Source organism: Bacillus sp. FSL K6-6540, assembly GCF_038007545.1.
The window spans coordinates 806,421-890,000 of the sequence record NZ_JBBOXH010000002.1 but is presented as its reverse complement, the minus strand read 5'-3'; the positions used below and the strand labels follow the sequence as shown (position 1 = coordinate 890,000).

Here is an 83,580-nt window from a genome sequence, read left to right as displayed (position 1 = left end):
CATGCACCACCTGTCACTCTGCCCCCGAAGGGGACGTCCTATCTCTAGGATTGTCAGAGGATGTCAAGACCTGGTAAGGTTCTTCGCGTTGCTTCGAATTAAACCACATGCTCCACCGCTTGTGCGGGCCCCCGTCAATTCCTTTGAGTTTCAGTCTTGCGACCGTACTCCCCAGGCGGAGTGCTTAATGCGTTAGCTGCAGCACTAAGGGGCGGAAACCCCCTAACACTTAGCACTCATCGTTTACGGCGTGGACTACCAGGGTATCTAATCCTGTTCGCTCCCCACGCTTTCGCTCCTCAGCGTCAGTTACAGACCAGAGAGTCGCCTTCGCCACTGGTGTTCCTCCACATCTCTACGCATTTCACCGCTACACGTGGAATTCCACTCTCCTCTTCTGCACTCAAGTTCCCCAGTTTCCAATGACCCTCCCCGGTTGAGCCGGGGGCTTTCACATCAGACTTAAGAAACCGCCTGCGAGCCCTTTACGCCCAATAATTCCGGACAACGCTTGCCACCTACGTATTACCGCGGCTGCTGGCACGTAGTTAGCCGTGGCTTTCTGGTTAGGTACCGTCAAGGTACCGCCCTATTCGAACGGTACTTGTTCTTCCCTAACAACAGAGCTTTACGATCCGAAAACCTTCATCACTCACGCGGCGTTGCTCCGTCAGACTTTCGTCCATTGCGGAAGATTCCCTACTGCTGCCTCCCGTAGGAGTCTGGGCCGTGTCTCAGTCCCAGTGTGGCCGATCACCCTCTCAGGTCGGCTACGCATCGTCGCCTTGGTGAGCCGTTACCTCACCAACTAGCTAATGCGCCGCGGGTCCATCTGTAAGTGGTAGCCGAAGCCACCTTTTATGTTTGAACCATGCGGTTCAAACAACCATCCGGTATTAGCCCCGGTTTCCCGGAGTTATCCCAGTCTTACAGGCAGGTTACCCACGTGTTACTCACCCGTCCGCCGCTAACATCAGGGAGCAAGCTCCCATCTGTCCGCTCGACTTGCATGTATTAGGCACGCCGCCAGCGTTCGTCCTGAGCCAGGATCAAACTCTCCGATAAAGTAGTTTGACTGACTACGCACATCGCTGTGCGATTTATAAAAAATGAATTAACAGGTACGTTTTGTCTTGTTTAGTTTTCAAAGAACTTTGTTTACCGCTCGTTTAAGCGACTTTATTATCATAACATTTACCGCCGCTACTGTCAACAACTTTTTAGCATTTTCTTTTCAAAAAAAGCTGTTCGTCATCAGCGACGTATATTAGAATAACACCTTCAGTTGTCTAAGTCAATACATAATATCAATTAAATGATAAATTGCTTAATGACGACTAACGCAGCTATTCCGGGTATTCCTAAAATTCCGCTGATAGCTGTTGTAACCAGATTAATCGGCACATGAATGCCAAGACTGCCGCCAAACATATTTACACAAACCAGCAGCAAAGCACCTGCCACAAATTTAACAGCTGTGATGCCAATCCACTTTAAAGGCTTCGCAGCTGAACCTGATAAAAAAAGAAGAATAACCAGTCCTAAAATAATCCCAATAATAAAAATAGGCTCCATGAATCTTCTCATCTCCTTCGCTTGTTCTAGTACAAGCTTATGAGAAGATCCAGGAGTTTAGACCACTTACTTCCACCGGCTGATTTTTAAATTTCGCTGCTTCGCTTCCCTTAAGTAAAAAAAATACTTCGCTTCAGCTACTTTCAGTTCGTATAACACTTCAGCAGACGGTTCTAAGCTTTTTTCAACCAGCTTTTTTTGCCTGTTCCACTCTTCCTTTTGTTTAAAAAGCTGCTCGGTTAGTTTTTCATCAAACTCTCTTCTTAATGTTTTCTTGCGAAGAAAACCCATGGATCGCTTTTTCCTCCTTACAATTCACGTCGTCCTTCAAGTGCTTTAGAAAGAGTGACCTCATCAGCATATTCCAAATCACCGCCGACGGGCAGTCCGTGGGCAATACGGGAGAGCTTAATACCAGACGGCTTGAGGAGCCTTGATATATACATCGCCGTTGCTTCCCCTTCTATATTAGGGTTTGTCGCGAGGATCACTTCTGTCACTTGATCATCCTGTAATCGTTTTAACAATTCTGGTATTTTAATATCCTCCGGTCCGATGCCGTCCATTGGAGAAATAGCGCCGTGAAGAACGTGATACTGTCCGTTGTATTCCTTCATTTTCTCCATAGCGATAACATCCTTAGGGTCTTGCACAACACAGATAACTGACTTATCCCTGCGCGTATCTTCACATATATAGCAAGGGTCCTGATCTGTAATATGCCCGCAAACTGAACAATATGTCAGATTGCGTTTCGCATTTACTAATGCTTTCGCAAAATCTAATACTATATCTTCTTTCATACCTAGAACAAAAAAAGCCAGACGAACCGCTGTTTTCGGTCCGATCCCTGGCAATTTCATAAAGCTGTCAATCAGCTTTGATATTGGTTCAGGATATTGCATGTTCTTTTATCCCCCTAGAATAAACCTGGCATGTTCATTCCCTTTGTAAATTGACCCATTGTTTCGTTTGTGATTTCGTCAACTTTTTTCAAAGCTTCATTCGTTGCAGCAAGCACTAAATCTTGAAGCATATCAATATCTTCAGGATCAACGACTTCTTCTTTGATGATAACATCCAGGATTTCTTTTTGGCCGTTTGCTTTTACTGTTACCATACCGCCGCCTGCAGTTCCTTCAACAACCTTTTCTGCAAGCTCTTCTTGAGCCTTCGCCATGTCCTTTTGCATTTTTTGCATTTGTTTCATCATTTTTTGCATATTACCCATTCCGCCACGCATAGCATTCACTCTCTTTCATTTTGTTAGTCTTTTATTTCAATTAAATCCGCTCCAACAAGCTTTTTCGCTTCGGCAATAAGCGGGTCTTCTTCAGCCGGTACATTTGATCCTTCATTTTCCTGCTGATGATCTTCTAAAAATTCTTCTCTTATTTTACCCCATTGTGCTTCTGGAACGCCAATCAAATCCATTCTTTTTCCGAGCATCGATTCTAAAATCTGTTCAAGATTAGTCCGGACTCCGTTGTTATCCTCAGCGACCATTTTACAATGAATTTCATATTTGAATTTCAGAACAAATGCCGCCGATCCGGCAGCCACAGGTTCACTGTCATTCAGCAAAGCGGCATGTGATACTTTGTTTTGCTGTTTGAGATGAGCAAGAAGCTTGCCCCAACTGTTTCTGAGCAGATCAAGATCCGGTCTTGTGGCTTCCTTCAAAATCTCATGAATTCTGCCTACTGGCGCTTTGTAATTGGATTTCCCGCCCTTTGGCACACGCGGCGCTTCTTTTTTCGGGCTTTCCGCAGCTGCTTTTATGCCCGTTGTTTTGAGCCGCTCTACTTCCTGTTCGAGCTGCTGGATTTTTTTCATCAGCATATCCACTTCCGGGAGATCAGCAGCAGATTGATGTGAGGTTTGGCAAATCTTCACAACGGCCACTTCGAAAAAGATACGCGGATGATTTGTCCATTTCATTTCCTGATGGCTCTTGTTCAGAATATCAATCATTTCATATAGGGCCTGAGCCGGAATTTGTTCACTTAGTTCCCGGAACGTTTCATCGACTTTTACTTTCTCAAGCACTCCCTCTAAGCCAGGGGCTGTTTTGTACAGCAGCATGTCCCTGAAATAGAAAATCATATCTTCTATCAGCTTAGCTGGATCTTTTCCTTGCTGAAGCAATTCATTTAATGTTTCCAGTGCGTCAGAAACGTTTTTATCATGCAGGGATTGTGCAAGCTTCCCGATATATAATTGAGAAACAGCACCCGTAATTAAAAGCGCATCTTCGACTTTCAGGATATCGCCGCTGAATGATATGGCCTGATCAAGAAGGCTCAGGGCATCCCTCATCCCTCCGTCTGCAGCACTCGCGATGATATCCAGCGATCCTTCCTCCACTTGCAGCTGTTCAGCATCAACAATTTTATTCATGCGGCCTACAATCGCTTGGGAGGTAATTCGTTTAAAGTCAAAACGCTGACATCTAGAGATAATGGTTAAAGGAATTTTGTGCGGTTCAGTTGTTGCTAATATGAAGATACAATGCTCAGGCGGCTCTTCTAATGTTTTTAGTAATGCATTAAAAGCGCCGATAGAAAGCATATGCACCTCATCTATGATATATACCTTATATGTGACGGCCGATGGGGCAAACTTCACTTTATCGCGAATGTCACGAATCTCATCAACACCGTTATTAGAAGCGGCGTCAATTTCTATGACATCGGATATTGACCCGTTTGTTATCCCTTTACAGGCCGCACATTCGTTGCATGGCTCATCAACAGGAGCATGTTCACAGTTGACAGCCTTAGCAAATATTTTGGCTGCACTGGTTTTTCCGGTTCCTCTTGGCCCGGAAAACAGATAGGCGTGAGAAAACTTTTTTTGCAAAAGGGCATTTTGCAGCGTTTTTGTAATGTGTTCTTGTCCGACCACATCTTCAAAGCGCTGAGGCCTGAATACTCGATATAAAGCTTGGTAACTCACGGGTTTGCCCTCCTCCGTTATTCATCATTCCCATTATACATGAACCTTGTTTCGATTCCAAAAGCTCTTTTTACATAACAAAAAACTCACCTAATGTTAGGTGAGTCTGAAAATTTGATGATTGATTTACCGTGCACCTTCTGTCGATTCGCTACCCTAAGCGTTACTTAAGCAGTTAGCTCGGCCCAGGCAACCCTGCGGCACATGAGAGGTTTCACTTAATGCTGCTTCCTTCCGGACCTGACATGGTTCATGAATTCCCATTGCGCAGGACCCAAACGTCAACACCACTTACTTAAGGCAGGCCTTAAAGTAAACGAACCTCGAGAAGGGATTCGGCCCTGCTAGAGCGGATTGCAGGTACAGGGCACCGCTACCTCCCCGCTTAGCACGGCAAAATAAATATCAAATTTTATGTTGCATCTATTACGATGCACACTTAAGTATATCTGTTTCCCCTAAAAATTGCAACCGTACTATTCAGACAAGTTTTTCCTGGCGGCTTTCTTCTTTTTTCTTAGTTCTCTGAAAAACGCACTGAGCATTCCGCCGCATTCTTCCTCAAGTACACCGCTCACCACTTCAGCCTGATGATTAAAGCGTTCCTCCTGAAGAAGGTTCATTAGCGTGCCTGAACAGCCGCCTTTCGGATCAAATGCGCCAAAAACCACTTTTTCCACTCGAGAAAGTACGACGGCACCAGCACACATTGGACATGGCTCAAGCGTCACATAAAGAGTCGCACCTTCCAGCCGCCATGTTCCGAGTGCCTTACATGCTTCATCAATTACAAGCATTTCTGCATGGGCAATAGATCGTTGCTCAGTCTCTCTTAAATTATGTGCACGCGCTATAATTTCATCATTAACGACAAGCACCGCACCTATTGGCACTTCACCTTTCTCTTCAGCCTTTTTCGCTTCTTTAATTGCTTCTTTCATATAAAGTTCATCTTGTGTCATAAGGATAAGCTCTCTTTTCAAAGTTTTTTCATCGCCTAAAAAGGCTACATATTAACTATAACTGAAACGGAAAGGAGACTGTCGATTGTCCAAAGCAGATACAGCCCTTCTCATTGTAGACATGATCAATAATTTTGAATTCGATATGGGAGAAACCCTCGCTAAAAAAACAGAAAAAATCGTTCCTCATATTTTATCATTAAAGGAGCACGCGAGACAAAATGAATGGCCGATTATTTACATCAATGATCATTATGGACTTTGGCAAGCTGACATTAAAAACATTCAGCAAGAATGCACAAATGAAAGAAGCAAGGATATCATCACAAAGATAGCTCCGGAAGATGCTGATTATTTTTTAATCAAACCGAAACATTCCGCTTTCTACGAAACTGCACTTCACACCCTTCTTACTGAGTTGCAGGTGAGACATATTATCTTAACAGGTATAGCCGGCAATATATGTGTGCTGTTTACTGCTAATGACGCTTATATGAGGGAATACAGCATCACGATTCCTAAGGACTGTATCGCGTCAAACAGTGACGAAGATAACGAATTCGCCTTAACTATGATGGAGAATGTTCTTTTCGCAGAAATTACGACGGAAGAACAAATTACAGAAAAATAAACATGATCAGCGCTTTTCTTTCATACATTGATAGCGATATGAAAGGAGGCGTTTTTCATTCAAATTTATGTGGTAAAACAAGGCGACACTCTTTCTGCTATCGCTTCACAATACAGAACAACCGCAAATGAGATCGCTGAAACGAATGAAATACCGAATCCCGACAGCCTTGTTGTCGGACAAACCATTGTCATTCCAATAGCTGGCCAGTTCTATGATGTGAAGCGAGGTGATACCCTGACATCTATCGCCCGGCAGTTCAATACAACGGCAGCCGAGCTCGCAAGGGTTAACCGCATCCAGTTAAATACCGTGCTTCAGATTGGTTTCCGTTTATACATCCCACCATCTCCTAAACGAGACATCGAATCAAATGCTTATTTGGAGCCCCGAGGAAATCAAGTCAGCGAAAATCTCCAGCAGGCGGCCAGAGAAGCGTCGCCCTACTTAACGTACCTTGGCGCATTCAGCTTCCAGGCACAGCGTAACGGAACCTTAGTCGCACCGCCTTTAACGAATTTAAGGAGCATTACAGAAAGTCAAAATACAACATTGATGATGATTATAACGAACCTAGAAAACCAAGCATTCAGCGATGAACTTGGCCGGATCCTTTTGAACGACGAAACTGTAAAAAGACGGCTTCTAAATGAAATAGTCGAGAATGCCAGAAGATATGGCTTCCGTGACATTCATTTCGACTTTGAATATTTGCGGCCCCAGGATAGAGAGGCTTATAATCAATTCCTCCGCGAAGCAAGGGATCTTTTTCATCGAGAGGGCTTAGAAATTTCTACGGCTCTTGCTCCTAAAACAAGTGCAACACAGCAGGGCAGATGGTATGAAGCTCATGATTACAGGGCACATGGCCAAATTGTCGACTTTGTTGTTCTCATGACATATGAATGGGGCTATAGCGGCGGGCCGCCTCAAGCGGTTTCTCCAATTGGACCTGTCCGTGATGTCATAGAATATGCTTTGACTGAAATGCCTGCGAACAAAATTGTCATGGGCCAGAATTTATATGGATATGACTGGACGCTGCCATATACAGCAGGGGGAACTCCGGCAAGAGCAGTAAGCCCTCAGCAAGCCATTGTCATAGCTGATCAGAACAATGCTTCCATTCAGTATGACCAAACCGCTCAAGCTCCTTTCTTCCGCTATACTGATGCAGAAAACAGAAGGCACGAGGTATGGTTCGAGGATGCCCGCTCGATTCAAGCAAAATTCAATCTGATTAAAGAGCTGAATTTAAGAGGCATCAGCTATTGGAAACTGGGTCTTTCCTTCCCACAAAACTGGCTGCTCCTGTCTGATCAATTTAATGTTGTCAAAAAGACGTTTCGATAATTTGGAAACGTCTTTTTTTCATGGGGGCACCCAAGGGTTGTGATACAATATGAAGGTCGGTAACTGACGCACGTTTTTCAGATATAAGGAGGATTCCGATGAATACAGCCCCTTTTATTGCAATAGAAGGTCCTATCGGGGCAGGAAAAACAACTCTCGCAACGATGCTCTCACAAGAATTCGGATTCCCTATGATCAATGAGATTGTAGAGGATAACCCGTACCTTGATAAGTTTTATGACAATATAGAGGAATGGAGCTTCCAGCTCGAGATGTTTTTTCTTTGTCACAGATACAAACAGCTTGAAGACACCAGTGATCACTTTTTAAAAAAGGGACAGCCTGTAATAGCTGATTATCATATTTATAAAAATGTGATTTTTGCGGAACGCACCTTGTCTCCACATCAGCTGGAAAAATACAAAAAGATATATCACCTGCTAACGGATGATCTGCCAAAGCCGAATTTCATCATTTACATAAAGGCCAGTCTGCCTACATTGCTACACCGCATTGAAAAACGCGGGCGCCCCTTCGAGAAAAAAATTGAAACTAGCTATTTGGAGCAGCTGATTTCAGATTATGAAGTCGCCATCAAGCAGCTGCAGGAAGCAGACCCTAAACTTACAGTGTTAACCGTAGATGGTGATTCAAAGGATTTCGTTTTGAATAAGAGCGACTTTGAACGCATTGCCGCCCATGTAAAGGAGCTTATCGTATGAAGGAACATCATATCCCTAAGAATTCAATTATTACAGTAGCAGGAACAGTAGGTGTCGGAAAATCGACTTTAACAAAAACTTTAGCTAAACGGCTTGGATTTAAAACATCTTTGGAGGAAGTCGATCATAATCCATATTTGGAAAAGTTCTATCATGATTTTGAACGTTGGAGCTTTCACCTTCAAATTTACTTCTTAGCTGAACGCTTCAAAGAACAGAAAACAATTTTTGAAGCCGGCGGAGGTTTTGTACAGGATCGTTCGATTTATGAAGATACAGGAATTTTCGCAAAAATGCATGCTGATAAAGGGACAATGTCAAAGGTTGATTATAAGACTTACACAAGCCTTTTCGAAGCAATGGTAATGACACCGTATTTCCCACACCCAGATGTGTTGATCTATTTAGAAGGAGATCTGGAGAACATTTTAAACCGGATTGAACAACGCGGCCGTGAGATGGAGCTTCAGACAAGCAGGTCTTATTGGGAAGAAATGCATACACGCTACGAGAACTGGATAAGCGGTTTTAATGCCTGCCCTGTTTTAAAACTTCGCATTGAAGATTATGATCTTCTGAACGACGAAAACTCGATTGAAAATATTGTAGATCAAATTGCTTCAGTTATTCATGATAATCAAAAAAAGTGAATCTCAGTCGAGATTCACTTTTTCTTTAAAATAAAAAATCCGCCGCACCGAATGCAACGGACAAAACAATCTCCAATATATGCTTGTGTTTCATTAGAATTAAAATCAATATGGCGGAGGAAGAGGGATTCGAACCCCCGCGGGCTTTGACACCCCTGTCGGTTTTCAAGACCGATCCCTTCAGCCGGACTTGGGTATTCCTCCGTATCGACAAGACTTACTATATCACGTATGTTCTCGTGTGGTCAAGCATTTTTAAAAACTTTTTTTGTTTTTATGAAAATGCCGTGTTTACATAAGCAAAAAGGCGCACCTTGTCAGGCACGCCTTTCCATAATTTACGGTTTCATTACTTCTCTATTCCCCATATAAGGACGGAGCACTTTCGGAATTACAACGCTTCCGTCTTCCTGCTGATAATTTTCTAAGATAGCGGCAACTGTTCTTCCAACCGCCAGTCCTGAACCGTTCAGTGTGTGTACATGCTCAGGCTTGCCTTTAGCTTCACGTCTGAAACGAATATTCGCACGTCTCGCCTGGAACGCTTCGAAGTTGCTGCAAGAAGAGATTTCTCGATATGTGTCTTGGCTTGGAATCCAAACTTCGATATCGTATTTTTTCGCAGCCGTAAAGCCTAAGTCACCCGTACACATGCTCATGACACGGTATGGAAGCTCAAGCAGCTGAAGAACCCGTTCTGCTTGGTTTGTAAGCTTCTCTAATTCTTCATAAGAATCTTCAGGCTTCACAAACTTTACAAGCTCAACTTTATTAAATTGGTGCTGACGAATTAATCCGCGTGTGTCACGTCCTGCTGAACCAGCTTCAGAACGGAAGCAAGCACTGAATGCCGCATAGTTGATCGGCAGGCTGTCACCTGAAAGGATTTCATCGCGATGCATGTTTGTAATCGGCACTTCCGCCGTTGGAATTAAGAAATAATCTTCTTCTCTGATTTTAAATGCATCCTCTTCAAATTTAGGAAGCTGCCCCGTTCCCGTCATGCTTGCGCGGTTTACCATATATGGCGGGATCACTTCAGTGTAGTTATACTCATCCACATGCAGATCAAGCATAAAGTTATAAAGCGCACGCTCCAGACGAGCACCTAAGCCTTTATAGAACACGAAACGGCTTCCTGTTACTTTGGCAGCACGTTCAAAATCCAGAATACCCAGCTCATCCGCAATATCCCAGTGCGGCTTCGGCTCATAAGCAAATGAAGGCTTTTCACCCCATTTACGCACTTCTACGTTGTCGTCTTCTGTTTCACCGACAGGTACAGACTCATGCGGAATATTCGGGATTGAGAGAAGGATTGTATCAAGCTCAGCTTCCACTGTTCGCAATTCTTCATCAAGCTTTTTAATTTCCTCGCCGACTTCACGCATTTCTTTAATAATGTGATCCGCGTCTTTTTTCTCACGCTTCAGCACAGCAACCTGCTGAGAAACTTCATTTCGTTTTCCTTTTAACTCTTCAACCTTGCCGATAAGCTCTCTTCGTCTATCATCCAGCGCCTCAAACTTATCAAAATCAGTTAAGTCTTCGCCTTTGTGTACAAGCTTTGCTTTAATTTCTTGAAAATTTGCTCTCAGCATTTTCGTATCAAGCATGCGAAACACTCCTTTTTTTATTGATTTGTCGAAAATAAAAAGAGCCCTCATCCCCATAAAGGGACGAGAGCTCTCGCGTTGCCACCCTGATTGAAAACAAATCAAAGACTCGTTTTCCACTTTCAAACATAACGGTTATCCCGTAAATGCCTACTTGTTTCAGCATTTCGCTCAAGGATGGATTCAGACAGCATCTTTCACCGATTCGCACCAACCATCGGCTCTCTTAGAAAGAGAGGCTCCCTACTAGTTCCTATCAACGCTTTTCGATCTTTATTTGTGCTTATAATGTACTATAAGTTTCCACAGCTTTCAACTGTTTTATACAAGTGCCTTTTGCTTGTATTCCTTAACCATTTCAACAAACAGCTGTGTTACTCGGTGATCTTCTGTCAGCTCCGGATGGAATGAGCAGCCAAGGAATTGCCCCTGTTTCGCGGCTACAATACGACCATTATGCTCCGATAGAACTTCAACATTTTCACCAGCTTTTAAAATATGCGGAGCACGGATGAATACCCCTGTAAAAGGCTCGTCCAAGCCTTTAATTGTTAAATCAGCTTCAAAGCTGTCAACCTGCCGGCCAAATGAATTACGTTCTACAACCACATTCAGAAGACCTAAATGAGGATTATCTGAACCGGCAATTTCTTTTGCTAATATAATTAATCCGGCACATGTTCCAAACATCGGTTTGCCCTGAGCAACGAATTCACGAAGCGGCTCCATGAATTGATACGTATCGATCAAACGGCGCATCGTCGTGCTCTCACCGCCCGGCAAAATCAACCCGTCAACTTCGTTCAGCTGCTCCGGACGTTTTACGACAAGACCAGCCACGCCGCATGCTTCAATCGCATGGATGTGCTCTCTAACTGCTCCTTGAAGTCCTAGTACACCTATTGTTAACATGTCAGCAGCGCTCCTATGTTCTTACCAGCCGCGTTCTTGCATACGCTGTTCTGGAAGTAAGTTTGAGATTTCAATCCCTTTCATTGCAGTACCAAGCTCTTTTGACAACTCAGCGATCAATTTGTAATCAGTAAAGTGAGTTGTTGCTTCCACAATTGCTTTCGCAAATTTAGCAGGGTTGTCTGATTTGAAAATACCAGAACCAACAAATACTCCGTCAGCACCAAGCTGCATCATGAGAGCAGCATCAGCTGGAGTTGCTACGCCGCCAGCGGCAAAGTTAACGACAGGAAGCTTGCCGTCTTTTTTAATTTGAAGAAGAAGCTCGTAAGGAGCACCTAGATTTTTCGCTTCTGTCATTAGTTCATCCTCACTCATCGCAACTACTTTGCGCACTTGAGCGTTAACTTTACGCATATGGCGAACAGCCTCAACAATATTACCTGTTCCAGGCTCACCTTTTGTGCGAAGCATAGAAGCACCTTCCGCAATACGGCGTGTTGCTTCACCAAGATCACGGCAGCCACATACAAAAGGAACTGTGTATTCATTTTTATTTAAATGAAATTCTTCGTCAGCCGGCGTCAGAACTTCACTTTCATCAATATAGTCAACACCCATAGCTTCAAGCACACGCGCTTCAACAATATGTCCGATACGCGCTTTTGCCATTACCGGGATAGATACTGCATTCATTACTTCTTCCACGATTGTAGGGTCAGCCATACGGGCAACTCCTCCAGCCGCGCGAATATCTGCTGGCACACGTTCTAGCGCCATTACAGCGACAGCTCCAGCTTCTTCAGCGATTTTCGCTTGTTCCGCATTGATGACGTCCATGATGACGCCGCCTTTTTGCATTTCTGCCATTCCGCGTTTTACACGTTCAGTACCTGTTTGAGCCATTTCTTGGTCCCCCTAATCAAGGTATAGTTATATGATTTCTAATCCTTATTGTATCCTAGAAATCCAATAATTCATATGGATATATACTATTTTATTCGGTTTTTAGCGCTTTGAAAATCATTTTTTATTAAAAATTGGGTTTTTTCAGTATATTACGCGAAAGAGCCCTAACATCCATCAGAGCTCTTTCAATTGATTAAAACCAGCCGGTTACCGTATCAACAATGCTTCCCCAAATTCCGGCAAAAAATCCGCCGATACTGCGCATTGTCAAAACAAACCAGTTTGCTTTTTCTACATTTTCTTTTGTAACAAGGTCTACGCCAGCCAGATCGCTGTTAAGGAATCCGTAATCCTTTTCATCACCTGTGTATTCCGCAGTCAGCTTCCCAACCTTGGTTCCTTTTTTCACAGGAGCAGTTAAGTTGTCTTTATTCAGTGTGACCTTCGCTTTGTAATTCTTTTCTTCACCATTTTTGACAGGAAGAGAGAACGCCTTGTTTGTCACAATGCCTACTTCTTTCTCTTTACCCTTATCAACTGAAATTGTTTTATGGCCTTTTACTTGATCGCCTTCAGCATAAATTTCTTTCATGGAGAAATTGTCGAAAGCATAATCAAACATTTTCTTCGTTTCATCGAAACGGCCTGTATGAAGGTTGCCCTTTGCGTTTAAAACAACAGTGATGACACGCATACCGTTGCGTTCAGCTGTTCCTGTAAAGCATGAACCCGCAGAGTCAGTAGAACCTGTTTTCAGTCCGTCTACAGTCGCTTTTTTATACTCGCTGACAAGCCCCTTCAGCATAAAGTTCCAGTTCGGCATATCCATTTCATCATCGGTGCCTTCTCTGAATTTCGTTTTGGCGATACTGGAAGTCTCCAGAATCTCAGGGTAATCAGTAATTAAGTGATCCGCAAGAATCGCCATATCCTTTGCAGAAACTTCACTCTCTTCATTTACGCTTGTCCCCTCAGGCTGATGCCCGTGAAGATCTTTGTTTTCAAGACCTGTTGCGTTAACAAATTTGTAATCTGTTAAGCCTAGTTCTTTTGCTTTTGCATTCATTTTTTCAACAAACTTAGTTTCAGAACCGGCAACGATTTCTGCAATCGCAATAGCAGCAGCATTTGCAGAATAAATTGCTGTAGCTTGATATAATTCTTTTACTGTGTATTTCCCGTCTTTCCGAAGAGGAACGTTTGATAAGCTGTTATCTTGGGAAATTTCATACACATAGTCATCAGGCGTATAGGTTTGGTCCCATTTCACTTTACCTTGATCAATTGCTTCTAATAACAGATACTCTGTCATCATTTTTGTCATACTCGCAATTGGCAGTCTCTTATCTGCATTTTTACTGTAAAGAATTTTACCTGAAGAAGCTTCGATCATAATAGCAGCAGATGCATTGATATCAATTGGATCGCTGGCTGCTTTTGCTTTTGACATTGGAGCCAGACACGTGACAGCTAGAGTTAACACAACCAATGACATCAGTAGCTGTTTACATTTCTTGATGTTCAATCGTACGACCTCCGTATTTCATTTTCTTCATCTATAATTAAGCCGTTAAGGACATTTTCAATGCACAACAGTATAAATTTTATCATAATCAGTATAAAAAAAATAGACAGAGTCAGAGACCCTGTCAAATGTTTTTAATTTGTAACAATTTATTATGAAATTGTATAGTTAGGTGATTCTTTTGTAATCTGTACGTCATGCGGATGGCTTTCGCGAAGTCCTGCGCCAGTCATGCGAATGAACTGAGCTTCTTCTCTTAGCGCACGCAGATCTTTGGACCCGCAATACCCCATACCAGAACGAAGACCTCCGACTAGCTGATAAACGGTTTCTTCAACTGGTCCTTTGTAAGGTGTGCGTCCTTCAATTCCTTCAGGAACAAATTTTTTGTTTTCTTCTTGGAAGTAACGGTCTTTACTTCCTTTTTCCATTGCAGCAACTGATCCCATGCCGCGGTATACCTTAAATCTTCTGCCTTGGTAGATTTCAGTTTCACCAGGGCTTTCTGATGTGCCTGCAAGCAAGCTTCCGAGCATAACAGCATGTCCGCCGGCTGCCAACGCTTTAGTGATATCGCCAGAGAATTTAATCCCACCATCGGCTATGATAGTTTTGCCGTGTTTTCTTGCTTCAGTCGCACAATCATAAATTGCTGTAATTTGCGGAACACCGACGCCGGCTACAACACGTGTAGTACAAATTGAACCAGGTCCTATTCCAACTTTGACAACGTCTGCTCCAGCTTCGATAAGCGCTCTTGTCGCTTCAGCTGTTGCCACGTTTCCAGCAATAATGTTTAATTCGGGATACGTTTCACGGATTTTTGTGACTGTGTTTAAAACGCCTTGAGAGTGTCCGTGAGCTGTATCGATAACAATCACATCAACATTGGCTTCAACAAGCTTTTTGACGCGAGTCATTGTATCGCCAGTTACACCAACTGCCGCGCCAACGATCAGGCGGCCGTGAATGTCTTTAGATGAGTTCGGGAACTCAATGACTTTTTCAATGTCTTTAATTGTGATAAGACCTTTTAATTTATTCTGGTCGTCTACGAGAGGAAGCTTTTCAATTTTATGTTTCTGCAAAATCTTTTCAGCTTCATCCAGAGTAGTTCCTACAGATGCAGTAACTAGCTCTTCTTTCGTCATGACATCGCTGATTTTCATTGAGTAGTCAGAAATAAAACGAAGGTCACGGTTTGTAATAATTCCAACAAGCTTCTGGTCTTCTTCGTTATTTACAATCGGAACACCGGAAATTCTGTATTTCCCCATCAAATGCTCCGCATCAAATACTTGGTGATCAGGAGTTAAAAAGAAGGGATTTGTGATAACGCCGCGCTCAGAACGCTTTACTTTATCAACTTGTTCAGCCTGCTGTTCAATGGACATATTTTTGTGAATGATGCCCAAGCCGCCCTGTCTTGCCATTGCAATTGCCATTGCTGATTCTGTTACAGTGTCCATACCTGCGCTGATGACAGGAATATTTAGCTTTAACGTTTTTGTAAGTTCTACAGATAAATCCACATCACGCGGAAGTACCTCAGACTTTGCTGGCACAAGCAGCACATCGTCGAACGTTAAGCCTTCTTTTGAAAATTTACTTTCCCACATTAGTAAATCCCCCTCTTTTCGGCAAAATATTATATGTAGATTATCAACTAGCCAAGAGCATGTCAAGGAAGCGGGAAAGAGTTGAAATATTTAGATAACGGAAAGGATTAAGAAATATACATGACATATCATGAGTGGAAAGACTTAGCGCTATTTTACTCCGTTGAATCAACCCAGAAATTTCTAGAAAAGGTTTATATCTTAAACGGTATTGACGATGCGAAAAAAAACTCTTTTAAAAACAGTGAACGGTTTATTTATTTCTTAAAGCATGCCGAATCGTTTTATAAACAAGCCGCATATTCTCCCTTAGAAATCAAACCGATTCTTTTATTTTATGGAATGGCACAGCTTATCAAAGCATGCTTAATTACACGTGATCCTCATTATCCAAGCCATACATCAGTACTGGCACATGGCGTAACAACAAGAAAACGAAAGAAACAAAATTATTGTTTTAGCGATGATGAAGTGAAAATACAACGAAATGGCCTATGCGTGCATTTTATGAAACATTTATTCGGACAATCGGATATAGTAGATGAACGGTATACCATGAAAAAATTATTAATGGCCATTCCAGAACTTAGCGATATTTTCTACTTTCAGCAGAAAGAACGATTTATGACAAAAGTTGAGAAGGATAAGAACGAAATTTTTGTACCGGAGGAAGTAGTAATCAATTACAAAATGTCTGATTCAAGGTTTGCTGAATACATGTCCCATCATTATCAATGGTCTTTTACAAAAAAAAATGAACACGGGCTGCTGTTCGAAATTTCACCACAAGACAAGGAGCCATGGACATCGACCAGCTTATTGTTTGACATGGAAAAGAACCAATATTATATCCCTTCTCAAAGGGAGCAATTTCTGAGGCTTCCCGAAATGACAATTCATTATTTGATTTTGTACAACGTTGGGATGATTGCAAGGTATGAAACAGAATGGTGGTATGAGTTATTAACACAGCATATAAGTGATGACTACGTGTTAATTCAGCAGTTTTTATTAGTATCAGAAAAGAAATTCCCTAAATACGCTTCACAGTTTCTTCTTCATTTTTAACAAACAAAAAACCCAGCTCAATGAGCTGGGTTTAAGCTTGCTTGGCGGCGTCCTACTCTCACAGGGGGAAACCCCCGACTACCATCGGCGCTGAAGAGCTTAACTTCCGTGTTCGGCATGGGAACGGGTGTGACCTCTTCGCTATCGCCACCAAACAAATTGAGAGTGTTCTCTCAAAACTAGATAACAGGTGTGACATCATTCAAAAATATGGTTAAGTCCTCGATCGATTAGTATCTGTCAGCTCCATGTGTCGCCACACTTCCACCTCAGACCTATCAACCTGATCATCTTTCAGGGATCTTACTTCCTTGCGGAATGGGAAATCTCATCTTGAGGGGGGCTTCATGCTTAGATGCTTTCAGCACTTATCCCGTCCGCACATAGCTACCCAGCGATGCCCTTGGCAGAACAACTGGTACACCAGCGGTGCGTCCATCCCGGTCCTCTCGTACTAAGGACAGCTCCTCTCAAATTTCCTGCGCCCGCGACGGATAGGGACCGAACTGTCTCACGACGTTCTGAACCCAGCTCGCGTACCGCTTTAATGGGCGAACAGCCCAACCCTTGGGACCGACTACAGCCCCAGGATGCGATGAGCCGACATCGAGGTGCCAAACCTCCCCGTCGATGTGGACTCTTGGGGGAGATAAGCCTGTTATCCCCGGGGTAGCTTTTATCCGTTGAGCGATGGCCCTTCCATGCGGAACCACCGGATCACTAAGCCCGACTTTCGTCCCTGCTCGACTTGTAAGTCTCGCAGTCAAGCTCCCTTGTGCCTTTACACTCTGCGAATGATTTCCAACCATTCTGAGGGAACCTTTGGGCGCCTCCGTTACCTTTTAGGAGGCGACCGCCCCAGTCAAACTGCCCACCTGACACTGTCTCCCCGCCCGATAAGGGCGGCGGGTTAGAAGGTCAATACAGCCAGGGTAGTATCCCACCGATGCCTCCACCGAAGCTGGCGCTCCGGTTTCCAAGGCTCCTACCTATCCTGTACAAGCTGTACCAACATTCAATATCAGGCTGCAGTAAAGCTCCACGGGGTCTTTCCGTCCTGTCGCGGGTAACCTGCATCTTCACAGGTACTATAATTTCACCGAGTCTCTCGTTGAGACAGTGCCCAGATCGTTGCGCCTTTCGTGCGGGTCGGAACTTACCCGACAAGGAATTTCGCTACCTTAGGACCGTTATAGTTACGGCCGCCGTTTACTGGGGCTTCAATTCGCACCTTCGCTTACGCTAAGCGCTCCTCTTAACCTTCCAGCACCGGGCAGGCGTCAGCCCCTATACTTCGCCTTACGGCTTCGCAGAGACCTGTGTTTTTGCTAAACAGTCGCCTGGGCCTATTCACTGCGGCTCTCTCGGGCTTGCACCCTAACAGAGCACCCCTTCTCCCGAAGTTACGGGGTCATTTTGCCGAGTTCCTTAACGAGAGTTCTCTCGATCACCTTAGGATTCTCTCCTCGCCTACCTGTGTCGGTTTGCGGTACGGGCACCTCTCACCTCGCTAGAGGCTTTTCTTGGCAGTGTGGAATCAGGAACTTCGCTACTATATTTCGCTCGCCATCACAGCTCAGCCTTATGGGAAACGGATTTGCCTATTTCCCAGCCTAACTGCTTGGACGCGGATATCCAATACCGCGCTTACCCTATCCTCCTGCGTCCCCCCATTGCTCAAATGGTGAGGAGGTGGTACAGGAATATCAACCTGTTGTCCATCGCCTACGCCTTTCGGCCTCGGCTTAGGTCCCGACTAACCCTGAGCGGACGAGCCTTCCTCAGGAAACCTTAGGCATTCGGTGGAGGGGATTCTCACCCCTCTTTCGCTACTCATACCGGCATTCTCACTTCTAAGCGCTCCACCAGTCCTTCCGGTCTGGCTTCACAGCCCTTAGAACGCTCTCCTACCACTGTTCGAAGAACAGTCCGCGCCTTCGGTGATACGTTTAGCCCCGGTACATTTTCGGCGCAGAGTCACTCGACCAGTGAGCTATTACGCACTCTTTAAATGGTGGTCGCTTCTAAGCCAACATCCTGGTTGTCTAAGCAACTCCACATCCTTTTCCACTTAACGTATACTTTGGGACCTTAGCTGGCGGTCTGGGCTGTTTCCCTTTCGACTACGGATCTTATCACTCGCAGTCTGACTCCCAAGGATAAGTCATTGGCATTCGGAGTTTGACTGAATTCGGTAACCCGGTAGGGGCCCCTAGTCCAATCAGTGCTCTACCTCCAAGACTCTTACCTTGAGGCTAGCCCTAAAGCTATTTCGGAGAGAACCAGCTATCTCCAGGTTCGATTGGCATTTCACCCCTACCCACACCTCATCCCCGCACTTTTCAACGTGCGTGGGTTCGGGCCTCCATTCAGTGTTACCTGAACTTCACCCTGGACATGGGTAGATCACCTGGTTTCGGGTCTACGACCACGTACTCATGCGCCCTATTCAGACTCGCTTTCGCCGCGGCTCCGCATCTTCTGCTTAACCTTGCACGGGATCGTAACTCGCCGGTTCATTCTACAAAAGGCACGCCATCACCCGTTAACGGGCTCTGACTACTTGTAGGCACACGGTTTCAGGATCTCTTTCACTCCCCTTCCGGGGTGCTTTTCACCTTTCCCTCACGGTACTGGTTCACTATCGGTCACTAGGGAGTATTTAGCCTTGGGAGATGGTCCTCCCGGATTCCGACGGAATTTCACGTGTTCCGCCGTACTCAGGATCCACTCAGGAGAGAACGAAGTTTTGACTACAGGGCTGTTACCTCCTATGGCGGGCCTTTCCAGACCTCTTCATCTACCTCGTTCCTTTGTAACTCCGTACAGAGTGTCCTACAACCCCAAGAGGCAAGCCTCTTGGTTTGGGCTAATCCCGTTTCGCTCGCCGCTACTCAGGGAATCGCATTTGCTTTCTCTTCCTCCGGGTACTTAGATGTTTCAGTTCCCCGGGTCTGCCTTCTCATATCCTATGAATTCAGATATGGATACCACTCCATTACGAGTGGTGGGTTTCCCCATTCGGAAATCTCCGGATCAAAGCTTGCTTACAGCTCCCCGAAGCATATCGGTGTTCGTCCCGTCCTTCATCGGCTCCTAGTGCCAAGGCATCCACCGTGCGCCCTTTCTAACTTAACCGTTAAAAAGAATCACTATGTGATATCTTGTATTACTAATTGAATGTGATGTCTACTGTTATCTAGTTTTCAAAGAACACGTTGGTGGAGCCTAGCGGGATCGAACCGCTGACCTCCTGCGTGCAAAGCAGGCGCTCTCCCAGCTGAGCTAAGGCCCCGTTATATAAGATGGTGGGCCTGAGTGGACTCGAACCACCGACCTCACGCTTATCAGGCGTGCGCTCTAACCAGCTGAGCTACAGGCCCATCTTAACTTATTCAAGGAACAAAGTTCCTTCAAAACTAAACAAGACAGGGAACGTTCTGTTTATAAGACCCAAGGTCTTATATTCCGTAAAATATCCTTAGAAAGGAGGTGATCCAGCCGCACCTTCCGATACGGCTACCTTGTTACGACTTCACCCCAATCATCTGTCCCACCTTCGGCGGCTGGCTCCTAAAAGGTTACCTCACCGACTTCGGGTGTTACAAACTCTCGTGGTGTGACGGGCGGTGTGTACAAGGCCCGGGAACGTATTCACCGCGGCATGCTGATCCGCGATTACTAGCGATTCCAGCTTCACGCAGTCGAGTTGCAGACTGCGATCCGAACTGAGAACAGATTTGTGGGATTGGCTTAACCTCGCGGTTTCGCGCCCTTTGTTCTGTCCATTGTAGCACGTGTGTAGCCCAGGTCATAAGGGGCATGATGATTTGACGTCATCCCCACCTTCCTCCGGTTTGTCACCGGCAGTCACCTTAGAGTGCCCAACTGAATGCTGGCAACTAAGATCAAGGGTTGCGCTCGTTGCGGGACTTAACCCAACATCTCACGACACGAGCTGACGACAACCATGCACCACCTGTCACTCTGCCCCCGAAGGGGACGTCCTATCTCTAGGATTGTCAGAGGATGTCAAGACCTGGTAAGGTTCTTCGCGTTGCTTCGAATTAAACCACATGCTCCACCGCTTGTGCGGGCCCCCGTCAATTCCTTTGAGTTTCAGTCTTGCGACCGTACTCCCCAGGCGGAGTGCTTAATGCGTTAACTGCAGCACTAAGGGGCGGAAACCCCCTAACACTTAGCACTCATCGTTTACGGCGTGGACTACCAGGGTATCTAATCCTGTTCGCTCCCCACGCTTTCGCTCCTCAGCGTCAGTTACAGACCAGAGAGTCGCCTTCGCCACTGGTGTTCCTCCACATCTCTACGCATTTCACCGCTACACGTGGAATTCCACTCTCCTCTTCTGCACTCAAGTTCCCCAGTTTCCAATGACCCTCCCCGGTTGAGCCGGGGGCTTTCACATCAGACTTAAGAAACCGCCTGCGAGCCCTTTACGCCCAATAATTCCGGACAACGCTTGCCACCTACGTATTACCGCGGTCGCTGGCACGTAGTTAGCCGTGGCTTTCTGGTTAGGTACCGTCAAGGTACCGCCCTATTCGAACGGTACTTGTTCTTCCCTAACAACAGAGCTTTACGATCCGAAAACCTTCATCACTCACGCGGCGTTGCTCCGTCAGACTTTCGTCCATTGCGGAAGATTCCCTACTGTCGCCTCCCGTAGGAGTCTGGGCCGTGTCTCAGTCCCAGTGTGGCCGATCACCCTCTCAGGTCGGCTACGCATCGTCGCCTTGGTGAGCCGTTACCTCACCAACTAGCTAATGCGCCGCGGGTCCATCTGTAAGTGGTAGCCGAAGCCACCTTTTATGTTTGAACCATGCGGTTCAAACAACCATCCGGTATTAGCCCCGGTTTCCCGGAGTTATCCCAGTCTTACAGGCAGGTTACCCACGTGTTACTCACCCGTCCGCCGCTAACATTAGGGAGCAAGCTCCCATCTGTCCGCTCGACTTGCATGTATTAGGCACGCCGCCAGCGTTCGTCCTGAGCCAGGATCAAACTCTCCGATAAATGGATCACAGGTTAAGTTCACCGCATCCTGCGGCGACACCTGTGTGACCTGCGTCGTGCAGGTCCTAGTTTGACTGACTACGCACATCGCTGTGCGATTTATAAAAATGAATTAACAGGTACGTTTTGTCTTGTTTAGTTTTCAAAGAACTTTGTGTGCTTCTCTCGAAGCGACTACTTAATAGTAACATTTTTAGTTAACTAGGTCAATACTTTTTTGAAAAAGTTTTTACTAGTCATAATGGTCATGCTTGTGTCTTTAAAAAGACAACAGAAATGATTATACCATAATTTTTATGACTGTAAAGGGTTATGACACAAAAAAGCGCAGCTATTTCAGCTGCGCTTTTTCTCACACTTCTTCTTGTTCTTCTTCATTCTCATCTTCTTCGTTTTTCTCTACTAAAGCTACTGTAGCAACATGCTCTTCTTCTGCCATTCTGATGAGACGCACACCTTGAGTGACACGTCCGGTGATGGAGATATCATTGATGTCCATTCTGATGAGTACGCCGCTAGCTGTAATAATCATTAGATCCTCTTCACCTTTAGTAGCTTTCACTGCTACTAGTTGGCCGTTGTTCTCGGTGATTTTCGCTGTTTTGAGTCCTTTTCCGCCCCGGCTTTGGGTTCTGTACTCTTCAGCCGGAGTTCGTTTTCCGTACCCTTTTTCAGTTACGATAAGGACGTGTGATTCTTCCTCTAATATCTCCATGCCGACAACAACGTCGTCATCCGTCAGAGTGATGCCTTTTACGCCCGCCGCAGTTCTTCCCATCTCCCGGACATCTGTTTCAGGGAAACGGATCAGTAAACCGTTTTTCGTTCCAATGATGATTTGTTTTGTGCCGTCAGTCAGACGTACACCCATCAGTTCATCATCTTCACGAAGACTCAGAGCGATTAGACCATTGTTGCGGATATTAGCGAATTGAGATAGCGATGTTCGTTTTGAAACCCCATGCTTTGTAGTGAAGAAAAGGTAAAGCTCCGCATTGAATTCCGTGACTGGAATAATCGCGTTGATCCACTCACCCTTTTCTACCTCCAGCAGGTTAATAATCGGGATTCCTTTTGCCGTTCTGCCGTATTCAGGGATTTCATACCCTTTTGCACGATACACTTTCCCCTTGTTCGAGAAGAAGAGAATCGTGTCATGAGTTGACGTAGAGATCAAATGCTCAACGAAATCATCTTCGTTTGTTCCCATACCTTGTACACCTTTTCCGCCTCGTTTTTGACTGCGGTAAGTTGATGCAGGAAGACGTTTGACGTATCCGTTGTGCGTCAGAGTAACTACGATATTTTCTCTCTCGATGAGATCTTCATCTTCAATTGTCTCCAGTCCGGAAGTGACGATCTCAGTACGTCTTTCATCGTTAAAACGCTCTTTGATTTCCGTGAGTTCTTCGCGAATGATCTCAAGCACTTTATATTCATTTGCCAAGATGTCTTTTAGCTCTGCAATTAATTTAACAAGAGATTGGTATTCTTCTTCTATCTTTTCACGTTCCAGTCCCGTTAAACGCTGGAGCCTCATATCAAGGATCGCTTGTGCTTGCTTCTCTGTCAGTGAGAATTGTTCAATTAAACCTGTTCTCGCAATTTCAGCCGTTTGAGAATTACGGATAAGGGAGATAACTGCATCGAGATGATCCAGTGCAACTCTCAATCCTTCCAGGATATGAGCTCTCGCTTCCGCTTTACGCAATTCATAAGCAGTACGGCGTCTAATGACAACTTTTTGATGGTCGAGGTAATGCTCCAGGCATTGCTTAAGAGTTAAAACTTTCGGCTGGCCATCAACAAGTGCAAGCAGGTTGATGCCAAAAGATGTTTGTAGAGCAGTTTGTTTGTACAGATTGTTTAAGATGACATTCGCATTGGCATCGCGTCTGATTTCAATGACAATTCTCATACCTGTACGATCTGACTCATCACGCAGATCTGTGATACCCTCTATCTTTTTGTCCCTTACGAGATCAGCAATTTTCTCAATTAATTTCGCCTTATTTACTTGGTAAGGTAACTCTGTAACGATAATTCTTTCTTTACCCGAAGATGTTTGTTCGATCTCAGCTTTTGCCCGGATCGTGATAGAGCCTCGGCCTGATTCGTATGCTTTCCGGATACCGCTGCGTCCCAAGATTTGACCCGCGGTCGGGAAATCAGGCCCTGGAATGACTTCCATAAGCTCTGGAATTGTAATGTCCGGATTCTCACTGACAGCAAGTACACCGTCAATGATTTCTCCCAGCTGGTGCGGAGGAATGTTTGTTGCCATACCTACCGCAATGCCGGCAGCACCGTTCACGAGCAGATTCGGGAACCTTGAAGGCATAACGACAGGTTCTCTTTCTGACCCGTCATAGTTATCCTGGTAATCGATTGTGTCTTTTGTGATGTCGCGAAGAATCTCCATTGAGATTTTAGACATTCGTGCTTCTGTATAACGCATGGCCGCCGCTGAGTCTCCGTCAACAGAACCGAAGTTTCCATGACCGTCAACGAGCATATAACGGTAGTTGAAATCCTGAGCCATTCTGACCATGGATTCATATACCGCTGAATCACCGTGCGGGTGGTATTTCCCGATAACTTCTCCAACGATACGCGCGGATTTTTTATAAGGCTTGTCACTTGTCATGCCTAAATCATTCATTGCATACAAAATCCGTCTATGAACCGGTTTTAAACCGTCTCGAACATCCGGAAGAGCACGGGACACGATAACGCTCATTGCATAATCCAAGAAGGACGTACGCATTTCCTGACTGATATTTATTTCACGAACTTGTGGTGTGTTTTGTTCACTCATTAAAAAACCTCCCTGAAGTATCACATGAAATATGTGGGAGTAGATTGTCCATTATGACCTTCAATACGATTTCACTATTCTCCATTATATCAATAAACTTATGATTATACACATTAAATTGCTAGAATATATAGGTATTGCAAGCATTGCTGCATCTGATCTTGTTCAGAAAAAAGCCTTATTTCTTATTGGAAATAAGGCTTTTTATGATTAGATGTCAAGATTTTTAACGTATCTCGCATTCGCTTCTATGAAGTTTCGGCGCGGTTCTACCTTGTCGCCCATAAGCATTTCAAAAGTCTCGTCCGCATCCATTGCATCTTCAAGAGTTACCTGAAGAAGTGTTCTGGAACTAGGATCCATGGTTGTCTCCCATAGCTGGGTGGCATTCATTTCACCAAGACCTTTGTAACGCTGCAGTTCAGGCTTAGGCGTTTGAGGAAGAGTTTTTAACAGCTCTTCCAGCTCCTTGTCATTGTACGCATATTCAACGCGTTTCCCCTGTTGAACCTTGTAGAGCGGCGGCTGCGCAATGTACACGTAGCCATTTTCGATAATTTGGCGCATATATCTGTAAAAGAACGTTAACAGCAGTGTTCTGATGTGCGCGCCGTCAACATCGGCATCTGTCATAATGACAACTTTGTGGTAACGGGCTTTCTCAAGGTTGAAGTCTTCCCCAATACCTGTGCCGAGCGCTGTGATCATAGAGCGAACTTCGTTGTTAGAAAGGATTTTATCCAGTCTGGCCTTTTCAACGTTTAGGATTTTACCTCTAAGCGGCAAAATGGCTTGGAAATGTCTGTCGCGTCCTTGTTTAGCAGATCCTCCGGCAGAGTCACCCTCTACGATATATAACTCGGAGATGCTCGGATCTTTTGAAGAGCAGTCCGCTAACTTACCGGGCAAGTTTGAAATTTCCAAAGCACTCTTACGGCGTGTTAGTTCACGCGCTTTTTTCGCAGCCATTCTTGCTCTTGCCGCCATTAAGCCTTTATCGACAATTTTTTTAGCCGCATCTGGATTTTCCAGCATAAATGTTTCCATCGCCGTAGAAAATAACGTATCGGTGATCGTCCGTGCTTCTGAGTTGCCCAGCTTTGTTTTCGTTTGGCCCTCAAACTGCGGATCAGGGTGTTTGATTGAAATAATCGCTGTCAGCCCTTCCCTTACGTCATCTCCGCTTAGGTTTGGATCATTTTCTTTAATAAGCCCTTTTTTTCTGGCGTAATCGTTGATAACACGAGTCAGGCCCGTTTTGAAGCCAGCTTCATGGGTACCGCCTTCGTACGTGTTAATGTTGTTTGTAAACGAGTAAATGTTGCTTGTGTAGCTGTCATTGTATTGCAAAGCCACTTCAACCGTAATGCCGTCCTTTTCGCCTTCAATGTAAATCGGCTCTTCATGGACAACCTCTTTAGAGCGGTTTAAATACTCTACATAACTTTTAATTCCGCCTTCGTAATGGTACTCATTTTTGCGCTCTTGTCCTTCACGTTTATCTTCGATCGTGATGTTGACGCCTTTTGTCAAAAAGGCTAATTCGCGCACGCGGTTAGCAAGCAGATCATAATCATACACAGTTGTTTCTGTGAAAATCTCTGGATCCGGGATAAAATGTGTAGTCGTTCCTGTATGATCCGTTTCGCCAATGATTTCAAGGTCTGCAACCGGAACTCCACGTTTATAAGTTTGGCGGTGGATTTTACCGTCACGGTGTACCGTCACATCAAGCTCCGTTGAAAGCGCGTTTACAACTGACGCACCTACACCGTGTAATCCTCCGGACACTTTATAACCGCTTCCGTCAAATTTTCCTCCGGCGTGAAGCACTGTCATAATGACTTCTACCGCAGGACGGCCCATTTTTTCTTGAATACCGACTGGAATACCGCGGCCATTATCTGTCACCGTGATGCTGTTGTCTTTTTCAATTTGAATGTTGATATCCGTACAATAACCGGCGAGGGCTTCGTCAATACTATTGTCGACAATTTCCCATACCAGGTGGTGAAGGCCTTTGCTGTTTGTTGAACCGATATACATCCCCGGTCTTTTACGAACAGCTTCCAATCCCTCTAGAACCTGTATCTGATTTTCATCATAACTGTTTTGCTGCTGTTCCATAGCCACGTCATTCACCTACACTTTTCTTAACGATATATTCTGATAAAAAATTTCTAAGAATCTATTTCAAACATAAATTGCGCACGTTTTTTTAATGTGCTGGAAGATAAGGGAGAGTAATATATATTCTGAACCGTGACTACGATAGATTTGGGCGTGCCGTTTACGGAAGGCACCACCTTGTGTTTCTGTTTTTTCAGAAATTCTTCAACAATAGGCGACATGTTGGCTTTAAAGTCAAAAATGCCGACAATATCTCGTGTTGAAACCACAAAGTCATCACCTAAATGAATATACAATTGCTCACCTCATTTCTTCACTTCACTAACGCACCATTTTGCACACGGAACATTCCTGCTTGACGTAAGGTTTCGTGATCAATGCCATCAACGCTTGTCGTTGTGACAAACGTTTGTACACGGCCTTGGATCGTATGAAGCAAGTGTGACTGGCGATAATCATCCAGTTCACTCAGTACATCATCCAATAGTAAAATGGGATATTCTCCGATTTCTTCATGGATCAGGTCAATCTCCGCCAGCTTAAGGGACAACGCCGTCGTTCGCTGCTGTCCTTGAGAACCATACGTCTGCACATCGCGTCCGTTCACATAGAAAAGAACATCATCGCGATGAGGCCCTGACAGCGTCACACCACGCTCAATTTCTTTTTCTCTTAATTTAGAAAACGCTTCTTGATAGCTATCTCCTATTTTCGACAACTCTAGGGGATCTGATACATCAAGAGCTGTATGGTATTTCAGGGTCAGTTCTTCAAGCCCTCTTGAGATGCCTGCATGGATGGGCTGCGCCCATTTCTCGAGCTGTGCTGTAAACTGCAGGCGTTTTACGACGACTTTTGCTGCAACTTCTACAAGCTGATCGGTCAAAACATCGAGCATCGTCCGGTCAGTTTGTTTTCTTGTTTGCAGCTGTTTCAAAAAATGATTCCGCTGGGAAAGGATTTTCTGGTAAAGAGAAAGATCATGAAGATAGACGGGAGAAACCTGTCCGATTTCCATGTCAAGAAACCGCCTTCTCACTTGAGGGCTTCCTTTTACAAGATTTAAATCTTCCGGCGCGAACATAATGGTGTTGAGGGCCCCGACATACTGGCTGAGCTTTTGCTGTTCAATATGATTGACCTTGCCCTTTTTACCCTTTTTGGAGATGACGAGCTGCATCGGGATCGCCCCGTTTTGCTTCATCACTCTTCCCTCTATTTTAGCATAGTCTTTGTCCCACCGTATAAGTTCTTTGTCATTTGATGTCCGGTGCGATTTCGCCATGGACAAGACATAGATCGCCTCCATGAGGTTTGTCTTCCCCTGGGCGTTTTCTCCGATGATCACATTTACTTTATTTTCAAATTGAAGTTCAGCATGGTCGTAGTTGCGGTAAGATGTCAGTTCTAAGTTCTGGATATACAATCAGTGTCACCCGCTTTAATTGACGACTTGAAATGAACCAAATCCTTCAATCTCTACCACATCTCCAACATACAGCTTTCTGCCCCGGCGGTTGTCCGGCTCATCGTTCACAAGCACTTCATGCTCGCTTAAAAACCACTTCGCCATACCGCCAGACTGAATCACATCGGCTAATTTTAAGAATTGTCCGAGTGTAATCATCTCTGTATCAATTGAAATCGGATTTGCCATTATATCGACCTCTTTCAAATATCACTAATATCTAATTGTACTAAAAAAAAACGAATTAGGGAAAGGGAAAACTTGTCGGAGCAGATACTGAATAGAAAAGCTGCCGACGGGTCGGCAGCAGTGTATCGGATTAATAGGTTCTGACAGGAAGGATAAGCTGTACAATCGTTTCATCATTCGGCGTGCGAATTAAGAAAGGTCTCATTGCGCCTGTAAAGCTTACGCGTATTTCTGCTCCTTCAAGCACCTTTAGTGCATCCAGCATATATTTTGGACTAAAAGAGATATTTAATTCCTCACCTTCAATTTGATCCGCAACAATTGCTTCCACAACTTTACCGATTTCCGGCGAATTGGAAGAAATCTCAATGGATTCAGCCGGTTTTGCGGACAGTTTTACAACGTTGTTGCGTCCCTCTCTAGCTAAAAGAGATGCACGATCAATGGCCTGAAGGAATTCTTTTGTGTTCACAATGATTTCTGTTTTGCTGTCTTGCGGAATCAGGCTGGTTGTGTCTGGATAATTCCCGTCCAGAAGCCGTGAGAAGAATAAGACGTTTTTCGCTTTAAACAGAACTTGGGTTTCTGTGATGACGATATCTACAAGTTCCTGGTTGTCATCTAAAATCTTGCTGAGTTCAGTTAAACTTTTTCCCGGAATCACGACGTTATAAGATCTGTCTTCTGGAATATCAAGTTTCGCCTTTCTTAATGCAAGACGGTGGCTATCCGTCGCGGTGCATAATAATTCACTTTGCTCCACTTTCCAGTTTACACCTGTCAAGATAGGGCGTGTTTCTGAGGTGGACACTGCAAATACTGTTTGTCTGATTAGATTTTTTAACAAATCAGTTGGGATCTGAATCGCATGATGCTCTTCAATCTGCGGCAAGTGCGGATACTCATCAGCATCCAGTCCGTTTAGATTAAATTCAGCTTTACCAGAACGGATAATCGTCAAATACTGATTTTGGACTTCGATTTCTACAGTTGCCATCGGCAATTTTTTTACAATTTCACTAAAAAAGCGAGCCTGTAAAACGATGCTTCCGGGCTGTTCAATAGTGACGATTTCTTTATCTCCTTCTTCTTTTGGAATGAAGGATTCAATAGAAATATCTGAGTCACTCCCTGTAAAGGATACTCCATCATCTGATGCAACAATTTTAATACCAGTCAGAATGGGAATCGTGGTTCTGGATGAAACTGCTTTTAATACATCTTGGACACTTTCAACAAGACGATCTTTTTGAATCGTGAATTTCATTTTTATCCTCCTAACGGATAATGTATTAATATATATATATATTTATAAAAAATAGTAGAAGTAATAGTAGGGCCTGTGGATTTGTGGATAAGTTGTGAAAAAGACAGGAAACACAGCCTATCCACATGTGGACAGACTGTGTATGACTTCCGAAAAGTTATTCACACTTTCCCCGATTCCCCGGTCCTGCTATTTAAGCTGTTCTTTAATTTCTTTTACATGCTGCTGAAGCTGTTCATCATCTGCCAGCAGTTTTGAAATTTTTTCATGCGCATGAATAACGGTCGTATGATCACGTCCTCCAAACTCTTCACCGATTTTAGGAAGAGAGGAATCAGTCATTTCCCTTGATAAGTACATGGCGATTTGACGCGGAAAAGCTACTGACTTTGTCCGTTTTTTTGCTTTGAAATCCTCGAGTTTAATATTAAATTGCTGGCCTACTACCCTCTGAATTTCCTTTATCGTAATGACTTTCGGTTTTGAGGAAGGAATAATATCTTTCAACGCCTCAGCGGCCAGATCAGCATTAATATCTTTATTAATTAAAGATGAATAAGCGACAACTCTGATTAATGCTCCTTCGAGTTCCCGAATATTGCTGTCGATTTGATTCGCGATGTAAAGCATAACCTCGTTCGGAATATCGAGGCCTTCTGCTTTGGCTTTTTTTCTTAAAATTGCAATTCTCGTTTCTAGATCAGGCGGTGTGATATCTGTAATAAGTCCCCATTCAAAACGTGAGCGCAATCTGTCCTCAAGTGTCGGAATTTCCTTTGGCGGTCGGTCACTTGAAATGACGATTTGTTTGCTTTCTTCGTGCAATGTGTTAAATGTATGGAAAAATTCTTCCTGGGTTTGTTCTTTCCCCGCTAAAAATTGAATATCATCTATCAAAAGCACATCAACATTTCGATAGCGATTGCGGAAGTCGACGGCTTTATTATCTCGGATAGAGTTGATGAATTCGTTTGTAAATTTCTCAGAAGACAGATAAACCACTTTGGCAGAAGGATTATGATCTATTACATAATGGCCGATCGCATGCATTAAGTGCGTTTTCCCTAAGCCGACGCCCCCATAGATAAATAAAGGGTTGTAAGCTTTTGCGGGTGCTTCCGCTACTGCGAGGGAAGCAGCGTGTGCAAATCGGTTTCCAGATCCGATGACAAAAGTATCAAAAGTATATTTTGGATTGAGCATATTTTGAGGAAAATCAGATGTATCTTCTTTGACCGCTTTTTTGACTTGCGGTTTCGGCATAAAGTCCTCAACATCTTGATTTTGAGGAATGACAAACTTAATGCTCAATTCTTCCCCGGTTAATTCATATATAGTATCTGCAATCAGATGCAAGTATCTGGACTCCAGCCAGTCTCTGGCAAATTCATTGGGAGCCGTGATTGTTAATGTATCGCCTTGCAGTGAGTGGGCTTTGGTTGACTTCATCCAAGTCTCAAAACTCGGTTTGCTCAACTTTTTTTCGATTTGAGCAAGGGCTTGGTTCCACAGGTCTAATATATTTTCCATCTTCCGGCACGTCCCTCCTTTTCTTAGAAAATGGCGTCTTTCTCTGTTATAGAACACAAAAAAAGAGCAAATGGCGCTTACCATTCGTACACATTAAATGTTGAAAACATATAATATAGTAGATAAATAGCTTTTCGACAAATTTCACAACTTGTGGACAACCTTCTACACAAGCTGTGTGAAATCAATCCACAACTTATCCACACTTTGTGGATAAAGAGGAAAGGTAGGATTAGTAATCAAGAGTTAAAACACAAATATAATACCAAAATAAACGAGAGCTTGCAATGGTTGTCACAATCTTATCCACAAAGCGGACAACCTGTTGAAAAAACCTTGTCCACAGGGGTTGGTAATGTGAAAATGTTGTCGATAACCTCTGTGGATACTAAAAAAAGCCGAAAAAGATATCCACATGCGTGATTTTAGGGGCAAATTGTTTGGATTTGTCTTTTTTCCGTAAAATTAAGGAATCTAAAAAATAAGGTTTCGAAAGTTGAAAAGGTATGGTATCCTATTATGGTTGCAAGAAATAAAAGCACTAGTGAAGTTGACAATGAATAGGTAACGCAAATATAATAAGTAAGACTGTCTTTAACAGCTATTCCTCGAGGGAGGTGTCATAAATGAAAAGAACATTCCAACCGAATAACCGTAAACGCAGCAAAGTTCATGGCTTCAGAAGCCGTATGAGTTCAAAAAACGGTCGTCTAGTTTTAGCACGCCGTCGCCGCAAAGGCAGAAAAGTATTATCAGCTTAGGCCACTGAATAATGTCAGTGGTCTTTTTTCACGTTATGGGAAAAGATAGATGTGATGCGTAATGAACCGGGGCATGCTTCCTGGTTCAGATGCATCTCATGTTCATAATAAATTTTAAAAGTTTCTGCCAGCCAGTATCGGAGTGAGTCATTTGAAGAAGCGAAATCGTTTAAAGAAAAATGAAGATTTTCAAAAAGTGTTTAAACATGGGACATCAGTTGCAAACCGCCAGTTTGTCTTATATACGCTTGATCAGCCTGAAAATGATGAACTGCGTGTCGGGCTTTCCGTCAGCAAAAAAATTGGCAATGCCGTGATGCGAAATCGGATCAAACGTTTGATTCGGCAGGCCTTTCTTGAAGAGAAAGAGAGACTGAAGGAAAAGGATTACATCATTATTGCCAGAAAACCGGCGAGCCAGCTGACATATGAGGAAACGAAAAAAAGTCTGCAGCATCTATTCAGAAAGTCTTCATTATATAAGAAATCTTCGTCAAAGTAGGCATCACCACTGCTTTCTTACAACTTTTAAAAGCGCTTCCTTTCTGGTTGATCAGAAAAAGACACCATTTAAAACTGAAAGATGCTAAAATACATACAAGTATGCTTTGCAATAAAAGAGTGTAAAGATTAATTATAGGAGGAAATGTTGTTGAAAAGGAGAATAGGGTTGCTATTAAGTATGGTTGGCGTATTCATGCTTTTGGCTGGATGCTCGAGTGTGAAAGAGCCGATCACTGCAGATAGTCCGCATTTCTGGGACAAGTACGTAGTATATCCATTGTCTGAGCTCATTACGTATGTAGCGAAATTGACGGGAGATAACTACGGGCTTTCAATTATTCTAGTTACCATTTTAATTCGTTTATTAATTTTACCGCTGATGATTAAGCAGCTGAGAAGTTCGAAAGCGATGCAGGCTTTACAGCCGGAAATGCAAAAGCTTAAAGAAAAATACAGCTCAAAGGATCAAAAAACGCAGCAAAAGCTTCAACAGGAAACAATGGCTTTATTCCAAAAGCATGGTGTCAATCCATTGGCGGGATGTTTCCCGATTTTGATCCAGATGCCGATTTTAATTGGATTCTATCATGCGATCATGAGAACCCAGGCGATTTCAGAGCATAGCTTCTTATGGTTTGACTTAGGAGAAAAAGATCCTTACTATATTCTTCCTATCGTTGCCGGTGTCGCTACATTTGTTCAGCAAAAACTGATGATGGCTGGCAATGCGCAGCAAAATCCGCAAATGGCGATGATGCTTTGGATTATGCCAATTATGATTATCGTATTTGCGATCAACTTCCCGGCGGCTCTTTCTCTTTATTGGGTAGTCGGTAACTTGTTTATGATTGCGCAAACTTTCCTCATTAAAGGACCTGATATTAAAAAAAATCCTGAGCCGCAAAAAGCCGGAGGAAAGAAAAAGTGAGGAATGTGACTGCTGCAGGGCGAAATGTCGATGAAGCAGTACAGTCCGGATTGCAAGAGCTGGGATTAACGAAGGATAAGGTAGAAATTACTGTTATTGAAGAGGGAAACAAAGGGTTTCTCGGTATTTTCGGCAAAAAGCCTGCGATCGTAAAGCTGGTTGAAAAGATTGATCCGATTCAGCAAGCGAAGTTATATCTTCAAACGATTGCCGAAGCCATTGCCGGGAAGTCTGATGTGACTGTTCAAGAAAGTAAAAAGACAGTGAGATATCATATAACAGGTGAAAAGGCAGCATTGTTGATTGGGAAAAGAGGACAAACCTTAAACGCCCTTGAAACTTTGACACAGCTTGCCCTTAACCGTTATCCAGGCCAATATAAAAATGTGACGGTGGATGCAGAAAACTATCGTTTGAAAAGAAAAGAAACACTGAGCCAGCTGGCCATCAAGCTTGCTGACCAGGTTTTGAAAACGAAAAAATCCATCCAGCTTGAGCCTATGCCGTCCAGCGAAAGAAAAATTATTCACGATACTCTTTCTGGATATGCAAACCATCAGATCAAAACATATTCAATGGGTGAAGGCGAAAATCGTCATCTCGTTATTTCCCATAAAAGATAGCATAAAACCGAAGTCCGATAAAAATTGGATTTCGGTTTTTTTGTATCTGAAAAATCTACTTTTCCTAGTAATATCAAGGTTTTGCCGTTTAAGTTTTTTCTTTTTAGGTGTATCCTGTTGATAAAAAGGAAGTTCAGGAAATAAAATTAATTGTTATTCACATGTGGATAAGTTAAAGTAATAAGGGACGAATTTCTATTTCTGTGGATAACAAATCTTCCACTTCGAACCAAACTATGTTATCTTTTAGTTTTGGCATAATAAAATTTTTTTATATAGATGAAGTATAAGTAAAGAGAGGTGAACAACATGGATACAATTGCGGCAATTTCCACACCGATGGGAGAAGGCGCGATTGCGATTGTACGGTTGAGCGGACCAGAAGCCATTCAAATCGCAGATAGAATTTATAAGGGACCAAAGGGGAAAACACTCAGCTCGGTCGAATCACATACGATTCATTATGGTCATATCGTAGACAGACCTTCGGATCGTGTCGTTGAGGAAGTAATGGTATCAGTGTTAAAAGCGCCGAGAACTTTTACACGGGAAGATGTTATCGAGATAAACTGTCACGGGGGAATTGTGACTGTGAACCAAGTGCTTCAGCTCGCATTGAGAGAGGGAGCGAGACTGGCAGAGCCTGGCGAATTTACGAAACGTGCGTTTTTAAACGGGCGTATCGATCTTTCACAGGCGGAAGCGGTTATGGACTTAATTAGAGCGAAAACGGACCGGGCAATGAACGTTGCTATGAATCAAATGGAAGGGCGTCTTTCTGCTTTGGTGCGCCGTTTGCGCAGTGAGATTTTAGAAACACTGGCCCATGTTGAGGTGAATATCGATTATCCGGAGTATGATGATGTAGAGGAAATGACGCATCAGATTTTAGTCGAAAAGGCAACCGCCGTGAAAAAGGAAATTGAGGCGCTGCTGAGGACTTCTGAGCAAGGAAAAATCTTGCGTGAAGGTCTTTCTACCGTCATTATCGGCCGGCCAAACGTAGGAAAATCATCTCTTCTGAACAGCCTCGTTCATGAGGCAAAAGCCATCGTAACCGATATTCCCGGAACGACACGGGATGTGATTGAGGAATACGTGAATGTAAGGGGCGTCCCGCTTCGTCTGGTTGATACAGCAGGTATTCGTGAAACAGAGGATATTGTTGAGCGAATCGGTGTTGAACGTTCTCGCCAGGTCCTAAAGGAAGCGGACCTGATTTTACTTGTGCTTAATTATAGTGAAGAGCTTTCTGAAGAAGACGTGAAGCTTTTTGAAGCCGTTGAGGGCATGGATGTAATCGTGATTTTGAATAAGACTGACCTTGAGGCGAAGATTGACACTGAACGTGTCCGTGAGCTTGCCAATGGACGTCCAGTTGTTACGACATCTCTTTTAAAAGAGGAAGGCATCAATGATCTGGAAGAAGCGATTCAATCATTGTTCTACACGGGTGCCATTGAAAGCGGTGATCTGACTTATGTCAGCAACACACGTCACATCTCTATTTTACAGCAAGCAAAACGCGCCATTGAAGATGCGCTTAGCGGCATCGAACAGGATGTCCCGATCGACATGGTGCAAATTGACCTTACAAGATGCTGGGAGCTTTTAGGGGAAATCATTGGAGATTCTGTCCACGAAAGTTTAATTGATCAGCTCTTTTCACAATTCTGTTTAGGAAAATAATAAAAGGAGGAACTAGAATCATGGGGTATGAAGCAGGCCAATACGATGTGATTGTGATTGGCGCCGGGCATGCCGGTGTTGAGGCTGCCCTCGCATCTGCACGCCAAGGCGCCAAAACGCTTGTCTTGACCATCAACCTAGATATGGTTGCATTTATGCCATGTAATCCGTCTGTCGGCGGCCCCGCAAAAGGGATTGTCGTCCGCGAAATTGACGCGCTCGGCGGAGAAATGGGAAGAAACATCGATAAAACACATATTCAAATGAGAATGCTGAATACAGGAAAAGGTCCTGCGGTTCGTGCATTACGTGCGCAAGCAGACAAATTCCAATATCAGCACGAAATGAAAAATACGCTTGAAAAAGAACCAAACTTAACATTGCTGCAAGGAATTGTGGAGCGGCTGATCGTTGAAGACGGCGAATGCCGAGGCGTTATTACACAAACCGGCGCACATTATCGTGCGAAAGCAGTTGTCATGACAACAGGGACATATTTAAGAGGACGTATCATTCTTGGCGATCTGTCTTACTCAAGCGGCCCGAATAACCAGCAGCCTTCTATTAAGCTTTCTGAGCATTTGGAGGAACTCGGTTTTGACCTTGTTCGTTTTAAAACAGGTACGCCGCCTCGCGTTAAAAGCGACACGATTGATTACAGCAAAACGGAAATTCAGCCTGGTGACGATGTGCCTCGCGCTTTCTCATATGAAACAGTGGAATATATCACAGATCAGCTCCCTTGCTGGCTGACATATACAAGCCCTGAGACACATGAGATTATTGACAGCAACCTGCACCGTTCACCGATGTATTCCGGTATGATCAAAGGTACAGGCCCAAGATATTGCCCGTCCATTGAAGATAAAGTTGTACGATTTAATGATAAACCGCGTCACCAAATCTTCCTTGAGCCGGAAGGCAGAAATACACAGGAAGTCTATGTCCAAGGTTTATCTACAAGTCTTCCAGAAGACGTACAGCAAAGAATGCTTGCAACGATTCCTGGACTTGAAAACGTGCAAATGATGAGAGCCGGCTATGCGATCGAGTATGATGCAATCGTACCGACACAGCTCTGGCCGACACTTGAAACAAAAAAAATCACAAACCTTTACACTGCAGGCCAAATTAACGGAACTTCCGGTTATGAAGAAGCTGCGGGACAAGGGATTATGGCGGGAATCAATGCAGGACGAAAAGCGCTTGGAAAAGAAGAAGTGATTTTAAGCCGTTCTGACGCCTACATTGGTGTTCTGATTGATGACCTTGTGACAAAAGGTACCAATGAGCCATATCGTCTTTTGACATCACGTGCGGAATACAGATTGCTTCTTCGCCATGACAATGCTGATTTGCGTCTGACAGAAATCGGACACCGCATTGGATTGATTTCTGATGAGCGCTATGCGGCTTTTGAGAAGAAAAAAGCGGCGATCGAGGCGGAGAAAAAACGTCTTCATTCTGTAATTATCAAGCCGTCTCCGGAAAATCAAGAATATATCCGTTCTCTTGGCGGAAGCGAATTGAAAGATGGAGTTCGCGGCACAGACTTGATGAAGCGTCCTGAAATGAACTATGAAACAGTCACAAAACTGGCGCCGCCAGAAGTGCCAGTTCCTCAAGACGTGGCAGAACAAGTAGAAATCCAAGTGAAATATGAAGGATATATTGAAAAATCTCTTCAGCAAGTGGAAAAACTGAAGAAGATGGAAAATAAAAAAATTCCAGATCGAATTGATTATGACGCAATTAAGGGGATTGCGACCGAGGCGCGTCAAAAACTGAAAAATGTACGGCCTTTGTCTGTTGCCCAAGCTTCCCGCATTTCCGGTGTAAACCCGGCGGACATTTCAATTCTATTGGTGTATTTAGAGCAGGGACGCATTGCGAAGATAGCCGAATAGAAAGGATGACGGCATGAATATTGAAGAATTCACTTCTGGTTTGGCGGAAAAAGGGATCTCCCTTTCTCCCCGTCAGCTGGAGCAATTTGAGCTGTATTACGACATGCTGGTTGAATGGAACGAAAAAATCAATCTGACTTCAATAACAGAGAAAAAAGAAGTGTATTTAAAGCATTTTTATGATTCCATTACAGCTGCTTTTTATGTCGACTTCAATCAGGTGAACACGATTTGTGATGTCGGAGCGGGAGCGGGTTTTCCAAGTCTGCCGATAAAAATATGCTTTCCGCACCTCAATGTCACAATCGTGGATTCACTGAATAAACGGATCACGTTTTTAGAAAAGTTATCTGAGGCTTTGCAATTGGAGAATACAACATTCTGCCATGACAGAGCTGAAACGTTCGGGCAACGGAAAGACGTGCGTGAAAGCTATGATATTGTGACAGCGCGAGCAGTTGCGAGATTATCTGTTTTGAGTGAGCTTTGCTTGCCTCTGGTGAAGAAAAACGGTTTATTTGTTGCTTTAAAAGCCGCATCAGCTGAAGAAGAACTGAATGCAGGCAAAAAAGCAATCACGACGCTTGGAGGAGAACTTGAGAATATCCATTCTTTTAAGCTGCCTATTGAAGAAAGCGATCGTAATATTATGGTGATACGCAAAATAAAAAATACACCTAAGAAGTATCCAAGAAAACCGGGAACTCCTAATAAATCGCCAATTGAAGGGTAATTTAGACAGCCTGATATGACAATACCATCATATTTTCATCAAAATTGATGGATGTACAGCAGGAAAAACCATGAGAAAATAGAATTATAAAAATGGCAGTTTTTAAAGGTGGTGTAGGTACATGAAGCATTCATTCTCTCGTTTCTTCGGGCTTGGTGAGAAGGAACAGGAGCCGGAGATTGCTGAACATGATACAAACAAAGAAGAGATTCTGGAAATACCGGTAAATGCTATCGTTCCCAACCGTTTTCAGCCACGCACCATTTTCTCAGATGAAAAAATCAAAGAGTTAGCAATGACCATTCATACACACGGCATTATTCAGCCGATTGTTGTTAGGCATACAGAAGAAGAAGGCCAATACGAACTCATTGCAGGTGAAAGACGCTGGAGAGCGGTGCAATCGCTTGAGTGGGAAAAGATTCCGGCAATTATTAAGGATTTTTCCGACACGGAAACCGCTTCTGTGGCGTTAATCGAAAACTTGCAGCGGGAAGAACTGTCTTCTATTGAGGAAGCGCATGCTTATGCTAGGCTGCTTGAGCTGCATGATTTAACACAGGAGGCACTCGCACAGCGCTTAGGAAAAGGGCAGTCTACAATCGCGAATAAGCTTCGGTTATTAAAGCTGCCTCAGCCGGTCCAAGAGGCGATTATGGAGAAGAAAATCACCGAGCGCCATGCCAGAGCACTGATTCCGCTGAAACAGCCTGAGCTCCAAGTCACACTGCTCACAGAGATTATTGAGAAAAGTTTAAATGTAAAGCAGACAGAAGACCGCGTGGTGAAAATGCTGGAGCAAGGCCAGAGAAAGCCAAAGCCGAGACGCAAAGCATTCAGCAGAGATACAAGAATTGCGATGAACACGATTCGCCAGTCACTATCAATGGTGGAAGACAGCGGTGTAAAATTGAATACGGAAGAAGAAGAATTTGAAGAATATATTCAATTAACGATTCGCATACCAAAATAGAAGCTCTCCTGAAAAGCAGGAGAGCTTTTTATATTTTTAATAAAAGGTAATCACTTACTTTTAGTGAATATTGTTATATTAGAATTCTTTTCTTTGAGCTTGTGGATAAATTCTTCAGATTTTTGCGGTGAAATCACTGCATGTCCCCATCCCCCCTGATAATATATTGTGATGGCATGGCGAGAGCCGATCAGACGAAAACCGGACCACAGTTTCTTTTTTTGAACGACTTTATCGATTTTTTCATAAGGAATTTGATGTTTGATCAATCCGGCTTTAATGATCAGATGGTGTTCCTTCAATACATATTTTAGGTCAATAAAGCTCCAAATGATGAGTCCATTTAAAAGAGTCAGCAGAATAAAAATGATCCAGCCGGAAACTCTTATATTTCCCAGCACAAAAGGAACAATGGCATCTGCTTGTATCAGTAATATGAGAAACACAACCATCAGCGTAACGGGTACATCTCTCTTCGTTTGATAAACCATTTTCTCACCATCCTGTTTCCACGTTCTGTACTGTGACTTCTTCTTTTTTTCTTTAAGAAATTCCTTTTTTAAGTCAAAAAAACATAGAAATTGCAGAATTTATAAGAGAAAGCATAAAGCGTGCTTGAATTTTCAATTATTTCCCTTCTGATTCGGAACAAAATGATGAAAAAAATGAAACGCTTTAATCTTTTTTTGATAGAATAGAAGCAAGATAGTACATGTTCATGTGAAAGTAGGTGACATCGTGGGAAAAATCATAGCAATTACGAACCAAAAAGGCGGGGTCGGCAAAACAACGACGTCTGTCAACCTTGGGGCATGTTTGGCTTACATAGGGAAAAGGGTTCTGCTGGTAGATATTGATCCGCAGGGAAATGCGACAAGCGGATTAGGGATTGAAAAAGCCGATGTAGAGCAGTGTGTGTACGATATTTTAGTAGATGATGCAGATGTAATAGATATTATTAAAGCAACGACAGTAGAGAACTTGGATGTGATTCCTGCGACGATTCAGCTTGCAGGGGCTGAGATCGAGCTGGTTCCTACAATATCAAGAGAAGTGAGATTGAAGAGAGCGCTTGAAGCAGTAAAGCAAAATTATGATTATATTATCATTGATTGTCCGCCGTCATTGGGCTTGCTGACGATTAACGCCCTTACAGCCTCGGATTCCGTTGTGATTCCTGTACAGTGCGAATATTATGCCTTGGAGGGTCTCAGCCAGTTATTAAATACAGTACGTCTTGTGCAAAAGCATTTGAATACTGATTTAATGATTGAAGGTGTATTGCTGACAATGCTTGATGCCCGGACAAACCTTGGCATTCAAGTGATTGAAGAGGTTAAAAAGTATTTTAGGGATAAAGTATATAAGACAGTTATTCCGCGTAATGTCCGTCTGAGTGAGGCACCGAGTCACGGAAAACCCATCATTTTATACGATCCGCGGTCAAGAGGTGCGGAAGTATATTTAGATTTAGCAAAGGAAGTGGCTGCGAATGGCTAAAGGCCTTGGAAAAGGGATTAATGCGTTATTTAATCAGGTAGATTTGTCTGAAGAGACAGTTGAAGAAATTAAAATTGCCGATTTACGCCCTAATCCTTATCAGCCAAGAAAACACTTTGATGACGAGGCATTAGCTGAACTAAAAGAATCTGTGTTGCAGCATGGCATTCTTCAGCCGCTTATCGTCAGAAAATCTTTAAAAGGCTATGATATTGTTGCGGGTGAACGGCGTTTTCGAGCGGCAAAGCTGGCAGGTTTAGATACAGTTCCGGCCATTGTCCGTGAATTATCAGAGGCGTTAATGAGGGAAATTGCTTTATTAGAAAACCTTCAGCGTGAAGATCTATCTCCGCTTGAAGAGGCTCAGGCATATGACTCCTTGCTGAAACACTTAGATCTCACGCAAGAGCAGCTTGCCAAACGTCTTGGAAAAAGCAGACCGCATATTGCGAATCATTTAAGACTGCTGACACTGCCAGAAAATATTCAGCAGCTTATTGCCGAAGGTACGCTTTCTATGGGACATGGACGCACGCTTCTTGGCTTAAAAAACAAAAATAAGCTTGAACCGCTGGTACAAAAAGTGATTGCGGAGCAGCTCAATGTTCGCCAGCTTGAGCAGCTGATTCAGCAGTTGAATCAGAATGTTCCACGTGAAACAAAGAAAAAAGAACCTGTGAAAGATGCGGTTCTAAAAGAACGAGAATCCTATCTCCAAAATTATTTTGGAACAACAGTTAATATTAAAAGACAGAAGAAAAAAGGCAAAATCGAAATTGAATTTTTCTCTAATGAAGACCTTGACCGGATTTTAGAGCTTTTGTCTGAACGAGAATCATAAATGATAAAACCATCTTTCAAACGAAGATGGTTTTTGTTTTATATGCGCCCAGTGAGCCTTTGCAGCGGGTTAATGCGTTCTTGCCTCCACTCTGTCCGATCTGTTAAACTCAAACCTTCCGCTAGAACATTTGCCATATTCATGACCAAGTTGAGTCTAGTATTTTGCAATACAAAATATTCCATGAAACCGCTCACATTCACGATTCCGTTAATATGAAGATCTCCCACTTCAGGAAGGTCTTTTTGTACACCGGCTCCGGGCTTTAATGGCCCGTCCCCGATTTGAAATGAACCCACACTCTTAACGCGGCCTAAGCATGCATCCACTGCTATAACAAATGGGTTTTTATGTAATTTATGAATGTCATTGATTTTATCCTTCATGTTCACAGCATGGACGGGGTCAGATAAGGTTCCGTAGACATGGAATCTGGTGAGCTGCATCTGTTTGAGTTTCATTCCTACGAGCGGGCCCAATGAATCACCGGTTGAACGGTCTGTTCCGATACAAACCACAACAATTGGTTTGCCGGCAGCTTTACGTAAGGATGAAGAAAGGATGGTTTGGATTTGTTTTGCCGCTGCAGCATCTGTATGTGAAACATATTGCTTTACTCGTTCCTGAGAGGAAAAAAGCCCGCCTTTTCGATTCATGGGTTTCACTTCCTTGTTATAGTAGGTAACAGAATTGCTATGGTGTGTGTTTCGTTATGTAAGGTTGTTTACAGTATATCCAGCAGTACGGTTTTTTATGCTTTGTGTATGACACCGGAGATTTTAAAAAAGTAGAGGTTATTATGAATGGTTAGTGGGTGAATTATAAATATTGTCCCCCATTGCCTCGATCATGATCAAGCTACGGTCTGCTTACAAAACACTTTATAGATAGGAATGGTTAATGAGGTTCATTCCTTCATTCCACTGCAAAATGATATATTTTTAGACTGCCTCCATCAGCAGTCTTTTTTATGTGTATTTCGTATGATAATTTCAGCTTGTGTTCAAATGTCTATGAAAATATGGCATGTTTGCTTTCCTTTATTTATATAGTAACAATAACGGGAACAAGCTGAACTTTGTCTATGAGGTGATAGTGTTGTGGAGAGCCGGAATGAAGTGGTTGCTGCTCATATTAGGGAGCCTGATCGGGGCCGGATATGCGAGCGGTCAGGAGATATGGCAGTTTTTTGGGGCGGAAAGCGGACTTGCTATTGTGCTGTTTACAATCATGTTCATTTTCTCGTCTTATATTGTGATGAAAATCAGTTTTAAGGTTCAATCCACTCATTTTCTGCCGGTTCTGGAGCATTTAATGGGGCCATGGCTGGCGAAAATTTATGATGTCCTCATCATTTTTTATTTGTTTTCGACGACTATGGTGATGATTGCCGGAGGCGGTGTGACCCTGCAAATGTACAAGCTTCCTTTCTGGTGGGGAATCACGCTGATTTGCATCGTGACAGTGTGTTTGTTTTTGTGGGATGTGAAAGGAATATTATCTATAAATAGTATTTTGATTCCTGTGTTAGTAGCGGGGCTTTTATATGCGCTGATCTCCTTTCAGAGCACACATCACCATACGTGGACGATTGATTTGTCCCAGCAGTATAACTGGCCTGCGAGCATTACGTTTACCTCTTTAAACATCCTTTCAGTTGTTGCGATTTTATCCTCTGTTGGGAAAGAGATGAAAGGGCTCGGAGAAGCAAAAATAGCAAGTGTGGCAAGCGGTCTTATTTTTGGCGTGATCTCATTTGTTTATAATGAAACGTTGGTGGAGCTGGCGGGCTCCCTTTCTCAGTTTGAAATACCACTGTTTGCCGTTCTGGAGGGTGCGCCTTATTTCCTTTTTTTATGTATGACGGCGGTGCTGTGCCTGGCGATTTACACGACGACGGTAGCAGGTTTGCTGGGGCTGTCCAGCCGGCTGATGGCGTTTATTCATATGCCTAGATGGATGATTGTGTTGATTTTGTTAATGTTAATGGTACCTTTTACTTCTTTCGGATTTTCTGATTTGATCGCGTTCTTGTATCCGATATATGGGATGCTCAATTTGTATTTGTTAGTTTGTCTGCTCTTATATCCTATTTTGAGTAAATGGAAATAAGAGGATGTATTTCTTTTCGGGTATCTTGATTGCTCTTATGATCAGTTTTTTTGTACAATAGATACAGCAGTTTAGGAAAAGAGGTGAAGGGTCTTGGCGGATAAAGACTTTGGCCTGAATGATATCGTAGAAATGAAAAAACCGCATCCATGCGGAGCGAACAGTTGGAAAATTATACGCATGGGAATGGATATTCGAATTAAGTGTGAGGGATGCTCTCACAGTGTTATGATTCCGAGAAGAGAATTTGAAAGAAAACTAAAAAAAGTACTAGTCAAGCATGAGGAGCCTACTTCATAAATAGGCCGACACTCATGCTTTTTCATATAGAAGGTAAGGAGAAGACGGCGATGAGCAAAGTGCATCAGTCGGCATGTCCGCTAAATTGTTGGGACAGCTGCGGCTTTTTGGTGACTGTTGATGATGGAAAGGTAACAAAAGTGGACGGAGATCCAAACCATCCGATTACGGAAGGTAAAATCTGCGGCCGCGGCAGAATGCTTGAGACAAAAACAAATTCTCCTGATCGGCTTCGCTATCCAATGAAAAAACAAAATGGCGAGTTTGTGCGGATTTCTTGGGAGCAGGCACTTGATGAAATTGCCGATAAACTTCGGGAAATCAAGGAAACGTCGGAGACGACTGCTGTTTTGCACAGCCATGATTATGCGAATAACGGTCTGTTAAAAGCGCTTGATCAGCGTTTTTTTAATGGATATGGAGGCGTGACTGAAATCGTCGGAAGCATATGCTGGGGCTCCGGCATCGAGGCGCAAAGCTGGGATTTTGGCCGTTCGTACGGTCACGGCCCGCTTGATATTTACAACAGCAAGCATGTTGTTGTGTGGGGAAGAAATGTATCCAGAACAAATATGCACTTATACCATCACTTGCAGCAGGTGAAAAAGAAGGGCGCCACGATTACGGTGATTGATCCGATCTTCAACCCGACTGCTAAGCTTGCTGACCGCTATATCTCTGTAAAGCCTGGAATGGACGGCTGGCTTGCGGCAGCCGTTTTGAAGGTTCTGATTGAGACGGGAAGAACGGATGAAACGTTTATTTCTGAGCATTCTGTCGGTTTTGATGATGTGAAAGAGCTTTTGAAAACTGTTTCTCTGGAAGAGTTTATTGTGAAAACAGAAACTTCTATGGAGGATCTGGAGTATCTGGCCGGTTTGTATGCTGATGGTCCGGTGTCTACTTTTATGGGGCTTGGCATGCAGCGATATAAAAACGGCGGCGGAACGATTCGTTGGATTGATGCACTCGTTGCGGCAAGCGGAAATGTCGGAATTAAGGGCGGCGGCGCGAATTTCGGAAATGTCCAGATTGGCGAGAGCTTTGCAAAAACAAAGCTGACGCTGCCGGAATTAAAAACAACATCACGTTCTTTTTCAATGATGACGCAGGCTGAAGAAGTGTTGACCGCTGCTGATCCTGCGATTGAGATGATTATTGTGACGTGCGGAAATCCGCTGACTCAGGTGCCGAATACAAATAAGGTGAGACAAGCTTTTGAAAAGATTCCCATGACGGTTGCGATTGATTCCATTATGACAGATACCGCAAAGCTGTGTGATTATGTTTTGCCGACTGCCACTGTTTTTGAAGAAGAAGATATCTACTATTCCAGTATGTATCATCATTATGTTCAGTACGGGAAGAAGCTTGTGGAGCCGCAGGGTGAAGCGAAGTCGGACAGCTGGATCTGGTCAGAGCTTGCAAAACGCCTTGGATTTGGCGAGCTGTTTGAATACAGCACTCAAGAATTTTTAGAGATGGGGCTTTCTTCATTGGAAGCAGAGGGTGTGACACTCGAGCGTTTAAAAGAAAAAGGCCACCTCCCTCTTCCAGTAAAACAGGTGCCGTGGGATGATTATCAGTTTTTGACGCCGAGTGGAAAATTTGAATTTACTTCGTCGCTAGCTGAGCAAAAGGGATTTAGCGGCTCGCTTCAATTAAATGTGCCCGAAGAATCTGTTTTCCATAATGAGGAGTTAGCTGAAAAGTACCCTTATACGCTGTTATCCATTCATCCGCAGCGTTCCAACCATTCACAGCATGTGCCGTTTATTGAAAAGCTTCAGCACGTTCAGGTTGATATTTCTCCAGATATAGCGGCTGAGCAGAATCTTCAGGATGGAGACGAGGTTGTCATCTTTAATGACCGCGGACGCTTGAAGGGCAAGGTGAAAGTGATGAAGCAGGCTCATGCGAAGACGATTAATATAGATGAAGGCATGTGGGCGGCTTTTGGAGGGTCAGTCAATGCACTGACAAATGATACAAATTCTGATAATGGAATGGGAAGTACGCTTTTTGACTGTTTAGTAGGCTTGAAAAAAGCATAATCAAAGGGATTGGCAGGCTGAAAATGCTTTTTTGTCAGCTTGTCTTTTCCAGTGAACCTCCTTATAATTGCTCTAGGTTCAAAATACGCTCATACAATGACGGTTTTATATAGAGGAGATGAAAGAATGGCTTTAACAGCTGGAATTGTTGGTTTGCCGAACGTCGGAAAATCAACACTATTTAACGCAATTACACAGGCCGGTGCCGAATCAGCCAACTACCCGTTCTGTACAATTGATCCGAACGTGGGAATTGTAGAGGTGCCGGATGATCGTCTGCAAAAGCTGACTGAGCTGGTCAACCCGAAGAAGACTGTGCCGACTGCTTTTGAATTCACTGATATTGCAGGGATTGTAAAGGGCGCATCTAAAGGAGAAGGACTCGGCAACAAGTTCCTATCTCATATTCGCCAAGTTGACGCGATTTGCCACGTTGTCCGTGCTTTTTCCGATGACAACATTACACACGTTTCCGGAAAGGTTGATCCGATTGATGACATTGAAACGATCAACCTTGAGCTGATCCTCGCTGATATGGAAACGGTTGAAAAGCGGATTACACGCGTCAGCAAGCTTGCGAAGCAAAAAGATAAAGACGCTGTATTTGAGTTTGAGATTTTATCTAAACTGAAAGAAGCGTTTGAGAGTGAAAAGCCTGCTCGATCTGTAGAATTCACTGAAGAGCAGCAAAAGCTTGTGAAGCAGCTCCATTTACTGACTTCGAAGCCTATTTTGTACGTGGCCAACGTAAGTGAAGATGAAGTTGCTGATCCATCTGGCAATGAAAATGTAGCGAAGATTCGCGAGTACGCTGCCGGCGAAAACGCAGAAGTTATCGTTGTGTGTGCAAAAATCGAATCCGAAATCGCTGAGCTTGAAGGCGAAGAAAAGCAAATGTTCTTGGAAGAGCTGGGCATTCAAGAATCAGGTCTTGATCAGCTGATCAAAGCGTCTTACTCTCTTCTCGGCCTCGCAACATATTTCACAGCCGGAGAACAGGAAGTCAGAGCTTGGACATTCAAAAAAGGCATGAAAGCCCCTGAGTGTGCAGGAATTATTCATAGTGACTTTGAGCGGGGCTTCATTCGTGCTGAGACAGTTGCTTATGAGGATCTTCTTGCGGGCGGCGGTATGGCAGGAGCTAAAGAGGCAGGAAAAGTCCGCCTTGAAGGGAAAGAATATGTGGTCCAAGACGGAGATGTTATTCATTTCCGATTTAATGTATAGGATGCAGTTGTAAAGGGACAAGAGCTTTGGTATAATATAAAATTGTGAGTAATAGAATTATTGCTCCTTGCCCATTATGGGCCGCTTAGTCCAAAAGGAGGTGCAAACAGATGAGAAAGTACGAAGTTATGTACATTATCCGCCCAAACATTGACGAAGAGTCTAAAAAAGCAGTTATCGAGCGTTTCAACAACGTTCTGACTTCTAACGGTGCGGAGATCACTGGAACAAAGGATTGGGGTAAACGTCGTCTTGCTTACGAAATCAACGATTTCCGCGACGGTTTCTACCAAATCGTAAACGTTCAATCTGACGCTGCGGCAGTTCAAGAATTTGACCGTCTAGCTAAGATCAGTGACGATATCATTCGCCACATTGTTGTTAAAGAAGAAGAATAAGCAATTTTGAAATATATAATGGTAAAAGGTGGTCTTTCTTATGCTTAACCGAGTTGTATTAGTCGGAAGACTGACAAAAGACCCAGAGCTTCGTTATACGCCAAACGGTGCGGCTGTTGCTACGTTTACTCTTGCTGTGAATCGTACATTTACGAACCAGTCCGGAGAACGTGAGGCCGATTTCATTAATTGTGTCACTTGGAGAAGACAAGCCGAAAACGTTGCAAACTTCTTGAAAAAAGGAAGCCTTGCAGGCGTAGATGGCCGTTTACAAACAAGAAACTATGAAAACCAGCAAGGACAGCGTGTCTTCGTGACAGAGGTCCAAGCTGAAAGTGTTCAATTTCTTGAGCCGAAAAACGGCGGCGGTTCTGGTTCAGGTGGATACAACGAAGGAAACAGCGGCGGAGGCCAGTACTTTGGCGGAGGCCAAAATGATAATCCATTTGGGGGAAATCAAAACAACCAGAGACGCAATCAGGGGAACAGCTTTAATGATGACCCATTTGCCAACGACGGCAAACCGATTGACATCTCGGATGATGATCTTCCATTCTAATGTGATTATCGCCTAAAATGAAAAAGAAAGGAGGGAAATGACAATGGCAGGAGGACGCAGAGGCGGTCGTGCGAAACGCCGTAAAGTGTGTTATTTCACTTCTAACGGTATCACGCACATCGACTACAAAGATGTAGATCTTCTTAAAAAGTTTGTTTCTGAGCGCGGTAAAATTTTACCACGTCGTGTAACTGGAACAAACGCTAAATACCAACGTAAATTGACTGCAGCGATCAAACGCGCACGTCAAATGGCTTTACTTCCATACGTAAGCGGTGAGTAAGCTGATACGTAAAGAGCAAGGACCTTCGGGTTCTTGCTCTTTTTTATAGGGGGGAGGATGAAACATGAAGTTGATTTCATGGAATGTAAACGGCCTGCGGGCTGTGATGAGAAAAATGGATTTCCTCTCTTATTTGAAAGAAGAGGATGCAGATATTATATGTCTTCAGGAAACGAAGATACAGGACGGCCAGGTTGATCTCCAGCCTGAAGGCTATCATGTGTACTGGAATTATGCAGTGAAAAAAGGATATTCCGGCACAGCTGTTTTTTCTAAGCAAGAACCGTTGCAGGTCATCTACGGTATCGGAGTAGAAGAGCATGACCAAGAAGGCAGAGTGATTACGCTGGAATTTGAAAACGTGTTTGTAATGACTGTTTACACGCCCAATTCCAGAAGGGGATTAGAGCGGATTGATTACCGCATGCAATGGGAAGAGGCCTTATTGTCTTATATTCTTGAATTGGATCAGAAAAAACCAGTGATTTTATGCGGTGATTTGAATGTAGCCCATCAGGAGATTGATTTGAAAAATCCAAAGGCGAACCGGAATAATGCTGGATTTTCAGATCAAGAAAGAGAGGCATTCACTCGTTTCTTAGAAGCTGGCTTTGTTGATTCTTTTCGTCATGTTTATCCTGATCTTGAAGGCGCTTATTCCTGGTGGTCGTATCGTGCCGGCGCCCGGGACAGAAATATTGGATGGCGGATTGATTATTTTGTTGTTTCTGAAAGCCTTAAGGAACAGATTGAAGATGCCAGCATATCAGCGGACGTCATGGGTTCCGACCATTGTCCTGTTGAACTTATCATCAATATATGATGAGATAGCAGTAAGGATTTTACACTTACTGCTTTTTTTTATATGAAAAGGAGAAAGAGATGGCAAATATAAAAGAGATCGCAAGACTGGCAAATGTATCTGTTTCGACTGTCTCGCGTGTATTGAATCATCATCCGTATGTATCTGAAGAAAAGAGAAAGCTTGTTCATCAAGTCATGAAGGATTTGGATTATACACCAAATCGAACCGCAATCGATCTCATTCGCGGGAAAACCCATACGGTCGGTGTGATTCTGCCTTATAGCGATCATCCCTGCTTTGATAAAATCGTTAACGGAATCACCAAGGCGGCTTTTCAGCATGAGTATGCAACGACCCTTCTCCCCACCAATTATAACCCCGATATTGAAATCAAATATTTAGAGCTGTTAAGAACGAAGAAAATAGACGGTCTCATCATTACTTCCCGCGCCAATCATTGGGACAGCATTTTAGCTTATCAGGAATATGGGCCGGTCATCGCTTGTGAGGAAACCGGAGACATTGATGTCCCTTGTGCTTTTAATGACAGAAAAACTGCTTATGCAGAGAGCTTTCGCTATTTAAAGAGCCGCGGGCATGAGAATATTGCTTTTACGTGTGTCAGAGAAGCTGATAGGAGCCCGAGCACGGCTGATAAAGCTGCGGCCTATAAAGCTATCTGCGGAAGGTTGGAAGACCACCATATGCTGTCCGGATGCAACGATATGAATGATGGTGAGCTGGCAGCTGAACATTTTTATATGAGCGGGCGGGTTCCGACTGCTATTTATGCAAATAGTGATGAAGTGGCAGCTGGAATTCATCTATTTGCCAAAAAGAATAATTGGGACGTTGAAATCATAGGCGAGGGGAATACTTCTATCAGCCGTGTTCTTGGTTTTCCGTCGCTTGATTTGAATCTTGAGCAGCTCGGCATCGCAGCATTTTCTCTATTTTTGCAGGATGAACCCGCTGATATCAAAATTCAGCATAAATTTAAGAAAAAAGCTTGAACTGAAATGCATTTCATACCTTATAACTTCATTGAAGGTGAAGGAGGAGGAAGAAATGCAGATTGAACATATAGCGGTCTGGGTCAATGACTTAGAGCGAATGAAGTCTTTTTATGAAACGTATTTTAATGGCGAAGCGAATGATTTGTATCATAATGAGAAAAAAGATTTTAAGTCTTATTTTATTACGTTTGGTTCCGGAGCAAGGCTGGAAATTATGAAAAAAGGGAATGTGACCGATCCGCCCTCACAAACAATGACAGGCTGGGCACATATTGCCTTTTCCGTTGGGAGCCGGGAGAAAGTTGACGAACTGACTGACCGATTGAAGGCGGATGGTTTCGCAGTAGTAAACGGCCCGAGGACAACAGGAGACGGCTACTATGAAAGTGTGATTGAGGATGATGAAGGAAATTTGATCGAGATTACAATCTGACATGGAGTGACTTAAATGCTGAGGACAGAAAAAGAAAAAATGGCAGCCGGAGAATTATACAATTCGGAAGATCAACAACTATTACTAGAACGCAAGCATGCGAGACAGCTGATTAGACAATATAACGAAACACCGGAAGATGATATAGTGCGGACAGAGCTTTTGAAGGAGCTGCTCGGTTCGGTTGGGGATCAAGTCACGATTTTGCCGACATTCCGCTGTGATTATGGCTATCATATTCATATCGGAGATCATACATTTGTTAATTTTGACTGTGTCATTTTAGATGTGTGTGAGGTGCGTATCGGCCGTCATTGTTTGATTGCGCCAGGTGTACATATCTACACGGCCGGTCATCCTCTTGATCCGATCGAAAGGAAATCCGGGAAGGAGTTCGGTAAGCCTGTGACAATTGGAGATCAAGTTTGGATTGGAGGCCGGGCGGTGATTAACCCGGGAGTGACAATCGGTGATAACGCAGTGATTGCTTCTGGATCTGTTGTCACTAAGGATGTACCCGCTAATACTGTTGTAGGCGGAAACCCCGCAAGGATTTTGAAGCAATTGTAATGAGATCAGTGCGGCAGATCCGCACTGACTTTTTTAAATCTGTTTTGCATTCGTATTAGGACCGAAGAAGATTAACAGCAAGGAGCATGCGAGCCAACAGCCCCCAATAAATAAGAAGACGCTGATATAGCCGAGCTGAACGGCAATAAATCCGACAAGCAATGAGCCAAAAATGTTTGAAAAACGGCCAAGACCATAGGCTAAACCGCTGCCAGACGAGCGGTATTCAGTCGGATAAGGTTCAGATGTATAGGCGTATAAGTTCGAGGTAAAGACCCGTTCTGTGATATTCACGATAAAACCAAATACAATGATCATGATGGGAATAAAAGTCATACCATATAAGAGCCCGGCGATGGCCGTCAGAAACGCACTCGCAGCTAAAATCCATTTTCTTTGAAATCTTTCGGAAATCATGGAGCCGAGCAGTGCGCCAAGCGGAGCGCCGACGGAATGCAATACGTTATACCATAATGTATTTTCCATGGTTACGCCATTACTTTTTAGCAGGCTTGGAACCCATGAAGCAAATCCGTAAAACCCAAACGTTTCAAAAATCCATACAGCAGATAATACGATGGTGATTTTGAGGTTTCTGCCTTTCAATAAGCCTGCGTAACCTGCATTCTGCTTAACAGTTTCGCTTACTTTAGGCTGGGATGCTGCCGGAAGCGGGCCTTTCTCCTTTTCAACCTGTTCTTCAATTCGGGTGAGGATCGCATCGGCTTTCGTATATTCCCCGCGATTTTCGTGCCAGCGAGGTGACTCTTCCAGACGGCGGATGAAGAAAAAATAAATAAGGCCGACGGCACCCCATACAAACACAAGCCTCCATCCCCATGAACCAAGAGGAATGACAAAGGCAGACACAATGTTGGTGATCGGAACCCCAATCAATCCAATCATGGCACAAAAAGAAATATATTTTCCACGTACACTTGAAGGGAAAAATTCCGCCAAATAGCTATTCGTAATGACCATGGCGGCTGCAACGCCAAATCCGGTGAGGAAACGGAATGTCATTAAAGATGGAATGTCCCATGCCGCAGCATTGCATAGCGATGCGATTGAGAAAACAAAGACAAATAGATTTAAGGCTTTTTTGCGGCCGATTCGATCGGACAGCCGTCCGCCCAGTGAAGCGCCTAAAAACATGCCTAAAAACGAAGCAGCCGTTACGTTAGCAATAGTTGAAAGTGGGATGCCCCAATGTTCAATCAGTGCCGGCGCTACATTGCTGAGGGTAAATAAATCTGCGAGATCAAAGAAATAAACAATGCCGAGAGCGGTTAACACTTGGAAATGAACGCGTGAAATCGGAAGGCGGTCTAAACGATTCGCTACGTTTGAGAAAGGATGTGTATTCTTTTGTTTGAAGATCGTATTCATAAAAAACCCCCTTTTAAGTAGTAAGAAAAGACTGAAAATTCTCCTCTTGGGACTATTATAAGTATCTTGGTTCATTGGCAACAGAGTTCAAATCACTAGATGGAAGAACTAAATTCACACTTTATATTTTAATTTTGCTTAAAAGATTTCCAAAACAGTAGATTCATAGACCAATTTATGCAAATATATAGTAATATTCTCATTGAAAGGAAGAGACATAGAAGGAATGAATTCATTTATCCGTCCTATAGAAGGAAACAATACATTGTGGAGATATTTTTTCGCTTTTTTGGTGATGGTAGGGTTATATGTATTCGGGAATATAGCTTACCTTTTCGCTATACTGTTCACGGTTATTGTGAATCCCAATATCACGTTTGATTTGGATGAAGCTGTGTTGAGTGATCCTCTCGTAGATCTTTATTTGTCCCATGTGATTTATTTATTCGCCATTCCGGGAGTTTGGCTGGCTGTGCGCTTTATTTTGAAGCGGCCTTTCCGAACGGTGATAACACCAAATTCAAAGATGAATTGGCGGAGAATTTCCTTTGGTTTTATTGCTTATTTCTTGCTAATGATCGCCGTACAATTGATTGATTTTGTGATTCATCCTGATAGCTATTCAATGCAAGAGTTTAATGCATCACGATTTATCTGGCTGCTAGCGGCTGCCCTCATTTTGGTTCCGATTCAGACATCAGCTGAGGAACTATTTTTCAGGGGATTTTTGCTTCAAGCTTTCGGGAGATTGACGAAAAATCCTCTATTTTTGACACTGATTGTCGGAGGATTGTTTGGCGTATTGCATTTTGCGAATCCAGAAATGAACAACGGCGCTGTCTGGGCAGGAATTGAGTATTTAACATTTGGTTTTGTGTGGACCTATTACACGATTAAAACTGGAAGCATCGAAATATCACTTGGCGCCCATGCCGCGAATAATATGTTTTTGTGTATGTTTATTACAGAAAAAAACAGTGTGTATGGAGGAATTCCTTCTCTGTTTACCGTTACGCGGGGGAACCCGATGTGGGAGGCTTTCTTTACGATAGCGGTCAACCTTGTGTTTGCGGGGATCGCTTTATGGTACCATAAGAAATCAAAAAGTAAGCAGCAAGGGTCTTAATCCCTGCTGCTTATTAACGTGTGGATCGCTTCTTCGATATTCGTTGTCGGCTGCTGGCAGGCGAAGTTTTCACAAATATAAACGGTTGTTTTGCCGTCTATGATGCGGTAGTCTGCAGCGAATGGCGCAATGTCTTTGCATTGATCAGGATGCTCTGCTACCAGAATGGAGTCGTTGGGCTTAAAGGCTTTTTGAAGCTCCGCTATGATTTGTTTTCTGGCTGGATCGTCTGCGCTGCCAAAAATCACGATTTCTTTCTTAGGCATCAGATGCCTTAACACACTTTGCATAAAGAAAGCATGGCCGCTCGGATACGCGTCGATGTCTGGCTTGAACACGGAAAACATCGTTTCCGCTTTTTCGATCAGTGATAAGTCGCCGGTGACTTGCCCGAGACGTAGCAGCTGAACAGCTGCCACACTGTTTCCTGAAGGCACGGCGCCGTCGTACACTTCTTTTTCCCGTACGATTAAGGCTTCTGCATCGTGTCCGGTGAAGTAGAATCCGCCATGCTCCTCATCCCAAAATAAGCTGATCATATCGTCTGTCAGTTTCTTCGCTTTTTGTAAATAAGAAAGATCAAACGAAGCTTCATAGAGATCCAGATAAGCCCATAGGAGAAAAGCGTAATCGTCGATAAAGCCTTTGTTTTTCACTTCGCCATCACGATATCGGACCATCACACGGCCGTCGATGATTAATTTGTTTTCAATAAATGTGATGGCGTCTTTCGCTAGGCTGAGATATTTCGGCTCCTGGTATACCTTTGCCGCTTTCGCAAGACCCGCGATCATCAGCGCGTTCCATGAGGTCAGCACTTTATCATCGACATGCGGATAGGTTCTTTCCTCGCGTGTCTTCAAGAGCTGCTGTCTTGCGTCTTCGAGTTTGAGGCTGAGCTCTTTTTCGGTTAACCCGGCATCCTCTTTGATTTGTTCTCGCTTTGTGTGAATGAGGTTAGGAATATTTTTGCCTTCAAAGTTTCCTTCTTCAGTGATGTCATACACTTGGCAATACAGCGTTCCGAGATCGTCCCCGAGCGTTTTCAGAATCTCTTCCTTTGACCACACGTAGTACTTTCCTTCTTCTCCTTCTGTATCCGCGTCTAAAGCAGAGAAAAAGCTTCCGTCTTCATGGGCCATTTCCCGCTGAATGAACGTAATGATCTGCTCACAAATCTCTTTATAGCGGCTGTTTTGCGTGACCTGGTAGGCTTCGGTATAAGCGGTCAGCAGCAGCGCATTGTCGTACAGCATTTTTTCAAAGTGGGGAACGAGCCACTCGTCATCGGTCGAATAGCGTGCAAACCCATAGCCGATATGATCGTAAATGCCGCCATTCGCCATGCTGTCCAGCGTTTTCGTCACGTTGTATAAAGCGTTCTCCTGCCCCGTATTGTGATGATAACGAAGCAAATACATCAGCATATGGGGCATCGGAAATTTCGGTGCCTGCCCGAAACCGCCGTAGATCGTATCAAACCCGCTGGCAAGCTGCTGGAATGTCCGGTGAATCGCTGACTCGCTAAGGCCTTCGCCTGATTTGGCGGCTGTTTTGGTCTGTAAATGTTTAGCGGCGTTCTCCGCAATATCCTCGACATGCTCGCGGTCGTTCGCAAACGTCTCAGACAGATGCTCAAGCACATCAACAAAACCAGGACGATTGAATTTGCTCGTCTTTGGAAAATATGTACCCGCGTAAAACGGCTTTTGATCAGGCGTAATAAACACATTCAGCGGCCAGCCGCCCTGCCCGGTCATCAGCTGGCAGATTCTCATATAAACAGAATCCACATCAGGCCGCTCTTCCCGGTCGACTTTAATCGCCACAAACCGTTCATTGAGAAGACGCGCGATTTCTTCGTCTTCAAAGCTTTCGTGAGCCATCACGTGGCACCAATGACAAGTCGAATAACCGATGCTGACCAGAACCGGCTTGTTTTCACGTGTTGCTTTTTCAAATGCTTCTTCCCCCCACGGGAACCAGTCCACAGGGTTGTGGGCGTGTTGGAGTAAATATGGTGATTTCTCATTAATTAATCTATTGGGTTTACTTTTGTTTGGCATGGGATCACCTTCTTCCTATAATTAGTGTATATTTAACTTAACACATTTTCTCAAAAATAATCCCTATTTCTTTATATAGCTGACTGTTCTTTAGTATTGTACTTATGAAAACGTATTACCCCCGAAGCAGTTAAAACGCCTAATATAACTAACACAGCCCCAATAACTTGAAATACCTTTATTGGTGTTCCAACGGCAAATGAAATAATCATCGTTACAACGGGAACAAGGTTGAAAAATAAAGACGTTTTACTAGCCCCAATCTCTTTAATCCCCTGATTCCACCATAGGTAACCCAAAACACTTGTAAAGAAAGCCATAAAAGCAATTGCCCCCCAAACTCCAATCGGGATGTTCGATAAAGAAACAGGTTTGGATGTAAATAAGGAAACTACTATTAAACTAACAGCACCGATAGCCATCGTATAAGTGGTTGTAGATAGCGGAGTTCCATCCTTTACAAACCGACGTCCAAGTACACCATAAAGTGCCCAACAAACGTTACCTGTAAAGATTATTAAGTCTCCTCCTGAAATTGATAAGGTTTTAATGGTTTCGATAGAACCTTCTGTAATGACTAGCAATACACCAATGAAAGCAAAGAGTATGCCGAGTACTTGTTTTTTTGTCATTTTGTCCTTTAAGATAATTCGAGCGAGAATTGCTGTTAATAAAGGATTCAGCCCCATTATTAATGCTCCGTTAACGGGAGATGTATATTTTAAACCAACGAAAAACAAGGCATTAAATCCAAAGATTCCTATAATTCCAAGAACAATGTATGAAACGGCGTTTTTCCGTAATTGACTCTTCTTTATACCTTCAGTAAAAATCAAAATGATGAGCATCACCGCAGCAGCTAAACCGAAACGCCATGCCGCAGAAGACGATGGAGAAAAATATCCAACCGTATATTTTGCAAGATTAAAAGTAGCTCCTGTAAAAATAGAGAAGCCAAGTAACATCAGGTATATATTTAAATGTTTCATTTGTTTTCCACTTCCTCTTTCAAAATTGAATAATATGTATCCAGTTTTCCTTTTGTCGTAGAAATCACTTCTTCCAGCTCCCTTTTTTTAATTTCCATTTTCTCTAAGTGCTTGGTTAAAATCTCAATACGTTTATTTATAGATGGGGAGAGTTGTGCCGATTTAACATCCGAATTGATTTTTTCCAAAATGCATCCGTCTTTGACAAACTCATTAATATCCTCTAAAGACATACCTGTTTCCTTTAAACTTTTCAGGAATAACATGAACTGAATATCAGTCTCTGTATAAAAACGCCTTCCACTGTTTTTTCGTTTTGGTGGTGGAAGTAACCCAATCTTTTCGTAATATCTTAATGTATACGAACTAATACTAGTCTTCTCAGCAGCTTTACTAATGCAATACAACAACATCATCCCTCTCATTTAATTAAAGTTAGTTTACAATTTAGAGTTAACTCTAAGTCAAGCAAATAAAAAAAACTGCTACCGCATGGTTACGGATTGCAGTTTTTAGAAAATGAATGACATAAAAGGTAAACTGTATTGTTTGAACAAATAGTATTATCGTTTAAAATGGCTTTTGTTATCTTTTAATGGAGTTCCACACGATTTGATTATCCGGGCCACCAAACGCAAGTCATGATTTACTTCCTTTTTTGAGGATTGCTTATTTCGAAACCTTTTGTCGGTCGATAATGTAGACTTTTAATAACATAAGGTTTTGTTATTGATTCTGGAAGGAGAGTTAAAATGGATTACATCTATAAGGAAAAGAAAAATGGCAATCGTATAATATCAATCAGAGATAAATGGGAGAATGCATTTATTGAGTTTGAGCAAAAAGGTAATCAAATTGATATAGTGATCAATTATCGTAACGAGAAAACAACTAAGTTTTCGCTACCAATCGAGACTTTTGAGAAAGTGTATCAGGATATTAAAAATAAGTAGGAGAGATAGATAATAAAAATTCGGTTTGAAAATAATACTTAGGAAAGATCAAATTGTTTATAAAACTATAGATAATATAGAGTCATAAAAGATCTATTATGGTTATTCTAATAGACATGGCACCAATGACATGTCGAATTACCGATGCTGACCAGAACCGGCTTGTTTTCGCGTTTCGCTTTTTCATATGCTTCTTCTCCCCAAGGGAACCAGTCCACAGGGTTATGAGCATGTTGAAGTAAAATAAGTAGATTTCTCAGCGATTAATCTATTGGGTTTATTGTTAGTAGGCATTGGATCACCTTCTTTCGTTTTTTTATAAATACAAAACTTAGCCGATTACTTAAAAGAGGGAGAAGAAAATATACTATAATGCTTAATGATGTTAATTGAGGAGACATCGTCCTTTTCAATCCTCTTTTATTACAGAAAATTTGATATTGATAATTCCATAGTATATTAAGGGGAACCCATTATTTATGGATTCCCCTTTAGTTCAATAAGAAGGATTACTGTCGAGTGTTACTTTACAATGTTAGCCATTCCAATGATAAACGATTTGCACAACGCCAGAGGAAAATGTTCTTGTATTCACCATTTTTAAATTTATCCTCTGTTTTACATCAATAAACAACGGTTTTCCTTCTCCCAAAACAACAGGGTGAATAGATAATCTAAATTCATCAACAAGCCCCAAATTTATAAAAGTTGTAATGAGACTCGCTCCACCATATAGCCAGATGTCTTTACCAGGATTTTTCTTCAATTTATTTACTTCTTCAAGAATATTATCATTTATAAATATGGCTTGATTATCAATCTCATTTTGTGTTCTGGAAAAAACATATTTCTTTTTACTATGAACCAATTTCCAAAGTTCCTTTTCTGTATCAGGGTCTTCATTTTTTGGAATGTATTGTCCCCATAAATCGAAGCTTTTTCTACCATATAAAATAGTATCAATTTGATTTAAAAAATCAGTAAACCCCATATCAGGGTCCATAATACACCAATCAACTTCTCCATTTTTCCCTTCAATAAAACCATCTAAAGTAACTGCTAAATCTAAAATGATTCTTCTCTGTTTTAAGTTATTTGTCATAACTATTCATCCTTTTACATAAGAAGTTGGTTGAAATTCTTCTCCCACTCTCGCACCAGATGAACTAAGTTGCGTTTGTGGACAGAGTGAAGAACAGTATCCTAAAATGAAAGTGCCCACTACTCTTCGCAGCTTGATTAGCAGGAACACTCTTTATCTTCACTTGGTTAAATGAAAGCTCTGCTCGATTAAGTTATAGATTTCGCCTTCTGGATCTGTCCGTTCTAAAACAATTGAAATCCAATGTTCCTTATCCATATGATATCCGGGTAAGATATTTTCCCCGTTTCTTAAGCGATCACTTATTTCAGGGGGACATTTTAGATTTAGAATATCTATTTCGCCATGACCATCCAAGCCTAATTTTTCTGGGAGAACATTCATGATAAGACCGTACCATTTTTTGTTTGATGTATGTCTCAAAGAAGCATAGTTTGGGTATTTCTCCCACGGGTAATCAGGCGATGTACCGTATTTTTCTTTGACGTGTTTAAAGATATCTTCTCTTGTTAACATACTCAATCACTCCTTTATTCACTCTACTTTCTTCTTGAAAAAGTCAAAGAGCGATCCTTGGTTGTCCTTTGGATACTTCAATAGAGATGTCATCAATGGCAGAAGCTGTGTCAAAGCTTCCTCTCTCCACGGATACTAGTCAACAGGGTTGTGGGCGAGTTGAAGGAAGTATGATATTTCTCATTGAGTTTATTGTTAGTGGGCATAGGTTCATCTTCTTTTCTCTTGTTTCTATTCCTTTTTACTGTACCACAAGCCTCTGTTGAAATACCTCATTAAGATAGTGAAATATATAAGGTAATGGATGCCTTACCTAGTGCTGTTCTCTTTTGGAAGCTGTTATTGAATAGTATCGAAACGAGTTTACTAAATATTATCTCGATTGGCGGGGATTGATATGATCATTAAAATGACTAAATTGAATATGAAAGATTTCAATAAACCAAATGAACCTTTCGTTGTTTTTGGGAGAATGATACCTGCTTTTGAAAACGGTGTTTGGACATATACTGAGGAACGATTTTCTGAACCTTATTTTAAACAATATGAAGATGATGAAATGGATGTTAGTTATATTGAAGATGAAGGGAAGGTTGTCTTTTTATATTATGTTGAAAACAACTGCATCGGCCGGATTAAGATTCGTTCTAACTGGAATGGGTATGCACTAATAGAGGACATTGCCGTTGCAAAAGACTATAGACAAAAAGGCGTTGGAACAGCATTATTACATAAAGCGATTGAGTGGGCAAAGGAGAATCGCTTTTGTGGTCTTATGCTTGAAACACAAGATATTAATGTTTCAGCTTGTCGTTTTTATGCCAAACATCACTTTATAATAGGTGCAGTTGATACGATGCTTTATTCCAACCTTCCAACAGCAAATGAAATTGCGATTTTTTGGTACTATAAATTTTAATTTATCATAAAATTATTGAACGAAACGTAGCTTGTTTTGCGTTTCGTTTTTTCAAAGAAGAGGTTTTTTAACCCCTTCTATTCTTTGATAAGAATTGTTTTTCCACAATAGGCATAAAAACGTGAAGGAGCATTCCTCCCAAACAGACGGTTAATAGGGTTCCGATGCCGATAGGGCCTTTAAAGACGATGGCTAATACTAAGAAAAGAGCGTATACCAATGTTCTTGAAAACAAGATTGTTCTTTTGGAGAGATCTCGGATAATGAGTGTTAAATGATCGATTGGTGTTGATGCGAATTTCGTCTGAAGATAGATGGCTGTTCCAAGACCGATGAGCACCAAACCAATTCCGAAACAAATCAGTTTGCTTAACAACGCGTTTAGATAGAGGGTGTTTTTTACAACAAACAACCATAGGTCAATGCCTATTCCAGTAATGAATGCTGTAATCAAGCCCAGCAAAATAGGTTTTTTTCTCGTTAATATAGTGTTGCAGATTAAGAGGATCACAGAAATAAGGACCTCCCAGCTTCCTACGGTAAGTCCGACTTCTTTTGACAGACCAACCAAAAGGGCATCGAAGGGGGATGTGCCCAGCCCTGATTGTATGGTTAAGGAAATGCCCAAACTTAATATGAGTATGCCTAATCCGTAAAAAATATATTTCATGTTATATTCGGCGATATTTCTTTTGTCATCAGGACGTGAGGGATGCCGTCTTCCATAAATTCCTGTGAAGAAATCTGGTAGCCCAGTTTTTGATAAAAGCCTGCTGCTTGTGTTTGACCATGCAACTTACATGCAGTCAGTCCTTTTTCTTTTATGATTTCTTCTAACCCGCTTACGATGACTTTCCCCAATCCATACTTACGGTAAGGTTTTAGGATGCAGATTCTTTCCAGCTTTGCTGTATGGTCAACGATGCGCACACGGCCCGTGCCGACAGGCTGATTCTCATGATATACCAAGACATGCTGGCATTGTTCCTGGAGCGTATCAAATTCATCAAACTCTTCGGATTCCGATACATGTTGCTCCTCAATGAAAACCGTCTTTCTAATATTCAAAGCTGCATGTAAATCAGCTTCAGTTGTTATTCTTTTTATATTCATTATGAATCAATCCTTTTCTGATATTAGTCTGGACTGTACAGTATGCATGTGGTCTTATAATAGTAAGGTTAAAACATTTTTGTTGTAATTGCAACAAAAAATACGTGAGGGGTTTTAGGAATGAATGATATTTTGCGTGAGATCGGCATGATAGCAAGAGCGTTGGATTCCATAAGCAACATCGAATTTAAAGATTTGGACTTAACAAGAGGGCAGTATCTCTATCTCGTACGTATATACGAAAATCCGGGAATTATTCAAGAAAAATTGGCGGAAATGATAAAAGTGGATCGGACAACGGCCGCGCGGGCCATTAAGAAGCTGGAAATGCAGGGATTTATTCAAAAACTGCCGGATGAGCAAAATAAAAAAATAAAAAAACTGTTCCCGACTGAGAAAGGGAAAAAGGTATATCCATTGTTAAGAAGAGAAGGAGAACATTCCACGGAAGTGGCCTTGTCCGGTTTTACTTCAGAGGAAAAGGAAACCATTTCTGCACTCCTTCATAGAGTGAGGAAGAATATAGAACGTGATTGGGAATATGTGAAGAAGGGGAACAAAAGGGATTATTAATGGACAATGTTAACAAGTCGAGCTGATGCTGGCGAAAATCGGCGTCTCCTCCTCAAGAATTCCAGTCCGCTGGCCGTTCACTTCTGTTTTCTTTTGAACTATCAAAAATCTCCAAAGGGAGTGGTTTGCGTGAACTTGAGACAACTATCAGAACATGTCTATCAATGTGAATTTGAGCTTGATGTGCCTCTTCGTATTCCGGTTCATACCTGGTTTATCAAAGATGGTGATGATGTTTATATTGTTGATACGGGAATAGAACGTTTTGCTGATGCTCAAATTAGGGCAGCGTTAGCGATCGGCAATCCAAAAGCCATTTTGCTTACCCATGGCCACAGTGATCATATCGGAGGTGCATCAAAATGGTTAGAGAGATTTGATATTCCGATTTTTGCGCACCAGAAAGAACTAAAGTACATCAATGGGGAAGAGCCATATCCGAACAAAAATGAAGTGGAGAACACAGGGGTAGCCCATATTGTCCAGCCGCTGACGGAGCAAACGCTTGCTCACCTGCCTCTGAAATACTATTTAACACCTGGCCATTCGCCGGGGCATGTCGTGTATTATCATAAAATCGATCGTACGCTATTAACGGGCGACCTTTTTATCACAAGTAAGGAGGATTTACACCCACCTATAAGAAGATTCAGTGTTGATATAAATGAGAACATCGATAGCGGCTCAATCATAGATCAAATCAAACCAACGCTCATTTGCTCTTCACATGGCGAAGAAATTCTTTATAACGAAGAATTGTATAAAAACTATGTGGTAAGGTATAGGGATTAATGGAAGTGAAAAACATAAGCTGAAAAATCTCCAGCATGTTGAAGCCCTCGATCCGATTTACTCACACCCAAAAAGAAAAAATGGCAGCTGCCTGCTGCAGAGGCTTTTGCGGAGCTTGTTATACATTCGATTCGTTAGGAAAAAAGGATACTTTTCATTTTGTTTTCAAGGTTTCAGTGGTCTAGCGATGTATAATATATCCAATCATGATGATTGGGGGAATTCATTTGGAACAGCAATTGAAAGACCATCTCTGCGTGTGATCTGGCAATCCAAAATGAAGATTTTGATACACTGATGAATTATTATTCGGAAGATGCCGTTTTAGTCGTGAAGCCGGGCATGATCGCGCGAGGCAAAGAAGAAATCAAAAAAGCGTTTATTACGATTGCGAACTATTTCAATCATCATATTGTCCCGAAACAAGGGGAAATGATCCTGTTGGAAGCAGGTGACACGGTACTCGTCCTTTCTCAGACACTGCTTGATTCGGATAAAAAGGACTCCAAGTATGCGATGGAAAGAAGGGCGACCTATGTATTTAAGAAGAATGCGCAAGGCGAGTGGCTTTGTGTAATCGATAACTCATATGGTACGGATTTAATTGGTGTGTAAGATATGTCTTTGATGTGCCATTCCTGCATATAATGATTCATTCAGCTGATTAGGGAAGGTGACACAATTGAATGTGTATGACATCAGAATGGCTCCTTATTGGTTTTATGAAAGCAGAGGACTTGTTCAACATCCATACGTATTTCGGCAGCCTGTCTCCTCACGTGCAATCATTGCATCTACTCGCGGCGATGTAACGGGAGACGGCATTATTGACGAGGTCTTTCTAACTGGAAATCAAATGCCCGGCAGCCCGTTATGGAGAAATATCACATTGGTGATCCGTGATGGCAGAACCCATCAGGAGCAGCAGATTCAGCTTCAAAACAATATGGGATACAATCCGTCACTTTTTCTGGGGGATATGACAGGCGACAAGATTGAGGATGTGGCAGTGGTAATAGATACAGGGGGAAGCGGCGGTGCTATTTATGCATACGTGTTTGCCTATCTAAACAGGCAGTTTCGGCGAATTTTCAATTCAGATGTATTGAATGATGAATTAAAGTACAGTGTGAGGTATCAAAATCAATATAAAGCGAGCGTCATCAGTCATCAGCAAAACGAAATGTATATCCTCGACCTTACTTACAAAGGCAGGGAATATTTGAATGAGATTTATAACAGCCAAGGTGTGTTAAAAATGCCGATAGAAGGATGGGTGAATCCTTTATCGGGCTTGTATCCGGTTGATTTTGACAGAGACGGCGTATACGAATTTTTGGCGTACCAGCGGATAGCGGGAAGGTATAACGCCGACTCATTGGGATATGTTCAAACCGTATTAAAATGGAACGGACGGCGTTTTGTCGTTGACCGGCAGAATGTTTCGATTGTTGGCGGTGCTGTCTTGTAATCCTGATGGCTGTCACCCTATAAAGGGTGACAAAACACTACAGGTGTTCTGCAACGACAACCAAATAATAAGATAAACCGGCTTGCTGCTCTTCTAACATTCCTCTATGGAAATCATCTTGCATAAAAAAACGTGTTTGTTTTACGTAATCTTCTTTACTTGTCGGATGCCCGTTCTGATTTAGGAACTTAAGATGATTCATGACATGCTCTTGCACGGAAGGGTCATGATACGTTACACCATTTCTTAAAAAATCAGCCATCCTATCAAGAAAATGTTTAGCCTCTATTGCCATTTTGTTCATTTCATCGACATTGATTGTATGTGTATCCAATTCAAAATCGTAACGCTCTTTTAAATACCCATTTTGTTCTGCTAAAGATTGTTTCCATTCTTCAGCGCTTTCAAATCCTTTAAACATTACCTTATGATCCATGTTTTCGCCTTTTCTAGTGTATTCTAAAGATGTGTTGACTGTTTGAATGAGACGCTGATACTTTTCAATTTTCTTTTCAAACAGCTTTTTTTGTTTTTCTAATGTACTTGTTCTTTCAGCATCCTCTTTTAGTAATGTTTTGATTTCTGACAAAGGAATATCTAATTCTTTGTAAAAAAGGATTTCCTGCAGTCTTTTTAGTTCGTCAGCACCATAGTACCGATATCCGGCTTCGCTTATTTCCTTTGGGGCTAGCAAGCCGATTTTGTGGTAATGATAAAGCGTTTTGATTGTGACATTCGCAATATTGGATAGTTCTTTTACTGTTAATTTCACCATCCGACTCCTCCTTTCTTCTTTCACTATGAGGCCTTACTTTTGGTTGGAGTCAAGGATAAAATGGTGGTGTTTTCGTCCGAAGACAGCCTAGTGAATGTGGGAGAAAGAAAATAACACCTGGCGGATTCAAAGAAAAGAGTGCTTTTCAGCAAGCACTCTTTATTCCAGTTTAATTCGTTTTACATCCCCTAATACAAACACATAAAAAACCAATCCCAGCAACAGCACAAAACCAGCTACCAGAAAGCTGAGGGTAAAGGAGCCTGTCACATCAAACAAATACCCTGTCAGTGACGCAGCAATAATGCCTCCGAACAGGTTGTTTGCGAGATTCACCATGGAGCTCAGCATGGATACGGAACCGATCGGCGCGAGTTCTGCGGAGATGGACCAGCCGACCGGAGCGGTTGCGGAAATTCCGGCGAGTCCGATGGAAATGCAAATAATGGCTACGGTAATATTGTTCGTCAGAATGGATCCTAAAAAGAAAAAGCCAAAGCTCATTCCGACTATGATTACGGTTCGGTACACCTTGGTGTTAGGATAGCCTTTCTTAATAAAATAATCGACGAGCCAGCCGCCGACGGCAATTCCGGAAATGGTTGAGATCAGCCACGGCACTGCTGTAAATAAACCGGACGACATGAGATCCATACCGTATGTATGTTTAAAGAAAGTCGGAAGCCAGGTGAGCAGCAGGTTGAATGTATACCCGTACCCTGTAAATCCGATCATTAAGCCCCATACTTTCCGATTGGTGAAAAGCTTTTTTAAAAGCGGGCCCGTTTTGTAAGGGATTTGCTCTGTTGTAATGGCATTGTGTTTTTGAATATAGTTTAGTTCACTTTTAGAAATGCGTTTGTGCCGTTCAGGCTGTTCATAATACTGCCAGAAAAAGATCGTAAACAGCACATTGATGCATCCAATCGTCAAAAAAGCGACACGCCAGTCAAATGTTGTGACAAGAAAGGCGACCAATGGCGCGCCGATTACATTTGAAAACTTGGCGGCCGAATCGAACAGTGAGTTTGCCAATCCCCGCTCACTTGGAGGAAACCAGAGAGCGGTTGCTTTAGAGGCAGCGGGGAACGCAGAGGCGCTCGTCAGCCCAATGAGAAACCGGAACAGATACAACAGCAATTTTCCTTGCAAAAAAGCAAGAAGGATCGTTAAAAAGCTCCATATTGTCATTCCAACCCTCGTGACCCATGCGACCCCAAAACGGTCCAGCAAACTTCCGACAGGCAGCTGCATCAGTGTATAGGAATAGGTGTAAATGGAAAACACGATGCCGAGTTCAGTTGCAGTAAGATGAAACGAATCTTGTATCGCAGGGGCCGCTACCGAGATGGCCACTCGGTCAAAATAATTAAGAATAATAATGCCGCTAAGTAACGAAGATATGTACCATCTGGTATGCCCAGGCCGTTTCACGCGCTCTTGACTCATGATGAAAACCTCCTCTGTCATAGCATGATCTCCTGATAGAAAAACCATTCAAATTTTAAATACCACAGCGCGCTTTTATATAAACGGCAGGAATTTGACTGGAACAGATCGGTGCTTTAGAATGAAAGTAATAAAAATGAACACTCCAAAGGGGAGTAGCTTTCACAGTAAAGTCGTCATTACGGGACAAGGTGTCCTCGGCTTTGCTGGCAATCTCATTGTTAGCGAGACCTTTGCCAAATCTGATTTGGTGAAGGTCTTTTTGTTTCAGGAACTTCACCAAATTGGTGGAGTTTTTTCATTTTTATCAAAAAGGGAGAGGAGCATCAGAATGTCTAAGCTGAAAAAGTGGCTGAAGCGTGAATTGGTGAGGAAAGGGCTGCCGTTAGCGAAAGAGAAATTGATTCCGATCTTAAAAGAAAAAATGAAAAAGAAACGATGAGGGGGCTGAAGATGAAGATCATTTTGACAGTACTTGCCGGAGTGGGACTTTTGAGTGCAGGCGGATGCGGCATGCTTGATCAGGTGAACGACGGATTGAACTATACGAGTGAAGCAGCGGGGTATGTGGAGAAGGTGAAGACATTTGCAGAGGAAGCGCCTGAATTGGCTGAGAAAGCTGTAAATGACACCGAGGCGAAAGAAAAACTTGAAACGCAGCTTGAGTCGATTCAGAAGGCTGCCGCTGATTTTAATGAATTAACGCCGCCTGATGCCGCAGCGGAGATTCATCAAACCATTCAGGAACATAACAAAACCTTGCAGAAAAGCGCTGAAGATGTGTTGAAACAAGCCGAGGAAGGCAAGGTATCGCTTAAAGAATTGGAGCAGTCAGACCTGGTCCAAAACGCAAAGCAAATTACTGATGTGATGGGACAAATTGAGAAGCTGGGTGAATAAGAAAAAGCATCCCGACGCGGGATGCTTTTTGCTTATTCAGCCATTGCGTCTGTTAAGACAGGAACGACTTGTTTTTTACGGGAAACAACGCCTTTTAAGAGGGCTGTGTTGTTTTCTAATGTAACGTTGAACGCTTTTTCCACTTTCGCTGCTTCGTTACCGATTGCAAGAGCAAGTGAATCATTTTCTAAGATATCTGTGATAACGAGAAGGAACAGATCAAGATTCTTCTCAGCCACAACTTTTGAGATCACAGCTTCTAATTCAGCTTGGCGTTTTTTTACATCTTCAATGTCCACTGTGTTTACTTGTGCGATTTCGACTTTCTTGCTGCCGAGTGTAAATTCTTTCGCATCAAGAGAAATGAGCTCTTCCACTGTTTTTTTGCTTAGATCAGCGCCTGCTTTCAACATGTTCAAGCCGTATTCTTCAGCATCTACTCCAGCGATCTCCGCAAGCTCTTTTGCTGCTGCTACGTCTTGGTCCGTGCAAGTTGGAGATTTAAATAACAGGGAATCAGAAATGATCGCAGACAGCATAAGGCCGGCAATTTCTTTCTCGATTTTCACGTTATTCTCTTTGTACATTTTGTTTAAGATGGTAGCCGTACAGCCTACAGGCTCAGCACGATAGTAAAGCGGCTCAGCTGTTTCAAAGTTAGCGATGCGGTGATGGTCGATAACCTCTAAAACCTGAACCTCTTCAATGTCTTTGATGCTTTGCTGGCGTTCGTTATGGTCAACCAGGATAACGCCGTTTACTTCGTTTGCAGCTGTTTCAACAAGACGCGGGCTTTCTTGTTTGAAATAGTCAAGCGCGTATTGTGTTTCGCCGTTGACTTGTCCGAGGCGGACAGGCTCAGCATTGAAGCCGAGTTTGTTTTTCAAATCAGCATAAGCAATCGCAGAACAAATCGTATCTGTATCTGGGTTTTGGTGTCCGAAAATAAGTATCTTTTCCATGATAGCTCCTATCCTTTTTTAAGTAGTGTAATCTTTATATAGTTTAACACGTCTTGCTGCAGGTGTAATCATGCAAACCCTTAAAAATTGATGTGAATAAGAAGCATTTTCTTTGAGCTAAGGAGAAAAGGTGTGTAAAATACTGGGTAGATTAGTTGCAAAATGTAATGTAGTATCAAAAAAGGTACTATTGGAGGGTCAAGAATGAGTGAAAAAAAGAATATATACCCGAACAAAGAAGGCTGTCCAGTTGAATTCACTCTAGATGTCATTGGCGGAAAGTGGAAAGGAATTCTTTTTTATCACATGATAGATGGCAAGAAACGATTTAATGAGTTTCGGCGAATCTGCCCGAGTATTACTCAAAGAATGCTTACTCTCCAGCTGAGGGAGCTGGAAGCGGACGGCATCGTGCACCGTGAGGTTTATCACCAGGTGCCGCCCAAGGTAGAGTACTCTCTGACGGAATTTGGGCGCACGCTTGAACCGATTGTTTTGCAAATGAAAGAATGGGGAGAATCCAACAGAGACGTGCTGGAATCTTATCGTTCGAACGGCTTAGTGAAGGATCAGCAGAAATAGCAGCAAAGGGAACTCCTTTGCTGCTTGTTTTATTTCATTGAAATGGCTCTGTTGGCGTTTCTGACATCGTTTTTCAACAGTTCAGAAAGGTTGTAAGACGGATAATATCCATGCTGATACATGTATCGATAAACTTGGGCGTGCAGCTGGATGGCAGCATTCAGCTGTTTGACCAGTACGTTTCTTAATTGAGGTGTTGCTGTTTCTGTAATTGCGATGGCATAGCTGCGGACAGATGTTTTGGCAAAACCGAGCAGGTCACCGCTGTAAAATGGGTTATCTGCGCGTTCTTCTTCCTCATCCTCTCTGTGCGGAGCCTGTGGAAAGAACGGAAGAAGCTCTCTCAAATTTTGCTCAACACCCTGAATAGACACGTTATAAAGCTGTCTGAGCTGAGGGTCTTTTACTTCTCTTATCATTTTCTTCAGTTTAATGAGTCCGTTTGATTGAAAAGCAACCAGCTCGTGCATTTCTAATGTTTCATGCCAAGCCAATGTTCTGCGTTCATCCATGTGAAAATTCTCCTTTATCGATCAGATTCCATATCAGCATATGCCCAACGCTCAATGTTGTTCATGATGTTTTGAAGTTTTTAAAAAGGGAAATTCACCTTATATAGGATACGGGTTGAGAACATGCACAAAGAGGTGAAACACAATGTGGGACATGATAAAGAACTTTTTCTTGTTTAGCAGCGGCGTTCTGCAAGCAACAACCCTTTTACTGGTGATCTTAATTTTTATGTATGTCAGAAAAACGAAAAAGAAAAACAAGGAATCTTCTGGCTTTATGGATGATAAACATTAATTGTGATGGGCATTCTTTTCAAAGAATGTCTTTTCCTTTTTCATGTTTCACATGAAACATTAGCGTCATTTTACTTGCGATTTGGACTTATGTTAAAATATAAAAGTAAAATTTAGAGATGATATAAAAACATTCGGTGCAAAGCATGTTGCAGCGATGAACAAAAGAGCAGTCGTTTATGCTGCTCTTTTCTATTCGTATGTTCAGGATGATACGAGGTGACTAAGTGAAACAAACGAGAGCTTTAATGGAAGGTGCTATTTTAATCAGTCTGTTTGCGATCATTACGCTTCTGGTCGTTTATGTTCCTGTGATTGGAACAATTCTGTTATTTGCACTGCCGCTGCCAATGATCTTGTATACGATCAGACATGGATTGAAGCTAGGGATATGGATGGGCGCTGTCAGTCTTCCGGTTGTTTTTATTGTCGGGTCCTTTAACGGGCTTATTGTAGCTTTTATGTCAGCTTGCGCCGGCATTGCCATGGGACATTTTTTCAAAAGGAAAGAGCCCGGGCACGCCATTATTTCGGGCGCTCTTATTTATATGCTTAGTATTGTCTTCTATTTTGTGATAAGCATTCAGTTTTTGGGTATCAATATCATTGATGAGGCAATGACACAATACCGGCAATCTCTTGATATTGTAGAAACTGTAGCGAAGCAGTCGGGCAATGCTGGGCAGTTTGAGAAGCAATTAAAACTGATGGAAGAACAATTGGGTATCGTTCAATATCTTTTTCCAACAGCTATTGTGATGGTAGGAGTTATTTTTTCTTTCCTCAGTTACCTTATCGCTAAGCCGCTCTTAAGGCGATTCTCCCCCGATATTCCTAATCTAAAGCCTTTTAGAGAGTTGAAGTTTCCGCAAAGTGTTGTAGTACTGTATTTGATTATTGTCATGCTTTCATTTTTGCCTTTAGAAAAAGGCCAAATGCTGTACTCTATCGCTTTAAATGGGGAGTTTATACTCGGGTTTCTGATTTTCATCCAAGGTTTATCATTTATCTTTTTCTATTGCCATAAGAAACAATATCCAAAGGCTGCGGCTGTGATTGCTGTCATACTTGGGTTTGTGCATCCGGTCTTCATGGCGGCCATTCGCATTTTAGGCGTTTTAGATATGGGCTTTCATATAAGGAATAAGGTGAAGTGAACATGAGTTTTACTCACATGGTGGGGAGTGATAGAAATGCCAAGCTTTTATGAAAAACCGCTGTTTCGGTATCCCATCTATGCATTGATTGCTCTGTCAATTATTACAATCCTCATCAGCTTTTATTTTAACTGGATATTAGGAACCGTCGAAGTGCTGCTGCTGGCAGTTATTTTGTTTTTTATTAAGCGTGCTGATTCTCTTATTCGACAAGAGATTGATGCTTATATTTCTACGTTGTCCTACAGGTTGAAAAAAGTCGGTGAAGAGGCATTGATGGAAATGCCGATTGGAATCATGCTTTTTAATGACCAATATTATATAGAATGGGCAAATCCGTTTCTTTCCTCTTGTTTTAATGAAAGCACTTTAGTGGGGAGATCACTTTACGATACTTGTGAATCGGTAGTGCCGCTTATCAAACAAGAGGTGGAATCGGAAACGGTTACATTGAATGACCGCAAGTTTAGGGTTGTCATCAAACGGGATGAGCGTCTCTTATATTTCTTTGATGTAACAGAACAAATCCAGATTGAAAAGCTATATGAAAACGAAAGAACCGTCCTGGCATATATTTTCCTTGATAACTATGATGATGTGACACAAGGATTGGATGACCAGACGAGAAGCACGATGAACAGCCAGGTGACATCTTTGCTGAACGCTTGGGCGCAGGAGTACGGGATCTTCTTGAAAAGGACGTCTTCAGAACGCTTTATTGCTGTACTTAATGAACATATCTTAACTGAACTCGAAAATTCGAAGTTTTCGATTCTTGATGAAGTGCGGGAAAAAACCTCGTTTGACGGTGTAGCGCTGACGTTAAGCGTCGGTGTCGGGGCTTCAGTCTCTTCCCTGAAAGAACTTGGCGATTTGGCGCAATCCAGCTTGGACTTAGCACTGGGACGCGGCGGAGACCAGGTAGCCATTAAGCTGCCAAACGGCAAGGTGAAGTTTTACGGCGGTAAAACAAACCCAATGGAGAAACGAACAAGGGTGCGGGCCCGCGTGATTTCTCACGCCTTAAAGGAAATCGTCACCGAAAGCAGCAATGTGATTATCATGGGGCATAAATTCCCCGACATGGATTCTATCGGCGCAGCGATCGGGATTTTAAAGGTGGCTCAGGCAAATAACAAAGATGGTTTTATCGTGATTGACCCAAACCAAATCGGATCAAGTGTGCAGCGTTTGATTGGGGAAATCAAAAAATATGAAGAACTGTGGTCAAGATTTATTACGCCTGAAGAAGCAATGGAGATTTCCAATGATGACACACTGCTTGTGATCGTTGATACACATAAGCCGTCACTCGTCATGGAGGAACGGCTGGTCAATAAAATTGAACATATCGTGGTCATCGACCATCACCGAAGAGGTGAGGAGTTTATCAGAGATCCGCTGCTCGTTTATATGGAACCATACGCTTCTTCCACAGCGGAATTGGTGACAGAGCTGCTTGAATATCAGCCGAAGCGCTTAAAAATCAATATGATTGAAGCAACAGCCCTATTAGCTGGTATAATAGTGGATACAAAGAGCTTTTCTCTCCGCACGGGCTCGCGGACTTTCGATGCGGCTTCTTATTTAAGGGCAAAAGGCGCCGACACGGTGCTGGTGCAGAAGTTTCTGAAAGAAACCGTTGATTCCTATATTAAACGGGCGAAGCTGATCCAGCATACGGTCCTCTATAAAGATAACATTGCGATTGCTTCTCTTCCTGAAAATGAAGAGGAATACTTCGATCAAGTGCTGATTGCGCAGGCTGCCGATTCGCTGCTATCGATGAGTGAGGTTGAGGCTTCATTTGCGGTGGCGAGACGGGATGAACAAACGGTTTGTATCAGTGCTCGGTCGCTTGGCGAGGTAAATGTTCAGATCATCATGGAGGCCCTGGAAGGCGGAGGGCATTTAACAAATGCGGCGACTCAGTTGTCCGGCATTTCAGTTTCTGAAGCGCTGGAACGGCTGAAGCACGCCATAGATGAGTATTTTGAGGGAGGCGTACAGAGATGAAGGTTATTTTCTTACAAGATGTAAAAGGAAAAGGAAAAAAAGGCGAAGTCAAAAACGTAGCAGACGGTTATGCGCATAACTTTCTAATTAAAAAAGGCCTCGCGGTTGAAGCGAACGCGTCAAACATCAGCGCGTTAAACGGACAAAAGCAGAAAGAGAAAAAAGAAGCCATTGCTGAGCTTGAGCAGGCTAAGAGCTTGAAAGAGACATTAGAAAAACTGACTGTTGAGCTTAGCGCAAAATCAGGTGAGGGCGGCCGTTTATTTGGTTCAGTGACAAGCAAGCAAATCACTGAACAGCTCCAAAAAGACCATAACATTAAAGTAGATAAGCGGAAGCTTGAACTGCCGGACGGCATTCGTGCATTAGGATATACAAACGTGCCTGTGAAGCTGCATCCTGAAGTGCAGGCTGTGTTAAAGGTACATGTAAAAGAAGAAGCTTAATAGAAAAGAGGCTTGGATTCATCCAAGCCTCTTTTTTTATTCCACGAGATAAAGAGTTTGCTGGCTTTCTCCGCCAGGTCCTCTTCGCATTCCCTGCACGCTGTTTGTGCTGCTGGAGGAACCGCTGTACTCGTCAGATGTTATTTCTTTTCCGTTTTTCTTAATCCAGGAAACAAGTTCGCTGTTGCCTGAGTTGTTTTCTGACAGAAGGAAGTATTTCACTTTGCCTTCTTTGATCAGTTTTTTCAGTTCCGACACAGTCAGAATGGGATCCGTGCCGTTAAACCCGCCCATTGCCATAACAGATTCATTTTCGTAAATGATGTATGGCGCAGCTGTTACGGTTGTCAAAGTAGCAAATAAATATTCTTCGCCGGTATTGTGTTTTCTCAGATAGGACAGGAGCCCGCTGTCGACCTCTGAAGAGAACATGTTCCCGCCGTTTGCTGAGCCTTTGAGCTGCGGGCCGGATTCAGGAAGGACGCTGTTGCCACCGTATAGAAGCGGCGTTGCTGACCAGTAAACTGGTGTGAGAAGCAGAACGCACAAGCTGATGATGGTCAGCAGCTTACTGAACGGATGGCTGCGTTTAAGCATCAGAAGTGCAAGGGTGATGCCCAGTCCTAAGAGCCCCAGGACATACATCCATACACTGCCGATTTGGCTTGTATAAGCGCTCAGAATATACATCTGAAACACGGCTGTGATCAAGACGGCTGCCGGCAGAAGATAGCTGGACCAGTCTTTATTATTTTTGTATAAGCGGTGCATCGTATACCATCCGATACCAGAAAGGGCGGCAATCGGCGGTGCCAGCATAATCAAATAATACTGGTGGAAGAATCCTGCGATGCTGAAGAAACCAGCCACGGGAACAAGCCAAGCCGCCCAGAATAGCGTTTCTTTCATTTTAGCAGCATGTCCGCGGCGATCACGGTACCAGCTGACGATTGCGCCCAGTAATCCGATCAATGAGAATGGAAGCATCCAGCTGATTTGGCCGGAAAGTGCTGATTGGAAAAGACGAAGCGGGCCAGGATCACCGGTGCCGAACATATTCATGCTTTTTCCGCCGCCAGGCCCTCCATTTCCAGGCCCGTTGCCACCTGTGGGAGGTGTGCCTCCGCCTCCATTGAGAGCGCCGGTTTGTCCGTTAGGCGGCTGAGGCGCCTGTGAATGGTTTCCGAATGATTGATTTCCGTTCTGAGAAAAAGATGAACCGTTGCCATTTGGCGCTTGCATGTTGTCTTGATTCTGCATGTTCCCTCCGCCAGCAGCATTCATATCACCCTTTGCAAGGCCCGTAGTTTGCCCAAGCAGACGCTCTGTGCCGTTGTAGCCAAAGGCCAGTTCTAGCACTGAGTTAGTCTGGCTGCTTCCTACATAAGGCCGGCTTGAGGAAGAGGCTGAATCCACTGCAATCGCCCATGAGAGTGAAAGGCCTGTCAGAAGGACAAGAGACAGGAGCAGGGACCCGATTTTTTTCTTTAGAGAAACCCGAGATGCAACTAGGTAGAATAACACAAATGCAGGCAATACCATAAACGCTTGCATCATCTTCATATTAAAGGCGAGCCCAATTAGGGCAAATGCCATCAGCAGCCAAACCAGCTTGCCTTGTTTTACTGCCCTAAGCAGACAAGCTGAACCGAGCAATAAGGTAAAAACAAGCATGCTGTCGATATTGTTTGTCCGGCTGACAGCTACTGCGATAGGGGTCAGTGCCATGACAAGTGCGGCAATGCGGGCCGCTCCAATTCCAAAAGTCGGCTTAATCATTCTGTAGAGAAGGAATACAGACCCAACTCCGGCAAGAGCCTGGGGAATGATGACACTCCACGTGTGAACACCGAAAATCAGTGCGAAAATCGTTTGAATCCATAACACGACAGGAGGCTTATCTACTGTCACAAATCCAGAAGGGTCAAATGACGCATAAAAGAAATTATGGAAGCTTTGCGTCATGCTTTTTACAGCCGCCAAATAGTACTGGTTCGCTGTGTCCTCCTGCCAAATGTGATACGTATTCAAAAAAGCTGCTCCCAGCAAAATAAAAATAAGGGCTGCGTCGAATCGTTTGGTTTTCATCGTTTTTCACCTCTTTATGGTGTCTAATTGTAAAAAACAAATATGAAAAACTTATGAATAAACCATAAATATTCAAAGAAAAAAGCGGAGATATTTTCCCCGCTTTTATGCTGAATTTCTTTGTTTTTCTGACTGAAAAATGTATCGATCTCGTCCGGCTCCCTGTCCAGCTGCTCCCATTACGATCAGGGCAGCAATGAGAAGCACAATCGGCATCGTCCAAGAATGCGTCTGGTCAAAGAGATAGCCGACAAAGATTGGCCCGACTGCTGCCAGCAGGTAGCCGAATGACTGAGACATGCCTGACAGCGCAGCGGCCTGTTGGGCATTTTCACTGCGGAGACCAATCAAAGTAAGGGCCAGACTAATGCTGGAGCCTTGCCCGATACCGATAATGATCATCCAGATGGCAAGCAATGTATGGCTTCCGCCCGCTAATAATCCGCAGAGGCCGATCAGATAAACTGAGGCCAGCGCCGCAACGATACCGCGCTGCTGTTTCACACGGTCAGCTAAAACTGGCGTCAGAAAAGTGGAAGGCAGACTCGCAAATTGCATGAGTGATACCATCCATCCGGCTGTTGCCGTATCAATCCCGTGTGAACGGAGAATTTCAGGAAACCAAGCGATGCTGCTGTAAAATAAAAACGATTGCAGGCCCATAAAGATGGTGACATACCATGCCATTTTGGAAGCCCAAATGGAACTGGATTGCAGCTTCATTGTCTGGTTTGCCGTATCTCGATGGCGCAGCTGAGGTATCCAGATCAGCAATGCAAGCAAAGCCAGCCCGCCCCATAAGAGAAAGGCTTGTTTCCATCCGCCATTCATCTGGGTCGCTAAAGGAACGCTGACACCCGATGCTAAAGCTGCGAATATATTCATTGATGTCGTATACAGGCTGATCATGATCCCTGGCTTTTCAGGGTATTTATGTTTGATTAAGCTTGGCAAAAGTACGTTACCAATCGCAATCCCGACGCCGATAAGTGCCGTTCCGAAAAACAAAGCGGCAGTATAGCCGGTAGAACGAGTCAGAACACCGATCAGCAGTATCACGAGACCTAGCCATAAAGTTCGCTCATTACCGAGGCGCTGTCCAAGCTTAGGTGCAAGTGGAGAAAGAACTGCAAACGAAAGCAGCGGCAGTGCGGTCAAAAAACCGGCTGCCCCATTGGACATGTGCAGCTCTGCCCGGATAGAGCTAATGACCGGACCGACTGAAGTGATCGCGGGCCGTAAGTTAAAGGCGATAAAGATAATGCCGGTGATCAGCCAAAATGATTGGATTTTTTTATTATGTGGATGTGGCAAAGCAGTTACTCCTCTTTTCTAACATATACATGATATTATCCCGAAACAGGTAAGCAAGTATGTGAATGAAGGCTATGATTTGTCCTCTTTTTGCAGTTCAGCCATTTTGGCAAGCAGAATATGCTGAGGCATATGCATGATCTGTTCAAGCGGCAGATTCAAGGACTCTGCAAGCTTTTGTGCAGTTTCGGCAGAAATTTGCAAAGGTCTCACAAAAGATCCCTCCTCTCTTCTGTCCATTGTACAAGAATCAGATGTGAAATGTAAGAAGATGTCACAAAGGAATAGAGCAATCGGAAAATGACCGTTATAAAAGAGGTAAGGAGGGTTCTTATGCACGCACCGTTATCCTTATTAAAACAAATGCTGAAGGAACACCAAATAGACACTGAAAAAGCTGTCACTTTCGAAGAATATATAGCAATGAGGTTAAAGCTTCAGGAGCTGATGGGGAAATTTGCTTCGATCGGGGAGTGGGATCTGTATCAAAAAGCGGCAGATTTGATGATGCACATAGGCATCCAATGGATGAAATAAACCGATAACCGCTAAAAAACCCTCGCTGCAGCGAAGGCTTTCATTCATTAAAATGAGTGTTCTTCTTCCACATTTTTAAACTGGTCATAAATTACAAGCTTAGACGGACTGTTTTCCTTAGCCACCTGTTTGGCCTTTTCAATAGCGGCGTCTTTAGACGTATACAAAGCTGTCGGCGCTACATTCTCCACCTCAATAAACCAGCCGTCCGCATCAACATTAGGCGTAATCGCATATTTCTTTATCATCTTTCATTCCTCCCTCATGTTTTATTGCATTTTTCCCGCCTTGTTACTGTCCGAAACGATCCAATCTGCTAACTGAAAAAAACAGGAAACAGACAATTTTTCTATTTTTTTTCTGTAGAAATGGTAGAATGGAGGTTGGAGATTTTTTAATGAGAGGACGGTGCTTAGCATGACAGACCTTCTGAATGACCGGCTTCCTCCGCAAAATATAGAAGCCGAACAAGCCGTGTTAGGCGCTATTTTTTTACAGCCGTCTGCTTTAACACTGGCTTCAGAAGTATTGATTCCAGATGATTTCTATAGAATGTCCCACCAAAAAATCTATAATGCGATGCTGGTGCTCGGTGACCGAGGTGAACCGGTTGATCTGGTGACAGTCACATCAGAGCTTGCGAACACAGACCTGCTGGAAGAAGTAGGCGGCATTTCATATTTGACAGATATCGCAAACTCGGTGCCGACAGCGGCTAACATAGAATATTACGCGAAAATCGTTGAGGAAAAATCGATTCTTCGCCGATTAATCAGAACTGCGACAACGATTGCTCAAGACGGGTATACCCGTGAGGATGAGGTCGAGGATTTACTCAGTGAAGCGGAAAAAACGATTATGGAAGTGGCACAGCGCAAAAACACGAGTGCCTTCCAAAATATTAAGGACGTCCTTGTCCAGACCTATGATAATATCGAACAGCTTCACAATCGAAAAGGTGATATCACGGGAATTCCAACAGGGTTTACGGAGCTTGACCGGATGACTGCGGGTTTCCAGCGCAACGACTTGATCATTGTGGCTGCCCGTCCTTCAGTAGGGAAAACAGCCTTTGCCCTGAACATCGCACAAAACGTGGCGACGAAGACCGATGAGAGCGTAGCGATTTTCAGTCTTGAGATGGGTGCCGAGCAGCTCGTTATGCGTATGCTCTGTGCCGAGGGAAATATCAATGCCCAGAATCTCCGTACAGGTAACCTGACCGAAGAGGATTGGGGCAAGCTGACGATGGCAATGGGAAGCCTATCGAACAGCGGGATTTACATCGATGATACACCGGGTATTCGAGTGAGTGAAATCCGTGCCAAGTGCCGCCGCTTGAAGCAGGAAAGCGGGCTGGGCATGATTTTGATCGATTACCTGCAATTGATTCAGGGAAGCGGTCGTTCAAAGGACAACCGTCAGCAGGAAGTATCTGAAATTTCCCGTGAACTGAAGTCGATTGCCAGGGAACTGCAAGTCCCTGTTATCGCGCTTTCTCAGCTTTCCAGGGGTGTTGAGCAGCGTCAGGATAAACGTCCGATGATGTCTGATATCCGGGAATCAGGAAGTATCGAGCAGGACGCGGATATTGTCGCGTTCCTTTATCGTGATGACTACTATGACAAAGAAACCGAGAATAAAAATATTATCGAAATTATTATCGCCAAACAGCGTAACGGCCCGGTAGGAACCGTGTCTCTTGCGTTCGTAAAAGAATACAACAAATTCGTCAACCTGGAACGGCGTTTTGATGACGCAGGCGTTCCGCCCGGCGCATAAGCCCCAAGAGCTGCTCTTGGGGTTTTTTTCATTCGAAAGATGGAAGAAATGACGTTCGCTCAGCGGATGAAAATTTGAAAGCGTTTTAATAAAATGGTGCAAAAAGGAGATGGTAACAATATGGGAAAACGTTTTTCGTCTTTTCAAGCAGCACAACTCCGAATTGCGCGTCCTACGGGCCAGCTTGATGAGATTATTCGTTTTTACGAAGAGGGACTGTGTTTGAAACGAATAGGAGAATTTTCAAAGCATAACGGGTATGACGGTGTCATGTTCGGCCTTCCTCATGCCGATTATCATTTAGAATTCACCCAGTATGAAGGGGGAAGCGCTGCCCCCGTTCCCCATCCCGACAGCCTTCTTGTTTTTTATGTGCCGAATGCAGATGAACTGGCAGCGATCACTTCAAAGCTAAAGCACATGGGCTATCAAGAGGTCGAATCAGAGAACCCGTACTGGAGCAATGGGGGCGTGACGATAGAGGACCCGGACGGCTGGCGGGTCGTTTTTATGAATTCAAAAGGGATATCAGGCAAGTGATTCTTTCTTATGCTAAAGGATGAAAGTTTCGCAAGCTTTTTATGACAAAACAGTGAGAAAACGCTTATAAAACGAAAGGAAGCGAACGAATATAGATTTACAATAATTTAATGTTCGGATTTACAATTGACTTTCTGTTTCTTCACTGATAAACTTGATTTGTTTGAATAGAATCGTTTTGAAAGGTTAACGGAGGTGCACGGACATGTCTTCAGTAGTTGTAGTAGGTACGCAATGGGGCGATGAAGGAAAAGGTAAAATTACAGATTTCCTATCAGAAAATGCAGAAGTGATCGCCCGTTATCAAGGCGGAAATAACGCAGGACATACAATCAAGTTTGACGGAATCACATATAAGCTTCACTTAATCCCGTCTGGAATTTTCTATAAGGATAAAACGTGTGTAATCGGAAACGGAATGGTTGTAGATCCGAAAGCATTAGTCACAGAGCTTGCGTATCTTCATGAGCGCAACGTGAGTACAGATAACCTGAGAATCAGCAACAGAGCTCACGTCATTCTGCCGTATCATTTGAAATTGGATGAAGTGGAAGAAGAGCGTAAAGGGGCTAACAAGATCGGCACAACGAAAAAAGGAATCGGCCCTGCTTACATGGATAAAGCAGCCCGCATCGGAATTCGCATCGCGGATCTGTTAGACCGTGACGCGTTTGCGGAAAAGCTTGAGCGCAATCTTGAAGAAAAAAACCGTCTTCTCGAGAAAATGTACGAGACAGAAGGGTTTAAACTTGAGGATATCTTAGACGAATATTATGAGTACGGCCAGCAGATTAAAAAATATGTTTGCGATACATCTGTTGTCTTAAACGATGCTCTTGATGAAGGGCGCCGTGTATTATTTGAAGGCGCACAAGGGGTTATGCTCGATATCGACCAAGGAACATACCCGTTTGTTACGTCATCTAACCCGGTTGCCGGCGGTGTCACGATCGGTTCTGGTGTCGGCCCGACCAAAATCAAGCACGTTGTCGGTGTATCAAAAGCATATACGACTCGTGTCGGCGACGGTCCTTTCCCGACTGAGCTGAAAGATGAAATCGGCGATCAAATCCGTGAAGTCGGACGCGAATATGGAACAACAACAGGCCGCCCGCGCCGTGTCGGCTGGTTTGACAGCGTTGTTGTCCGCCACGCCCGCCGTGTGAGCGGAATTACAGATCTTTCTCTGAACTCAATTGACGTCCTAACAGGAATTGAAACGTTGAAAATCTGTGTGGCGTACCGCTACAAAGGCGAAATCATTGAAGAATTCCCAGCAAGTCTTAAGGCACTTGCTGAATGTGAGCCGGTTTATGAAGAAATGCCAGGCTGGACTGAGGATATTACAGGTGCGAAGAGCTTGAGCGAGCTTCCGGAAAATGCGCGCCATTATCTTGAGCGTGTGTCTCAGCTGACAGGCATTCCGCTTTCTATTTTCTCTGTCGGTCCAGACCGCTCACAAACAAATGTCCTTCGCAGTGTGTACCGTGCGAACTAAATAGAATATGTCTGCAAGCCCCTATATCAGGGGCTTGTTTTTTGTTTGAAAGCCGCATATAAGTTGGTCTGAGAAAAAAATATGAAAAAAAACCAAAAAAGTTATTGCCACTTCTATTTGTTCGTGATATTATAAATCTCGTTGTTACGGAAACTGCTTCAATAGAGTACGAGATAAGAACTAGATCTAAGTCGTTTGCTCTATAGAAATTCCGACATCTTTAAGAGCCATTAGCTCAGTTGGTAGAGCATCTGACTTTTAATCAGAGGGTCGAAGGTTCGAGTCCTTCATGGCTCACCATTTCGTGAAGGCCCGTTGGTCAAGCGGTTAAGACACCGCCCTTTCACGGCGGTAACACGGGTTCGAATCCCGTACGGGTCATTGATTTACTTTAGCGTTATTGCTAAATTCCTTATTTGTCTGTGAGAGCTGACACGACAGCTCTCCGGGCAATTACTGTAAGGTCCGGTAGTTCAGTTGGTTAGAATGCCTGCCTGTCACGCAGGAGGTCGCGGGTTCGAGTCCCGTCCGGACCGCCATTTTACTTTACTTAGTAGAGAAAAATAAAACATTTGGCTCGGTAGCTCAGTTGGTAGAGCAACGGACTGAAAATCCGTGTGTCGGCGGTTCGATTCCGTCCCGAGCCACTTACCAAACGCATCTGCAATCGTAGGTGCGTTTTTTCTTTTAGGAAAAAGGCAAACATGAGGAGTGTTATAATAGAAGAAAAAGGGAGAACCGGCCCTGCGGCCGGTTCAAAGAAGAAGACGTCATTGATAAAGACGCACTCCGGTGAGAGGAGGTTTCAATAAAGTTATCTTTTTTAAAAAAAGTTGACCAGCATGACAATAGATAAACAACTGGCGATAAAGGTGAAACATGTGTTTTTTTTTCTAAACCTTTATTTTTTTTATCTTTTGACCTTAAACCGTTATAATAGACAAGGACCCATTCTTTACATGGGCCATAAGTGATGAAACGAATGTTATATAGATGAAATGAAGTCATTCGGCAGGAGGAAAATCAAAATGATGGATAAAAAGATCCTTGTAGTAGATGATGAAAAACCGATTGCAGATATATTGGAATTTAACTTAAGAAAAGAAGGCTATGAAGTGCACTGTGCCCACGACGGAAACGAAGCCGTTGAAATGGTAGAAGAGCTTCAGCCTGATTTAATTCTTTTAGATATTATGCTCCCGAATAAAGACGGCGTTGAGGTATGCCGTGAAGTCAGAAAGAAATACGATATGCCAATCATTATGCTGACGGCTAAGGATTCAGAAATTGACAAGGTTATCGGGCTCGAAATCGGTGCTGATGACTATGTCACAAAACCATTCAGCACACGTGAGCTCTTGGCACGTGTAAAAGCGAACCTGCGCCGCCAGCTGACAACAGCGCCTGCGGAGGAAGAGCCTTCCTCTAACGAGATTCATATCGGCTCTCTCGTCATCTTCCCTGACGCGTACGTTGTATCAAAACGAGATGAAACAATCGAATTGACTCATCGTGAGTTCGAATTGCTTCATTATTTAGCAAAACATATCGGACAAGTGATGACCCGTGAACATTTGCTTCAAACCGTTTGGGGCTATGATTACTTCGGCGATGTCAGAACGGTTGACGTAACAGTCCGTCGGCTTCGTGAAAAAATCGAGGACAACCCGAGCCATCCAAATTGGATCGTCACACGCCGCGGTGTAGGTTATTACTTGAGAAACCCAGAACAGGACTAATGCCCATATGAATAAGGTTGGTTTTTTTCGGTCGATCCAATTTAAGATTACCTTGATTTATGTGCTTTTGATTATCATTGCCATGCAAATCATTGGTGTGTATTTTGTCAATCAGGTAGAGAAGTCGCTGATCAGCTCTTATGAACAATCGCTGAATCAGCGAATCGACAACCTTTCTTATTATATCGAACAAGAATATAAGAGCGATAACGACAGCACCGTCATAAAGGATGACGTCAGCCGTATTTTGAATGACTTCACGAAAAGTGATGAGGTTCGGGAAATTAGCTTTGTAGATAAAAGCTATGAAGTGGTCGGTTCTTCAAAGCCGTACGGTGAGGAAGTGGCTGGGAAACAAACGACCGATCTGATTTTCAAAAGAATTTTCTCTACCAAACAGTCGTATTTAAGAAAATATTATGACCCGAAAAGCAAAATCAGAGTTCTTATTTCCGCGAAGCCCGTCATGACTGAAAATCAAGAGGTTGTCGGCGCGATCTATGTTGTCGCGAGTATGGAAGATGTCTTTAATCAAATGAAGACGATCAACACGATACTGGCGTCCGGCACAGGTTTGGCACTTGTTTTGACGGCTCTTCTCGGTATTTTTCTGGCAAGAACCATTACCCACCCGCTTTCAGATATGCGAAAGCAGGCGATGGAGCTTGCGAAAGGGAATTTCTCGAGGAAGGTTAAAAAGTACGGGCATGATGAAATTGGGCAGCTGGCCACAACGTTTAACCACTTAACAAGAGAGCTTGAAGATGCCCAGGCGATGACTGAAGGAGAACGCAGAAAGCTAGCCTCTGTCATTGCCTATATGACAGA

At 43.2% G+C, this 83,580-nt stretch carries 81 protein-coding genes, 7 tRNA genes, 4 rRNA genes, 1 other RNA gene, 3 pseudogenes and 1 other annotated feature (2 of these 97 running past the window's edge); of the genes and pseudogenes, 51 read left to right on the top strand and 45 right to left on the bottom strand.

Annotation, left to right across the window (positions count from 1 at the left end; all coding sequences use genetic code 11):
• The 8 genes from MHH82_RS36930 to tadA form a co-directional block, all read right to left on the bottom strand.
• Positions 1–1,065 (bottom strand): 16S ribosomal RNA (locus MHH82_RS36930); it reaches 485 nt to the left of the window's first position.
• A 246-nt stretch (positions 1,066–1,311) separates the two neighbouring features.
• Positions 1,312–1,575: a sigma-K factor-processing regulator BofA gene (bofA, locus tag MHH82_RS36925; protein WP_003225421.1), complete on the bottom strand. Its 264-nt coding sequence runs from the start codon at positions 1,573–1,575 to the stop codon at positions 1,312–1,314.
• A 66-nt stretch (positions 1,576–1,641) separates the two neighbouring features.
• Positions 1,642–1,866 (bottom strand): YaaL family protein, encoded by a 225-nt coding sequence (locus tag MHH82_RS36920; protein ID WP_003242387.1) that lies wholly within the window; start codon positions 1,864–1,866, stop codon positions 1,642–1,644.
• 17 nt (positions 1,867–1,883) lie between these two features.
• Positions 1,884–2,480 (bottom strand): recombination protein RecR, encoded by a 597-nt coding sequence (gene recR / locus MHH82_RS36915; RefSeq protein ID WP_072175818.1) that lies wholly within the window; start codon positions 2,478–2,480, stop codon positions 1,884–1,886.
• Positions 2,481–2,494: 14 nt separating this feature from the next.
• Positions 2,495–2,818 carry a YbaB/EbfC family nucleoid-associated protein gene (locus tag MHH82_RS36910; protein ID WP_003225427.1) on the bottom strand — a complete coding sequence of 108 codons (324 nt, stop codon included), beginning with the start codon at positions 2,816–2,818 and terminating at the stop codon, positions 2,495–2,497.
• A 23-nt stretch (positions 2,819–2,841) separates the two neighbouring features.
• Positions 2,842–4,533, bottom strand: a complete 1,692-nt coding sequence (gene dnaX, locus MHH82_RS36905; protein WP_015253021.1) for a DNA polymerase III subunit gamma/tau — start codon at positions 4,531–4,533, stop codon at positions 2,842–2,844.
• Between the two features lie 129 nt (positions 4,534–4,662).
• Positions 4,663–4,927: signal recognition particle sRNA large type (gene ffs / locus MHH82_RS36900), an RNA gene on the bottom strand.
• A gap of 82 nt (positions 4,928–5,009) precedes the next feature.
• Positions 5,010–5,495 carry a tRNA adenosine(34) deaminase TadA gene (gene tadA, locus MHH82_RS36895; protein ID WP_003226784.1) on the bottom strand — a complete coding sequence of 162 codons (486 nt, stop codon included), beginning with the start codon at positions 5,493–5,495 and terminating at the stop codon, positions 5,010–5,012.
• Positions 5,496–5,580: 85 nt separating this feature from the next.
• Between tadA and MHH82_RS36890 the strand changes: the two genes are divergently transcribed.
• From MHH82_RS36890 to dck, 4 genes are all read left to right on the top strand, one after another.
• Complete coding sequence (locus MHH82_RS36890; RefSeq protein WP_003226786.1) at positions 5,581–6,126, top strand: isochorismatase family cysteine hydrolase; 546 nt, start codon at positions 5,581–5,583, stop codon at positions 6,124–6,126.
• Between the two features lie 69 nt (positions 6,127–6,195).
• A complete protein-coding gene (locus tag MHH82_RS36885; protein ID WP_021479915.1) occupies positions 6,196–7,479 on the top strand; it encodes a glycoside hydrolase family 18 protein in 1,284 nt (427 codons plus the stop codon).
• A gap of 98 nt (positions 7,480–7,577) precedes the next feature.
• Positions 7,578–8,201, top strand: a complete 624-nt coding sequence (gene dgk, locus MHH82_RS36880; protein WP_041850246.1) for a deoxyguanosine kinase — start codon at positions 7,578–7,580, stop codon at positions 8,199–8,201.
• On the top strand, positions 8,198–8,851 hold the full coding sequence (gene dck / locus MHH82_RS36875) for a deoxyadenosine/deoxycytidine kinase (protein WP_003226792.1): 654 nt from the start codon (positions 8,198–8,200) through the stop codon (positions 8,849–8,851). Before dgk ends, dck begins: the two co-directional genes overlap by 4 nt.
• A gap of 111 nt (positions 8,852–8,962) precedes the next feature.
• Here dck and MHH82_RS36870 read toward each other — a convergent pair.
• The 6 genes from MHH82_RS36870 to guaB form a co-directional block, all read right to left on the bottom strand.
• Positions 8,963–9,055 (bottom strand) — tRNA-Ser (locus MHH82_RS36870).
• Positions 9,056–9,189: 134 nt separating this feature from the next.
• Positions 9,190–10,467: a serine--tRNA ligase gene (serS, locus tag MHH82_RS36865; RefSeq protein ID WP_003247131.1), complete on the bottom strand. Its 1,278-nt coding sequence runs from the start codon at positions 10,465–10,467 to the stop codon at positions 9,190–9,192.
• Positions 10,468–10,523: 56 nt separating this feature from the next.
• Positions 10,524–10,736 (bottom strand) — a binding site (T-box leader).
• Between the two features lie 52 nt (positions 10,737–10,788).
• Entirely contained in the window at positions 10,789–11,379 is a 591-nt protein-coding gene (gene pdxT / locus MHH82_RS36860; protein ID WP_072175945.1) for a pyridoxal 5'-phosphate synthase glutaminase subunit PdxT, read from the bottom strand.
• 21 nt (positions 11,380–11,400) lie between these two features.
• Entirely contained in the window at positions 11,401–12,285 is an 885-nt protein-coding gene (gene pdxS / locus MHH82_RS36855) for a pyridoxal 5'-phosphate synthase lyase subunit PdxS (protein ID WP_003247145.1), read from the bottom strand.
• Positions 12,286–12,481: 196 nt separating this feature from the next.
• Positions 12,482–13,813 (bottom strand): D-alanyl-D-alanine carboxypeptidase, encoded by a 1,332-nt coding sequence (dacA, locus tag MHH82_RS36850; RefSeq protein WP_015482683.1) that lies wholly within the window; start codon positions 13,811–13,813, stop codon positions 12,482–12,484.
• Positions 13,814–13,965: 152 nt separating this feature from the next.
• Positions 13,966–15,432, bottom strand: coding sequence for an IMP dehydrogenase (gene guaB, locus MHH82_RS36845; RefSeq protein WP_003226803.1), 1,467 nt, complete (start codon positions 15,430–15,432; stop codon positions 13,966–13,968).
• Between the two features lie 120 nt (positions 15,433–15,552).
• On the opposite strand from guaB, the gene MHH82_RS36840 reads away from it, so the two are divergent.
• Positions 15,553–16,500, top strand: a complete 948-nt coding sequence (locus MHH82_RS36840) for a YaaC family protein (protein WP_029317163.1) — start codon at positions 15,553–15,555, stop codon at positions 16,498–16,500.
• A 39-nt stretch (positions 16,501–16,539) separates the two neighbouring features.
• Here the strand turns inward: MHH82_RS36840 and rrf are convergent.
• The 12 genes from rrf to dnaA all read right to left on the bottom strand — a co-directional run bounded on the left by rrf (position 16,540) and on the right by dnaA (position 30,936).
• Positions 16,540–16,655: ribosomal RNA gene (gene rrf, locus MHH82_RS36835) — 5S ribosomal RNA — on the bottom strand.
• Between the two features lie 55 nt (positions 16,656–16,710).
• A 23S ribosomal RNA gene (locus MHH82_RS36830) occupies positions 16,711–19,638 on the bottom strand.
• A gap of 81 nt (positions 19,639–19,719) precedes the next feature.
• Positions 19,720–19,795, bottom strand: a tRNA-Ala gene (locus MHH82_RS36825).
• 11 nt (positions 19,796–19,806) lie between these two features.
• Positions 19,807–19,883 (bottom strand) — tRNA-Ile (locus MHH82_RS36820).
• A gap of 102 nt (positions 19,884–19,985) precedes the next feature.
• Positions 19,986–21,534: ribosomal RNA gene (locus MHH82_RS36815) — 16S ribosomal RNA — on the bottom strand.
• Together the 16S, 23S and 5S rRNA genes with 2 tRNA genes alongside form the textbook arrangement of a ribosomal RNA operon.
• Positions 21,535–21,886: 352 nt before the next feature.
• Positions 21,887–24,352 carry a DNA topoisomerase (ATP-hydrolyzing) subunit A gene (gene gyrA / locus MHH82_RS36810; protein ID WP_003244540.1) on the bottom strand — a complete coding sequence of 822 codons (2,466 nt, stop codon included), beginning with the start codon at positions 24,350–24,352 and terminating at the stop codon, positions 21,887–21,889.
• A gap of 210 nt (positions 24,353–24,562) precedes the next feature.
• The gene (gene gyrB, locus MHH82_RS36805; RefSeq protein WP_340797477.1) at positions 24,563–26,479 is read right to left on the bottom strand and encodes a DNA topoisomerase (ATP-hydrolyzing) subunit B; all 1,917 of its coding nucleotides are present in this window, start codon (positions 26,477–26,479) and stop codon (positions 24,563–24,565) included.
• Between the two features lie 53 nt (positions 26,480–26,532).
• Positions 26,533–26,778: an extracellular matrix regulator RemB gene (remB, locus tag MHH82_RS36800; RefSeq protein WP_003219266.1), complete on the bottom strand. Its 246-nt coding sequence runs from the start codon at positions 26,776–26,778 to the stop codon at positions 26,533–26,535.
• Between the two features lie 17 nt (positions 26,779–26,795).
• Complete coding sequence (gene recF, locus MHH82_RS36795) at positions 26,796–27,908, bottom strand: DNA replication/repair protein RecF (RefSeq protein WP_015715082.1); 1,113 nt, start codon at positions 27,906–27,908, stop codon at positions 26,796–26,798.
• A gap of 15 nt (positions 27,909–27,923) precedes the next feature.
• On the bottom strand, positions 27,924–28,139 hold the full coding sequence (rlbA, locus tag MHH82_RS36790) for a ribosome maturation protein RlbA (protein WP_003226810.1): 216 nt from the start codon (positions 28,137–28,139) through the stop codon (positions 27,924–27,926).
• A gap of 130 nt (positions 28,140–28,269) precedes the next feature.
• Positions 28,270–29,406, bottom strand: a complete 1,137-nt coding sequence (gene dnaN / locus MHH82_RS36785) for a DNA polymerase III subunit beta (RefSeq protein WP_003242509.1) — start codon at positions 29,404–29,406, stop codon at positions 28,270–28,272.
• 189 nt (positions 29,407–29,595) lie between these two features.
• Entirely contained in the window at positions 29,596–30,936 is a 1,341-nt protein-coding gene (dnaA, locus tag MHH82_RS36780; RefSeq protein ID WP_003242674.1) for a chromosomal replication initiator protein DnaA, read from the bottom strand.
• Positions 30,937–31,562: 626 nt separating this feature from the next.
• On the opposite strand from dnaA, the gene rpmH reads away from it, so the two are divergent.
• The 8 genes from rpmH to noc all read left to right on the top strand — a co-directional run bounded on the left by rpmH (position 31,563) and on the right by noc (position 39,054).
• The gene (gene rpmH / locus MHH82_RS36775; protein WP_003178075.1) at positions 31,563–31,697 is read left to right on the top strand and encodes a 50S ribosomal protein L34; all 135 of its coding nucleotides are present in this window, start codon (positions 31,563–31,565) and stop codon (positions 31,695–31,697) included.
• A gap of 151 nt (positions 31,698–31,848) precedes the next feature.
• Positions 31,849–32,199: a ribonuclease P protein component gene (gene rnpA, locus MHH82_RS36770; protein ID WP_003242628.1), complete on the top strand. Its 351-nt coding sequence runs from the start codon at positions 31,849–31,851 to the stop codon at positions 32,197–32,199.
• Positions 32,200–32,343: 144 nt separating this feature from the next.
• Complete coding sequence (spoIIIJ, locus tag MHH82_RS36765; RefSeq protein ID WP_010886648.1) at positions 32,344–33,129, top strand: YidC family membrane integrase SpoIIIJ; 786 nt, start codon at positions 32,344–32,346, stop codon at positions 33,127–33,129.
• Positions 33,126–33,752, top strand: a complete 627-nt coding sequence (jag, locus tag MHH82_RS36760; RefSeq protein ID WP_003243764.1) for an RNA-binding cell elongation regulator Jag/EloR — start codon at positions 33,126–33,128, stop codon at positions 33,750–33,752. Before spoIIIJ ends, jag begins: the two co-directional genes overlap by 4 nt.
• 309 nt (positions 33,753–34,061) lie before the next feature.
• Positions 34,062–35,441: a tRNA uridine-5-carboxymethylaminomethyl(34) synthesis GTPase MnmE gene (gene mnmE / locus MHH82_RS36755; RefSeq protein ID WP_029318519.1), complete on the top strand. Its 1,380-nt coding sequence runs from the start codon at positions 34,062–34,064 to the stop codon at positions 35,439–35,441.
• Between the two features lie 20 nt (positions 35,442–35,461).
• On the top strand, positions 35,462–37,348 hold the full coding sequence (gene mnmG / locus MHH82_RS36750; RefSeq protein WP_003226825.1) for a tRNA uridine-5-carboxymethylaminomethyl(34) synthesis enzyme MnmG: 1,887 nt from the start codon (positions 35,462–35,464) through the stop codon (positions 37,346–37,348).
• Between the two features lie 13 nt (positions 37,349–37,361).
• The gene (gene rsmG, locus MHH82_RS36745; protein WP_015250777.1) at positions 37,362–38,081 is read left to right on the top strand and encodes a 16S rRNA (guanine(527)-N(7))-methyltransferase RsmG; all 720 of its coding nucleotides are present in this window, start codon (positions 37,362–37,364) and stop codon (positions 38,079–38,081) included.
• Positions 38,082–38,202: 121 nt separating this feature from the next.
• Positions 38,203–39,054 (top strand): nucleoid occlusion protein, encoded by an 852-nt coding sequence (gene noc, locus MHH82_RS36740; protein WP_003226829.1) that lies wholly within the window; start codon positions 38,203–38,205, stop codon positions 39,052–39,054.
• Positions 39,055–39,104: 50 nt separating this feature from the next.
• Here the strand turns inward: noc and MHH82_RS36735 are convergent, their stop codons facing one another.
• A complete protein-coding gene (locus MHH82_RS36735) occupies positions 39,105–39,545 on the bottom strand; it encodes a PH domain-containing protein (RefSeq protein WP_072175420.1) in 441 nt (146 codons plus the stop codon).
• A 247-nt stretch (positions 39,546–39,792) separates the two neighbouring features.
• Here MHH82_RS36735 and soj point away from each other — a divergent pair, with 247 nt between their 5' ends.
• Positions 39,793–40,554 carry a sporulation initiation inhibitor protein Soj gene (soj, locus tag MHH82_RS36730; RefSeq protein WP_003219244.1) on the top strand — a complete coding sequence of 254 codons (762 nt, stop codon included), beginning with the start codon at positions 39,793–39,795 and terminating at the stop codon, positions 40,552–40,554.
• The gene (spo0J, locus tag MHH82_RS36725) at positions 40,547–41,395 is read left to right on the top strand and encodes a stage 0 sporulation protein Spo0J (protein WP_003226832.1); all 849 of its coding nucleotides are present in this window, start codon (positions 40,547–40,549) and stop codon (positions 41,393–41,395) included. The genes soj and spo0J overlap by 8 nt, the downstream gene beginning before the upstream one ends.
• A 38-nt stretch (positions 41,396–41,433) precedes the next feature.
• Here the strand turns inward: spo0J and yyaC are convergent, their stop codons facing one another.
• Positions 41,434–42,051, bottom strand: coding sequence for a spore protease YyaC (gene yyaC / locus MHH82_RS36720; protein WP_003226834.1), 618 nt, complete (start codon positions 42,049–42,051; stop codon positions 41,434–41,436).
• Between the two features lie 439 nt (positions 42,052–42,490).
• Between yyaC and MHH82_RS36715 the strand changes: the two genes are divergently transcribed.
• The 11 genes from MHH82_RS36715 (at position 42,491) to MHH82_RS36665 (ending at position 51,152) form a co-directional block, all read left to right on the top strand.
• A complete protein-coding gene (locus MHH82_RS36715) occupies positions 42,491–43,507 on the top strand; it encodes a YkvI family membrane protein (RefSeq protein WP_072175425.1) in 1,017 nt (338 codons plus the stop codon).
• Positions 43,508–43,600: 93 nt separating this feature from the next.
• Positions 43,601–43,807: a DUF951 domain-containing protein gene (locus MHH82_RS36710; RefSeq protein WP_003226838.1), complete on the top strand. Its 207-nt coding sequence runs from the start codon at positions 43,601–43,603 to the stop codon at positions 43,805–43,807.
• A 50-nt stretch (positions 43,808–43,857) separates the two neighbouring features.
• Positions 43,858–45,861, top strand: a complete 2,004-nt coding sequence (locus tag MHH82_RS36705; RefSeq protein ID WP_015715077.1) for a molybdopterin-dependent oxidoreductase — start codon at positions 43,858–43,860, stop codon at positions 45,859–45,861.
• 126 nt (positions 45,862–45,987) lie between these two features.
• Positions 45,988–47,088 carry a redox-regulated ATPase YchF gene (ychF, locus tag MHH82_RS36700; RefSeq protein WP_003242727.1) on the top strand — a complete coding sequence of 367 codons (1,101 nt, stop codon included), beginning with the start codon at positions 45,988–45,990 and terminating at the stop codon, positions 47,086–47,088.
• A gap of 110 nt (positions 47,089–47,198) precedes the next feature.
• Complete coding sequence (gene rpsF / locus MHH82_RS36695) at positions 47,199–47,486, top strand: 30S ribosomal protein S6 (RefSeq protein ID WP_003244064.1); 288 nt, start codon at positions 47,199–47,201, stop codon at positions 47,484–47,486.
• A 40-nt stretch (positions 47,487–47,526) separates the two neighbouring features.
• A complete protein-coding gene (gene ssbA, locus MHH82_RS36690) occupies positions 47,527–48,045 on the top strand; it encodes a single-stranded DNA-binding protein SsbA (protein WP_003219228.1) in 519 nt (172 codons plus the stop codon).
• Between the two features lie 43 nt (positions 48,046–48,088).
• Positions 48,089–48,328: a 30S ribosomal protein S18 gene (gene rpsR, locus MHH82_RS36685; protein ID WP_003219224.1), complete on the top strand. Its 240-nt coding sequence runs from the start codon at positions 48,089–48,091 to the stop codon at positions 48,326–48,328.
• 64 nt (positions 48,329–48,392) lie between these two features.
• Positions 48,393–49,151: an exodeoxyribonuclease III gene (gene xth / locus MHH82_RS36680; RefSeq protein WP_015250782.1), complete on the top strand. Its 759-nt coding sequence runs from the start codon at positions 48,393–48,395 to the stop codon at positions 49,149–49,151.
• A 59-nt stretch (positions 49,152–49,210) separates the two neighbouring features.
• Entirely contained in the window at positions 49,211–50,146 is a 936-nt protein-coding gene (ccpB, locus tag MHH82_RS36675) for a transcriptional regulator CcpB (protein ID WP_015715076.1), read from the top strand.
• A 55-nt stretch (positions 50,147–50,201) separates the two neighbouring features.
• Positions 50,202–50,582: a VOC family protein gene (locus tag MHH82_RS36670; protein ID WP_015715075.1), complete on the top strand. Its 381-nt coding sequence runs from the start codon at positions 50,202–50,204 to the stop codon at positions 50,580–50,582.
• A gap of 15 nt (positions 50,583–50,597) precedes the next feature.
• Positions 50,598–51,152, top strand: a complete 555-nt coding sequence (locus MHH82_RS36665) for a sugar O-acetyltransferase (protein WP_015250785.1) — start codon at positions 50,598–50,600, stop codon at positions 51,150–51,152.
• A 33-nt stretch (positions 51,153–51,185) separates the two neighbouring features.
• Here the strand turns inward: MHH82_RS36665 and MHH82_RS36660 are convergent, their stop codons facing one another.
• The gene (locus MHH82_RS36660) at positions 51,186–52,541 is read right to left on the bottom strand and encodes an MFS transporter (protein WP_041850266.1); all 1,356 of its coding nucleotides are present in this window, start codon (positions 52,539–52,541) and stop codon (positions 51,186–51,188) included.
• Positions 52,542–52,767: 226 nt separating this feature from the next.
• On the opposite strand from MHH82_RS36660, the gene MHH82_RS36655 reads away from it, so the two are divergent.
• Positions 52,768–53,667, top strand: a complete 900-nt coding sequence (locus tag MHH82_RS36655; RefSeq protein ID WP_032724963.1) for a CPBP family intramembrane glutamic endopeptidase — start codon at positions 52,768–52,770, stop codon at positions 53,665–53,667.
• Here MHH82_RS36655 and MHH82_RS36650 read toward each other — a convergent pair.
• From MHH82_RS36650 to MHH82_RS36640, 3 genes are all read right to left on the bottom strand, one after another.
• Positions 53,664–55,733, bottom strand: a complete 2,070-nt coding sequence (locus MHH82_RS36650; RefSeq protein ID WP_041850267.1) for a thioredoxin domain-containing protein — start codon at positions 55,731–55,733, stop codon at positions 53,664–53,666. The genes MHH82_RS36655 and MHH82_RS36650 overlap by 4 nt on opposite strands.
• Before the next feature lie 71 nt (positions 55,734–55,804).
• Positions 55,805–56,722: a DMT family transporter gene (locus tag MHH82_RS36645; protein ID WP_041850268.1), complete on the bottom strand. Its 918-nt coding sequence runs from the start codon at positions 56,720–56,722 to the stop codon at positions 55,805–55,807.
• A complete protein-coding gene (locus MHH82_RS36640; protein WP_041850269.1) occupies positions 56,719–57,135 on the bottom strand; it encodes a MerR family transcriptional regulator in 417 nt (138 codons plus the stop codon). The genes MHH82_RS36645 and MHH82_RS36640 overlap by 4 nt, the downstream gene beginning before the upstream one ends.
• Before the next feature lie 339 nt (positions 57,136–57,474).
• On the opposite strand from MHH82_RS36640, the gene MHH82_RS36630 reads away from it, so the two are divergent.
• On the top strand, positions 57,475–57,675 hold the full coding sequence (locus MHH82_RS36630) for a hypothetical protein (protein ID WP_021481098.1): 201 nt from the start codon (positions 57,475–57,477) through the stop codon (positions 57,673–57,675).
• A gap of 113 nt (positions 57,676–57,788) precedes the next feature.
• Here the strand turns inward: MHH82_RS36630 and MHH82_RS36625 are convergent.
• The 3 genes and pseudogenes from MHH82_RS36625 to MHH82_RS36615 form a co-directional block, all read right to left on the bottom strand.
• Positions 57,789–57,969: pseudogene (locus MHH82_RS36625) on the bottom strand (DUF255 domain-containing protein); the annotation flags it as partial.
• A gap of 241 nt (positions 57,970–58,210) precedes the next feature.
• Positions 58,211–58,777 carry a dihydrofolate reductase family protein gene (locus MHH82_RS36620; protein WP_003243497.1) on the bottom strand — a complete coding sequence of 189 codons (567 nt, stop codon included), beginning with the start codon at positions 58,775–58,777 and terminating at the stop codon, positions 58,211–58,213.
• 159 nt (positions 58,778–58,936) lie between these two features.
• Positions 58,937–59,293 carry an MmcQ/YjbR family DNA-binding protein gene (locus tag MHH82_RS36615; RefSeq protein ID WP_003244448.1) on the bottom strand — a complete coding sequence of 119 codons (357 nt, stop codon included), beginning with the start codon at positions 59,291–59,293 and terminating at the stop codon, positions 58,937–58,939.
• A 397-nt stretch (positions 59,294–59,690) separates the two neighbouring features.
• Here MHH82_RS36615 and satA point away from each other — a divergent pair, with 397 nt between their 5' ends.
• Positions 59,691–60,212, top strand: a complete 522-nt coding sequence (gene satA / locus MHH82_RS36610; protein ID WP_072175421.1) for a streptothricin N-acetyltransferase SatA — start codon at positions 59,691–59,693, stop codon at positions 60,210–60,212.
• A 67-nt stretch (positions 60,213–60,279) separates the two neighbouring features.
• Here satA and MHH82_RS36605 read toward each other — a convergent pair whose 3' ends face one another.
• Positions 60,280–60,882, bottom strand: coding sequence for a YczE/YyaS/YitT family protein (locus tag MHH82_RS36605; protein WP_021481093.1), 603 nt, complete (start codon positions 60,880–60,882; stop codon positions 60,280–60,282).
• Positions 60,879–61,325, bottom strand: coding sequence for a GNAT family N-acetyltransferase (locus tag MHH82_RS36600; RefSeq protein WP_072175422.1), 447 nt, complete (start codon positions 61,323–61,325; stop codon positions 60,879–60,881). The genes MHH82_RS36605 and MHH82_RS36600 overlap by 4 nt, the downstream gene beginning before the upstream one ends.
• A 120-nt stretch (positions 61,326–61,445) precedes the next feature.
• On the opposite strand from MHH82_RS36600, the gene MHH82_RS36595 reads away from it, so the two are divergent.
• The 5 genes and pseudogenes from MHH82_RS36595 (at position 61,446) to MHH82_RS36575 (ending at position 64,161) form a co-directional block, all read left to right on the top strand.
• Positions 61,446–61,898, top strand: coding sequence for a MarR family transcriptional regulator (locus tag MHH82_RS36595; RefSeq protein ID WP_003226875.1), 453 nt, complete (start codon positions 61,446–61,448; stop codon positions 61,896–61,898).
• A 129-nt stretch (positions 61,899–62,027) separates the two neighbouring features.
• Complete coding sequence (locus MHH82_RS36590) at positions 62,028–62,690, top strand: MBL fold metallo-hydrolase (RefSeq protein WP_032724976.1); 663 nt, start codon at positions 62,028–62,030, stop codon at positions 62,688–62,690.
• Positions 62,691–62,697: 7 nt separating this feature from the next.
• Positions 62,698–62,828, top strand: a pseudogene (locus MHH82_RS36585) (LysR family transcriptional regulator); the annotation flags it as partial.
• Positions 62,829–62,917: 89 nt separating this feature from the next.
• Positions 62,918–63,305: pseudogene (locus MHH82_RS36580) on the top strand (YybH family protein).
• A 67-nt stretch (positions 63,306–63,372) separates the two neighbouring features.
• Positions 63,373–64,161, top strand: a complete 789-nt coding sequence (locus MHH82_RS36575) for a hypothetical protein (protein ID WP_043940255.1) — start codon at positions 63,373–63,375, stop codon at positions 64,159–64,161.
• 37 nt (positions 64,162–64,198) lie between these two features.
• Here the strand turns inward: MHH82_RS36575 and MHH82_RS36570 are convergent, their stop codons facing one another.
• Both MHH82_RS36570 and MHH82_RS36565 read right to left on the bottom strand, forming a co-directional pair.
• On the bottom strand, positions 64,199–64,936 hold the full coding sequence (locus tag MHH82_RS36570) for a MerR family transcriptional regulator (RefSeq protein ID WP_043940254.1): 738 nt from the start codon (positions 64,934–64,936) through the stop codon (positions 64,199–64,201).
• Positions 64,937–65,095: 159 nt separating this feature from the next.
• On the bottom strand, positions 65,096–66,406 hold the full coding sequence (locus tag MHH82_RS36565) for an MFS transporter (protein WP_014478548.1): 1,311 nt from the start codon (positions 66,404–66,406) through the stop codon (positions 65,096–65,098).
• A gap of 100 nt (positions 66,407–66,506) precedes the next feature.
• Between MHH82_RS36565 and MHH82_RS36560 the strand changes: the two genes are divergently transcribed.
• Together MHH82_RS36560 and MHH82_RS36555 are read left to right on the top strand one after the other, a co-directional pair.
• Entirely contained in the window at positions 66,507–66,827 is a 321-nt protein-coding gene (locus MHH82_RS36560) for a hypothetical protein (protein WP_003226899.1), read from the top strand.
• An 11-nt stretch (positions 66,828–66,838) separates the two neighbouring features.
• On the top strand, positions 66,839–67,285 hold the full coding sequence (locus MHH82_RS36555; protein WP_043940253.1) for a DUF6376 family protein: 447 nt from the start codon (positions 66,839–66,841) through the stop codon (positions 67,283–67,285).
• A gap of 32 nt (positions 67,286–67,317) precedes the next feature.
• Here the strand turns inward: MHH82_RS36555 and MHH82_RS36550 are convergent, their stop codons facing one another.
• Positions 67,318–68,247 (bottom strand): manganese-dependent inorganic pyrophosphatase, encoded by a 930-nt coding sequence (locus tag MHH82_RS36550; RefSeq protein ID WP_003226902.1) that lies wholly within the window; start codon positions 68,245–68,247, stop codon positions 67,318–67,320.
• Positions 68,248–68,451: 204 nt separating this feature from the next.
• Here MHH82_RS36550 and hypR point away from each other — a divergent pair, with 204 nt between their 5' ends.
• Positions 68,452–68,829: a transcriptional regulator HypR gene (gene hypR / locus MHH82_RS36545; protein ID WP_003242487.1), complete on the top strand. Its 378-nt coding sequence runs from the start codon at positions 68,452–68,454 to the stop codon at positions 68,827–68,829.
• A 29-nt stretch (positions 68,830–68,858) separates the two neighbouring features.
• On the opposite strand, the gene cotF is transcribed toward hypR, so the two are convergent.
• Positions 68,859–69,341, bottom strand: a complete 483-nt coding sequence (gene cotF / locus MHH82_RS36540) for a spore coat protein CotF (protein WP_003243364.1) — start codon at positions 69,339–69,341, stop codon at positions 68,859–68,861.
• A gap of 145 nt (positions 69,342–69,486) precedes the next feature.
• Between cotF and MHH82_RS36535 the strand changes: the two genes are divergently transcribed.
• The 4 genes from MHH82_RS36535 (at position 69,487) to rplI (ending at position 73,254) form a co-directional block, all read left to right on the top strand.
• Positions 69,487–69,636 (top strand): hypothetical protein, encoded by a 150-nt coding sequence (locus tag MHH82_RS36535; protein WP_003226909.1) that lies wholly within the window; start codon positions 69,487–69,489, stop codon positions 69,634–69,636.
• 226 nt (positions 69,637–69,862) lie between these two features.
• Positions 69,863–70,792 carry a YybS family protein gene (locus MHH82_RS36530; RefSeq protein WP_003243969.1) on the top strand — a complete coding sequence of 310 codons (930 nt, stop codon included), beginning with the start codon at positions 69,863–69,865 and terminating at the stop codon, positions 70,790–70,792.
• Between the two features lie 36 nt (positions 70,793–70,828).
• Entirely contained in the window at positions 70,829–72,808 is a 1,980-nt protein-coding gene (gene gdpP, locus MHH82_RS36525) for a cyclic-di-AMP phosphodiesterase GdpP (protein WP_003242517.1), read from the top strand.
• Entirely contained in the window at positions 72,805–73,254 is a 450-nt protein-coding gene (rplI, locus tag MHH82_RS36520; protein ID WP_003226915.1) for a 50S ribosomal protein L9, read from the top strand. The genes gdpP and rplI overlap by 4 nt, the downstream gene beginning before the upstream one ends.
• Before the next feature lie 36 nt (positions 73,255–73,290).
• Here the strand turns inward: rplI and MHH82_RS36515 are convergent, their stop codons facing one another.
• The 3 genes from MHH82_RS36515 to MHH82_RS36505 all read right to left on the bottom strand — a co-directional run bounded on the left by MHH82_RS36515 (position 73,291) and on the right by MHH82_RS36505 (position 76,869).
• Positions 73,291–75,342 (bottom strand): ArnT family glycosyltransferase, encoded by a 2,052-nt coding sequence (locus MHH82_RS36515; RefSeq protein WP_072175423.1) that lies wholly within the window; start codon positions 75,340–75,342, stop codon positions 73,291–73,293.
• Between the two features lie 105 nt (positions 75,343–75,447).
• Positions 75,448–76,656, bottom strand: a complete 1,209-nt coding sequence (locus MHH82_RS36510) for a CynX/NimT family MFS transporter (protein ID WP_003226917.1) — start codon at positions 76,654–76,656, stop codon at positions 75,448–75,450.
• A gap of 72 nt (positions 76,657–76,728) precedes the next feature.
• On the bottom strand, positions 76,729–76,869 hold the full coding sequence (locus tag MHH82_RS36505; protein WP_003242786.1) for a YycC family protein: 141 nt from the start codon (positions 76,867–76,869) through the stop codon (positions 76,729–76,731).
• A 120-nt stretch (positions 76,870–76,989) separates the two neighbouring features.
• On the opposite strand from MHH82_RS36505, the gene MHH82_RS36500 reads away from it, so the two are divergent.
• On the top strand, positions 76,990–77,193 hold the full coding sequence (locus MHH82_RS36500) for a hypothetical protein (protein WP_003244312.1): 204 nt from the start codon (positions 76,990–76,992) through the stop codon (positions 77,191–77,193).
• A gap of 47 nt (positions 77,194–77,240) precedes the next feature.
• On the opposite strand, the gene MHH82_RS36495 is transcribed toward MHH82_RS36500, so the two are convergent.
• Positions 77,241–77,441 carry a DUF2188 domain-containing protein gene (locus MHH82_RS36495; protein WP_003226922.1) on the bottom strand — a complete coding sequence of 67 codons (201 nt, stop codon included), beginning with the start codon at positions 77,439–77,441 and terminating at the stop codon, positions 77,241–77,243.
• Positions 77,442–77,610: 169 nt separating this feature from the next.
• On the opposite strand from MHH82_RS36495, the gene dnaB reads away from it, so the two are divergent.
• The 9 genes from dnaB to walK all read left to right on the top strand — a co-directional run.
• Entirely contained in the window at positions 77,611–78,975 is a 1,365-nt protein-coding gene (gene dnaB / locus MHH82_RS36490) for a replicative DNA helicase (protein ID WP_003226923.1), read from the top strand.
• Positions 78,976–79,095: 120 nt separating this feature from the next.
• Entirely contained in the window at positions 79,096–79,515 is a 420-nt protein-coding gene (locus tag MHH82_RS36485; protein ID WP_072175424.1) for a VOC family protein, read from the top strand.
• A 205-nt stretch (positions 79,516–79,720) separates the two neighbouring features.
• Positions 79,721–81,013, top strand: a complete 1,293-nt coding sequence (purA, locus tag MHH82_RS36480; RefSeq protein WP_003226929.1) for an adenylosuccinate synthase — start codon at positions 79,721–79,723, stop codon at positions 81,011–81,013.
• Between the two features lie 224 nt (positions 81,014–81,237).
• A tRNA-Lys gene (locus MHH82_RS36475) sits at positions 81,238–81,313 on the top strand.
• A 9-nt stretch (positions 81,314–81,322) separates the two neighbouring features.
• A tRNA-Glu gene (locus tag MHH82_RS36470) sits at positions 81,323–81,394 on the top strand.
• Between the two features lie 81 nt (positions 81,395–81,475).
• Positions 81,476–81,552: transfer RNA gene (locus MHH82_RS36465), tRNA-Asp, on the top strand.
• Positions 81,553–81,587: 35 nt separating this feature from the next.
• Positions 81,588–81,660 (top strand) — tRNA-Phe (locus tag MHH82_RS36460).
• Positions 81,661–82,044: 384 nt separating this feature from the next.
• Positions 82,045–82,752: a cell wall metabolism DNA-binding response regulator WalR gene (walR, locus tag MHH82_RS36455; protein ID WP_003244363.1), complete on the top strand. Its 708-nt coding sequence runs from the start codon at positions 82,045–82,047 to the stop codon at positions 82,750–82,752.
• 7 nt (positions 82,753–82,759) lie between these two features.
• Positions 82,760–83,580, top strand: partial view of a cell wall metabolism sensor histidine kinase WalK gene (walK, locus tag MHH82_RS36450; RefSeq protein WP_009968432.1) — the beginning only. 1,015 nt of this gene lie beyond the right edge of the window; 821 of the gene's 1,836 nt are visible here — the first part of the coding sequence; it begins with the start codon at positions 82,760–82,762; its stop codon lies off the right edge, out of view.

Excerpts from the sequence above, each read along its gene's own strand:
- bofA (WP_003225421.1), bottom strand. The coding sequence starts at position 1,575 with ATGGAGCCTATTTTTATTATTGGGATTATTTTAGGACTGGTTATTCTT.
- MHH82_RS36920 (WP_003242387.1), bottom strand. The coding sequence starts at position 1,866 with ATGGGTTTTCTTCGCAAGAAAACATTAAGAAGAGAGTTTGATGAAAAA.
- recR (WP_072175818.1), bottom strand. The coding sequence starts at position 2,480 with ATGCAATATCCTGAACCAATATCAAAGCTGATTGACAGCTTTATGAAA.
- MHH82_RS36910 (WP_003225427.1), bottom strand. The coding sequence starts at position 2,818 with ATGCGTGGCGGAATGGGTAATATGCAAAAAATGATGAAACAAATGCAA.
- tadA (WP_003226784.1), bottom strand. The coding sequence starts at position 5,495 with ATGACACAAGATGAACTTTATATGAAAGAAGCAATTAAAGAAGCGAAA.
- dgk (WP_041850246.1), top strand. The coding sequence starts at position 7,578 with ATGAATACAGCCCCTTTTATTGCAATAGAAGGTCCTATCGGGGCAGGA.
- dck (WP_003226792.1), top strand. The coding sequence starts at position 8,198 with ATGAAGGAACATCATATCCCTAAGAATTCAATTATTACAGTAGCAGGA.
- serS (WP_003247131.1), bottom strand. The coding sequence starts at position 10,467 with ATGCTTGATACGAAAATGCTGAGAGCAAATTTTCAAGAAATTAAAGCA.
- pdxT (WP_072175945.1), bottom strand. The coding sequence starts at position 11,379 with ATGTTAACAATAGGTGTACTAGGACTTCAAGGAGCAGTTAGAGAGCAC.
- pdxS (WP_003247145.1), bottom strand. The coding sequence starts at position 12,285 with ATGGCTCAAACAGGTACTGAACGTGTAAAACGCGGAATGGCAGAAATG.
- guaB (WP_003226803.1), bottom strand. The coding sequence starts at position 15,432 with ATGTGGGAAAGTAAATTTTCAAAAGAAGGCTTAACGTTCGACGATGTG.
- MHH82_RS36840 (WP_029317163.1), top strand. The coding sequence starts at position 15,553 with ATGACATATCATGAGTGGAAAGACTTAGCGCTATTTTACTCCGTTGAA.
- gyrA (WP_003244540.1), bottom strand. The coding sequence starts at position 24,352 with ATGAGTGAACAAAACACACCACAAGTTCGTGAAATAAATATCAGTCAG.
- gyrB (WP_340797477.1), bottom strand. The coding sequence starts at position 26,479 with ATGGAACAGCAGCAAAACAGTTATGATGAAAATCAGATACAGGTTCTA.
- rlbA (WP_003226810.1), bottom strand. The coding sequence starts at position 28,139 with ATGGCAAATCCGATTTCAATTGATACAGAGATGATTACACTCGGACAA.
- dnaN (WP_003242509.1), bottom strand. The coding sequence starts at position 29,406 with ATGAAATTCACGATTCAAAAAGATCGTCTTGTTGAAAGTGTCCAAGAT.
- dnaA (WP_003242674.1), bottom strand. The coding sequence starts at position 30,936 with ATGGAAAATATATTAGACCTGTGGAACCAAGCCCTTGCTCAAATCGAA.
- rpmH (WP_003178075.1), top strand. The coding sequence starts at position 31,563 with ATGAAAAGAACATTCCAACCGAATAACCGTAAACGCAGCAAAGTTCAT.
- spoIIIJ (WP_010886648.1), top strand. The coding sequence starts at position 32,344 with ATGTTGTTGAAAAGGAGAATAGGGTTGCTATTAAGTATGGTTGGCGTA.
- mnmE (WP_029318519.1), top strand. The coding sequence starts at position 34,062 with ATGGATACAATTGCGGCAATTTCCACACCGATGGGAGAAGGCGCGATT.
- mnmG (WP_003226825.1), top strand. The coding sequence starts at position 35,462 with ATGGGGTATGAAGCAGGCCAATACGATGTGATTGTGATTGGCGCCGGG.
- rsmG (WP_015250777.1), top strand. The coding sequence starts at position 37,362 with ATGAATATTGAAGAATTCACTTCTGGTTTGGCGGAAAAAGGGATCTCC.
- noc (WP_003226829.1), top strand. The coding sequence starts at position 38,203 with ATGAAGCATTCATTCTCTCGTTTCTTCGGGCTTGGTGAGAAGGAACAG.
- MHH82_RS36735 (WP_072175420.1), bottom strand. The coding sequence starts at position 39,545 with ATGGTTTATCAAACGAAGAGAGATGTACCCGTTACGCTGATGGTTGTG.
- spo0J (WP_003226832.1), top strand. The coding sequence starts at position 40,547 with ATGGCTAAAGGCCTTGGAAAAGGGATTAATGCGTTATTTAATCAGGTA.
- yyaC (WP_003226834.1), bottom strand. The coding sequence starts at position 42,051 with ATGAATCGAAAAGGCGGGCTTTTTTCCTCTCAGGAACGAGTAAAGCAA.
- MHH82_RS36705 (WP_015715077.1), top strand. The coding sequence starts at position 43,858 with ATGAGCAAAGTGCATCAGTCGGCATGTCCGCTAAATTGTTGGGACAGC.
- ychF (WP_003242727.1), top strand. The coding sequence starts at position 45,988 with ATGGCTTTAACAGCTGGAATTGTTGGTTTGCCGAACGTCGGAAAATCA.
- rpsF (WP_003244064.1), top strand. The coding sequence starts at position 47,199 with ATGAGAAAGTACGAAGTTATGTACATTATCCGCCCAAACATTGACGAA.
- ssbA (WP_003219228.1), top strand. The coding sequence starts at position 47,527 with ATGCTTAACCGAGTTGTATTAGTCGGAAGACTGACAAAAGACCCAGAG.
- rpsR (WP_003219224.1), top strand. The coding sequence starts at position 48,089 with ATGGCAGGAGGACGCAGAGGCGGTCGTGCGAAACGCCGTAAAGTGTGT.
- xth (WP_015250782.1), top strand. The coding sequence starts at position 48,393 with ATGAAGTTGATTTCATGGAATGTAAACGGCCTGCGGGCTGTGATGAGA.
- ccpB (WP_015715076.1), top strand. The coding sequence starts at position 49,211 with ATGGCAAATATAAAAGAGATCGCAAGACTGGCAAATGTATCTGTTTCG.
- MHH82_RS36670 (WP_015715075.1), top strand. The coding sequence starts at position 50,202 with ATGCAGATTGAACATATAGCGGTCTGGGTCAATGACTTAGAGCGAATG.
- MHH82_RS36665 (WP_015250785.1), top strand. The coding sequence starts at position 50,598 with ATGCTGAGGACAGAAAAAGAAAAAATGGCAGCCGGAGAATTATACAAT.
- MHH82_RS36660 (WP_041850266.1), bottom strand. The coding sequence starts at position 52,541 with ATGAATACGATCTTCAAACAAAAGAATACACATCCTTTCTCAAACGTA.
- MHH82_RS36655 (WP_032724963.1), top strand. The coding sequence starts at position 52,768 with ATGAATTCATTTATCCGTCCTATAGAAGGAAACAATACATTGTGGAGA.
- MHH82_RS36650 (WP_041850267.1), bottom strand. The coding sequence starts at position 55,733 with ATGCCAAACAAAAGTAAACCCAATAGATTAATTAATGAGAAATCACCA.
- MHH82_RS36645 (WP_041850268.1), bottom strand. The coding sequence starts at position 56,722 with ATGAAACATTTAAATATATACCTGATGTTACTTGGCTTCTCTATTTTT.
- MHH82_RS36640 (WP_041850269.1), bottom strand. The coding sequence starts at position 57,135 with ATGTTGTTGTATTGCATTAGTAAAGCTGCTGAGAAGACTAGTATTAGT.
- MHH82_RS36630 (WP_021481098.1), top strand. The coding sequence starts at position 57,475 with ATGGATTACATCTATAAGGAAAAGAAAAATGGCAATCGTATAATATCA.
- MHH82_RS36620 (WP_003243497.1), bottom strand. The coding sequence starts at position 58,777 with ATGACAAATAACTTAAAACAGAGAAGAATCATTTTAGATTTAGCAGTT.
- MHH82_RS36615 (WP_003244448.1), bottom strand. The coding sequence starts at position 59,293 with ATGTTAACAAGAGAAGATATCTTTAAACACGTCAAAGAAAAATACGGT.
- satA (WP_072175421.1), top strand. The coding sequence starts at position 59,691 with ATGATCATTAAAATGACTAAATTGAATATGAAAGATTTCAATAAACCA.
- MHH82_RS36605 (WP_021481093.1), bottom strand. The coding sequence starts at position 60,882 with ATGAAATATATTTTTTACGGATTAGGCATACTCATATTAAGTTTGGGC.
- MHH82_RS36600 (WP_072175422.1), bottom strand. The coding sequence starts at position 61,325 with ATGAATATAAAAAGAATAACAACTGAAGCTGATTTACATGCAGCTTTG.
- MHH82_RS36595 (WP_003226875.1), top strand. The coding sequence starts at position 61,446 with ATGAATGATATTTTGCGTGAGATCGGCATGATAGCAAGAGCGTTGGAT.
- MHH82_RS36570 (WP_043940254.1), bottom strand. The coding sequence starts at position 64,936 with ATGGTGAAATTAACAGTAAAAGAACTATCCAATATTGCGAATGTCACA.
- MHH82_RS36565 (WP_014478548.1), bottom strand. The coding sequence starts at position 66,406 with ATGACAGAGGAGGTTTTCATCATGAGTCAAGAGCGCGTGAAACGGCCT.
- MHH82_RS36560 (WP_003226899.1), top strand. The coding sequence starts at position 66,507 with ATGAAAGTAATAAAAATGAACACTCCAAAGGGGAGTAGCTTTCACAGT.
- MHH82_RS36555 (WP_043940253.1), top strand. The coding sequence starts at position 66,839 with ATGAAGATCATTTTGACAGTACTTGCCGGAGTGGGACTTTTGAGTGCA.
- MHH82_RS36550 (WP_003226902.1), bottom strand. The coding sequence starts at position 68,247 with ATGGAAAAGATACTTATTTTCGGACACCAAAACCCAGATACAGATACG.
- hypR (WP_003242487.1), top strand. The coding sequence starts at position 68,452 with ATGAGTGAAAAAAAGAATATATACCCGAACAAAGAAGGCTGTCCAGTT.
- cotF (WP_003243364.1), bottom strand. The coding sequence starts at position 69,341 with ATGGATGAACGCAGAACATTGGCTTGGCATGAAACATTAGAAATGCAC.
- MHH82_RS36535 (WP_003226909.1), top strand. The coding sequence starts at position 69,487 with ATGTGGGACATGATAAAGAACTTTTTCTTGTTTAGCAGCGGCGTTCTG.
- gdpP (WP_003242517.1), top strand. The coding sequence starts at position 70,829 with ATGCCAAGCTTTTATGAAAAACCGCTGTTTCGGTATCCCATCTATGCA.
- rplI (WP_003226915.1), top strand. The coding sequence starts at position 72,805 with ATGAAGGTTATTTTCTTACAAGATGTAAAAGGAAAAGGAAAAAAAGGC.
- MHH82_RS36515 (WP_072175423.1), bottom strand. The coding sequence starts at position 75,342 with ATGAAAACCAAACGATTCGACGCAGCCCTTATTTTTATTTTGCTGGGA.
- MHH82_RS36500 (WP_003244312.1), top strand. The coding sequence starts at position 76,990 with ATGCACGCACCGTTATCCTTATTAAAACAAATGCTGAAGGAACACCAA.
- MHH82_RS36495 (WP_003226922.1), bottom strand. The coding sequence starts at position 77,441 with ATGATAAAGAAATATGCGATTACGCCTAATGTTGATGCGGACGGCTGG.
- dnaB (WP_003226923.1), top strand. The coding sequence starts at position 77,611 with ATGACAGACCTTCTGAATGACCGGCTTCCTCCGCAAAATATAGAAGCC.
- MHH82_RS36485 (WP_072175424.1), top strand. The coding sequence starts at position 79,096 with ATGGGAAAACGTTTTTCGTCTTTTCAAGCAGCACAACTCCGAATTGCG.
- purA (WP_003226929.1), top strand. The coding sequence starts at position 79,721 with ATGTCTTCAGTAGTTGTAGTAGGTACGCAATGGGGCGATGAAGGAAAA.
- walR (WP_003244363.1), top strand. The coding sequence starts at position 82,045 with ATGGATAAAAAGATCCTTGTAGTAGATGATGAAAAACCGATTGCAGAT.